This is a genomic window from Streptomyces sp. NPDC086777, assembly GCF_040702065.1.
Classification (GTDB): domain Bacteria; phylum Actinomycetota; class Actinomycetes; order Streptomycetales; family Streptomycetaceae; genus Streptomyces.
Map to the genome: position 1 here is coordinate 115,343 of NZ_JBFBJI010000004.1, position 112,281 is coordinate 227,623.

Sequence of the window (112,281 nt, forward strand, 5' to 3'; positions counted from 1 at the left end):
TGCGCGTCCAGCCAGTCGGCGAGCTGGTGGAAGGAGACACAGCGCACCTCGGGCTTGTTGCAGACGTCCGCGACGACCTCGTCGAGGGCGCGCATGTACGTGCCGCCGTTCCAGGATTCGAAGTGGTTGCCGATGACGAGCGGTGCGCGGTTGCCGTTGTAGGCCCGGTTGAAGCCCTGGAGCAGCCCGTCGCGCATCTGGTCGCCCCAGTAGTCGTACTTGTCGGGGTCACCCTGGGTCGACGTGCCGGACTGGTTGACCATGAAGTTGTAGTCCATGGTCAGCTGCTCGTAGGTGTGGCCGGGGAAGGGGACGAGCTGCATCGACAGGTCCCACAGCCCCTCCCTCTTCTTGGGCCAGACCTGGTCGTTGACGCCGCTGGTGTCGTAGCGGAAGCCGAGCTGGCTCGCCGCCTTGACGAAGTTCTTCTGGCCCTCCAGGCAGGGTGTGCGGGCGCCGATGAGCTCCTTGTCGTAGTCGAAGGGCAGCGGTGCGGCGTCCTTCATGCCGGTGTTGGTCTTCCAGGTCTTCACGAACTGCTTGGCCTGCGCGATCTCGCTCTTCCACTCGGCCACCGACCACTCGCCGACCCCGCCGTCAGGGCCGCAGAAGTGCCCGTTGAAGTGGGTGCCGATCTCGTTGCCCTCCAGCCAGGCCAGCCGTAGCTGTTTGGCCGTGTCGGCGATGCCCTGCTCGTCGTTGAAGCCGATCTCGGAGCTGCCGGGCGAGTGCTGCGGGGGCCGGTAGAGGTCACGCTTCTCCTCGGGCAGCATGTAGAGGCCGCTGAGGAAGAACGTCATGTTCGCGTTGTTCTCCTTGGCGACCTTGCGGAAGTGCGAGAAGAGCTTCTGGCTGTCCTCGCCCGAACCGTCCCAGGAGAACACCACGAACTGCGGTGGCTTCTCACCGGCCTTGAGCCGCTCGGGCCGGGGCAGATGCGGCTGCGCCCCGGTGTACGCGGTGGACCCGTCGCCGATCAGACGGACCACGCTCTGGGGCGCCGGCGCTCCCTTCTGCGGCCCGGGCGCCCCCTGCTCGGAGTGGGTACCGGTCGCGCAACCGGCGACCGACGCGGCACAGGCCGCGGCGGCCACGGCACCGACCGCAATCCTCTGGGTGGCGGCCAATTCCGCTCACCTTCTTCCTTCTCTCGGCTAACGCCGGTGACGGCGTTTCATGGCGATGTGCCGGATATCTGCCGACAGCGCGGCCAAGATCGCATAGGACCGAGAGAGGGATTAATACGACAAGCCGATGAACTGCTCACTTCACCCATGGAGGTGATCGGGTGCCCCATTTGCGTAGAAAATCCATGCCTGACCTTTACTCTGCATTACGATTCGTTTACTGAGTGTTGATTCATCCCGCCCAGATCCGCGACCGCGCTGCCCCGGAGGAGACGGGAAACATGTCATCAGCCTGCGTACCCACCCACCCCGAGAGCCTCGGCCTCGCCCGAGCCACAACTCCCCACGCCGTCACCGGCGCCGACCGGTCGCAGCACCCGACCACGCCCCCCGGCCGGCGCCGCCGCCTCGTGGGCGCCGACCTGTCCGCGTCCGTCGCGGTGTTCCTGATCGCCCTCCCACTGTCCCTGGGCATCGCCCTCGCCACGGGTGCCCCGCTCCAGGCGGGCCTGGTGGCCGCGGCCGTCGGCGGAGTGGTCGCCGGCCGGCTCGGCGGCTGCCCGCTCCAGGTCAGCGGCCCCGCGGCCGGACTCACCGTGGTCACCGCCGACCTGATCCACCGGTACGGCTGGCGGGCCACCTGCGGCATCACCGTCCTCGCCGGCCTGGCCCAACTGGGCCTGGGTTGCCTGCGCGTGGCCCGCACCGCGCTCGCCGTCAGCCCGGCGGTGGTGCACGGCATGCTGGCCGGCATCGGCGTCACCATCGCCGTCGCCCAGCTGCACATCGTCCTCGGCGGCACCCCGCAGAGCTCGGTTCTCGCCAACGTCCTCGCGCTGCCCGCCCAGTTGGCGAACCTGCACCCGGCCGCGGTGGCGATCAGCGCACTGACCCTGGCCCTGCTGCTGGGCTGGCCCCGGATCCCGGGCAGAGCGGGCCGGCTGCTGGGCACGGTCCCGGCCGCGCTGGTCGCCGTCGCCGGTGCCACCGCCGCCGCCTCGCTCACCGGGCTCGCCCTGTCCCGGGTCGACCTGCCGTCCTGGAGCAGCCATGCCCTGGCGGGACTGCCCGAGGGGCCGGTGCTCGGCATCGCCGCCGCGGTGCTCACCACCACACTGGTGTGCAGCGTCCAGTCACTGCTGGGCGCGGTCGCCGTGGACAAGCTGGTGGCGGGCGGCACCGGGCCCCAGTCCAGGGTCGGGCGTTCCGACCTGGACCGGGAACTGCTCGGTCAGGGTGCGGCCAACATCGTGTCGGGGGCGTTCGGAGGGCTGCCGGTGGCGGGGGTCGCGGTGCGCAGTTCGGCGAACGTGAAATCCGGTGCCGTCAGCCGGAACTCCACGATGCTGCACGGCGTTTTCGTAGTAGTCGCCGCGCTGCTGATGGTCCCGGTCCTCGACCTCATCCCGCTCGCCTCGCTCGCCGCCCTGGTGATGGCCGTCGGCATCCAGATGGTGTCCCTGCACCACATCCGCACGGTGACCCGCCACCGCGAAGTGCTGGTGTACGCCGTCACCACGCTCGGGGTGGTTCTCCTCGGCGTCCTGGAGGGCGTGGTCCTCGGGGTCGCCGTGGCCGTCGCCCTCGCCCTGCACCGCCTCGCCCGCACCCGTATCACCCACGAAGAGAAAGGAGGAGTCCATCACGTCCACGTAAGAGGACAGCTGACGTTCCTCGCGGTGCCCCGGCTCAGCAGAGTCCTGCATCTCGTACCCCAAGGCGCGCACGCCGTGGTGGAGTTGCACGGTTCGTTCATGGACCACGCGGCATACGAGTCGCTGCGGGACTGGCGCAGGGGGCACACCGCGCAGGGCGGCTCCGCCGAACTGACCGGCTGCCGCGCGGGAGTCCGCTCACCGGAGTACGGCCACGGGCCGGGTGACAGTGACCGCCCCGGACCGCGCACGGGCCACGGCCCCGGACCGCGTGCAGGTCTCGGTGCCTGGCGCCGGCCCGCGAGACCCACCGGCGGCCGTCATGAACTCGCCCACGGGATCAGCGCGTTCCAGCGCGACACCGCGCCCCTGGTCCGGGAGGAGCTGGCCCGGCTGGCGCGCGAGGGACAGCGGCCCTCGCAGCTCTTCCTCACCTGCGCCGACTCCCGGCTCGTCACCTCGATGATCACTTCCAGTGGTCCCGGTGACCTGTTCGTGGTCCGCAACGTGGGCAACCTGGTCCCCCTTCCGGGCGAGGAGAACGGGGACGACTCGGTGGCGGCCGCGATCGAGTACGCGGTGGACGTGCTCAAGGTGCGGTCCATCACGGTGTGCGGACACTCCGGGTGCGGGGCGATGCAGGCGCTGCTCGGCTCCGGGACCGGGGACACGGCGACCCCGCTCGGGCGATGGCTGCGGCACGGGCTGCCGAGCCTGGCGCGGCTGGCGGACGAGGGCGGGGCGGGCGTCCGGCTGACCGGACGGGCGGCGGCGGACGCGGCGGAGCGGCTGTGCCTGGCCAATGTGGTCCAGCAGCTGGAGCACCTGCGGGCGCACGACTCGGTCGCGCGGGCGCTGGCTGCGGGGGCGCTGGAGCTGCACGGGATGTATTTCCATGTGGGCGAGGCGCAGGCGTACCTGCTGCGCCGGGGCGGTACGGACGGCGAGGGAGGGGTGTTCGAGGGGGTGCCCGGCACGGAGGAGCTGCCCAGTCCGGCGTGAGCGAGGAGTCCGGCGTGAGCGACGGGGTGGCCGGGCCCGCCGACGCCACCCGAGCCGGCGTCGGCGGGGACGTTCGGGTCGGTGCGTCGGCAGGGCCGACGGCGTCGGGTACTTCGACGAGATCGGCGGCGTGGCCGGGGTCGGTGTGCGTCGGCGGGTCCGGTGTGCGCCGGCGCGCCGGACCCTGACAGGCTCGGCGTGCCCGGTCGCGGCACCCCCGCCGTACCCCGCCCCGCCGCACCCTGATAGGTCTAAACCAATTATTCGGCCGCCCTTGTCACCGGGGCCCCAGGTCTGATGAGCTGTGGCCTGGGACACAACGGACACCCTTCGAAAGGGAGATGTCGTGAGCAACGAAAGCCTGGCCAACCTCTTGAGGGAGGAGCGACGCTTCGCGCCGCCCGCTGACCTGGCCGAGAACGCCAATGTCACGGCCGAGGCGTACGAACAGGCCAAGGCTGACAGGCTCGGCTTCTGGGCCGCGCAGGCCCGTCGGCTGACCTGGGCCAAGGAGCCGACCGAGACGCTGGACTGGTCGAACCCGCCGTTCGCGAAATGGTTCAAGGACGGCGAGCTCAACGTCGCGTACAACTGCGTGGACCGGCACGTGGAGGCCGGGCTCGGCGACCGGGTCGCCATCCACTTCGAGGGCGAGCCCGGCGACAGCCGCGCGATCACCTACGCCGAGCTGAAGGACGAGGTCTCCAAGGCGGCCAACGCCCTGCTGGAGCTCGGAGTCCAGAAGGGCGACCGGGTCGCGGTCTACATGCCGATGATCCCGGAGACGGCGATCGCGATGCTCGCCTGCGCCCGGATCGGCGCCGCGCACTCCGTGGTCTTCGGCGGCTTCTCGGCGGACGCGCTGGCCACCCGTATCCAGGACGCGGACGCCAGGGTCGTCATCACCTCCGACGGCGGCTACCGGCGCGGCAAGCCGTCCGCGCTGAAGCCCGCCGTGGACGAGGCGGTCGGCAAGGCGGGCAACGTCGAGCACGTGCTGGTCGTGCGCCGCACCGGGCAGGAAGTGGCCTGGGACGACTCGCGGGACGTGTGGTGGGACGAGATCGTCGAGCGGCAGTCGGCCGAGCACACGCCGGAGGCCTTCGACGCCGAGCACCCGCTCTTCATCCTCTACACCTCCGGTACGACGGGTAAGCCGAAGGGCATCCTGCACACCTCGGGCGGCTACCTCACCCAGGCGTCGTACACGCACTGGGCGGTGTTCGACCTCAAGCCGGAGACGGACGTGTACTGGTGCACGGCCGACGTCGGCTGGGTGACCGGCCACTCGTACATCGTGTACGGGCCGCTGGCCAACGGCGCGACCCAGGTGATGTACGAGGGCACCCCGGACACCCCGCACCAGGGACGGTTCTGGGAGATCGTGCAGAAGTACGGGGTGACGATCCTGTACACGGCGCCCACCGCGATCCGCACGTTCATGAAGTGGGGCGACGACATCCCCGCGAAGTTCGACCTGAGCAGCCTGCGGGTGCTCGGGTCGGTCGGCGAGCCGATCAACCCCGAGGCGTGGATCTGGTACCGCAAGCACATCGGTGCCGACCGGACGCCGATCGTGGACACCTGGTGGCAGACCGAGACCGGCGCGATGATGATCTCGCCGCTGCCGGGCGTCACCGCGACCAAGCCCGGTTCCGCGCAGACCCCGCTGCCCGGCATCTCGGCCACGGTCGTCGACGACGAGGCCAACGAGGTGCCGAACGGCGGTGGCGGCTACCTGGTGCTCACCGAGCCGTGGCCGTCCATGCTGCGCACGATCTGGGGCGACGACCAGCGGTTCCTGGACACGTACTGGTCGCGGTTCGAGGGCAAGTACTTCGCCGGTGACGGTGCGAAGAAGGACGACGACGGCGACATCTGGCTGCTCGGCCGGGTGGACGACGTCATGCTCGTCTCCGGGCACAACATCTCGACGACCGAGGTGGAGTCGGCGCTGGTGTCCCACCCGTCGGTGGCCGAGGCGGCCGTGGTCGGTGCGGCGGACGAGACGACCGGTCAGGCGATCGTCGCCTTCGTGATCCTGCGCGGCACGGCGAACGCCGAGGACGAGAACCTCATCGCCGACCTGCGCAACCACGTCGGCGCCACGCTCGGCCCGATCGCCAAGCCCAAGCGCGTGCTGCCGGTGGCGGAGCTGCCCAAGACCCGCTCCGGCAAGATCATGCGCCGGCTGCTGCGCGACGTCGCCGAGAACCGGCAGCTCGGTGACGTGACGACGCTGACCGACTCGACGGTCATGGACCTCATCCAGGCGAAGCTCCCGGCGGCGCCCAGCGAGGACTGACCCCGACCGGCACGGCCGTGAAGGGCGAAAAGGGCGCCCGGCGCGAAACGCGCCGGGCGCCCTTTTTGCACCTACCGTGAGACTCACCTGACAACACCCGCCGCACCTTAGGTAAACTAAGCAAAGTAGCGTGACCCCAAGGTGTGCCGGGAAGTCTGGTCGGCAAGTAGCCCTGTCCTGCCCACCGACCGGAGGATCCCGTGCCCGCGCCCCGCACCGCACCCGTCCGAAAGATCCTCGGGCGGCTCTCGCTGCCCGAGCGGACCATCGTGGCGGACGCGCTGCGGACCGAGACCGTCGGCGGTGTGCTGCTGCTCGTCGCCGCGGTGGCCGCGCTGGTCTGGGCGAACATTCCCGGGCTCCGCCACGGCTACGAGAGCGCCGCCGACTTCCACTTCGGCCCCGGCGCCCTGGGCCTGAACCTCTCCGTCGCCCACTGGGCCGCCGACGGCCTGCTCGCCGTCTTCTTCTTCGTCGCCGGCATCGAGCTCAAGCGGGAGCTGGTGGCGGGCGACCTGCGGGACCCGAAAGCGGCCGTCCTCCCGGTGGTCGCCGCGCTGTGCGGAATGGCCGTACCGGCACTCGTCTACACCCTCACCAACCTCTCCGGCGGCGGCTCCACGCAGGGCTGGGCGGTGCCCACGGCCACCGACATCGCCTTCGCGCTGGCCGTCCTCGCGGTGATCGGCACCTCGCTGCCGGGCGCCCTGCGCGCCTTCCTGCTCACCCTCGCGGTCGTCGACGACCTGTTCGCGATCCTGATCATCGCGATCTTCTTCACCGAGCGGATCGACTTCGCCGCGCTCGGCGGCGCGGTCCTCGGCCTCGCCGTCTTCTGGCTGCTGCTCCGCAAGAGCGTGCGCGGCTGGTACGTGTACGTCCCGCTCGCGGTCGTGATCTGGGCGCTGATGTACAACAGCGGCGTGCACGCGACCATCGCCGGTGTCGCCATGGGCCTGATGCTGCGCTGCACCACCCGCGAGGGCGAGCAGCACTCCCCCGGGGAGCACGTCGAGCACCTGGTGCGGCCGCTGTCGGCGGGGCTGGCCGTACCCCTGTTCGCGCTCTTCAGCGCCGGTGTGAAGGTGTCCGGTGGGGCGCTCGGCGACGTCTTCACCAAGCCGGAGACGCTCGGGGTCGTCCTCGGCCTGGTGGTCGGCAAGGCGGCCGGGATTTTCGGCGGGACCTGGCTGACCGCCCGGTTCACCCGGGCCTCGCTCAGCGAGGACCTCGAATGGGCAGACGTCTTCGCGGTGGCCTCGCTGGCCGGCATCGGCTTCACGGTCTCGCTGCTCATCGGCGAACTCGCCTTCGCCGGCGACGCCGTGCTCACCGACGAGGTCAAGGCCGCCGTGCTCACCGGCTCGCTCGTCGCGGCCGTGTGCGCCACGGTGCTGCTGAAGATACGGAACACCCGCTACCGCAGGCTGGTCGAGGCCGAGGAACGGGACGACGACCTCGACGGCATCCCCGACGTCTACGAGCAGGACGACCCGGCGTACCACCTGCGGATGGCCGAGATCTACGAACGGAAGGCCGCCGAACACCGCAGGATCGCGGCCGACAAGGCCGCCTCCTAGGGCGCCGGCGAACGGGACGCGACTGCCGAAGTACCGGGCGGGGCAGGCGGGCAGGGCGGCCGTCCGGCATGATCTGACGAGACGGTACAAAAAGACCGGCGCGAAACGGCCGGTGCAGAAGACGACGAAGACGCAGAGGGAGACCGCGATGAGCGCACCCGACGGCAGCCCGGTCGGTGCCGAACGCAGCATCGGCCAGCTGTTCGCCTCGGCCACGTCCGAGATGTCGGCGCTGGTGCACGACGAGATCGCGCTGGCCAAGGCCCAGCTGAAGCAGGACGTCAAGCGGGGCGCGACGAGCGGCGGCGCTTTCTCGGCGGCCGGAGTGCTGCTGCTGTTCTCCCTGCCCATGCTCAACTTCGCGCTGGCGTACGGCATTCGGACCTGGAGCCACTGGAATCTCGCGATCTGCTTCCTGCTCTCCTTCGCGGCGAACGTCCTGGTGGCCGTCGTCCTCGCGCTGATCGGCCTGGTGTTCGCGAAGAAGGCCAAGAAGGGCCAGGGCCCGCAGAAGGTGGCCGCGTCCATGAAGGAGTCGGCGGGAGTGCTGCAGAACGCCAAGCCGCATCCGCGCCCGGAGCTTCCCCGGGACGACGTACGCGCCATCGAGGCCGCTGTGGGACGCTCGTCGTCATGACGGACCCCGCTCCCTCGGCCGTACGGCTGGAGGGCCCCTGGACGCACCGGGACGTCGCCGCCAACGGCGCCCGCTTCCACATCGCCGAGCTCGGCGACGGACCGCTGGTCATGCTGGTGCACGGCTTCCCGCAGTTCTGGTGGGCCTGGCGGCACCAGCTGGTCGCGCTCGCCGACGCGGGCTTCCGAGCCGTCGCCATGGACCTGCGGGGCGTCGGCGGCAGCGACCGCACCCCGCGCGGCTACGACCCGGCGAACCTGGCCCTCGACATCACCGGCGTGATCCGTTCCCTCGGCGAGCCGGACGCCGCGCTGGTCGGCCACGACCTGGGCGGCTACCTGGCGTGGACGGCGGCCGCGATGCGCCCCAAGCTGGTACGACGGCTCGCGGTGGTGTCGATGCCGCACCCGCGGCGCTGGCGCTCGGCGATGCTCCGCGACCGCCGGCAGACCGCCGCCGCCTCCTACATCTGGGGCTTCCAGCGGCCCTGGATCCCCGAGCGGCAGCTCACCGCCGACGACGGGGCGCTGGTCGCCCGGCTGATCCGGGACTGGTCCGGGCCGCGACTGCCCGACGACGAGGCCGTGGAGACGTACCGGCGCGCGATGTGCATCCCCTCCACCGCGCACTGTTCGATCGAGCCGTACCGCTGGCTGGTGCGCTCGCTGGCGCGGCCGGACGGCATCCAGTTCAACCGCAGGATGAAGCGCCCGGTGCGGGTCCCGACGCTGCACCTGCACGGCTCCCTGGACCCGGTCACCCGCACCCGCAGCGCGGCCGGCTCCGGCGAGTACGTCGAAGCGCCGTACCGCTGGCGGCTGTTCGACGGGCTGGGGCACTTCCCGCACGAGGAGGACCCGGTGGGCTTCTCCACCGAACTGGTCAACTGGCTGAAAGACCCCGAACCCGACCGGTGACCGCGCCGATGCGCCCGGTATCCGGATCCGGACACCTGTTCCACGAACGGCCACATGCCCGGCGCATAGGCCGATTGGGGGGCGTGCGGGAGGTTATCGACCTTGGGGCAGGGGCAGACGTCGGGGTATGGGCTGGACGCACGACTACAGTGACGCACCCCGCAGCCGCCGTACGACAGGCGGCCCGAACCCCTACCGAGGAGCCGCCCCGCAGCTGCCGGGCACGGACCTCAGGGTGGGGATTCCGCACATTCTGCGCCGCCGGGCCCGCTGGGTCTCGGTACGTCTGCGCCACACCCGCGGCTGACCCTCTCGGGGCCCGCACGGGCCTCTAGAGGGCGCAGCTGTCGGTGCCCACCTGCTGGCTCGCGGTACGGCCCCGGGCGATGTCCGCCTGGATCTCGTCGGCCGTGAGGGCGTACCCGGTGTCGGCGTCGTCCAGTGACTTCGCGAAGACGACCCCGTACACCCTGCCCTGGGGCGTGAGCAGCGGGCCGCCGGAGTTGCCCTGTCGGACGGTCGCGTACAGCGAGTAGACGTCACGGCGGACGGTGCCGCGGTGGTAGATGTCCGGGCCGTTGGCCGTGATCCGGCCGCGCACCCGGGCCGGCCGGACGTCGTACGACCCGTTCTCGGGGAACCCGGCGACGATCGCGCTGTCGGTCGTCGCCGCGTCCTTGGCGGAGAACTGCAGGGCCCTGGCCCGCAGGTCCGGCACGTCCAGTACGGCGATGTCACGCTGCCAGTCGTAGAGGACGACCCTGGCGTCGTACCTGCGGCCCTCGCCGCCGATCTGGACGGTGGGCTCGTCGACGCCGCCGACCACGTGCGCGTTGGTCATGACGCGGCGGTCGGCGAAGACGAAGCCGGTGCCCTCAAGGATCTTGCCGCAGCTCTGCGCGGTGCCCGTCACCTTGACGATGGACTGCTTGGCGTTGGTGGCCACCGCGCTGTTGGCGAGGGCCGGGTCGGGTGGCGAGACGTCGGTGATCGGCTCGTTGGCGAAGGGGCTGAAGACCTGCGGGAAGCCGTTCTGCGCGAGGACCGCGGAGAAGTCCGCGAACCAGGTGTCGGCCTGGTTGGGCAGCGCCCTGGACACCCCTAGGAGCACCTTGGAGTTGCGCACCTCCTTGCCGAGCGTCGGCAGGGTGGTGCCCGCGAGGGCGGAGCCGATCAGCCAGGCGACCAGCAGCATCGCCACCACGTTGACCAGCGCGCCGCCGGTGGCGTCCAGGGCGCGGGCCGGGGACCAGGTGATGTACCGGCGCAGCTTGTTGCCCAGGTGGGTGGTGAGGGCCTGGCCGACGGAGGCACAGACGATGACGACGACCACGGCGACGACCGCGGCGGTGGTGCTCACCTCGGCGTTGTCGGTCACCGCGTCCCAGATCACCGGCAGGGCGTAGACGGCGACGAGCCCGCCGCCCAGGAAGCCGATCACCGACAGGATGCCGACGACGAACCCCTGGCGGTAGCCGACGATCGCGAACCACACGGCGGCGACCAGCAACAGGATGTCCAGCACGTTCACCGAGTCAAGCCTCGCCTCGTCGCTTCGCGGTCTCTACAGGTCGGCCGGGGGTCCGGCCCGCCACGAGGCGGCAACGGGACACGGCGTCCCCCGGATGACACAGCACGGTGGACACCCTGTCATGACCGCCAGTCGAGCGGGACCAGCTTCTCGCGGTCCCAGGAGCGCTCCCATCCCGCATAGTGCAGCAGGCGGTCGATCACTCCGGCGGTGAACCCCCACACCAGGGTCGATTCGACCAGGAATGCCGGACCTCGGTGACCGCTGGGGTGCACGGTGGTGGCCCGGTTGGCCGGATTCGTGAGATCCGCCACGGGGACCGTGAAGACCCGCGCGGTCTCGTTCGGATCGACCACGCCCACCGGTGTCGGCTCGCGCCACCAGCCCAGCACCGGGGTGACCACGAACTCGCTCACCGGGATGTACAGCCTGGGCAGCACCCCGAACAACTGGACCCCGGCCGGATCCAGCCCGGTCTCCTCCTCGGCCTCGCGGAGAGAGGCCCGCAGCGGCCCGTCGGCCTTCGGGTCGCCGTCCTCGGGGTCGAGGGCGCCGCCGGGGAAGGAGGGCTGTCCGGCGTGCGAGCGCAGCGACCCGGCCCGCTCCATCAGCAGCAGCTCGGGCCCCTGCTCCCCCTCGCCGAACAGGATGAGCACGGCCGACTGCCGGCCCGCCCCGTTCTCCGGGGGGAGGAAGCGGCTCAGCTGGAGCGGCTTGACCGTCTCGGCGGCCCGCACCACCGGGCCGAGCCACTCCGGCAGCCCCTCCTTGCTGAGCGCCACGTCCCCGCGGGCACCGCCCGTCTGCGCCTTGCTGTGTGTCACGGCATCCCCCGTCCTGCCCCGGTCCCCCGCCCTGCTGCCCGTTCCAACGCCCGAAGTCTCCTTGATCGTTCCGTGCTCCGTCCCTGAGAAGACCCCTGGCTCATGTCCCTGATGCGGCACCACCCAGGGGCGGCGCCGGCCTGCCGCCCGCGTCCAGATACGCCTGCGGCGGCTTGAGCCGCTGGCCGGGGAAGCCGCCCTTCTCGTACTTGAGCAGCTTCTTCGCCTTCTCCGGGTCGGTCTCGCCCTCGCCGTAGGCCGGGCAGAGCGGAGCGATCGGGCAGACACCACAGGCGGGCTTGCGGGCGTGGCACATGCGGCGGCCGTGCCAGATGACGTGGTGCGACAGGTCGGTCCAGTCGCTCTTGGGGAACAGCGCGCCGACGGCCGCCTCGATCTTGTCGGGGTCGGTCTCCGCGGTCCACCGCCACCGCCGGACCAGGCGCTGGAAGTGCGTGTCCACGGTGATGCCGGGGCGCCCGAAGGCGTTGCCGAGCACGACGAACGCGGTCTTGCGGCCGACGCCGGGCAGCTTGACGAGGTCTTCGAGCCGTCCCGGCACCTCGCCGCCGAACTGCTCGACCAGGCCCTTGGACAGCCCTATCACCGACTTGGTCTTCGCCCGGAAGAACCCGCACGGCCGCAGGATCTCCTCGACCTCCTCCGGGTTGGCGACGGCCAGGTCCTCGGGGGTGGGGTACTTCGCGAACAGCGTCGGGGTGGTCTGGTTGACCCTGAGGTCGGTGGTCTGGGCGGACAGCACCGTGGCGACCAGGAGCTGGAAGGGGTTCTCGAAGTCCAGCTCGGGGTGGGCGTACGGGTACACCTCGGCGAGCTCGCGGTTGATCCGGCGGGCCCGGCGGACCAGCGCGGCCGGCGACTCGGGCTTCCCGGCCGGCTGGGGCTGCGGCTGCTCGACGGCGGCCTTCGCGACCGCCGCGGCCTTCTTGGCGGTCGCCGTCTTCGCCGCCGTCTTCTTGGCCGCGGTCTTCTTGGCAGTCGCCGTCTTCGCCGCCGGCGCCGTCTTCCTCGCGGCGGTCTTCTTCGCGGCGGTCTTCTCCACCGCCGCCTTCTTCACCGCCGTCTTCTTCGCGGCCTTCACCGCCTTTGCCGCCTTTTCCGCTTCACCGGAGGCGGCATCGGACCCTTGTTCGCCCACAGCGGAATCACCTCGTACAACCACCCGCCCAGCCCCCTTGGCCTGTGCTCTCACCGGCGATTTGGACACCCGGCCAGCCTAAAGCCCGGCACCGACATCCGCCCCGGACCCGGAAGATCAGCCCCCGATTGGACCCCTGCCGCTTACCTCGGCACACCTGTGCGGCATCCTTGTGACAGATCACACTGTTTGGACGGTCCGGCAAAATGGGGAACACGGTCCCCTGGTACCAAGGGGGAGCAAGATCCCCTGAGCAGGTCGACAAGGAGAGAACTCGTGGACGACGTTCTGCGGCGCAACCCGCTCTTCGCGGCGCTCGATGACGAGCAGTCCGCGGAGCTGCGTGCCTCCATGAGTGAGGTGACCCTCGCGCGTGGCGACTCCCTGTTCCACGAGGGCGACCCGGGCGACCGGCTCTACGTCGTCACCGAGGGCAAGGTCAAGCTCCACCGCACCTCTCCCGACGGCCGGGAGAACATGCTCGCCGTCGTCGGCCCCGGCGAGCTGATCGGCGAGCTGTCGCTGTTCGACCCGGGCCCGCGCACGGCGACCGCCACCGCGCTGACCGAGGTCAAGCTGCTGGGCCTCGGCCACGGTGACCTCCAGCCCTGGCTGAACGCGCGCCCCGAAGTGGCCACCGCCCTGCTGCGCGCCGTCGCCCGCCGCCTGCGCAAGACCAACGACGCCATGTCCGACCTGGTCTTCTCCGATGTGCCGGGCCGGGTCGCGCGTGCCCTGCTGGACCTCTCGCGCCGCTTCGGCGTGCAGTCCGAGGAAGGCATCCACGTCGTCCATGACCTCACCCAGGAAGAGCTGGCCCAGCTGGTCGGCGCGTCCCGCGAGACCGTGAACAAGGCGCTGGCGGACTTCGCCCAGCGCGGCTGGCTGCGCCTGGAGGCGCGGGCCGTGATCCTGCTGGACGTCGAGCGGCTGGCGAAGCGGTCCCGGTAGGCGCCGGATCTCCGGGGGCTGCCGCCCCCGGCCCCCGCATCATCGGCCTTCGGCCTCGTCCTCGATCGCCGGACGGGCTCGGAGTTGGGTGCCCCATGCCTGAAACGGTCCCGTCCAGAGGCCTCGACCCCTTGGGCTTCATCGAGCGCGAGGGCTCGCACGCGCGCGTGCCGCACGTCTTCCGCCCCGTGGTCGCCGCCGCCCGCGACCGGCTCCTGGACGTCTTCGGGACGCGCATGGACAGTGCCTACCTCTACGGGTCGGTTCCGCGCGGCACCGCGCGCGTGGGGCGCAGCGACCTGGATCTGGTGGTCGTGCTCGGCGAGGAGCCGGTCGACGCCGACCGGGACGCGGCCCGCGTGCTCGGCGAGGCCGTCGACAAGGAGTTCCCGGAGATCGACGGGGTCGGGACCCTGCTCTACTCCCGCGCGCGGGTGCTCAGCGAGCCGGAGCGGTACGACATCGGCTGGTTCGTGGCCTGCCTCTGCACCCCGCTGCTCGGCGAGGACCTCGCCGAGTTCCTGCCCCGCTACCGTCCCGACTCGCTGCTCGCCCGCGAGACCAACGGCGACCTGGCCCGCCACCTGCCTCGCTGGCGGGATCGGATCGCGGCCACGGACGACACCGAGGAGTCCCTGCGGCCCCTGGTGCGCTTCATGTCACGCAGCCTCGTCCGCACCGGCTTCACCCTCGTCATGCCCCGCTGGAACGGCTGGACCAGCGATCTGCGGGAGATGGCCGAGGCGTTCGCCGGCTACTACCCGGAGCGGGCCGAGCAGCTGCGCCGGGCGGCCGCGCTGGGGTCCGAGCCGGTCGGCGACCGTGCGGCACTGCGGTCGTACGTGGACGACCTCGGCCCCTGGCTGGCGGACGAGTACGCGCGCGTGCACGGCGTGAAGACGCCCAGGCCGGCGGGCTGGGAGTAGAGCGCGAACCGGAGCCGGCGCTAGTACTCGGCCTGGATGAGCCCGTGTTCGGTCAGGTAGTCCAGCTGGGCCCGTACCGACAGTTCCGCCGCCGGCCACAGGGAGCGGTCCACGTCGGCGTAGACGTGGGCGACGACGTCGGCGGGACTGCGGTGGCCGTTCTCCACGGCCGTCTCGACCTGGGCCAGCCGGTGGGCGCGGTGGGCCAGGTAGAACTCGACGGCGCCCTGGGCGTCCTCCAGGACCGGCCCGTGGCCCGGCAGGACGGTGTGGACGCCGTCGTCGACCGTCAGCGAGCGCAGCCGTCGCAGCGAGTCCAGGTAGTCGCCCAGCCGGCCGTCCGGGTGCGCCACGACCGTCGTACCGCGCCCCAGCACGGTGTCGCCGGTCAGGATCGCGCGGTCGGCCGGGAGGTGGAAGCTGAGGGAGTCCGCGGTGTGCCCCGGGGTCGACACGACCCGCAGTTCGAGGCCGCCGGTCGTGATCACGTCGCCGGCGGCCAGGCCCTCGTCGCCGAGCCGCAGCGCCGGATCGAGGGCACGCACGCGCGTGCCGGTCAGTTCCGCGAACCGTGCGGCCCCTTCCGCGTGGTCCGGGTGGCCGTGGGTGAGCAGGGTGAGCGCGACGCGCCTGCCGGCCTTCTCGGCCGTGTCGACGACGTTCTCGAGGTGGCCCTCGTCCAGCGGACCCGGGTCGATCACGACGGCCAGGTCGGAGTCGGGCTCGGCGACGATCCAGGTGTTGGTGCCGTCCAGGGTCATCACGGACGCGTTGGGCGCCAGCACGTTGACGGCCCGCACGGTGGCGGGCCCCGGGAGGACTCCGCCGCGCGGCTGGCCGGGCAGGGCTGCTGCGTCCGTCATGGTCAGGCTCCACCGGTCGTCAGGTCGGTCGGTATGCGCTTGGTGAACTCGTCGTGGCCCGGCCAGGTCAGGACGATCTCGCCGTCCACCAGCCGGGCGTCGGCCAGCACCGGGGTCATGTCCCGCCCGGGCGCCGCCGCGAGTGTCCCGGCGGCCGTGGCGTACGGCAGGAGCTGGCGCAGGGTGGCGATGGTGGGCGGCATCATCAGGAGCTCGCCCTCGTCGTAGCCGGCGGCGGCCTCCGCCGGGCGGATCCACACCGTGCGGTCGGCCTCGGTGGAGGCATTGCGGGTGCGCTGGCCCGCGGGCAGGGCGGCGACGAAGAACCAGGTGTCGTAGCGGCGGCTCTCGAACTCCGGGGTGATCCAGCGCGTCCAGGCACCCAGCAGGTCCGAGCGCAGGACCAGGCCCCGCCGGTCCAGAAACTCCGCGAAGGACAGCTCACGGGCGACCAGGGCCGCGCGGTCGGCCTCCCAGTCGTCCCCGGTGGTGTCCCCGACGACGGCGTCCGGGGCGGGACCGGCGAGCAGCACCCCGGCCTCCTCGTACGTCTCCCGGACGGCCGCGCAGACGATCGCCTGGGCGCCCGCCTCGTCGACGCCGAGCCGGTCGGCCCACCACGCGCGCGTGGGGCCCGCCCACCGCACCTGGTGGTCGTCGTCGCGCGGGTCGACACCGCCGCCCGGATACGCGTACGCGCCTCCGGCGAAGGCCATGGAGGCGCGTCTGCGCAGCATGTGGACGACGGGACCGTCCGGGGTGTCCTTCAGGAGCAGCACGGTGGCCGCGCGTTTCGGGGCCACCGGCACGAGGGTGCCTTCCGCGTGCGCGCGGATGCGGTCCGGCCACTCGGGGGGATACCACTGTCCATCGGCCATTACCGGAGGCTATCCCGTGGGGAGCGAATGTTCGAGAGGTGCCTCGACGGAGCACCCCTCCGGCTCCGGTCGGCTACGGCTCCAGCTCGACCTGCACCTCGACCTCGACCGGCGCGTCCAGCGGCAGCACCGCGACGCCCACCGCGCTGCGCGCGTGCACGCCCTTGTCGCCGAGAACCTCGCCGAGCAGTTCGCTGGCACCGTTGATCACGCCCGGCTGCCCGGTGAAGTCGGCCGCGGAGGCGACGAAGCCGACGACCTTCACGACGCGCGCGACCCGGTCCAGGTCACCGGCGACGGACTTCACGGCGGCCAGAGCGTTCAGCGCACAGACGCGGGCCAGCTCCTTGGCCTCCTCGGCGGTGACCTCGGCACCGACCTTGCCGGTGACCGGGAGCTTGCCGTCCACCATCGGCAGCTGGCCGGAGGTGTAGACGTACGCACCGGTCCGCACGGCCGGCTGGTAGGCGGCCAGCGGCGGGACGACCGCCGGCAGCGTGAGACCGAGTTCGGCCAGCTTGGCCTCCACGGCGCCCATTACGGCTTCTCCCGCTTCAGGTAGGCCACGAGCTGCTCGGGGTTGGGCCCGGGCACCACCTGGACGAGTTCCCAGCCGTCCTCGCCCCAGGTGTCCAGAATCTGCTTCGTGGCATGGACGAGCAGCGGCACGGTTGCGTATTCCCACTTGGTCATGGGGCCGACTTTATCGGCTGTGACGGACGGGACACGTGGCCCACCGCACGCACGGTTATCCACAGCCTCCCGCGTGAGTGTCCGGCCGACTGGTTAGTCTCGAAGATGTGAGCAGGCTCCAGGTCGTCAGCGGCAAGGGCGGGACCGGAAAGACGACGGTCGCCGCCGCACTCGCGCTGGCCCTCGCGACCGAGGGGAAGCGGACGCTTCTCGTGGAGGTCGAGGGCCGGCAGGGCATCGCCCAGCTCTTCGAGACGGAGGCGTTGCCCTATGAAGAGCGGAAGATCGCGGTGGCGCCGGGAGGCGGTGAGGTCTACGCGCTCGCCATCGATCCCGAACTGGCCCTTCTGGACTATCTCCAGATGTTCTACAAGCTCGGTGGGGCGGGCCGGGCGCTGAAGAAGCTCGGCGCGATCGACTTCGCCACCACCGTCGCGCCGGGTCTCAGGGACGTGCTCCTGACCGGCAAGGCGTGCGAGGCGGTGCGCAGGAAGGACAAGGCCGGGCGCTTCGTCTACGACTACGTCGTCATGGACGCCCCGCCGACCGGCCGCATCACCCGCTTCCTGAACGTCAACGACGAGGTGGCCGGGCTGGCCAAGATCGGCCCGATACACAATCAGGCCCAGGCCGTGATGCGGGTGCTGAAGTCCAAGGAGACGGCCGTGCACATGGTCACCCTGCTGGAGGAGATGCCGGTCCAGGAGACCGCGGACGGCATCGCCGAGCTGCGGGCCGCGCGGCTGCCGGTGGGCCGGGTCATCGTGAACATGGTCCGGCCGGAGGTGTTGGACGCCGCCGATCTGGAACTCGTACGGACCGTGCCGCGCACCGCCGTGGCGCAGACGCTGTCGGCGGCCGGGCTCGGCGGGGCGCGGCGCGGCGGGAAGGCCGAGCAGCTGGTGGACCCGCTGCTCGCGCAGGCCGCCGAGTACGCCGAGCGGTACGCGCTGGAGCACGAGCAGCGGGCGGTCCTCGCCGAGCTGGACCTGGAGCGGCACGAACTGCCGCTGCTCGCCGAGGGGATGGACCTGGCGGGCCTGTACGAACTCGCCCGCGAACTGCGGAAACAGGGGATGTCATGACTCCGGACCCGGCCGAGGCGCAGGACGACGCCCGTCGCCTGTCGCACGCGCCCACGCTCGACGTCGATCCGCTGCTCGACGACCCGGCGACCCGGATCGTGGTGTGCTGCGGCTCGGGTGGCGTCGGGAAGACCACCACCGCGGCGGCCCTGGGCCTGCGGGCGGCCGAGCGGGGCCGCAAGGTCGTCGTGCTGACCATCGACCCGGCCAGGCGGCTCGCGCAGTCCATGGGCATCGACTCGCTGGACAACGTGCCGCGGCGGGTGAAGGGCACCGAGGGCCCCGGCGAACTGCACGCCATGATGCTCGACATGAAGCGCACCTTCGACGAGGTCGTGGAGGCGCACGCGGACGCCGAGCGGGCGGCCGCCATCCTGGCCAACCCCTTCTACCAGTCGCTCTCGGCGGGCTTCGCGGGCACGCAGGAGTACATGGCGATGGAGAAGCTGGGCCAGCTGCGGGCCCGGGACGAGTGGGACCTGATCGTGGTCGACACCCCGCCCTCCCGCTCCGCGCTGGACTTCCTGGACGCGCCGAAGCGGCTCGGCTCCTTCCTGGACGGCCGGCTGATCCGCCTGCTGACGGCCCCCGCGAAGCTCGGCGGCCGTGCCGGCATGGCCTTCCTGAACGTCGGCATGTCGATGATGACCGGCACGCTCGGCAAGCTCCTCGGCGGGCAGCTGCTGAAGGACGTACAGACGTTCGTGGCGGCGATGGACACGACGTTCGGCGGGTTCCGCACCCGCGCGGACGCGACGTACAAGCTGCTGCAGGCGCCGGGGACGGCGTTTTTGGTGGTGGCTGCTCCGGAGCGGGACGCGCTGCGGGAGGCTGCGTACTTCGTGGAGCGGCTGGCCGCGGAGGACATGCCGCTGGTCGGTCTGGTCCTCAACCGGGTCCACGGCAGCGGCGCCGCCCGGCTGTCGGCCGAGCGTGCGCTCGCCGCCGCGGAAAATCTTGAGGAGCCCCGCATTGTCGATCAGGGTGGCGGGAAAGCTGGACTTCGTAACTCTCCCGACACGTACGGCAGTTCTGAATCACCCGCGCCTGCGCCGTCCGAGTCCCGGCCCGACGGACCCCCCTCGTCAGGGCCCACGGACACGACTGCGGACATGACTACGGCCCCGCCTGCGGACACGACCGGCGAATCCCCCTCGTCGGAAGGACCGCCGTCGGAAAGCCCGTCGTCACAAGCGCCGTCGTCGGAAAACGCGGACCGCACCGTCGACCAGCTCACCGCGGGCCTGTTGAGGCTGCACGCCGAGCGCATGCAGCTGCTCTCCCGCGAGCAGCGCACACGTGACCGCTTCACCGCACGCCACCCCGAGGTGGCCGTGGTGGAGGTGGCGGCGCTGCCCGGCGACGTGCACGACCTCACGGGGCTGCGGGACATCGGTGACCGGCTCGCGGCCGGCCGGCCGGAGCTGCCCTAGACCTGTCCGGTCTAGCTCACGGCCGCGTAGTTCTCGTACACCTCGTCGCTGTCGAGGGGGACGATTCCGGTCCCCCGCTCGTACTCCGAGCGCGCTGTCTCCAGGAGCCTGCGCCAGGAGGTCACGGTGGGCCGCCTGCGCAGCAGTGCGCGACGCTCCCGCTCCGTCATGCCTCCCCACACGCCGAACTCGACGCGATTGTCCAGCGCATCGGCCAGGCATTCCGTGCGTACCGGACATCCGGTGCACACCGCCTTGGCCCTGTTCTGCGCTGCTCCCTGAACGAACAGTTCATCCGGATCGGTAGTGCGGCAGGCAGCCTGCGCACTCCAGTCGGTTACCCAGCCCATACCGGCGCCGTCCTCTCCCGAATCGAGGCTCCCCCACGGCGGCAGCGGCATATTCACCGCCGCCAGTTGAGGACGTTACGGAAGGTGGGCACAGCGCAACACCCCCTTCGGGCCCAATCTTGAATGGCCCGAACGGACTATGGGTAAGCGGCAGATCACCCGCGGGAGTGAGCTGGCGACATGCGTGATGATCGCGGCAAAACCGGACAGCCTTGATGCGCCACAACGGACGCCGAGTGACACACGAGGCGGATTCGGACACGCCATCAACACCACACCCGAAAAAAAATGGGCAGGTTCCGAAACGATTCGGGGTCGCCGGACGTATTGATACGTGGCCGCACTGCTGTGACAGTTGAGAGCAGCTTAGGCCAAGGCCTGTCCGCGTGTCCGGCGAATGGCAAGGTAGACCGTCCATGTCGTCGTGCCGTCGGGCCGTGCATGCCGTGCGGTAGGACGGGGCGATCCGGGTCGCCCCCTATGTCACGATCCTGCACTCGAACATCCCGAGAGCCACCCGCTCCCCCGGAACCCCCAGGACTACGGATTAGGCTGCCCCCATGCCAAAGAAGCGCTCGGGCGGTGGTCTGTCGACCACGCAGCAGGCCGCCAAGTTCCTCGGTGTCAGTGTGCTCGCGGGAGCCGTGATGGCGGGCATCGCGCTGCCCGCGGCGGGGGCTCTGGGCCTCGCGGCCAAGGGTTCGGTCCAGGGTTTCGACGACATCCCGGCCAACCTCAAGAGCCCGCAGCTGAGCCAGCGCACCACCATCCTCGACAGCAAGGGCAACAAGATCGCCCAGGTCTACTCCCGTGACCGCACGGTGGTGGAGCTCAAGGACATCTCGCCGTACATGCAGAAGGCGATCGTCGCGATCGAGGACTCGCGCTACTACCAGCACGGCGCCATCGACCTGAAGGGCGTGCTGCGCGCGCTGAACAAGAACGCGCAGAGCGGCGGGGTCGCCCAGGGCGCGTCCACGCTCACCCAGCAGCTGGTGAAGAACTACTTCATCGAGGAGGCCGGCGACGACCCGACCAAGGTCGCCGAGGCCACCCAGCAGACCCTCGGCCGCAAGGTCAAGGAGCTGAAGTACGCGATCCAGCTGGAGGAGAAGCTCGGCAAGAAGAAGATCCTCGAGAACTACCTGAACATCACCTTCTTCGGCGAGCAGGCCTACGGCGTCGAGGCCGCCTCCCAGCGCTACTTCTCCAAGCACGCCAAGGACCTCAACCTCCAGCAGTCGGCCCTGCTGGCCGGCATCGTGCAGTCGCCGAGCCGCTACGACCCGGTCAACGACGAGGCCGAGGCCACCAAGCGGCGCAACGTCGTGCTCGAACGCATGGCCCAGCTCGGCGACATCTCCCAGGCGGACGCCGACAAGGCCAAGGAGGCCCCGCTCGGCCTGCAGGTCACCCAGCCGAAGAACGGCTGCATCACCGCGGTCAAGGGCGCCGGGTTCTTCTGCAAGTACGTCGAGAACGTCTTCCTGACCGACCCGACCTTCGGCAAGACGCGCGAGGCGCGCGCCAAGCTCTGGAACCAGGGTGGCCTGACCATCCGCACCACCCTGGACCCGCAGGCCCAGGACTCGGTGCAGGCCTCGATCAAGGACCACGTCTACAAGTCCGACTCGGTCGCGGCCGCAGCCACCCTCGTGGAGCCCGGCAGCGGCAAGATCCTGGCGATGGGCCAGTCGAAGCCGTACGGCTACAACAAGAACGAGACCGAGTACAACTTCTCGGTCGACCGGGACTACGGCGGCTCCAACTACGGCTTCCCGACCGGCTCGACGTTCAAGCCGTTCGTGGCCGCGGCCGCCATCGAGGGCGGCAAGCCGGCGACGCAGGAGTACTCGGCGCCGTACAAGATGAACTACCCGAGCCCCGTGCAGCAGTGCGACGGCAAGCAGTGGGTCAACACGGAGAACGAGCAGGTCGAGAACGAGAACGAGTCCGAGGTCGGGCCGTACCAGATGAAGAAGGCGATGGCGAAGTCCATCAACACCTACTTCGTCCAGCTGATCTCCGACATCGGCCTGTGCCCGGTGGTCAAGATGACCGACTCGCTCCACGTCCACCAGGGCGACGGCTCGAAGCTGCCGCAGACCCCCTCCATCGCCCTCGGCGCGATCGGCCTCTCCCCGCTGACCATGGCGAGCGCGTACGCAGCCTTCGCCGACCGGGGCATGTACTGCACGCCGGTCGCCATCGAGTCGATCACCCAGAAGGTCGGCAACGAGCAGAAGTCCATCCCGGTCCCCAAGTCGACCTGCTCGCGGGCGATGAGTGAGAAGACCGCCGACACGATCAACACCCTGCTGCGCGGTGTGATCGACTCCGGTACCGGTCAGCAGGCGGGCCTGGACGACCGGGAGAGCGCCGGCAAGACGGGTACGACGGACTCCCGCAAGAACGCCTGGTTCGTCGGCTACACGCCCAACCTCGCGGGCGCGGTCTGGGTCGGCAGCGCCAAGCAGAACGTCGAGATGACCAACATCACCATCGGCGGCGTCTACCACTCCGAGGTCTTCGGCGCCGACACCCCGGGCCCGATCTGGAAGGACGCCATGGCGGGCGCCCTGGAGGGCAAGGCCGACGAGTCCTTCAACCTCGTGGACATCCCGGACGAGAACGACCACGACAAGGGCCACGGGAACGACAACGGAAACGGCGGCAACGACAACGGCGGCGTGATCGGCGGTCTCATCGGCGGCCTGACCACGAACGGCGGCACCAGCGACGGCGGCACGACGAACGGCACGACGAACGGCGGCGCCAACCCGAACCCGACCTTCTCCTTCCCCGACGGCTTCATCCAGGGGAACACGAACGGGGGCCGCAACGGGAACGGCGGAGTCCGGGGCTGATCTTCAGCCCCGGCCCCCGGGCCGGTATCCGGACCCGGGACCGGTCCTCGGCCCGTGGACCAGGGCCGGCCCTCGGCTCCGACCCGGTACGACGGTGGGGCCGCACCTCTCGGAAGAGGTGCGGCCCCACCGTCGTACCGCCTGTCGCTGCTCTCTCAGCCCTGGAGCCGCTTCTTCACCGCGGCGGCGACGCGGCCACCCTCGGCCAGGCCGGCCACCTTCGGGTTCACGATCTTCATCACGGCGCCCATGGCCCGCGGCCCCTCGGCGCCCGCCGCCTTCGCCTCCTCCACGGCCTGGGCGACGATGCCCGCCAGCTCCTCGTCGCTGAGCTGCTTGGGCAGGTATCCGGCGAGGACCTCGCCCTCCGCCTTCTCACGCTCGGCGCTCTCGGCACGGCCGCCCTGGGTGAAGGCCTCGGCCGCCTCCCGGCGCTTCTTCGCCTCCCTGGCGATCACCTTGAGCACCTCGTCGTCGGAGAGCACACGCTTCTCCTTGCCCGCGACCTCTTCGTTGGTGATCGCGGCGAGCGTCATCCGGAGCGTGGCCGAGCGGAGCTCGTCACGTCCCTTGATCGCGGCGTTGAGGTCGTCCTGCAGCTTCGACTTGAGCGTGGTGGTCATGACACCGATTGTCGCAGGTGCCGCACGCCCGACGCCCGCCGATTTACCCACCTCACGTACCGCCCCGTCTCTGAGCGCCCGCTCGGTCTGACACGATGGTCATATGCGCGCTCGATACGGAGTACCCCTGGGAATCGCGGCGTTCGGCGCCGCGGGTGTGTTGTACGCGGCCGGTTACGAGGTCCGTTCCTTCCGCCTGCGCCGGGTGACGGTCCCGGTCCTCCCGCCCGGGATGCGCCCGCTGCGTGTGCTCCAGGTGTCCGACATCCACATGGTGAGCGGCCAGCGCAAGAAGCAGCGCTGGCTGCAGTCGCTGGCGGGCCTGCGCCCGGACTTCGTGATCAACACGGGCGACAACCTGTCGGACCCGGAGGCCATCCCGGAGGTACTGGACGCGCTGGGCCCCCTGATGGAGTTCCCGGGCGCGTACGTCTTCGGCTCCAACGACTACTACGGCCCCAAGCCCCGCAACCCCGCCCGCTACTTGCTGGAGAAGGTGAGCGGCAAGCACGGCCTGAACGGCAACCCGCCGGTCGTCGGCGCGATCCACATCGACTGGGAGCAACTGCGGGACGGCTTCGACGGGGCCGGCTGGCTGAACCTCACGAACACGAGGGCCACGCTGAAGATCGAGGGCGCCTCGGTCGAGCTGACGGGACTGGACGACCCGCACATCAAGCGCGACCGCTATCCGCAGGTGGCGGGCGGTCCGTCCGCCACGGCGGACTTCTCGATGGGCGTCGTGCACGCCCCGTACCTGCGTGTCCTTGACTCCTTCACGGCGGACAACTACCCCCTGGTCCTGGCCGGCCACACCCACGGCGGCCAGCTCTGCGTCCCCTTCTACGGCGCCCTGGTCACCAACTGCGACCTGGACGCGGACCGGGTGAAGGGCCTGTCCACGCACACGGCCGAGGGCCGTACGTCCTACCTGCACGTCTCCGCGGGCTGCGGCACCAACCGCTACACCCCGGTCCGCTTCGCCTGCCCGCCGGAGGCGACGCTGCTGACGCTGGTGGGCCGGGAGTAGACCCGCCCCCGTAGCCCACTCGGCGTAGACAAAATGCCGGACATGCCCCTTTATCCATAATTTGGGGGCATGACGACTCCTCCGATACCCAGGGACATTCCCGACCTCCCCGCGGTCCCGGGGACGCCCGTACTCATACCCGGGCACGTTCCGGCGACGGCCGTGGTCGCCCCCGTCCGCCGTCCCGTGACCGCGGTGTTCCGCCTCCTGACGGCCGTGCTGGCGTCGGCGGGCGTGGCGCTGGAGCTGCTGCTGGGCAGCTCGGACCGGATCCTGAGCTACTTCGGAGTACAGGCGGCGATACTCCTGGCCCTGGTCAGCCTCGCCTCGGCCCGCCGGGCCTGGCTGGCGGGGCGCCCCCTGCCCTCGGCCCTGACCGGCGCGGCCCTCCTCTACGCCGTGGTCTCGTCCCTGGTCTACCACCTGCTCCTGGGCCACACGACTCCCCCGTTCTCGATGACGGGCTCGACGCACCTTCCGGTGGCCTGGCACGGGCAGTGGCTGGCCCTGCAGCTCCTCTACACGGCGGCTCCCGCGGCAGCGCTCCTGGACTGGCTGATCCTCACGCCCCCGGGCCGCCTCCACCTCCGCCAGACGCCGGCGTGGATGCTGTACCCCCTGGCCTACCTGGCCTTCACCCTGGTCCGGGCGGAGCTGCTCCTTCCCGGCACGCCGGGCCGCTACCTCTACCCCTTCCTGGACGCCGACCAGCACAGCTACCGCGCCATCCTCGCCAACAGCCTCCTGATCGGCCTCGCCTGCTACGCCCTGGCAGTCCTCCTGGTAGCCCTGGACCACACCCGCCCGAACCCGGTCGGACGCCGCCCCTAAACCGGATTTCGTCTCCAGCCACCAGTGGGCTAAAGTAAACGACGTCGCCGCGACAAGCAGTACAGCAGCGACACCGGGGTGTAGCGCAGCTTGGCAGCGCGCTTCGTTCGGGACGAAGAGGTCGTGGGTTCAAATCCCGCCACCCCGACAGCCGAAACAGCAGATCAGCCACCTACTCACGTGAGTAGGTGGCTGACTTGTTTGGGGCTGCGTGTCTATCTGCGTGACTGTCGATTCCCGAGTGTCCACGACCGCTGCGGATCAGCGCCGAAGATCCCGTCCATGACCACAGCGCCGGTCCGGATCACGGACCGGATCTGCTTGCGGTGGACCTCCTCAGTCACGGCCGTACCGGAGTGCCCGACGAGCCGGGAGATCTCCTCCAGCGGTACACCCCGGTCCGACAGCAGCGGCACAAAGCTGTGCCGGAGCTCCCGAGGCGTCCACCGGTCGGGGTTGATCCCCTCGATGCCCCTCTTGAGCGCTTGGCGGAAGGCGCGTCGGACATGCGCGGCGTCGAGCGCCTTGCCCGACGGCCGAGGAGAGGACCAGCCCGTTCTCCTCCCAGGCGTCATCAGCAGCGAGCCGATCCCAGCCCTGATCTTCGAACTGCTGCCGGAGAGCTTCGACGCAACGCGCCGGCAGGGCGGGCATACGCCGGGACTTCCGGGTCTTGGTGTCCCCGCTCCGCCGGACCGAGCGGCATCCGGCGAGGTGCGGGGGTTGTGGCGGATCGAACTCGGGACGCCCCTTCAGGAAGACGTGGTCCCAGGTGAGGGCGCGCAGTTCCTCGGTACGGGCCCCAGTCAGCAGCGCGACGACCATGTGCGCGTACATCGAGGCTGGCGAGCCGGCAATGCATCAACTGCCGAGGAGGACCCCCGGCAACAACGATCGTAACTGGTGGTCACAGCGTGCCGCGAAGAATTCGACTCGTCGTGCGGGGGACCGACGCAGCGTCCGGCTCAGACTGCTGTGCCGGTGTCTTCCGTCGCTGCGAGGGTTCCGTCAGGGCGGTCACAGGATGGCCCCTCGTGGGCGAGGGCGGCGAAGCAGCGGTGTCCGCTCGTCCACTGGTCGGTGACGGCGAGGGTGAGGTCGGCGGCGATCCGGTGGAGCGCCGGTTGTCCGAGCCGCGCCCAGGGAAAGAACGGTCCGCCCTGGCGCCGGTGGTTCTCGAACCGGGCGGTGCAACGCTCCTCGAGGTCATGGGGGTCGACCTCGACGACGAGGCGCCCGGTGGGGGCGATGAGGTCGCCGCAGCGGCGCAGCAGGCCATGAGGGTCGCCTCCGATGCCGATGTTGCCGTCGATGAGCAGCACCGTCTGCCAGCCTCTCTCGGCAGGCAGCCGGTCGAAGACCGATCGGCGCAGTGCGAGCCCGCCCAGCGCGGTGGTCAGTGCGACCGCGCGAGGTGTGATGTCGACCCCGAGGGCGAAGACTCCCCGGCTCAGAAGCGCTCTGCACATGCGGCCCGGACCACAGCCGATGTCGAGGACGGGGCCGGAACAGCGTTCCAGCACGGTCCTGTCGGCCACCGTGGGCTGCTCGTGCCAACGGTGAACCGGCATCCGAATGCGGCGCCCGTCGTCCAGCCGTAGGTACACCGGTTCCCGGCCGGGCCGCAGAGCCAGGCCGTAGGGATCCTCCTCCGCGTGGCACAGGTCGTTCTCGTCTGTTGTCACAGTGCTGTGCCATGTCCGACAGGGGGTCGGCCCTCGTGGTCGCCGCGGCGACGCACGCGGCGCAGTCTCCACGCGAAGGCGACCGCGGAGGCCGCGAAGAGCACGCCGGTGATCGCCAGCCATCGGCCGAGGTAGACGTCGTAGGACAGGCCGGTGTCACCGGGGTAGGGCTCCGCCAGACGGAGGATGAGAGGGAACCAGACCAGCAGGAGGAGACCGGCCAGAAAGGCGGGAACCCGCAGGTGGTTGATCCACCGCACCGTCGGCCTGCCGGAGGCATCGGCGGCTCGGTGCCGCAGGACGGAGAGCGCCGACAGGTCGGCCAGCGAGTACAGGGGCAGCAGGATGAGGTCGTGGAGGACGGCCGCGCCGACGAACCAGATCGCCACCTCCCAGGGCCGGACGGCGAACAGGCGCACCATGGCGTAGCCGGTGAGGGCGAACGAGGCGATCAGGACGAGCAGGTGCAGGGGTCCGGAGCCGTACCAGCGGCCGAATCGTGCCATGGTCACGCCCTGAAGGTGAGCCGGTGGACCCACTTGGTGTTGTTCACGCCGGGGTTGGCCGGGACGATGACGCGGGCCGGGTAGCCGTGGTCGAGCGAGAGGTCCGCGCCGTTGACGCGGAGGGCGAGCAGCGCTCGGGGGTCGTGGATCTGGTTGCCGCGCAGCACGACCCTGGTGAAGGGGCCGGGCGGCTGGATCGACTGGACCAGGACGCTTCCCGCACCGGGGCGGCCGGCCAGAGCGGCGAGGTCGGCCAGCCGAAGGCCGCTCCAGTGCTGGTCCTCGGTGGACCATCCCTCCACGCAGGCGATCGGCAGTGCGGCCGTGTGCTGGGGCATCGCCAGAAGCTGGTCGCGGGTGAGGATCCGTGGCGCTCCGCTTCCGTGCACCTCCAGCCGCCAGGTGGGGCCGACGAGCGCGGGGGTGACGCCGACCTTCGCCGCCGTCTTGTTGATCTGAAAGCTGTTCGGACCGCTACCCGGATCGCGGTTGTGCGGAGCGAGCAGTGCTGTGCCGCGCAGCCGGCCGCCGATGCTCTGTCCGGCGGTCACGACGAGGAGAAGCAGCGATCCCGATCCCACCATGCCGAGCGCGCCGCGGCGGGTCATCGTCGGCGCGGCGGGGGCGGCCGCCACCAGGCCGTCGGGGTCGGGGGGCTCGGGCACGGTGTGGGCGAGGCCGGTGCGCAGTTCGGTCCGCAGGCTGCGCGAGCGCAGGGCCCGGTTCATCCGGCCGAGTCGGAGGCACACGTGGACGACGAAGGCGGCGATGAACACCCATGCGCCGTAGAAGTGCAGGCGGTAGAACGAGCCCGGGAAGACGTAGTAGAGCTGGATGTTGAGGATTCCGGTGACGAACTCGAAGATGACGCCGCCGACCAGCATCAGCAGGGACAAGCGCTCCAGGCCGTGGGCGACGGAGCGTACCGGCAGCCATTCGAAGAGCTTCGGGATCACCGACCACAACTTGGCCAGCAGCACCGGTACAAGGACCACGCCCAGTGTCACGTGCACACCCTGGAGCAGCCGGTAGAGCCAGTAGGGATGCGTGGGCCAGCTGAAAAGGTAGAAGCCCAGGACACCCTTGTCAGGGGTCTCGTCGTTGAGGGGGCTCAGGTCGGGGTTGTAGGCGGCGTAGGAGAGCAGCCCCGTGATGAAGAGCAGCGGAATGCCGATCAGCAGGACCAGGCCGAATGCCGAGGTCAGCCAGGGCCCGCGGATCGGACTGCGCCAGAATCCGGGGCGGAAAGGCCCCGGAGGCGGGGGCAGTTGCCCCACCCGCTGTCCCGTTGCACGAGTCCGGGCACGGCCCGCCGCCGTGGCGCGGGCCACAGTGCCGCGTACGCGCGTCAGCCGCTCCACCCGCTTCGGCCACGACCGCTTCGGTGCCGGCGTCCCGTCCGGCCCCGTGCGTCGTGACCCGCCGGTCGGGGCCGGACCCGACGGCCGTCCGCCACCTGCCATGGGCCGTTCCCTCCAGTCTTCGAACCGCTCTCACAGGAGGACGGCCCTCGATGCCACCAGCCATGCCGGACAGGCAGCACACCTACAAGCTGGCACAGCTCAGGTGGGCCGGCCGGGCCCGAGGTACAAGCGGGTGTCCGTCGCCAGCCGAATGGCGGAACCACAGCCCCGGTGATCTCCGGACTCCGGTGCCTCGTCGTCGCGTCACCCCCATCAGGAATGGATCCTGCCCTCCCGGACGTGCGGACGGATGCCCTCGGTGCCCGTCGGCAGAGGGAATCGCAGCCGATGAACAGGGCAGCCAATTCGTTGAAGCGGTAGGGCTCCACGGGAGTGGCGGCCGCCCCCTTCGATCGCCGACCGGCGTCACCACCGCGCGCACCCTGCCGGTGATGCTGCGGTTCGGTGTGGCCGGACTGGTCCGGTTCCAGGCACGGGTCGTCGTCTCACCCCGACGCCCCTGACCGATGACCCTGCAGGCGGCCCCAGTCCGCCGCGGACTCCACAGGGGTCCCGGCGAAGGCCGCCTCCAGCACCTGGGCGCGGTCCGTGTAGCCGGTGATCCGTGTGATCAGGCCGCCGGCGACGCCGAAGACGTGGTAGCCCACGCTCTGCGGGTCGGCCCGCGGCACCGGGCCGAGAATCCGCAGCCCGAGGACGGCGGCCATCGGACAGGCGAAGGTCTCCTCGGCGTTCGCCCGCAGTCCGAGCGCATGCAGGCGGGCACATCGGCTCAGCACGTGGGATCGGGTGTGGCAGCCGGTTGCGCCTCCTTCGGGAGGACTCCCGTGCACGTTCGGATGCAGAAGTTCGGCCAGCAGCGGGCGGTCGGCGGTTTCCAGGGCTTGGCGCAGGCGAGCGGTGACGAGGCTCGGGCCGGGCCCGGTGCTCGATGGCATCCGACTCTCCGCCCGCTGGGTCTGCTCGCCGGAGCTCCGCGCCATCCGCGTCGCCTCGGCCGGACGTGAGCGTGGTCCTGTCGACCTCGCCGTTCTCGACCAGGCCGGCACCGCGGCGAGTTGACGCAGATACGGCCGTTGCCTGCCGGCGAGTGCCGTGCCGGCGACGTCGCCCGTCACCGGGAGGTCGGCGAGCCGCAGGGCGAGTCGGCGCAGCCGCAGTTGCCGGGGGGTGGCGGGGACGAACCAGCGGGCGGTCCTGCGGGCGGAGCGCTGCCTGCGGTTGACGGCCGGGCGCCACAGGCGTTCGTATCCCGCGAGTGCCTCCTCCTCGTCGCACTGCGTGCCGCTCGCGCCCGCGAGCCCCGGGTGATCGTCACGCACGCCGACGAACGGGCCCGGTCGGTCCTGGACCAGATCGGTCTTGCCCGCGTGCTGGCGGCCCAGCCGGGCAGCGACTCCTGATCGGTGCGCTCAGACCGTCCCGGCCGGACGCTCCTCCGGGGTGTGACCGCTGCGGGGCCGCGGCAAGCTGCCCATCTGCAGAGTGAAGGACGCCGGGTCGCTGTCGGATCCCCGGACCATCTCGTGCATCTCCCACACGCCGGTGCCGTCCCTGACGAACTCGGCCACGGTGGTGGCGGTGGAGTCGGCGACCTGCGTGAAGTCGTCCGCCAGCAGTTCGGTGTAGCGCTGGACGACCAGCACCCCGGCGTTGTGGATGTCGCCGAAGGTCCGGCGTCCGCCGTCCTGGTGGATGACCACTCCCACCACGACCCGCCCGTAGGCGGCCGCGAGGCGGTCGAGCTCCAGCACCATCACCTCGACGTAGCCGAAGCCCTGGCCGGTCTGGCTGTGCCGGGTCATGTTGATCGTGCCGTCGGGTGACCGGCTGTCGTAGTGGACGATGTACTCCGGTCGGCCGTGGGGGTCGTCCGCGGAGTAGGTCGCGGCGACGATGTCGAGATGCCGGGGCGGTTCCCCGAAAGGGCTCGGGTCCCATTTCAGCCGTACCTCGACCTTGCCGAGCCCCTCGCCGACGCTGCTCACCGGATGTCGCCTCCCCGCACCGGACCGCTGAGGGCCCAGTCGGCCCCCACCCGTGAAGTATGGCCTGTGACCAGCGAATTGATGCTCCCTTGACGCGCTTCTCACCAGCCGGTCCGGAAGGACAGGACGTGGGTCACCCGTCGACGAGGGTCGTCTTGCCGTAGCCGGGCGGGGAGACAAGCAGCAGGAGGTCTCGGCCGACGACCGGTCGATCACGTTCACGACCAGCGACAGCAGCCGGAACGTCAGCGGAGGCGTGACGTTCGTGGTGAACGCGGACGGCAACTGGTCCATCACCGGAACCGCCCACAACTCGAACCTCCTCGTCCGCACGTTCCACTGGACGTGCGACCTGACGTGGGACGCCGCCGAGGTCACGCACGTGACCGCGAAGAAGGCCGTGCCGGGCAAGACGACCCGGACCATCGGCTCGGTGGCCTACGACCCCGACGTCCAGGGTGACTTCGCCGCCATCGCCGACCACGGCCGGGCCGACTGCGACATCGTCATCGGCTGAGTTCCTCCACCGGAAGTCCGGTGCGTCCTCCGCCAATCCGTCGTGGCTGGTCGCGCGGTTCCGCGCGCCGCTTCGAATCAGGAACGCGTCGAGGTCGAAACGTACGTGCACGTAGACGGTCGCACCACACCGCAGCGCGTTGTTGACCAGCGCGGTCAGCCCGAAGACGTGGAAGAAGGGCAGGATCGCGATGACGCGGTCGCCCTCCTCCGCGGTTCCGGTCCTGGCTCCGACGCCGGCCAGACCGCCGAGCCGCGGTGCGGCGGTGCGGCGGTGCGGCGGTGCCGCTGGTGGCCACGGTGCGCATCATCGACTGCAGATGGCCGGCCGTACGGGCGGAGATGGGCCGGGGCGCGAAAAAAGCCGAGGCCGTCCGCAGGACCTCGTTCGCCCGCTTGAGCGGTCCGGGACGACCCGATCGCCGCCGAGCTCAGCCCCGACGTGCAGTGGGAGTCCCGGCCTATCAGCCGAGAGGAAGCAGGCTCCAATCAAAGGCCCGTCTGCTTTTGATTCCCCCGCTCAGTCCCTTACGTTCGAAGTAGTCGACCGGTCTACAAATACCCGGCCTTACCCAGCTCCACATCCCTGATTACCCCATTGACTAGGACTTGAGGTCATGACATCCACCCAGCGCATCCGCACCCCCTTCGGGGAAGAGTCGACGGCCGCCGAGGTCATCGAGGGTGTTGACCTTTCCGGCAAGCAAGCAGTCGTCACCGGGGCAGCTTCGGGTCTCGGCACCGAGACCGCGCGCGCCCTCGCCAGTGCCGGCGCGTCGGTCACTCTCGCGGTCCGCGACACGGACGCCGGCGAGCGGGCCGCGGCCGACATACGCGAGGCCACCGGCAACGACGCCGTCCATGTCGGCCGGGTCGACCTGGCCGACAAGGCGTCGATAGCCGCCTTCACGAGCGCATGGACGGGGCCCCTGCACATCCTCGTCAACAACGCCGGCGTGATGCAGCTGCCCACACTCGATCGGACACCGGATGGCTGGGAGCTGCAGTTCGCGTCCAACCACCTCGGCCACTTCGCGCTCGCGTTCGGCCTGCACGACGCGCTCGCGGCGGCCGGCAGCGCGCGCATCGTGTCGCTGAGCTCCCGCGGCCACCATGCCTCACCTGTTGAGTTCGACGACATCAACTTCACCTCCCGCCCCTACGACCCGCGCCTCGGTTACGGGCAGTCCAAGACCGCCAACGTCCTCTTCGCGGTCGGGGCGACCAACCGCTGGGCAGCCGAGGGGATCACCGCGAACGCCGTCCACCCCGGCGTGATCCTGGGGACGAACCTGACTCGCTACATGGAGCCGGAACAACTCTCACAGCTGCGCGAAGCCGCGGCGGCCGGGGAATTCGGCACGTTCCAGGGCGCGCCGTTCCGGTTCAAGACGGTTGCTCAGGGCGCCGCGACGAGCGTCCTCGTCGCGGCCTCACCCCAGCTGGAAGGAATCGGCGGTCGCTACTTTGAGGACAACAACGAGGGGGAGAAGCTGTCGGCCGAGGCCGTAGGAAAGTCCCCCGGCGGCGTAGCCCCGTACGCGGTCGACCCGGACTCCGCCGAGCGTCTGTGGGAACTGTCGCTCGCTGCAATGGGCGTGTGAGCAGAATCCACGCAGGAGTCGCACTGAACTCGTGTCGATTCCAGTGCCGTTCAAGCCGGTGCGTCCCATCCAGTCGTCGTGGCGGATGGGATCCAGCCTCACTTCACAGCCAGGTGGGGGCCGATGCACGGGTACGGTTCCGGGTCCGTCTGAGGGCCCACCCACTGTCGCCTCTCGGTTCCTCTGTTCCACCCGGCCGCCGGATCGGCGTGGCCGTGACCCACGGGGTCAGCTCGGTCGGGGTGAGGTGTTTCTGTCCGAGGAGCCTGAGCTGGGCATGGCGGGGGCGGTCATGTCGAGCAGAAGCAGGGCGTCGTGGTCGGGAGTTCCGGGTTCGGCGGTGTAGACGCCGATGCGCTGGCCTGGGGTGCCCTCGACGTGCAGGGACTGGGCTGTGAGGGTGAGCATGCCGACCTGGGGGTGCTGGAACGTCTTGTGGGCGGGCTTGCGTCCGGTGACTTCGTAGCGTTCCCAGAGCCCTGCGAAGTCAGGGCTTTTGAGGAGGAGTTCACCGACGAGGTTGGTGAGGTCGGGTGCGTCGGGGGCGGTTCCGGCGATGGCGCGCAGGCGGGCGACGCAGGCGGTGATCTGCAGGTCCCAGTCGGTGAAGAGGTCGCGGGCCGCGGGGTGCAGGAAGAGGTAGCGGGCGAGGTTGCGGTGCTTGGCGGGCCAGTCGTCCAGACCCGCGTAGAGCGCGAGGCCGCCGGGGTTCCAGGCGAGCATGTCCATGCTGCGGCTGATGACGTACGCCGAGTTCGGGCGCAGCGATTCGAGCAGCAGCTTGAGGTGCGGGCGCACGGTGCGGCCGGGAGCGGGCGGCGGTTCAGGGGCGTAGCGGGCGGCGCGGGCGGCAAGGTCGCGCAGGTGCTGGTGTTTCTGGTCGTCCATATGCAGGGCGCGGGCGAGCGCGTCGAGGACGGAGGGGCTGGGGCGGGTCTCCTTGCCGCGTTCCAGGCGCACGTAGTAGTCCATGCTGATGCCGGCAAGGGTGGCCAGTTCCTCGCGGCGCAGGCCGGGGGTGCGTCGGATGCCGGCGCCGACGGTGAGGCCGACGTGTTCGGGGCTGGTCTGGGTCCGGCGGGCGCGCAGGTAGCGGCCCAGCTCGGCTCCCTCGCTGTTCGCGCTCTCGGATGCCATGACTCCAGTCTCGCCCGTCGGCCGGCCGCTCCGCGGGTCTGTGGGGGGCCCTGTCATTACCCCCGAAGAGCCCGCCCTGCCATCCACACGCGATCCGGGCCAAGGTGAATGATGAAGACGCCGGCACCCCCGCCGCTCGAACCACAGCGGGCACGACCTGCTGGGTCGAGCCCGGGTGGGGGGCCGCGGCCGGCGCCGTCACGCTGACCGACGAGCAGCTCGACAAGCTCAGCAGCCTGCCGTCCGCCGCCGGCGACACCCACACCGAAGCCCAGGCACAGATGCTCGAACGCTGACCGCACGCCTGCGCGACAGCCCAACCCCCGGTTTGGAGTAACCCCCTCTTATGCGTGCGGCAGTGATGTACGGAGCCGGAGACGTCCGCGTCGAGGACCGGCCCGACCCGGAGATCGTCAAGCCGACCGACGCCGTGGTGCGCACGGTGGCCGCATGCGTGTGCGGCAGCGACCTGTGGCCCTACCAGTCGATGCCCGCCACCGACACCGGCCGCCCCATGGGACATGAGTTCCTCGGCGTCGTCGAGGAGACCGGCGCGGACGTGACCAGCCTGAAGGCGGGCGATCTGGTCGTCGCCCCGTTCACGTACAGCGACAACACCTGCGACTACTGCGCCAAGGGCCTGCACATCTCGTGCCGCAACGGTGGCCGGTACGGCTTCGACGGCGTCGACGGCGGGCAGGGCGAAGCCGTCCGCGTCCCCCACGCCGACGGCACCCTGGTGAAGCTGCCGATCTCCGCCGACTCCGCGCTGCTGCCGTCCCTGCTGGCGCTGTCGGACGTGATGACCACCGGCCACCACGGCGCGGTCACCGCCGGCGTCGGCCGCGGGGATGCGGTGCTGGTCGTGGGGGACGGCGCGGTCGGCCTGTGCGCGGTGATCGCCGCCAAGCGGCTGGGCGCCGAGCGGATCGTGCTCGCGGGCCGGCACGAGGCGCGCACCGGCCTGGGCCGGGAGTTCGGCGCCACCGACGTCGTCGCCGAGCGAGGCCAGGAGGGCATCGCCCGCATCCGTGAGCTGACCGGCGGCGTGGACAAGGTGATCGAGGCCGTCGGCACCCGCCAGGCCCTGGTCACCGCCTTGGGCGCGGTCCTGGACGGCGGCACCATCAGCCGCCTGGGCGTCCCGCAGTACGAGCAGGGGCCGATCGGCCCGGCCGAGTTCATGCGGAACATCACCCTGACCGGCGGGGCCAGCCCGGCCCGCGCCTACATCGAGCAGTTGCTGCCCGACGTCCTCGACGGCGCGATCGCCCCCGGTCGCGTCTTCGACCGGACCTTCGCCCTCGACCGGACCCCGGACGCCTACCGGGCCATGGCCGACCGCCAGGTCCTCAAGGCACTCATCCGCCCCTGACTCCCCCCTCCCACCCGCACAGCAAAGGACTTCCGCTCATGCAGTACGTGACCTTGAACAACGGCATCGAGATGCCGCTTCTCGGCTTCGGCGTCTACCAGATCCCCGCCGAGGACACCGAGCGCGCCGTCTCCGACGCGCTGGCCGCCGGGTACCGCCTGCTGGACACCGCCGCCGCGTACGGCAACGAAGAGGCCGTCGGTCGCGCCATCCAGTCCAGCGGCATCGCCCGCGAGGACCTGTTCGTCACCACCAAGCTGTGGGTGCAGGACGCCCCCGCCGAGGAGAGCACCAAGCGGGCCTTCGAGACGTCGCTGCACAAGCTGCGCCTGGATTACCTCGACCTGTACCTGATGCACCAGCCCTTCGGCGACATATACGGCCAGTGGCGCGCCATGGAAGCCCTCAACCGCGAGGGCCGCACCAGGGCGATAGGGGTCGCCAACTTCTACCCCGACCGGCTGATCGACCTGATCGTCAACAACGAGATCACCCCGCAGGTCAACCAGATCGAGACCCACCCCTTCTTCCAGCGCACCGACTACCAGGCCCTGATGCGCGAGCACGGGGTGCAGATCCAGTCCTGGGGCGGCTTCGCCGAGGGCAAGAACGACCTGTTCACCAACCCGCTGCTGGCCGAGATCGGCAAGGAGTACGGCAAGTCGGTCGCCCAGGTCGTGCTGCGCTGGCTCACCCTGCGCGGCGTCATCGCCATCCCCAAGTCCGTGCGCGCCGAGCGCATGGCCGAGAACATCGACGCCTTCGACTTCGAGCTCACCGACGACCAGATGGCGCAGATCGCCACCTTGGACACCGGCAGCTCGCTGTTCTTCGACCACCACGACCCCGAGATCGTCACCTGGCTCGCCAAGCGCCGCCTCGACGCCTGAAGCGGACAGACCCCGAACAGCGCCGGCCCGCACAGGGCAGCAGAACTGGGAGCCATCTGGGAGCCAACCCGCTCCCCAAGCCCCTTCGAGACCATCCGAGACCATCCGAGACCATCGCACCCCAATGCCCTGACCAGGCAGAACAGCAAACCGCCCGGTGGCGATCATGACCGGACCGCATTCGGGACGAAGAGGTCGTGGGTTCAAATCCCGCCACCCCGACAGCCGAAACAGCAGGTCAGGCGCCTACTCATGCGAGTAGGCGCCTGGTTTGTCTCGGGGCTGCGTGGCGAGGGCCGGGGTGCAGCGAGACATGTGCGCGCCTGGTCGGTCGGGGCGCCCGCCACGTCGTCGGACGCAGGGTGAACCGGTGTGGTCGGCGACGGATGCCTACGGGCCAATTTCGCCGCACCAGGTCTCGAAACCGCAGGTCAGCAGGGTGGACGGGATGTCCCCGGCCACATGTGTGCCGACGGCCACAGCGACCAGGGCGCGTATGGGCGCATACTGAGCCATGACAAAGCCTGCTGCGCCGAAGCGTCATCTGCCCACCAGCCCCTTCAAGGCCGCGGTCACACCGGCTCCCAAGCACTTCGCCGTGGGGGACCAGGTCACCCACGACATGTACGGCCTCGGCCGAGTCGTCGGCATCGAGGGCGGGGTCGCGGCGCTCGTGGATTTCGGCTCGGCGCAGATGCGGATCCTGAGCCCGTACGCCAAGATGACCAAACTGTAGGACCGTTGTGCCCGGTCACGGCACCCCCAGGCCCCCTCAGGGGGCTTGTACCGAAAGAGAGTCCTCTCATCGATCTGACGTCGCTGTTCTCCGCCCCGGAAGGGCAACCCCGCTGCTCCACCGCGGCATCGCCGCCTCCGTCGGCCAACCCCTTCCAGGCCCCTGACTTCGGGGAAGACAAGACCTCGCCGCTCACAGACGCGCAGGAGCCCGCCTCGGGCACACGTACGGAGCGGCCCGACGCGGCCTAGCTCCGCGAACGACGGTGGCTGCGGCGGCGCCCATAGTGTGCGCAGTGCGCCGTGGCACGGCAGTTGGTGCCTTGAGTCGCCGTGTTCGAGGGCGGTCGTCGCGACGGTGCGTGGGACCAGACGGCCGGGACGACGCCGACCGTCCGCACCCCCGGGACCAGTGGGTGAGGTTGTCGGCGCCCGGTGCCGCTCGATCGCGGCCTCTATGGCCTGGTGGGTCCGGCCGCCGGGGCGCGTCGTCGGCGCAGGAGATGCCCTGCGGGCCGCCACAGGGCGAAGGCCAGGCCCAGGCCGAGCGGGATCTGCAGGATCTGCTGGATCACCGGAGGCCCGGGCTTGTCCCCCCGCCTGAGCGGGGCACGGCCCCGCGGATCGACGGTCACCGCGTAGGTGCCGCCCACCACCCACCTCCAGCCCATGAGGCCGGTCTCCTCGATCGGAGCCAGCGGTGGGCCGTCGATGACGGTGACGGTGTAGAGGTGGGCGCTGTCGCCCATGCCGTCGCCGGCGGACCACCGGATCTGTCGGACCCTGACGTGTTCGGTACGCCCGTGCTCGTGCAGTACCTGTTGATCCAGCTCCAGGTTCTGCAGGAACAGCATCCCGAGAAGGCACACCGCGCACAGCAGCCACCTGATGTCCAAGGACCAGCAGGTGCACAGGAGCACGGAGCCGAAAAGGACCGCCGAGGCGCACAATGCGTCGATCCATGAGGCGTGCGCCCCGAAAGCCGTGCGCGTGAGCAGACGCACGACCGCCCACAGCGCCAACGCGGCGCCGGTGCTTGCGGCGCCTGCCGGCACCCGCCGGCCCACGCCTGTCTCCCCTTCGCCTGCTTCGTCCGTGCTCACCCTCACCCCTATGCGCGCCGAAAACGCCGACCTGGTGGTGCACACGCTTCAATGTATGGATTGTTCAACGATCCTTCAATAGGATGGTTCTACATCCAGCTGTCTGCTCGCGCATGCGGAACGGTAACCAACCGAAGGGCTGCGGAAGATGAGCTCGTATCAGTTCGAACAGATCGACGACAACGGGCGGATCCTGTTCAGCGACGACCCCGCGCTGTGGCCCGAAAGCGTGCTGACGGGCCTGGAGACCGCGGAGGCCGCGGTCACCCTCGATCCCGCGTCGACGCGTCACATGCCCACGGCTCTCTTCGAGTTCAGGCATGCCCTGGGCGTGGGCCACTTCGGGTACATCGAGCCGAAGGGAGCCTCGCGTGACGGGATACCCGAGGAACCGCAGATCGAAGGCGCCGTCCTGTTCGGCATGAGGCGCCTGCCGCCCGAGCCCGAGCTCTCCGACCTGCGCGCGATCCCCGGCTGGGAGCTGCACGAGACACCCGATGAACAGCCGAAGCTGGCGCAGCGCTTCGGATACACCTACTCCCGGCTGGAACTGCGGACACCCGACGGCGAGATCTACTCCCGGACCTGGGTCGCGCACGACCCCGAGTGGGTGGCCGCCGCCCTGCGTCACGGCTACGTCGTGTGCCTGTGCGGCGTGGAACTGGGGATCCGCGCACCGTACGCGATGACCGCCGCGCAGTTCACCCCGGGCATGCGCCGCGCATACTTCCGCAGCGGATGCGCACTGGGTCTGACCATCGGCGGGCTCGTCGCCTACGTCAACCACCGCTGACCCGCACCACCGAGCCGGCGATCCGGCGATCCGGCGATCCGGCGATCCGGGCCATGCCGCCGAGCGGTTCCTGGCACCTGTCAGGTCTCGGCGTTGGCGGTCTTCGGCGCCGTTTCCCTGCGCTCGGGCGGGCCGGCGGAGGGGGTGGGGGATCAGTGCGGGAATGCTCGTGGCGGGCGCTGGCGGGGCAGGGTGGTGCGGAACCGGTCGATCGCCGAACTCACCTGACGCATCAGCGAAGTCCCTTCCAGCAGGGCGAGGTAGAGGTTGCGGCGGGCCAGTCCCGGAAGGTCGACGCAGAAGTACAGGGCCATCAGCGGGTTGACGAACAACTCGCCGCCCTTGGTCCTCTCCGTGAACCGGACGTCGCCGAAGTCACCGCGCACCGCGGCGGCCACGGAGCCGTTCACGATGCTCGGGTGGCTCGGGGTGTGGCGCTGGGCGTGGGCCACCGCGTCGAGGTAGAGCGCACCCTCCCGCGCCGCCCCGAGCAGCGAGAACGCCCCGAGATAGGCGCGGTCCCGGTCCAGGGCGGCGAGGTTCTCCAGGACGAGCGAGTGGTTCACACCGTGGTACGCGTCCACCCCGAAGCCGAGGCAGGCCACCAGCCGGTGCGGGACCTCGTCGAGCCCGCTCACGGCGGCCAGGCTCGCCATGTCCTCCTCCGGGGTGCCGAGCCCGTGTTCGTCGCCCCGCATCAGGATGTCGGTCCCGCCGTCCACCAGCACGACCGCGTCGACACCGCCGAGATGTGTGATCAGCGTCCGGTACGCCGCCCGCAGCGGAGCGACCCCGATGCGCGGGAACGCGTACACGGTCGACGGCAGATCCCGCGTCGCGAGCCACTGGGCCAGCGTCCGTTCGGGAAAGTAGTCGCCGCGCAGGGAGGTGTCGGGGCCGACGGCCGCGACGTCCTGGTCCACCCACACGTCGAGGTCCAGGCCGTACAGGTCGGCGAAGGACAGGTTGGCGAGGTGCACCTCCTTGCCCGCCGACCGCAGGGCGAGTGCGAGCGGCAGCCCGGCGTACACGTCGAAGCCGCCGCCGGCGCCGGCGATGAGCACCCGCCGCGCGTCGCGCAGCCGGGTGAAGAAGGCGGGTTCCCCCAGAGAGATCACCGCAGGACGCTAGCAGCAGGGCGGGCCGGTACGACGGCGGAGCCCCGGGGCACGACCGCCCCGGGGCTCCGCCGTTCGGCGCGTCGTTCAGTGGCGCGTCAGGGCCTGGCGCAGCACGTCGTACACGTAGGTGTTGGCGTGCTTGCCGGTGAAGCGGTCGGACAGCGGGCCGGCCGCGGTGACGGGCACGTCCACACCGGTGTGGCCGGACGTGGTCCAGTCGATGTAGAAGCTCTTGTCGCTGCCGCGGATGCTGAACGGGCCGTCCTCGGCGGAGATGCCGGTGCCGGACTCGTCGGTGGCGTCCGTGTCCTCGACGGCCAGGCCGCCGGTCTCGTGGTCGCCGGTGACGACCAGCAGGGTGTCGGGGTGGGTGGCGACGTAGGCACGGGCCACGGCCACCGCCTTCTCCAGTTCCTGCATGGACTGCAGGACGCGGGTGCCGTTGTTCGAGTGGGCGAACTCGTCCACCCCCTCTTCCTCGACCATGAGGAAGAAGCCCTTCTTGTTCTTGTCCAGCGTGCTCAGCGCCTTGCTCGTCATGGTGGAGAGTCCGACGACCGGGCTGTACACGTCGCCCTGGCCCTCGGCGCGCTGCTGGAACATCTCCTCGTTGGCGAACAGGCCGAGGAGCTTGCCGCCCTTGGCGCGGCTGAGCTGGTCCGCGCTGGAGACGTAGGAGTAACCGGCCTTCTTGGCCTTGTTGATGAGGTTGCCCTTGGTGCCCTTGCTCGCCTCGGACGGGTCCTCGGCGGGCTGGTCCTTGAAGGCGCCGGCGCTGCCCGCGGGCAGCCACCAGTCCTCGCCACCGCCCAGGATGACGTCGGGCTTGCTGACCTCGATGTACTGGCGGGCGATCTCGTCCTGCGCCGAGCGGTTGGCGGTGTTGGCGAAGAACGCCGCCGGCGACGCGTCGGTGACCTGTGCGGTGGTGACCAGGCCGGTGGCCTTGCCGGCCGCCTTGGCCTGCTGGCCGAGGGTGGCCAGCGGGTTGCCGTCCACGTCGACGCTGATCGCGCCGTTGTAGGTCTTCTCGCCGGTGGCCCACGCGGTCGCCGCGGCGGCCGAGTCGGTGACGACGGCCTTCGGGTCGTCCGGGTCGGTGGTCAGCTGGCCCGAGGTGGGGAGCTTGTCCATCGCGAGCTGGCCGCCCATGCCGGCCAGGTGCAGGCGGGCGGCCTGACGGGCGGCCGCGCCCATGCCGTCGCCGTTGATGAAGATGACGTTCTTGGCGGTCGGGGTCTTGGCCGACGCCTGCGGGACCGAGGCCGACGCGCCCGGCGTCGGGTTGACCACCATCGTCACGACCACCGCGGCGACCGCGGCGGCTGCGGGAGCGGCGAACCGCCGAGCCCTACGAACATCCAGGGACACAACGTCCTCCGTTACTGTTCTTGCCCATTGCTTGACCGCGAACATAAGTTCCCTTTGGGAGATGTTGACCAAGAACAGATGACCAGCACATGGCGAGATCGCCACCGGCAGGTGAAGGCGCAGGCCCCGCACTTGTCCGGACAGGTCGCCCGGTCGGACAGGGAGGCAGGCAGGCAGGGCCGGTGCCCCATCCGGCCGGGGACCCGCACCCGACGGCGGTGTCACCCGAATGGCGGAACATGACGTGCCACCCATTTGGGTGAAGATCAAGCTGGCTGATGCCCCGGCCGAGGCAATCCGTGCAAGGGGAACCGCATGCGCATTCGGCGAATCCTCGCCGCCGTCATCGCCACGGCAGCCCTCGCCGGACTGGGCCTCACAGGCGCCGCCTCCGCCACCGCCGCCACCCAGGGCGCGCGGTCGTACGTCACCCCCTCCCCGTGCAGGCAGGGCGGCGGAACGCCCGCGATCAACGAGGCGGGCAACTACTGCAAGGGCGGCACGCACAACGGGGAGCAGGTGGACTGACCCCGGCCCCGGGAGGCGCTCCACAGCCACGCGCCCCGCAGCCGCGGGCCCACAGCCATGCGCTCCGCAGGCCCGCGCCGCGGGGCGCTCCCGCGGGCGGCGCCTCTCGGCGACTAACGCGGTTCGTGGGCCGCCGCCCTGCAGGCTGCGGTCGCGGCGCCGCCCGCCGCTCCGGCACCGGTCAGCCCGGTCACACAGCTCTGCAGGTCTCCGGACACGCCACGGCCACAGGCCGCTGTGACGGAGTCGGAGGCGGTGGCACCGGCCAGTTCGGCCATCTTCGTGCACGCGGGGATGTCCGCGCGGGCCGCGGGAGCGGCGAGGACCACGCCACCGAGGGCGAGGGTCAGGCCGGTGAGGGCACCGGCGATACGGGTCGACGTGTGCATGGGACGCACCTGCCTTCCGGGTCGGGCGCGCGGTCCCGGTCCCGAGCGGGCCGGACCCACGCGGTGAGGCCGCCGGACGACGGCCGGGGGGAGGCGCCCTCCGGTCGGCGGGCCGGGAGGGCCCCGGGGGACGGCCCACCCTCGGGCCTCCGCCCACGGGCCCCCACTCCAGCGTCGCATCCCCTCCCCCGCCCGTCCTGTCCCCGAGAGCGGGTGGAGACTCGGCACACGGGAGAGGACGTACCGTGGCCGCTGCCGATGCCCTGGTGGAGGTTCTGGCCGCGGGCGCCCGGGAGTTCACGACGAACTGGGCGCCGGACGGCGAGGGCGGCCGGACCGCGCCGGACGGCGGGGCCGGCCGGACTACTTGCTGACGGCGAAACGCATCAGGGCGTGTTCGTCCCCCTGCTTGATCTTTCCCGTCACGTTGATCACCTCGAGCTTCCAACCGGAGCCGACCCGCTGCGCCTTGGCCACGGCGCACCCGTTGTCCTGGGTGAGCAGGCTCGGCCAGATGTCGGCGACCTGCTGGGAACTGCCACCGGTCGCGTCGTAGACCTTGAAGCTGACGTTGCGCGCCTTCTGGAAGGAGCTGCCCTTCTTGTACGCGGCGGCCACGAAGACTATCGACGTGATGTTGGGCGGGATCCGGGCGAACTCGACGGTCACCGTCTCGTCGTCGCCGTCTCCGCGGCCGGTCTGGTTGTCGCCGCTGTGGACCAGCGAGCCGTTGCCCATGGGGTCGAGCGAGTCGAGACCCGCCAGGCGCACCGGGTCAGCGCCCTGCATGGCGATGGCGATCAGATCGAGGTCGGTGCCGCTCTGGCGGCGCAGCCTGCCCAGCACGCCGCCGCTGCTGCCGGCGGTGGGATCCCACGAGACCCCGATGGACAGGTGGGTCACCCCGTCCAGGTCCGCCGGGCCGTCTTCCTTGGTGAGTGTGATCATGTGTGGCTCATCCTCGTGGCAAAGGGACTTCAACACGCAGAGTCTGCCTGGCGTCCTCGCGGTTCCGCAGGACGGGGCCACGGGCATGCTTTGCACACAGTCGCACCCGTTTCGCCGCCGGCGTGGTGCGGCCGGACGACGGAACCCGCAAGGGAGCCGCCGGCCCGCCGGTAGAGTGAGGAAGCTGCGGCATCCCAACCAACACCCGTTGCCCTACAGGGACATGGCCGACAGCGGTCGAGTCGTCTCGCTGTGTGAGGGTGAAGCAACAGGTGCTGATAGCGGGCCGGTACCGGCTGGAGACCGCCATCGGGCGAGGCGCGATGGGAGAGGTCTGGCGGGCGTACGACGAGATGCTCGGCAGACCGGTGGCGGTCAAGCTCCTGCTCGCCCAGAACACCGATCCCACCGCCGCCGCCCGCTTCCGCCTGGAGGCCCAGACCGCGGGCCGCCTCCAGCACCCGCACGTGGTCGGCGTCGTCGACTTCGGCGAGCAGGACGGCCGGCTGTTCCTGGTGATGGAGCTGGTCGAGGGCGACAGTCTCCAGCGCGTGCTCGCCCAGGCGGGACCCCTGCCGGCCGAGGACGTCGCCCGTGTCGCCGCCGAGGCGGCCGCCGGGCTCGCCGTCGCACACGAACAGGGCATCGTGCACCGGGACATCAAACCCGGCAACCTCCTGCTCGACGCCGTCGGATCCGTGAAGATCGGCGACTTCGGCATAGCCCGCTTCATGGACGACCCGGCAGGCGGGCTCACCGCGACCGGTCAGATCGTCGGGACCAGCCTGTACATCGCCCCCGAGCGCGCCCTGGGCCAACCCGCCGGGCCGCCGTCCGACGTCTACTCGCTGGGCTGCGTGCTGTACCAACTGCTCACCGGGCGCGTGCCGTTCCACGCCGAGAGTGCCATCGCCGTCCTGCACCACCACCTCGACACGCCCCCCGTGCCGCCGCGCGAACTGGGCATCGCGCTGCCGCCGGCCTTCGAGAACTACCTGCTCGGTCTCCTCGCCAAGCGGCCCGAGGACCGCCCCACGGCGCGCCGGACGGCCGAGTGGTTCGCCACGGGCTCCTGGCGAGGACGCCCCGAACCCCTCCCGGCGGTCGCACCGCACCGTGCACCGGAGCCGCCTGCGAGCACCCTGGCGGCACTCCCGGGGACCCGGTCCGGTGCAGCCATGCCGCCCGCCTCCGTCACCACCTATGCCTTCCCGTCCGCCGCGGGCGCCGCGCCGGCCCACCGGGCCGGGCGTCGTCAGCGGACAGGCGGCGGCGCCCTCTCGACGCGCCGGGCGAGGGCGCTGAGCGCTCTCGCCGCCGTGGTGATCTTCCTCGGGGCGCTGCTGCTCGGCATCGCGTGGTTCTCCCCCGACCAGAGCTCGGCCGACACCCCACCGGCGGACCGGACGCAGAGCACGAGCCCGGCCCCGCAGACCCGCACCGGCAGGAGCGACGGCCCGGCCGGGAAACCGGAGGCCCCCAAGGGGAAGGACGCCCCGAAGGAGAAGGACGCCCCGAAGGGGAAGGACGAGCGCGGCGACGGCAAGGACTGAGCCCGCGCCGCGTCCGGACGCCGGGCCGTCTCAGGCCGCCGCGACGACAGCCGGCTCGGGCCGGCGCGCGCGGACCCGGCCGCGTCGCAGCAGGGGCCGTTCGACGAGGGCGTACGAGGCGAGCGCCGCGAGGAGGGTCACCGCGAGGCCCGCGAAGAGCAGCCGGCCGCCGCGCACTCCGAGGTCGGAGAGCAGCCGGATGAGGGGGTAGTGCCACAGGTACATCCCGTAGCTGAGGTTGCGCCCGATCCAGGCCGGTACCGCCAGCGCCAGCAGGCGGGAGAGCCATGCCCGCGGGCACAGTTCCAGGGCGGCCACCACGCAGGCGGACAGCACGGCGGCGGCCAGGAAGCCGGCGGTGTACCAGAGGGGGTTCCATCCGCTCGGCCCGGTGATCGGGATCTGCCAGACGATCAGTGCCAGCAGGGCGAGCGCGGGCCAGCACAGCCGTCCCGCCCACCGGCGCAGCACCGCCAGGCGGGGGTCGTCGGCATGCAGCCGGGCCAGCACGAGGGCCAGCAGGGCGCCGACGAGCAGCTGGTCGGCGCGGGTGTCGGGCCCGTTGTAGATGCGGTGCGCCGCCGTGGGATCCCAGAGCACCGTCCGCCAGATCACCGGCAGGACGCAGAGCACCGCCACCCAGCAGAGCACCACCCGTACGCGTCCGCGCCGCAGCAGAACCAGCAGCAGGAGCGGCCAGGCCAGGTAGAACTGCTCCTCCACCCCCAGGGACCAGGTATGGCCGAACGGCGCGGTGAGACCCGAGTACGCCCCGGGCTCCCCGGCCCGTACGAGATTGACCGCCGAACCCGCGGCGATCGCGACCGCCGTCCACACCCCGCGGAACAGCGGCAGTGCGAACGCCACGGCCAGCACGGCGGTGACCGCGCACATCACCAGCAGGGCCGGCATCAGCCGCAGCCACCGCCGCCGGTAGAACGACCACAGCCCGATACGACCGGTACGGGCGTACTCCGCGACCAGCAGCCGGGTGATGACGAAACCGCTGATCGTGAAGAACACGTCCACGCCCACCGAGCCGCCGGGCAGCGGGTCGGGCAGCACGTGGTAGACGATCACCAGCACCACCGCGACGGTGCGCAGTCCGTCCAGCCCCGCCACCCGCCCGCCACCACGCAGCGCCGACGAGAAGCCGCGCCCGTCGCCTCTCCCCCGTTCCGCCACCGCGGGGGCCGGAGGGGTGGCGGCCCGCGTGTCCGGGCCCGGCTCCGTGGCCTCGGTGGTCGTGCTCCGATAGAGGGTGCTCATGACGGCTGCGTCTGCCCGCGCGCCGCCGGATCACACGGATCCGGTCTCGCCCCTGCCAGGTCGCGGGCGGCGGAGCCCACGGTCGAGTATCCCGTGTGCCGGTGCTGAGCACGCGTACTCATGAAGCGCCGGTCGCCCTCCGCCAGCCTTGTCCGCACACCGACCGAGCACATCGCTGAAGGAGCTTCCACCATGGGTATGCGCACGCGAGCCGCTGTTCTCGCCGTCGGCCTGGCCTGTGCCGCCGGGCTGCTGTCCGCCTGCTCGTTCTCGACGGCGGACGCCATCTGCAACACCGGGGAGGACCCGGTCATAGCGGTGGGCAGCACCGCCGGTGCCTGCGTGAAGACCGGCGAGGCCGCGCCGAAGGGGTACCTGCGCTACCCCGCGGGGAAGGTGCCGCAGCACGTCGGGGACAAGTGGGACACGTACTGGGAGTCCCACACCCTCGACAGGAACGGGAACATCGTCCCGGCCCCGTAGCCGGTCCGTGCCCCGGCGTCCGCGGGCCCCCGGCGAGTGAGGTGGCGTGCACCACAGGCGGACATGCCCGCGAGGAACGCGGGAAGACGTGCGGTACGCGGGGGTGTGTCGGACCAGGAGTTGCGTAGATGACCGAGAATTCCGCTGCGCCCGGGCTCCGTCCGGGAGAACGCGGGCCCGAGGACGCCGAGCAGCAGGCGATCGACGCGCGGAACAGGAGGCTGGCGCGTGCCGGTGTCGCCCGGGCCGAACGGCTCCTCGTCTCCTCGTACCGGCTCTCCTCGGAGCAGGAGGCGTTCGACCTGCTGCGCGACGCCTCCCAGCGCTTCAACGTCCGACTGCACACCCTCGCCGAGACGGCCGTACACCTGCCCGCCCCGCGGCCGGGTACCTCCAGCTGGGTGCCGGACCGGCCGCGCCCGGCCGCCCCGCCGCTGCCCGTCCTGCGCGCCGGCGAGCGGCGGCTGGCCGACGACAGTGGCGTCCTCAAGACCGCCCTGCAGCGCACCCTGCACATCACCGGGGCCGAGATGGGCAACGTGCAGCTGGTGCAGAACGGGATGCTGCGCATGGAACACCACACCGGGCTGAACCTGCGCTTCACCGACTACTTCACCTTCGTCGGCCCCTCCACCACCTCGTGCGCGCAGGCCGCGGAGCAGAGCCGGCAGGTCACGGTCGGGGAGGTCGCCACCTCCGACGCCTTCGACGAGGTCTCCCGGCGGACGATCCTGCAGACCGGCAGCCGCGCCTGCCACAGCGCCCCGCTGCTCAGCCCGAGAGGCACCGTCATCGGGATGATCTCCTCCCATCACGACCGGCCCCTGCGCCACCTCGGCGCCGCCCAGTCGGCGGCACTCGACCAGCTCGGCAGGCAGGTCGGCCGCTGGCTGGTCTGGCACCGCAACACCACGGTGATCTCCGCCCTGAACCACCTCCACGCCACCGCCACCCGCTGACGCCCCCGGCACCGCCCGCCGCTGATCTGCGCGACAGGGGCCGTCGGGAATAGCCTGAGGAGGAGAGCGGTACCGGGACACAACGGGCCCTCCAGTGGCGTTCCTCTCGCGGAAGGGGAGGTGGAGTCATGCCCTGGAACCTGAACGGCACCTACCTGGAGAGTTGCAACTGCGACGTGGTCTGCCCCTGCACCACCTCCGGTCTGACCGCGCCGGCCGACCGGGAGCGCTGCCAGGTGACCTTCGCGTTCCACGTGGACAGCGGGAGCGTGGACGGGGTGGACGTCTCCGGCCGCAACGTCGCCGTCTTCGTCGACGCCCCCCGGGTGATGGCCGACGGCGGCTGGCAGATGGCCGTGTATCTCGACGCCTCGGCCGACGACAGCCAGGCGGAGGCCCTGGGCAGGGTGTTCTGCGGTGAGGCCGGCGGGCCGATGGCGGTTCTCGCGCCGCTCGTCGGCAAGGTCCTCGGCGTGGAGCGGGTGCCCATCGAGTACCGCGACGACGGCCGCCACCACATGGCGCGGGTGGGCGACGTCATCGACGTCGAGATCGAGGACCAGGTCGCCCCGCAGTTCGGCGAGGACGGCCCGGTCATGCACCTGACCGGCATGTTCCACCCGGCGAACAGCACACTGGCCATCGCCCGGTCCGCCCGGGCGAGGGGCGGTGGCGTCTACGGCCGGTCCTGGGACTTCTCGGGTGGCAACGGGCACTCGGCGCCCTTCGCGTGGTCCGCGTGACCGGTCGGCCGGTCACCGTCGGCAGCGGGGCGGCCCCCGCCGGACTGCTGCTGGTCGCGGCGGGCGCCGCCTGGGTCTGGGTGGTGACGCGCGGCAGCGGCATGCCGGCGGTGCCGGGCACGATGGGCCTGGGCCTTCCCGGCTTCCTGGCCGTGTGGACCCTGATGGTGGTCGCGATGATGCTGCCCGGCACGGCGCCCGTCGCGGCGCTGTACGCGCGTACCATCACCGCGCACCGGACGCCGCGCATGATCGTTTTCACGGCCGCCTACCTGTTCGTCTGGGCCGCGGCCGGGCTGCCGGCGTACGCGCTGGCCGCGGGCCTGGGCCGGGCGGGGGGCCTGCCCGTCGCGGCGGGTACCGCGGTCGCCGCGGCCGTCTTCCTCGTCGGCGGCATCTACCAGCTCACCCCCCTCAAGGACCGCTGCCTGGCGAAGTGCCGCTCGCCGGTCGGGCAACTGTTGCGCTACGCCTCGTACCCGGGGCGCTCGCGTGATCTGCGGGCCGGAGCCCACCACGGAGGCTTCTGCCTGGGCTGCTGCTGGTCGCTGATGGTGCTGCTGGCGGCGTTCGGGGTGATGAACCTGTGGGCCATGGTGGTCCTGACCGCCGTGATCACCGCGGAGAAGCTGGCTCCGGCCGGCCACCTGATCGCCCGTCTCGTGGGGGTCGCCTCGATCGCCCTGGCCGTCGCCGTCTTCTGGTTCCCGGGGCTGGCTCCCGGGCTCGTCGGCGGCGGCATGGCCGGCATGTGAGGACCGGTACGGAAAGGTCCGTACCGGATGCGTCAAGGGTTGTAGGAGCGGTCCGGGTCCGGGCCGTTCGCGTGGTCGGGAACCGAATGCGACGGCCGGCCGGTGCGCGGCACCGGGGCCGGGATCAGCGATGTGTGCGCCACGGGGCCGCAACGCGATTGATTTCGGCTTCAGTTGTTGACGGCGGCCGGGGACGGGTCTACAACCCGAGGGAGCGCTCTCACATCTGCCGTTGCTCCATCCCCACGCACGCCGAACCGGCCTGAGGAGACTTCGCATGCAGAGTTCCGCCCTCGCACCCACCCGCAGACCACCGGCCGCCGCCCTACGCCCACGCCTGGCCCTCGGCCTGGCCGTCGCGCTGATAGCCGCCTTCTTCGCGGTCCTCGCCCCGTCGCCCGCGCACGCGGCCGACCAGTTGCTGTCCCAGGGCAGGCCCGCCACCGCCTCCTCGACCGAGAACGCGTCCTTCCCCGCGAGCGCGGCCGTCGACGGCAACACCGGCACCCGCTGGTCCTCGGCCTTCGCCGACCCGCAGTGGCTCCAGGTCGACCTCGGCTCCGTCCAGCAGCTCAGCAGCGTCACCCTGACCTGGGAGGCCGCCTACGCGAAGGCCTTCCAGATCCAGACCTCCACCGACGCCACCAACTGGACCACCGTCTACTCGACCACCACCGCCACGGGCGGCACCCAGAACCTGACCGTCAGCGGCAGCGGCCGCTACGTCCGCCTCTACGGCACCGTGCGGGGCACCCCGTACGGCTACTCCCTGTGGGAGTTCCAGGTCTACGGCCCCGGATCCACCACCCCGCCGGACGACTTCTGGGGCAGCACCGGCGACATCCCCGCGGCGCACAACGCCGTCGAGGTGAAGATCCTCAACCGCACCAACGGCAAGTACCCCGACAGCCAGGTGTACTGGAGCTTCAACGGCCAGACGCACTCCATCGCCGAGCAGCCCTACCTCGACATGCCGGCCAACTCGGCAGGCCGCATGTACTTCTACCTGGGCTCACCGACCAGTTCCTACTACGACTTCATCGAGTTCACGGTCGGCGACAACGTCTTCAACGGCAACACCACCCGGGTCGACGCCTTCGGCCTGAAGCTGGCCATGCGGCTGCACGCCAAGGACGGTTACGACACCGAGGTCGGCGAGAACCGGCAGACCTTCGCCGAGGACCGCGCCACCACGTTCCAGCGGTTCATCGACTCGGTGCCGTCCCAGTTCGACGTACTGGCGCAGACCCAGGCCCCGTACCGGATCATCGCGCCCGGCAGCGACCCGAGCTTCCGCGCGGGCGGCGCCAACGCCAACTACTTCACCTCGTACGCCCAGTCGGTGGGCGTGAACGCGGCCACCTCCGATATCTTCGGCTGCGCGGCGTCCCTGGCGGCCGACCCGAACACGTGCGCCGCCCTCAACCGGCACGTCGCCACCCTGCCGGCCTCCCAGCAGTCCGACCCCACCCGGTTCTACACGGCGGCACCGGCCAACTACTACGCCAGGTTCTGGCACGACAACGCCATCAACCACCTCGCCTACGGCTTCCCCTACGACGACGTGGCGGGCCAGTCGTCCTTCATCTCGCACGCCGACCCGCAGTGGCTCCTGGTGGCGGTCGGCTGGTAGCCGGTCCCGCCGAGCGGAGCCGTGGCCCGGGGCAGCCGTCCCGGGCCACAGTTCTGGCCATGGCCCGAACTCGGCTGCTTTGGCCAGAACCAGTACCGTTTCCGCCTGCGTCGTACGGCATGTGTGCCGATGGCCTGACCTGTGGGGGGACCACATGAGCGCCGAGATCTACTTCAGCAACAACTACCGGGACCTGTGCGAGCGGAACGGGACCGGTGCCGGATTCCAGTTCGAGTTCTCCTGCTCGCGCTGCTACGACACCTGGCGCTCGCCGTTCGAGCCCTACACCGGGGAGCGGGCCGCCACCTGGCTGCGCAAGGGGGTCGACGTGGCCTGGGGGATGCTCGGCCGTACCGGCACCGGGCTGACGTCGGCGGCCGACGGGCTGGCGGGGGCCGGTTACGGGCGCTCGCGCGACGAGGCGTTCCAGCGGGCGATCGACAACGCGCAGGGGCACTTCAACCGCTGCGCCCGCTGCACCGACTACGTGTGCGGCCGATGCTGGAACGCGGCCCAGGGCCTGTGCCTGCGGTGCGCGCCGGACACGGCCGCCGAGGCGATGGCGGCCCAGCAGCGCGGCCTCAACGACATGGCCTCGCAACGGGCGTACGCGGCCGGGCAGCAGGCCGGGCAGGGCTACGACCCCAGCACGCCCCGCCAGCTGGTCTGCCCCCGGTGCCGGACCGAGACGCACGGCGCCGCCTTCTGCTCGGGCTGCGGCCACCGGCTGGCCCAGTCCGAGCAGTGTGCCTCCTGTTCCGCGGTGGTGCCGGACGGGGCGGCCTTCTGCCCGGGGTGCGGCTCACGCAGGTAGCGGAGCGGCCCCGGGGCAGCGGGTGGGCGGGGCCGTCGTGGTGCGCTCCAGCCAGCGGGCGTCGATCTCGCGGCCGTCGGGGAGGGTGTGGCGTGGCGGTCCGTCGGCCGCCACGAAGCCGGCCCTCGCCAGGGCCCGGCGGCTCGCGGTGTTCGCCGGTTCGTGTCCCGCCCGCACCGTCCGCAGTCCCAGGTGGCCGTGGCCGAGGACCGCGGCGGCCCGGAAGAGTTCCGCGCCGAGCCCCTGGCCGCGCGCCGCGGGCGCCAGCCAGCCGCCGATCTCCCCCGTGCCGGCGTGCACCCCGGTGAAACCGGCGTACCTGCCGTCGTCCAGACGCACGCCGACCAGGAACTCCTCCTCGCCGGCGACCGGTTCACAGGCCCGGTCCAGCAGGTTCCTGAGGAACCCGGATCTCCGCAGGGCCTCGGTGTCGCCGGGAACCAGCCGGAGTACGGCGTCGCGATCGTCCGCGTCGGCGACGACGCGGTCGCCCCAGCCGAGCCACCGCTGGGCCTCGGGGTCCGAGGCGGCGGCCGCCGCGGCGACGAGGTCCAGAGCGTTCTCCGGGGTGTACAGCAGCAGCCGCTCGGTGCGCAGGGTGTGCCGGCCGTGCCGGCACGGGCCGGGCAGCGGGAGCCTCGGGGCGGCCGTCCGCCCGCGGCGCAACCGTGACCAGACCATGCGACTCCCCCCAGGACCCTCGTGACCGACGCGGAGTCTACTGCCCCCGACGCCATCACCCCGATGCCGTGACACCACTGGCCCATATACCCTCCGGGGGTATATAAACAGAGGGTCACGGTCGGCTGCGAAGGGCGGACACCATGCATGCGGTCGGGCACGCGCTCTCCATCGCCGGGTCGATGACCTGGGAGATCACCTGGGCGCTGATCCTCGGCTTCACGCTCTCCGCGGTCGTCCAGGCGGTGGTGCGCCGGGAGACGGTGGTACGGCTGCTCGGGGACGACCGGCCCCGTACGCTCGCGCTCTCCGCGGGGTTCGGCGCCGCCTCCTCGTCCTGCTCCTACGCCGCCGTCGCACTCGCCCGCTCACTGTTCCGCAAGGGCGCCGACTTCACCGCGGCCATGGCCTTCGAGATCGCCTCCACCAACCTCGTGATCGAACTGGGCGTGATCCTGGCCCTGCTGATGGGGTGGCAGTTCACCGCGGCGGAGTTCGTCGGCGGCCCGGTCATGATCGTCGTCCTCGCCGTGCTCTTCCGCGTGCTGCTGCGCGAGCGGCTGCTGCGTCAGGCGCGGGAGCAGGCCGAGCGCGGGCTGGCGGGCTCGATGGAGGGGCACGCGGCGATGGACATGTCCGTGGGCGGCGAGGGCGGTTTCGTCCGGCGGCTGTTCTCCCGGGACGGGTTCACGTCCGTCTCGCACATCTTCGTCATGGAGTGGGCGGCGATCCTGCGCGACCTGGTGGCGGGACTGCTGATCGCCGGGGCGATCGCCGCCTGGGTACCCGACGACTTCTGGCAGAGCTTCTTCCTGGCCGGCCATCCGCTCGCGGCGAAGCTGACCGGGCCGCTGATCGGTCCGGTGGTGGCCGTCGTGTCGTTCGTCTGCTCCATCGGCAACGTGCCGCTGGCCGTGGTGCTCTGGAAGGGCGGCATCAGTTTCGGCGGCGTCATCGCGTTCATCTACGCCGACCTGCTGATCCTGCCCATCCTCAACATCTACCGGAAGTACTACGGCGCTCGGACGGCCGCCTTCCTGCTGGGCACGTTCTACGCCTCGATCGTGGTGGCCGGCTACGTGGTGGAGTTCGCCTTCGGCGGCCTGGGGCTGATCCCGGACCAGGCCGACGCGAAGATCCCCGACGAGGGGATCAGCTGGAACTACACCACGTACCTCAACATCGCCTTCCTGCTGCTGGCCGCCGCGCTGGTCGTACGGTTCCTGCGCACCGGCGGCCGGGCGATGCTGCGGATGATGGGGGGTGCGCCGGACGACGGCGAGCAGGGGGAGGCGCACGCGCACGGACACCTGCACGGCGCCGACTGAGGGGGCGCCGACCGGGTGGCTCTGCGGTGCGTGCCGCGTGGCTGTCCGGCCACGGCCGGGCCGACTTGATGATCATCGGTCCGTGACGACCTACGACGGCGCTCGCACCGCCGGCCACCCACGCCGCACGGCGCCCGCCGTCGCAGCCGCCTCCCCGCGCCGGGGCCCCGCCCGCGCCCTCGCCGCGGCCCTGGTCCTGTCCTGCTGCTCCCTGCTGACCTGCCTGCCGGCCGCACCCCCCGCGGCCGCGCTCCCCCGCGCCGCAGCCGTCCCGCGTCCGCCGACCGATGCCGAGGCCCGCACGGACGCGTACCTGGCATCGCTGCGGGCGGCGGGCCCGGACCGTTCCCGGGACCTGCGCAGGTTCTTCCTGAAGCTGCCCAAGGGCGGCGACCTGCACAACCACCTCTTCGGCGCGGTCAGGACCGAGTACCTGATCGGGCTCGCCGCCGGGGACGGCCTGTGCATCGACACGGCGACGCTGACGGCCGTCGTACCGCCCTGCGGCCCCGGCACCCGGCCGGCCGCCGACGCCCGCGACGACCGAGACTTCCGCGAGGCGGTCCTGCGGGCCTGGTCCATGGACGGCTTCCCGCCGGACCGGAGCGGCCACGACCATTTCTTCGCCACGTTCGACAAGTTCGGGCTGGTGCCCGCGCTGCACCCGGGCAAGGTGCTCGCCGAGGTCGCCGACTCGGTGGCGGCGCAGCACCAGTTCTATCTGGAGACCATGGTCAACCCGGCCTCCGACCGCGCCGAGCAGCTGGCCGACGAGGTCGGCTGGGACCCCGACCCGGCCGAGATGTACGCACGGCTGATGGCGGGCGGCCGGCTCGACCGGGTCGCCGCCAAGGCGCGCCGGGCCACGGACGACGCCGAGGCCGGGTTCCGGACCGAGGCCCGCTGCGGCACCGGCCGGCCCCGCCCCGGCTGCCGGCTCACCGTGCGCTACGTCTACCAGGCCTTCCGCGGCGAGTCGCGCGCACGCGTCTTCACCGAGCTGGCCCTCGGCATGCGGCTCGCCGAGACCGACCCCCGCTTCCTCGCCGTCGACCTCGTCCAGCCCGAGGACGGGCCCGTCGCGCTGGCCGACTACACCGTGCAGATGCGCATGGTGCGGTTCCTGCACACGGTCTACCCGCGGGCCCACGTCACCCTGCACGCGGGCGAGTTGAGGCCCGGCCCGGTCGACCCCGAGGACCTGCGGTTCCACATCCGGGAGGCCGTGGACATCGCCGGCACCGAGCGCGTCGGCCACGGCGTCGACCTCCGCCACGAGGACGACTGGCAGCGGACGGCCCGCACGATGGCCGCCCGGCAGACCGCCGTCGAGGTGCCCTTCACCAGCAACGCCCAGATCCTCGGCGTGCGCGGCGCCGCGCACCCCTTCGACACCTACCGGGCGTACGGGGTACCGGTCGTCCTGGCCACCGACGACCCCGGTGTCTCCCGCACCGACATCAGCCACGAGTACCTGTACGCCGCCGAGACGTACGGCCTGACGTACCCGGAGCTCAAGGACCTGGCCCGGGCCTCCCTGCAGTACGCCTTCCTTCCCGGGGACAGCCTGTGGCGGGGCAACCCCACCCGGGACGGCTACCGTCCGGTCGCGGCCTGCGCCGGGCAGCTTCCCGGCAGCGGGCGGGCGCCGGACGCGGGGTGCCGGGCGCTGCTCGGCGCGAGCGCGAAGGCGGCGGTGCAGTGGCGTGCGGAGGCCGCGTCGGTGGCGTTCGAGCGGACCTTCGGCCGGGCCGCGTCACGCCCCTGAGAGCAGGGGCGCGACGGGCCGGCCGCCGGCTCTGTCCGCCTAGCGGCCGACCGACGGCACGGCGGACGGCACCGGGTGCGGGGCAGGTGAGTCAGGGGCGACGGTGGGGCTGGAGTGCTGTGCGGGTGGTGCCGGACGGGAGCGGTCCAGGGTGCCGGAGGACAGCACGAGGATGACGGCGGCCGCGGCCACCGCCGCGGCCGCGACGGCGACGGACAGCACCCGCCGGATCCGCCGGGTGCCCCAGGCCCGTCCGGCGGGCGGGCGGGCCGGTGACAGGTCATGGGCGCTGAGGAGCTGCGCGCGTGCTTCGAGCGCCGCGCGCAGCCGCTCCTCGACCGGCGTCCGATCGCTCATCGGTCCACCTCCAAAAGCTTCTCCAGAGTGGCGAGCGCGCGGCTCGCGGTCGACTTGACGGTGCCACGGGACACCCCGAGGGTCTCGGCGATCTGTGCCTCGGTCAGGTCGGACCAGTAACGCAGGACCAGCACCTCGCGCTGGCGCGCGGTGAGCCGGCCCAGCGCGTCGAAGACCTGCCGGTGCTCCTCGGCGAGCAGCAGCAGCTCGTCGACCGGCGCCCCCGGGCCCTGGTGAGGCGGGGTGTACGCGCGCGCGGTGCGCCTGCGGCGCAGCACCGAGCGGGCGGCGTTGACCACCGCGGTGTGGAGGTAGGCGTGCGCGTCCTGGAGGTCGTCCAGCCGTTCGCCGTGCCGACGGCATACGGCGGCGAAGGCGTCCTGGACGACGTCCTCGGCGGAGTGCAGGTCGTCCACGAGGAAGGTCGCCAGCCGCACCATGTCGAGCCGCCGGGTCCGGTACAGGTCGGCGAGTGTGGGGCCATCGTTCTCGCCGTCCCGGTCCGCCACCGAACGCAGGTGCCGGAATCGCCGGCCGGGCTGCGGCACGTCCGACGCCGGGGAGGGGGTGGTCCGGGCCCGGCGCATGAGCCGGACCCACCAGGGCAGGGCAAGGGTGAGCTGCATCGTCCTCGTTCACCTCGGGGGTACGGCGGGGCCGGCTCCGCTCCGGCCCCGCCACACCGATGGTCGGCGGCTCAGCGGCCGGTGCTGCCGCGGTAGGGCTTGCCGTTCGCGTCACCCGGCACCGGGACCGGGTCGGTGTTGCCGGAGGAGTGCTTCCCCGAGGTGGAGGGCACGGGCCTCGGGTAGGGCTTGCCGTTCTCGTCACCCGGCACCGGGGTCGGGTCGGTGTTGCCCGAGGAGTGCTTCCCCGAGGTGGAGGGCACGGCGCTCGGGTAGGGCTTGCCGTTCTCGTCACCCGGCACCGGGGTCGGGTCGGTGTCGCCCGAGGAGTGCTTCCCCGAGGTGGAGGGGACGGGCTTCGGGTCGGCGGGCACCGAGGTGCCCGACCCGGTCGCGTGGGCGTGGCCGGCGGTGGCCGCCTGGGCGGCGATGCCGCCGCCCACCACCAGGGCGAGACCGGCTGCCGACCCCAGCACCCAGGTGCGCAGGGAACGGTTGGACTTCTTGGCGCGGGTGTGCCGCATGGGAACGACTCCAAAGAGTTCAGGGACAACGCTGACAGGTCGGGCAGCACCGGGACCCGAAATCCCGTCCCGGAAACCGCCTTTCACCCCACCAGACGTGCGGCCCCACCCGAGGTTGTCGTGGTCCGCGAAAAAGATTCGCTCCCAGCTCCACCGCGGCCCCGAAGCACGCGATTCCTCTCTCCCGGCGAACGCGCACGGTCACTTAGTCTGCACGGGTGACCGAGACCCCCGAGCTCACCCTGCTGTCCCGAGTCGCCTGTCGTGGGCGGGAGATCACCGCGCCGCGGCTGCGTGGGCTGCTGGCGTTGCTGGCGGCGGATCTGCGGACCGGCTGCAGCACCGGGCGGCTGGTGGAGGGGCTGTGGCCGGACGAGCTGCCGGAGCGGCCGGGCAAGGCGGTGCAGATCCTGGTGTCCCGGCTCCGCTCGCAGCTCGGTGCCGAGCTGGTCGTCAGCACCCCGACGGGGTACCGGCTGGGGCTGGACGAGACGCAGGTCGACAGTTCCGCGCTGCTCGTGCACGAGCGGGCGAGCGCCGAGCGGGCGCGGGCGGGGGACCAGGAGGGCGCCCTGGCGGAGGCCGGGGCGGGACTCGCGCTGTGGGACGGGACCGTGGGCGCCGCGGCCGGCGAGGAGCTGCACGACCCGGTGGCGGCGCTGCGGGCGGATCGGCTGCGGGCGTACCGGGCGCTGGTGCGCGCGCACGCCCTCGCGCTCGCCCGGCTGGGCCGGCGCGCCGAGGCCACCGCGCCGCTGACCGCGCTGAACCGGGAGCTGCCGCGGGACGAGGAGGTGCTGGCGGAGCTGCTGCGCTGCGAGGCCGCCGGAGCGGGGCGGGCGGCGGCACTGGCCCGGTACGACGGCTACCGGCGCCGGCTCCGGGACGAGCTGGGCAGCGATCCGGGGGCCCGGCTGCGGGCCGTCCACCAGGAGTTGCTGAGCACGGACGCGGCGCCGGTCCGGCACGGGGTGCCGCACGAGCCGAACCCGCTGCTGGGCCGGGACGCCGACGTCGCCGCCGTGGCCGGGCTGCTGCGCGCCGCCCGGGTGGTCACCGTCGTCGGCCCCGGCGGGCTCGGCAAGACCCGGCTCTCGCACGCGGTGAGCCGGGCGGCCGCACAGCCCGTCGTCCACTTCGTCACACTGGCCGGTGTCACCGGCGACGACGTGGCGGACGAGGTCGCCTCGGCCGTCGGCGGCGGGGAGGCCCGCCAGCTCCCTGGCGGTGCCAAGGACACGGTGAGCGGCATCGTCGCCGCGCTGGGTCCGGGCCCCGCACTGCTGGTCCTGGACAACTGCGAGCACGTGGTCGCCGCCGCCTCCGCCCTCGTACAGGCGCTGGTCTCACGGTCGAGGGAGCTGCGGGTCCTGGCCACCAGCCGGGCTCCGCTCGGGCTGACCTCGGAGTCCGTGTACGCCCTGCCGGAGCTGTCCCTGGCGACCTCCGTCGAGCTCTTCGCGCAGCGGGCGCGGGCCGCCCGGCCCGGGGTGGAGCTGCCCGCGGACCGGGTCGCCGAGATCTGCCGGCACCTGGACGGGCTGCCGCTGGCCGTGGAGCTGGCGGCGGCCCGGGTGCGGGTGCTCTCCGTGGCCGACATCGCGCACCGGCTGCGGGACCGCTTCGCGCTGCTGCGCGGCGGCGCCCGGGACGCCCCCGAACGGCACCGCACGCTGCGCGCCGTGGTCGAGTGGAGCTGGAACCTGCTGGAGCCGGAGGGGCGGGCGGCGCTGCGCGCGCTGTCGGTGTTCCCCGGGGGCTTCGCCGCCGGCGCGGCCGAGTACGTGCTCGGCGCGGCCGGCGCCGAGGGCGAGGGCCGGGACGTGACGGAGCTGCTGGAGCAGCTGGCCGGCCAGTCCCTGGTCAAGGTGGGCGAGAGTGCCGCCGGGGTGCGGTTCCACATGCTGGAGACGCTGCGGGAGTTCGGTGCCGCCCGGCGGGCCGAGGCGGGCGAGGACGACGCCGTGACGGGTCGGTTCCTGGCCTGGGCCAGGGACTTCGGCCGGGCCCACCACGCCGGGATGTACGGCACCGACGCGCCGGCCGCCTTCGACCGCGTCCGGGCCGAGCAGGACAACCTGGTCCTCGCCCTGCGGCACGCCCTGGCCCGCGCCGACGGACCGGCCACCGCCGCCGTCACCGCCGTCCTGGCCTCCCTGTGGTCGGTCGGCAACAGCTACACCCGGTTCGTCACCCTCGCCGCCGAGACCGGCGGGCCGCTGTCCCACTTCCGCCCGGGACCGGAGCACCCCGAGGACGTGGAGACGGCCCGGAGCGCGGCCGCGGTGTGCGCGGCCGGCCTCTTCATGGGCTACGGCCCGCACGCCGTACGCCAGCTCGTCACGCTGCGCCGCCTACCGCCCGCTCCGGCGGACACCGTGCCGCGGGCGCTGGCCGCCGTGCTGTGCGCGGTCCCGGACATGCACCCGCCGCGGTACCCGCGGCTGGAGGAGCTGTGCGACGCGGACGAGCCGCTGCTGGCCGGCCTCGCGGCGGGCGTCGCCAGCTACCTGTGGGAATCGGCGTACGAGACGGAGCGGGCGCTGCGGTACGCGCGCCGGATGCTCGCGTCGGTGGGGCCGCTCGGCAACCCGGTCATGACGCTGCTCAGCCACGGCCGGATCGGCGAGCTGTGCCTCAAGACGGAGCGCAGCGCGGAGGCGTACGACCATCTCCGGGCCGCCGACGCGCTCGCCGAGGCCGGTACCTGGTCGGACGCGATCGGCGTCCGGTACGGGCTGGTGTCGGCCTGTCTGCAGCGCGGGGAGGTCGAGGAGGCGGAGTTCTGGCTGGGCCGCGCCGCCCCGGACCGGCAGCCGGAGGCCGCCCAGCCCTTCAGCCCCGAACTGCTGCAGGCGCGGGCGGAGATCGCGCTGGCCCGGGGGCTGACGGAGGTGGGGCTCGGTCTGTGGCGGCAGGCGGCGGCCGGGATCCGGGAGGCCGGTGCGCTCGCCGCCGACGACCCCTTCCTGGACTCGTGGGCGCTGCAGGTGCAGGCCGCCGCGCTCGCCGCGCACGCGCAGCACGGCCGCCTGGAGCCGGTGGCCGAGCTCGCCGCGCACCTGCGGGAACGGCTGCTCGGCATGTTGTCCGACGGCACTACGGGCGCCGGGGACCTGCTGGAACTGCCGGTCTACGGCTCGGTGCTGCTCGCGCTCGGCCACGCCGGGCTGGCCGGCGGCGACCGGGCGGCGGTGCGGCTGCTGGCGTTGGCGGAGGTGCTGCCGGTGATGCGGGACCTGCCCACGCTCTCCTCGGCCCGGTCCCGTCAGGCGGCCGAGAAGGCGGACGAGGCCGCGTACGCCGACGCGAGGTCGGAGTACGCGGCCCTGGGGCGGGATCAGCTGCGGGTGGCGGCCCGGCAGGCGCTGCACGAGGTCACTGCCGGGGCTCGCGGCTGAACCGCGCCTTGGACCACAGGTAGCCGAGCACGGTCAGCCCGAGGCCCCAGGCCAGGGCCAGCACCGCGTTCTCGGTGCCGATCCCGCTGCCCAGCAGCAGACCGCGGAGGGTCTCGATGAAGGGCGAGAACGGCTGGTACTCGGCGAACCACCGGAACCAGCCCGGCATGGCGTCAACCGGCACGAACGCGCTGGACAGGAACGGCAGCATCACGAGCGGGGTGCCGATGTTGCTGGCGCCCTCGGCGTTGGGGCTGATCAGGCCGATGCCGACCGCCAGCCAGGTGAGCGCGAGGCTGACCAGAGCCATCAGTCCGGCCGCGGCGAGCCATTCGACCGGCGACGCGTCGGGCCGGAAGCCGATGGCGAGTCCGATGCCCAGGACGAGGACCAGGGCCGCCATCGTCTGGATCACGCTGCCGACCACGTGGCCGATCAGCACCGAGGCGCGGGAGATCGCCATGGTGCGGAACCGGGCCATGATGCCCTCGGTCATGTCGGTGGCCACCGACACGGCGGTGCCGAGCGAGGTCATGGCGGCGGTCAGGAAGAGGATGCCGGGGACGAGGTAGGCGACGTACTCGGACCGGTCGGCGTGGCCGCCGGTGATGCCGGCGCTCATCACGTTGCCGAAGACGTAGACGAACAGGAGCAGCAGGATGACCGGGGTGAGCAGGAGGTTCAGGGTGAGGGAGGGGTAGCGGCGGGCGTGCAGGAGGTTGCGCCGCAGCATGGTGAGGTTGTCGCGGAGCGCGTAGGAGGCGGTGCTCATCGGACGGTCTCCTTGTCGGTCGAAGTGCCGGTCGGATTGCCGGTCGGATTGCCGGTCGCGGCGGCGGGGTTGCCGGTCAGGGCGAAGAACACGTCGTCCAGGTCGGGGGTGTGCACGGAGAGTTCGTCGGCCTCGATGCCCGCCGCGTCGAGCCAGTCGAGGATGGCGCGCAGCTCGCGCTGGGTGCCGCCGCTGGGGATCTGCAGGGCGAGGGCCTCGTCGTCGCGGGTGGTCTCGCGCAGCTCGGTCGCCGCCCGCTCGTAGGCCGCCGGGTCGGAGAACCGCAGCCGTACGTGGCCGCCGGGCACCAGCCGCTTCAGCTCCTCGGCGCTGCCCTCGGCGACGAGCCGGCCGCCGTTGAGCACCGCGATGCGGTCGGCGAGCTGGTCGGCCTCGTCCAGGTACTGGGTGGTGAGGAAGACGGTGGTACCGCCCGAGACCAGCTCGCGGATGATCTGCCACATGGTGTGGCGGGAGCGCGGGTCGAGTCCGGTGGTCGGCTCGTCGAGGAAGATGATCCGCGGGCGGCCGACCAGGGTCATGGCGATGTCGAGGCGGCGCTTCATGCCGCCGGAGTAGGTGGACGCGGGCTTCCGCGCGGCCTCGGTGAGGTCGAACCGCTCCAGCAGGCCGGCGGTGACCTGCCGTCCCTCCCGCTTGGGGAGGTGGTGCAGGTCGGCCATGAGCAGCATGTTCTCCTCGCCGGTGATCAGTCCGTCCACGGCGGAGAACTGGCCGGTGACCCCGATGGCGGCCCGTACCTTCTGGGCCTCGGCGGTGAGGTCGTGCCCGGCGATCCGGGCGGTGCCGCCGTCGGCGGAGATCAGGGTGGACAGGATGTTGACCGCCGTGGTCTTGCCGGCACCGTTCGGCCCGAGGAGGGAGAAGACCGTCCCGGCCGGCACCCGGATGTCGATCCCGTCGAGGACGGTCTTGTCCCCGTAGGCCTTGCGCAGCCCGCCGGCCGCGATCGCGAACTCTCGTCCGTCCTGGCTCTCGTGTTCGTTCGTCGTCATGCCGCAGAGCGTGCGGCCGCGGCGGTTCAGCCCGGCTTCAGCCGGGTTTCAACGGCGTGCGACGCGGTTCCAGACGCGGTTCCGGACGCGGTTCCGGACGCGGTTCCGGACGCGGTTCCATACGTTTCCCATAGGAATGGTGGTTAAGGTCCGCGCCATGGATTCCACCCTTCCGGTCGTCGTCGCGGGAGCCCTGGTCGGCTTCGCCGTGGGGCTCACCGGCATGGGTGGCGGGGCGCTCATGACGCCGATCATGGTGTTGGTGTTCGGGGTGAATCCCACCGCGGCCATCGGCAGCGACCTGGCCGCGTCCGTGTTCATGAAGCCGTTCGGCGCGCTGGTCCACCACCGGGCCGGGACCGTGCGCTGGGACATCGTGCGCCGGCTGCTGCCGACCGCCGTCCCGGCCGCCTTCGGCGGGGTGTTCCTGCTCCGGGCGCTCGGCGACGGCGACGACCTGGAGCAGCGCGTCACGTACGTCGTCGGTACGGCACTGATGCTCGCCGTCGTCGGCATGCTCGCCCGCATGTGGCTCGACCGCCGCCGCACCGACGCGGACGGGGAGGACGCCGAGGAGCCCGTACGGCCCGTGGCGACTCTGCTCATCGGGCTGGTGGGCGGGGCGGTCGTCGGGATGACCTCGGTCGGCTCGGGCTCCCTGATCATCGTGATGCTGATGCTGGCGCACCCGCGGCTCAGGGCCAACCACCTCGTCGGCACGGACCTGGTGCAGGCCATCCCCATGGTGGCCGCGGCCGCCGTCGGCCACCTGCTCGTCGGCGACGCCGACCTGGGGCTCGCGGCGACGCTGCTGGTCGGTGCCGTCCCCGGGGTCGTCCTCGGCTCCCTGGTCTCCAGCCGGGTCCCGGGCGCCGCGGTGCGCTGGGCGCTGGTGGTGCTGCTCACCGGCTCCGGACTGTCGATGCTGAGGGCGTCGTCCAGCGTCGTCCTGCTCGGCTGCCTGGCCATGGCCCTGCTCGGCACGCTGACCGCCGTACGCGACCGGCGCTCGGCACGCTCGGCGGCGGCGGGGACGGCGGACGCGGTGGAGATGGCGGGCGTCCCGGGCCCCCGGTGACCGGCGGCTCCCGACTCGCGGGCGTCACCGCTCCCGCGCGACCATGGGCAGGAGTCGAGTCGCCCCCTTAAGGAGCGGGCATGAGACGCAACCGACTGCTCACCTCGGCCGCGGCACTGGGCGCGGCCGTCGCCCTGGGCCCGGCACTGTCGCACACCGCGGCGGCCTCCCCCGGCCAAAACTGCTCGTACGTGGCAGCGGGCTTCCAGCCCACGCTCGGGTACGGCGCCAGCGGAGCCGCGGTCAGGCAGGCGCAGTGCCTCAGCAACGCGTGGAGCGGGCGGCCACCCCGGCTCACCACCGACGGGATCTACGGCACGGCCACGCAGCAGAAGATCGAGTGGATCCAGACCTGCCACGGCCTGCCGGCCAGCGGGGTCGTCGAGGGCCGCACCTGGCACGTGCTCTACCACCCGGCCCTGGACTGCTACGTCCCCTACCCGTCCTGAGCCGCCCCGGCCCGTCTCACCGGCTCCCCCGTTAGGGTGTTGTTAAAGAAAGCGCAAAAAACCGCGCGGGGCGAGACGACGAGACACGGGAGACAGCCTTGGGGGCTCCACGCCTGAGCAGGACGCCGTTGCCGGGAATCGGGGTGCGGTACGACCTCGCCACCCGCGAACAGGGCCGGGTGTCCGTGGTCGCGCACCGGGACGGTTCACGGATCCTCAGCGCCTACCACCGGGACGACCCCGACGCCTGCGCCCTGTCGGTCAGGCTGTCCTCGGGGGAGACGGCGGCGCTCATCGACGCGCTGATGCCGACGCACCACAGCCCGAACCTGCTCTCCACCACCGACCTGGGGCTGGTGGCCGAGCGGATCGAACTCTCCGCCACCTCCTACTGGAACGGCCGGCTCCTCGGCGAGACCCGGATGCGGACCGACACCGGCGTCTCCATCGTCGCCGTGCTGCGCCGCGCCGAGGCGGTCCCCTCCCCCACGCCTGGCTTCCGCCTCGCGGGCGGTGACACGCTCATCGTCATCGGCACCCGTGAGGGCGTCGACGCGGCCGCCTCCATACTCGGGCGGGAGTGAGTCCGGCGTGCACGACTCCTCCGTGTTCCTGATCGAGTTCGGTGCGATCATCCTCGGCCTCGGCCTGCTGGGCCGGCTCGCCGGGCGCCTCCGCTTCTCGCCCATCCCCCTCTACCTGCTGGCCGGGCTCGCCTTCGGCGAGGGCGGGCTCTACCCGCTCGGCACCAGCGAGGAGTTCGTCGCGATCGGCGCCGAGATCGGCGTCGTCCTCCTGCTCCTCATGCTGGGCCTGGAGTACACCGCGAGCGACCTCGTCTCCAACCTCAGGACCCAGTACCCGGCGGGTCTGGTGGACGCCGCGCTGAACGCGCTGCCCGGCGCCGCGATGGCCCTGCTCCTCGGCTGGGGCCCGGTGGCGGCCGTGGTGCTGGCCGGTGTCACCTGGATCTCCTCGTCCGGGGTGATCGCGAAGGTGCTCGGGGACCTGGGACGGCTCGGCAACCGGGAGACACCGGTGATCCTGAGCATCCTGGTCCTGGAGGACCTCTCCATGGCCGTCTACCTGCCGATCATCACCGCGCTGCTGGCCGGCGTCGGCCTCGCGGCGGGCAGCCTCACCCTGGCGATCGCGCTCGGGGTCGCCGGGCTGGTCCTGCTGATCGCCGTCCGCTACGGCAGGCACATCTCCCGCTTCGTCTCCAGCGACGACTCGGAGAAGCTGCTCCTGGTGGTCCTGGGCCTGACCCTGCTGGTCGCCGGCATCGCCCAGAAGCTCCAGGTCTCCGCCGCCGTGGGCGCCTTCCTCGTCGGCATAGCGCTCTCCGGCGAGGTCGCCGAGGGCGCACACCACCTGCTGGCCCCCCTGCGCGACCTGTTCGCCGCCGTCTTCTTCGTCTTCTTCGGCCTGCACACCGACCCGTCGAGCATCCCGCCGGTGCTGCTGCCCGCGCTCGCCCTGGCGTTCGTCACCACGCTGACGAAGATCGCCACCGGCTACTGGGCGGCGAAACGCGCCGGGATCTCCGCCCGGGGCCGCTGGCGGGCGGGCGGCACCCTGGTCGCCCGCGGCGAGTTCTCCATCGTCATCGCGGGCCTCGCCGTCACCGCCGGCATCGAACCCTCCCTGGGCCCCCTGGCCACGGCCTACGTCCTGATCCTCGTCATCGTCGGCCCGCTGACCGCCCGCTACACCGAACCCCTGGCCCGCCGCCTCACCCGCCGCCCCCACCCCGAACAGCCCCTCACCGTCCCGGCCCAGGCCACCCCGGTCGACGACCAGGACACCGTCGGCCGGACCTGACCGGGGGCACGCGGCACCCCGCCCCCGGCCCGGTCAGGTGGCCGCCCCGGTCACTATCCCCAGCAGGGTGAGCGTGCAGAAAGTCGTGCCCCAGGCCAGCGCGAGGCGTATGCAGCGGTACTTGGTCCAGGTGATCCGGGACAGGGCGGCCAGCTGGGTCAGGTCCCGGGAGAGCGGGTCGGTGCGGCGGACGGCGTGCTCCAGCTGTGCCGCCGACCTCGCCGGCCGCACGTCGCCGACGTCGTGCGGGCGGGTGTGGCGGGGGCTGCCCAGCCGTGGCGCCACGGCCAGGCCCAGCAGCACGAGCGCCGGTACGCAGGCGGCGGAGCCCACCCAGATGAGCAGCTGCGGGACGACCGGGTAGAGCCGCGGAGCGATGATGCCGCTGCCGATCGCGCCCAGCAGGGCGGTCAGGGCGGCGCCCAGGGACGCGAGCAGCAGGCCTGCCCTGTTGTCGGCGCGGACGAGTTCCTCGCGCGCCTCGCACAGCAGGACCCTGGCGAGTGCCGCGCCGCGGTCGGTGGTCGCGGTGCCGGTGCCCGGGTCAGGGCCGGCGCCGCCTCCGGATGTGGTCATGGTCCCCCTCGTCCCCCTTCTGTTCCGTCGGTGCCGGACGGCCGCCCCGGACTCCGGGCCGGCTGCAATGCCGGGTGCCGGACGCGGATGTCCATCGCCGCCGTGTGTTCCCTGAAGGCCGCCTCCGGCTCGGCGCGGTGGCGCCGGACCTCCTGCTCGACGGCGTCCTGTGCGGGCTCCAGGTCCACAAGTGCCCGGCGCTCGGCGAGCCGCACCTGCTCACCGCGAATTTTGACCGGACTGTTGCTCTTTCCTCGCTTCGCAGCCGGAATTCACCGAATGGGTACGACTCAAAGGCGAGCTGTGGTGGACCACTGCAACAGAAAGCGCAGGGCTTCCTGGGACGAGGAGTCCGGGGCCGGGGTGTAGGCGACGAGCTGCTGGTCGGGGTGGGTGTCCACGGAGAACTGGTGGACGTCGAGGGTGAGGGGGCCCGCGAGGGGGTGCAGGTAGGTCTTGGTCAGCCGGCGGGGGCCGCGGACCTGGTGGGTGGCCCACCAGGTGCGGAAGTCCTCGTCGTGGGCGGTCAGTTCGGCGATGAGGGCGGCCAGGGCGGGGTCGCGGGGGGACCGGCCCGCCTCCATGCGCAGCACCGCCACGCATTCGCGGGCCGCGCGCGGCCAGTCCGCGTAGCGGGCGCGGACGTCCGGGTCCAGGAAGGTCAGGCGGATGAGGTTGCGGGCGGCGGGCGGCAGCGCCGCGAAGTCGGTGAGGAGGGCGGCCGCCCCGGCGTTCCAGGCGAGCACGTCCATACGGCGGTTCAGGACCATCGCCGGGACGTCGGGCATCGTCGCCAGCAGTTGCCGCAGGCCGGGCGCCACGTCCGGACGGCCCGGCCGGCGCTGCGGGGCGGCGGGGGCCACGTCGGCCAGCGTGAGCAGGTAGTCCCGCTCGTCCGGGGCCAGCTGGAGGGCGTCGGCCAGGGCGTCCAGGACCGGACGGGAGACCCTGCGGGTGCGGCCCTGCTCCAGGCGGACCACGTAGTCGATGCTCACGTGCGCCAGCTGGGCCAGTTCCTCGCGGCGCAGGCCCGGGACCCGGCGCAGCCGGCCGTCGTCCGGCAGACCCGCCTGCCGCGGGGACAGGGCGGCGCGGCGGGCGCGCAGGAACCCGCCCAGTGCGTTGCCGGGGGCGGGGGTGCCGGAGGCCGGGGCGTCGGAGGTCATGGGACCAGTGTCCGACCCCCCGGCGCCCGGTGCCTGGTACTGGTGTGCACAGGCAAGGCCCTCCCTGGCACCCGGATGCGGGCGGCGCGACGGTGGGGGCCATGAAGACCCACGTCACCTTCCCCAGCGCCGGCCTGAAGATCGCCGGTCACCTGTACACCCCCGACGGCGAGACCTCCGGGCCGCGCCCCGCCGTCGTCGTCGGGCACCCCGGCTCCGGGGTGAAGGAGCAGGCCGCCGGCGAGTACGCACGGCGCCTCGCCCGGCACGGGTTCGTCACCCTGGCCTTCGACGCCGCCCACCAGGGCGAGAGCGAGGGCGAGCCGCGCGGTCTCGAGGACCCGGCCCAGCGGGTCGAGGACCTCAGGGCCGCCGTCTCCTTCCTCACCGCCCGGCCGGAGGCGGACCCCGGCCGCATCTCGGCGCTCGGGATCTGCGCCTCCGGCGGCTACGCCCTCGCCGCGGCCGCGACCGACCCGCGGATCAGTGCCGTCGCCACCGTCAGCGCCGTCGACATCGCCCGCCAGTTCCGGTACGGCGCCGACGGCGACCAGGACCCCGCCGTCCTGCGGGGCATGCTCGCCGCGGCCGCGGAAGCGCGCACCGCCGAGGCCCGCGGGGAGGGACCGCGGACCTTCCCGCTGTTCCCCGCGACCGAGGCCGGGGCACGCGCCGCCGGCCCGCACGCCCACGAGGGCTGGGAGTACTACCGCACCGACCGCGCCCGGCACCCCCGCGCGGCCGAGGAGTTCAGCTGGGACAGCGTCGGCCGTATCGCCGGCTTCGACGCCTTCCACGCCCTCGAACTGCTCGCCCCGCGCCCGCTGTTGATGATCGTCGGACGGGAGGCGGTCACCTCCTGGATGAGCGTGGCGGCGTTCCAGCGGGTCACCGGTCCCAGGGAGCTGTTCTGGATCGACGGCGCGACCCACGTCGGCCTCTACGACCGGGACGAGTACGTCACCCCGGCCGTCGCGAAACTGGCCGCCTTCTTCGGGGAACGGTAGGCACGGGGGCGGTCCCGCGACGTCAGTTGTTCCAGGTCTCGTCGTACGGGTCCGCCGGGGTCGGGATCGGCTTGGCCTCGGTGACCCGGAGGTAGGGGATCGGGCCGTTGTTCACCGGGTCGTGGGTCTCGCGAGCGGTGTACGTGCCCGTGACCTGGAGCCAGCCGTCCGGCTGGAGCACCGGGGGGACCTTCCCGGTCAGCGCCACCTTCACCGGCTGGGCGTCCGCCGCACAGCAGTTCAGCGCCATCCGGACGAGATACGGGGTGCCGGCCGAGTCGACGGCCACGAACCCGGCGATCCGGACCTGGTGGCCGGCCAGCGAGCGCCCGTGGTCGTAGACCGCGCGGCCCGCGTAGTCGACCAGGTTCAGCGGTATCGGATCGGACTTGGGCAACTTGTTGTAGCCGTAGGGGTGTTGCAGGGCCGTACCGGTGCGCAACGCGCTGTACGAGCCGAGCGCGGGCGGCGCGATGAGGATCAGGGCGAGGAGCGGCAGGACCAGCAGCCAGGAGATACGGGGTTCGCGGTGGACGTGCCCCTCGGGCGCGTTCTCCGGTACGGCTTCCGGCGCGGACTCCTGCACCGCCTCCTCGCGGCCGCTGCGGGCGCGCCTCCACTCGTACCACGCCGTCGCCAGCGCCGAGACGATCAGGACCGCGCCCGCCGCCAGCAGCAACGGCCGCAACCCCGCCTTGACGTACCGGAGATAGAGGTCGGTCATGCCCGCGTGCAGCAGGGCCGCGCCGACCAGGAACATCACCGCCGCCTGCGCCTGCCGGTTCACAGCAGCACCGCCCCGGTCAGGACCGCGCCCGCGATCGCCGCCGCGAAGGTGGCCGGGGCGAAGCGCAGGGCGAAGCCGCGGCCGAAGGTGCCGGCCTGCATCGCGAAGAGCTTGAGGTCGATCATCGGGCCCACGATCAGGAAGGCCAGCTTCGCGGTGAGCGAGAACTGGGTGAGGGAGGCCGCCACGAACGCGTCCGCCTCCGAGCAGATGGACAGGAGTACCGCGAGGACCGACAGGGCGAGGATCGCGACCACCGGGTTGGCCGCCGCCGTGCGCAGCCACTCCGCCGGGGCCACCGCCTTCAGCGTCGCCGCCGCCATCGCGCCGAGCACCAGGAAGCCGCCCGCCTGCATGGTGTCGTGCCGGACCGAGGACCAGAACGCCTCCCCCTTGGTCTCGCCCTCGTGGTGCGCGTGCGCCGGCAGCCGCAGCCAGTCGGTGCGGCCGAGCCGCTGCCACAGCCAGCCCATCGCGCACGCCACCAGCAGGCTGCCGGCGAACCGGCCCACCACCATCTCGGGGTTGCGCGGGAACGCGACCGCCGTCGCCGTCAGCACGATCGGGTTGATCGCGGGCGCGGAGAGCAGGAAGGCGATGGCGGCGGCCGGGGTGACGCCCCGGCGGACCAGGGCGCCGGCCACCGGCACCGACGCGCATTCGCAGCCCGGGAGCACGACACCGGCAAGCCCGGCGACCGGCACCGCGAGGGCCGGGTGGCCGGGCAGGGCGCGGGCGAAGAAGGAGGGCGGGACGAAGACCGCGATCGCCGCGGAGAGCAGCACGCCGAGGACGAGGAACGGCAGCGCCTGGACGACCACCGCCACGAACACCGTCATCCAGCTCTGCATCACGGGCTTGGACAGCGCGCCGCGCACCGGGCCCTGGAACACCACGACCAGGAGGAGGAGCAGGGTCAGGGCCAGCGGGGAGCTGAGGTGCCAGCCCTCCCGCCCGTGCGGGGTGCCGGTGCCGTCGGCACCGGGCGTCCCGCCCTCGGGCGCCGCGCCGGGCGGGGCGGCTTTCTCGGTGATGGCCACGGGTCGGATACCTCCGGCACTTCGGTCAGATCCGGGATGATGCTCCCTCCCCCTCCCTACGGGCGGTCGGGGGCGGCTGTTCACTTCGTTGCTGGAACCATGCGTTGCGTTGAGGCAGTCTTTTCCCTCGTGGCGAGCGTTCCGTATCAGGGTGGTGGGGTCCAGGCGGCCATGGTGGTGTGCGGGGACGACGGGCTCGCGCACCGGCTGGCCGCCGAGTTGCGCACGGTCTACGGCGAACAGGTCACCCTCGTCGTACCGCCGAACGTGCGCATCGCCCGGCCGCCGGTCGTCGGACGCGCCCGGGCCGCCTCGGCCGCGCTGTTCGACCGGGTGGTCAGTGCGACCGTGGGACGGACGGGCGGCAGCGGCGGTGGCGGTGCCGCCGGTAGTGGCGCCGGCCCGGTCTCCGGTGTCGGTGAAGGGCCGCGCGGGGAACGGGTGCTGGAGGCCGTCGAGGCCACCGAGGCGGTGCTCGCGGAAGCCGGAGTGGAACGGGCCGCCGCGCTCGCCCTCGTGTACGACGACGACGAGACCAACATCCGGGCCGCCCTCACCGCCCGCCGGCTGAATCCGCGGCTGCGGCTCGTGCTGCGGCTGTACAACCGGCGGTTGGGGCAGCACATCGAGGAACTCCTCGACCAGGCGGCCGCGTTGGCGATCGGGGACCCGGACGGCAGTGGGGGCGGCGCGGTGGGCGACGCCTCCACGATCGTGCTGTCCGACGCCGACACCGCCGCGCCGGCGCTCGCCGCCACCGCGCTGGCCGGGCGCGGCAAGGTCATCCACACGGACGGTCTGGTGCTGCGGGCGGTGGACCTGCCGCCGGGCGCCGGCGGGGGCCAGGACGCCGTCGAGCAGGGGCTGTTCCCGTTGGCGCTGCTCTCGCCGAACGGCACCGGGCCGGAACCGGCCGATGGACGCCGGGAGCGGGGGCCGCGGCTGCTGCCGGACGACGAGCAGGTACGCGCCGCGGGCGAGCGTGCCGTGATGGTGCTGGAGCACGTGTCGTCGTCGGCGGGGGCGGCGGAGCCGGCCGGCCGCGGGGTCGGGGTCGTACCGCCGCTGGCCTCGCTGTTCTCGCGGCGGCTCAGGTGGTCGCTGGCCGGGATCGTGGGGTGCGTGGTCGCGCTCGCGGTCGCGTTGTCGGTGGTGACGCACATCCATCCGGTACGGGCCTTCTACTACACGCTCCTCGACCTGTTCGCCATCGACGATCCCGCGATCGGGGCACCGCTCGGCCGGCAGCTCCTGCAACTCCTGTCGGGGCTGGTCGGGTTGCTGCTGCTGCCGGTGCTGCTGGCGGCGGTGCTGGAGGCGCTCGGGACCTTCCGCACCGCGTCCGCGCTGCGCAAGCCGCCTCGGGGGCTGGGCGGTCATGTGGTGCTCCTCGGGCTCGGGAAGATCGGTACCCGCGTGCTGACGCGGCTGCGGGAGCTGCACGTGCCGGTGGTGTGCGTCGAGGCGGATCCCGAGGCGCGCGGGCTGGCGGTGGCGCGGCGGCTGCGGGTGCCGGTGGTGCTCGGGGACGTCACCCAGGAGGGGGTCCTGGAGGCCGCCAAGATCCATCGGGCGCAGGCGCTGCTCGCGGTGACCAGCGCGGACACGACGAATCTGGAGGCCGTGCTGTACGCGCGGTCCGTGCGGCCCGATCTGACGGCGGTGCTGCGGCTGTACGACGACGACTTCGCGACCGCCGTGTACCGGACGCTGCGGGCGGCGCATCCGCAGGCGGTCACCCGGAGCCGGAGTGTGTCGTACCTGGCGGCGCCGTCCTTCGCGGGGGCGATGCTGGGGCGGCAGATCCTCGGGGCGATTCCGGTGGAGCGGAAGGTGCTGCTGGTGGCGGCGGTCGAGGTGGGCGGGCATCCGCAGTTGGAGGGGCGGACGGTGGCGGGGGCATTCCGGGCGGGGGCGTGGCGGGTGCTGGCGCTGGAGGGGCGGCAGGGGGTTGCGGACGGGGAGTACCGGTTGCGGGGCGGGGACCGGGTGGTGGTGGTCGCCACCCGACGAGGACTGGCGGAGCTGTCCGGCCACCGGGCCTCGCCCACTCATCCACCCGACTCGCCCGGTTGAGGGGGGTGGGGGTGAGCGGGCCGCGGTGGCGGAATCACGCGCGGCTGCGCGGGGGCTGAGCACGCAGTTCCCCGCGCCCCTGACAGGGAACCACCGCCCCGTGGTCCAGTGCCGCGCCGCCGTGGGTGCTCGCGCAGTTCCCCGCGCCCCTTGCGGGGCGCTCGAGTACCGCGTCCTCGACAGCGCCCCGCGCCCCGTCGTGCCCAGTGCGAGTGTGGGCCTCGCCGGCCAGGAAGCCGAGTCGGGTGGGTGGGTGGGAAAGGTCAGTCGGTCGGCGTCACCGCCGTGGGCATGAGGTGGCGTTCGGCGAATTCCATCTCCAGGCGGAGTTGCTTGATGCGTTCGTCGACCACGAGCGAGCCGTGGCCGGCGTCGTAGCGGTAGACCTCGTGGGGGGCCGAGCGGGCGGCGAGGCGGCTGACGTAGTTGTCGATCTGGCGGATGGGGCAGCGGGGGTCGTTGAGGCCGGCCGAGATGTAGACGGGGGCCTTGACGTCGTCGACGTAGGTGAGCGGGGAGGAGGCCGCGAAGCGGTCGGGGACCTCTTCCGGCGTACCGCCCAGCAGCGTGCGGTCCATCGCCTTCAGGGACTCCATCTCGTCGTGGTACGCGGTGACGTAGTCGGCGACCGGGACGACCGCGATGCCCACCGCCCAGGACGCCGGCTGGGTACCCAGGCCGAGCAGCGTGAGGTAGCCGCCCCAGGAGCCGCCGGTCAGGACCAGGCGCTCGGGGTCGGCGAGGCCGGAGGCGACCGCCCAGTCCCGGACCGCCGCCACGTCCTCCAGCTCGATCAGGCCCACCCGGTGCTTCAGCGCGTCCGTCCAGGCCCGGCCGTACCCCGTGGAGCCGCGGTAGTTGATGCGGACCACCGCGTACCCGTGGTCGACCCAGGCCGCCGGGCCCGCCGCGAAGCTGTCGCTGTCGTGCCAGGTCGGGCCGCCGTGCAGGTCGAAGACGGTGGGCAGCGGGCCGACCGCGCCGGCCGGCTTCTGGATCAGGGCGTGGATGAGGCCGCCGGGGCCCTCCACCCACGCGTCCGAGACAGGGACGGAAGGGGGGCACTTCATGCCCGGCGGGTCCAGCACCACCTCACCGGTCGTGGAACGGACCACCGGCGGCTCGGCGGCCGACGACCAGAGGTACTCGACGGTGCCGTCGGGGCGGGCCGTGGCCCCGGAGACGGAGCCCGGCGGGGTCGGGATGCGGGTCAGCTCGTGGCCGGCCAGGTCGTAGCGGAACAGGTCGCTGCGGGCCTTGTGACTGTGCGCGATGAGCAGCGCGCCGCCGTCCGGGTACCACTCCGCGCTCACGTCGCCCGGCAGGTCGAGGGTCAGGTCCGTCTGCGTGCCGGAGACGACGTCCCAGACCAGCGGCTCCCAGCGGCCGCGCCGCTGGTGGCCGATGAGCAGCCGCGGGTCGCCGTCCACGGGGGCGAAGCCCAGCACCTCCAGGCCCAGTTCCTCGGTGCCGCCGTGGGTGTCGTCCAGCTCGGCGACCGTCGAGCCGTCCGGGCGGACCACCCGCAGCGCCGAGTGCATGGCGTCGCCGTGCTCGGTGTGCTCGATCGCGATCAGCGAGCCGTCGTGGGAGAGGTCGCCGACGCCCGCGGACTCGGCGTGACGGTAGATCTCCAGCGGCTCCTCACCCGTTCTGACCAGGTAGATCGTCGTGCCCTCGGCGTCCGTGGAGCGGCCCACGACCGCCGTGCGGCCGTCCCGGCCCAGTGCCAGGCCCGAGGGGTACGACGGCTCCAGGCCCGGCGTCGCCTCCTCGTCCGCACCGCCGCCGAACGGCTGGCGGCGCCAGACGCCGAACTCGTCGCCGTCCTTGTCGTCGAACCACCAGATCCACGCGCCGTCCGGGGAGAGCAGCCCGTCCGTCGTGCCGTTCGGCCGGTTCGTCGCCTGGCGCTGCTCTCCGCTCGCGCGGTCCCAGGCGTACAGCTCGTACGTCCCCGTCGCGTTCGACACGAACAGGGAACGGTCGGGGGCGTCCTCCGCCCAGTCCGGCAGGGAGACCCGAGGGGCGCGGAAGCGCTTCTCCCAGTCCGGCATGTCGCTCTCACTCATGGCCGCAGTCATGGCCCCATAGTGCCCGTCCCCGGCCACATTGCGTCGCGGAGAGCCCACGGCCTGTGGATAACTTTGCGAACCTCCAGGTGGGAGTCAGGGCCCGCACACCCCTCGGCACGCGCCCACCCCGCCCGTAAACCGTCATGAACCGCCCCGTACCGTGGACGGCGTGTACCGCTTTCTGCTGACACCCCGCTGGTGGGGCATCAACGTCTTCGTGCTGCTCGCCATCCCGTTCTGCATCTTCATGGGGTCGTGGCAGCTGAGCCGCTTCGAGGCGCGGGTCGAGGCGCACCGCAGCGCCGACAAGCAGGTCGAGACGGCGAAGACGGAGGCCGCCCGGCCGCTGGCCGACCTGCTGCCCGTCGACCAGTCGACCTCCGGCAAGCGGGCCACCGTCACCGGCCGGTACGCCAAGCAGTTGCTGGTGCCCGACCGCCAGATCGACGGGAAGAACGGCTTCTACGTCCTGACCCTGCTGCGCACCGACTCCGGCAGGGCCCTGCCCGTCGTACGCGGCTGGCTGCCCGGCAAGGCCGACGCCGCAGAGGCGCCCGCCCCGCCCGCCGGCGAGGTCACCGTGACCGGCGCGCTGCAGGCGTCCGAGACGCCGGGGGACAACGGCGTCAGCAACCAGGGCGGACTGCCGTCCGGGCAGACGGCGGCGATCAGCGCGGCCTCGCTGGTGAACCTGGTGCCGTACCCGGTGTACGACGCGTGGATCACCCTGGAGAAGGCCGACGCGGGGATGACGGCCGTTCCGGCGACCGCGCCGGACAACTCGGGTCTCGACCTGAAGGCGTTCCAGAACCTCGGCTACACCGGCGAGTGGTTCGTGTTCGCGGGGTTCGTGGTGTTCATGTGGTTCCGGCTGGTGCGCCGCGAGGCGGAGTTCGCCCGGGACGCGGCGCTCGGCCTGGTCCCGGACCCGGAGGCGGAAGCCCAGCAGCCGACCGCTGTGTGACGACGCCCCCGTCGGTCCACCCGGCCGCCACCGGTCACTCGGCCGCCAGCACCCCGGTCCAGTAGACCGTCCCCGCGCACGCGTTCGGCACCGTCGCCGAGCCGGTCGGGGAACCGGCCTGCGGGGTGTACGAGACCGCGACGCTCCCGTCGGCCGTGCCGCCGTCCTCGGTGAACAGCTGGGTGGTGGTGCCGTCCGACCCGGAGGTGGTCGTACCCGCGCTGCTGCTGGCGCCCTCGGAGGGGCTCGGAGAGGCCGTGGATCCGCCGGTGGAACCGGTGGCGCCGCCGGTGCCGGAGCCGCCGGTGCCGGAGCCGCCGGTGCCGGAGCCGCCGGTCGGGCAGGTCTCGGAGGGGACGAAGCCGAACTTCTCCTGGTAGGCGGCGCCGGGCGCCAGGACCAGGCCGGTGAGCTCGGTGGTCGGGTCGGGCAGCCCGGCCGCCGCGTCGCCGGCCACGTGCCGGGCGGCGGCGATCTTGGTGGCGTCGGCCGCTCCCTGCGCGAGGACGCCCACGCTGCCGGGGCCGCCGACGGTACAGCTCGTCGCCGAGACGTTGACGACGCGGAAGGTGCCGTAGACGACGCCCGTCGAGTCGGGGGCGCCGACGGTGGCGGTCGGCGTGCCGAGCTGTGCCGAGGTGCAGACGGGTGCGCTGCTGGCCGCGCCGGCGGGCGGGACGACCTTGGTGCCGGAGACGGCTCCGCTGCTCTCGCTCTTGCCGCTGTCCTTGGTGCCGCCGGGGCTCTGGTCGGCGGCCTGGCCGCCGCTGCCGCCCGCGGTGCCGGAGCCGCCGTCGGGGTTCTTGCCGCCGGTGACGCCGCCCTGTGCCTGGGAGGCCTGGCCGGCCATGGAGGTGTTGGGATCGGTGCCGCCGGAGTTGGAGACGTGCACGAGGGCGGGGATCGCGGTGCCGATGAACAGGGCCGCGGCCGCCATGCCGACGGCGGCCTGCCGCTTGCGGGCCCGGCGGGCGGGCACCGCGCGGCGCAGGTGGTCGAGGCTGCCGTCGCGCGGGGCGAGGTCGTCGACCGCGGAGTGCAGGAGCCGGCGCAGGGCCAGCTCGTCCGTGTCGAGCCCGTCCAGCGTCTCGGGGCCGTCGGCACCGGCCCCGGAGCCGAGCCCGCTCCGGAGCCCTTCAGGGCCCTGCTTCAGGCCCTCGGGACCCTTGTCGTCGGGGCCGTCGTTCACAGTTCCGTTCCCAGCGTGCGATTGCGTGTGCTCTTGCTCCTGGTGCCGTCCTGGTGTCGGCTCGTGCCAGGCGTAGGGCTCGTGGCGATCATGCGAGTCGCCTCCCTCGGGGCTGTCCGTCATGCCGCCGACTCCATCGCCACCCGTAGCGCCGCGATGCCGCGCGAGCCGTACGCCTTCACCGAGCCCAGCGAGATGCCGAGCGTCTCGGCGACCTGGGCCTCGGTCATGTCGGCGAAGTAGCGCAGGACGAGGACCTCGCGCTGGCGGCGCTGCAGGCCCTTCATCGCCTTGATCAGGTCGCGCCGCTCCAGCTGGTCGTAGGCGCCCTCCTCGGCGCTGGCCGCGTCCGGCATCGGCTTGGAGAGGAGCTTGAGGCCGAGGATGCGGCGGCGCAGCGCCGAGCGGGAGAGGTTGACGACCGTCTGGCGCAGGTAGGCCAGGGTCTTCTCCGGGTCGCGGACGCGTTTGCGGGCCGAGTGGACGCGGATGAACGCTTCCTGGACGACGTCCTCGCAGGAGGCGGTGTCGTCGAGGAGGAGCGCGGCGAGGCCGAGGAGTGAACGGTAGTGCGCCCGGTAGGTCTCGGTGAGGTGGTCGACGGTGGTACCGGCCGCCGCCGTCGCCTCCTCGGCGCCGTCGCGCTGGCTGGGTATGCGGGTGGGCCGCGCTGCGGGCATGGGCGCGATCACCGGCATGCCGCCGGGCGCGCCGGACATGCGGGGGCGCAGACCGGGGCGGGGCGGCCGCAGGGCCGTCGCGCCGCGGGGCGCACTGAGTTCGAGTACCTCTGCCACGCAAGTTGGACACGTCTACCCCCGGCGGGGTTGTACGTGCCGGGCATCACTTTTGCGTCGGGCGTGCCGGGCGGGCGCATGCCGGGATCGCCGGGTGGGCCGGCCTGCGCGTTCGGTACCGTTCCGCGCGCGTCCGGCAGCGCACTCGACGGTGCGTCAATTGCCGCCATGCGTCCCGCTCTTCCCTTATATCCCATTATGAACGGGCGTCCCCACGCCCCGATCACAGCGTCCCCACGCCAGGATCATGCGTCCCCGCGCCCCAAGGCCCGGTTGCGTAAGCGCCCGGTAAGTGGGCGACCGCAAAGACGCTCCCCGCCGCCCGCATGGTTGCGGAGGACGGGGAGGAAAATCTTCGAACGCGAACGGGTCCCGGTTCAAGAGGTTTGGACCATGCTCCGGGACACATTTCTTACGCGGATCCTACCCGTGGGCCCGCTCCCACCCCGGGCCGCCTCCGGGACGTTTGGCGTGGTCACCGCCCGTTCACGCGGAATCCGCCGTTCCTGAACGGCCGGTCAGTTCCGCCGCCACCAGCTCGGCGATCTGCGCGGTGTTCAGCGCGGCCCCTTTGCGAAGGTTGTCCCCGCACACGAAGAGCTCCAGCGCGGTCGGGTCGTCGAGCGCCCGCCGTACCCGGCCGACCCAGGTCGGGTCGGTGCCCACCACGTCGGCGGGGGTCGGGAACTCCCCGGCGGCCGGGTTGTCGAAGAGGACGACGCCGGGGGCCGTGTCCAGGATCTCCCGGGCCCCGTCGACGGTGACCGCGCCCTGGAACCTGGCGTGCACCGTCAGGGAGTGCGTGGTGACCACCGGCACCCGCACACACGTCACCGCGACCGGCAGGTCCGGCAGCCCGAGGATCTTGCGGGACTCGTCCCGCACCTTCATCTCCTCCGACGACCAGCCGTCCTCCCGCAGCGACCCGGCCCACGGCACGACGTTGAGCGCGACCGGCTCCGGGAACGGCCCGGTCAGGTCCCCGACCGCGCGCCGAACGTCACCGGGCTTGGTGCCCAGCTCGGTACCGGCGACCATCGACAGCTGGGCCCGCAGCGTCTCCACGCCGGCCCGCCCGGCCCCGCTCACCGCCTGGTACGACGACACCACCAGCTCGCGCAGTCCGAACTCGGCGTGCAGCGCGCCCAGGGCGACGATCATCGACAGGGTGGTGCAGTTGGGGTTGGCGACGATCCCGCGCGGCCGGTTGCGGGCGCAGTGCGGATTGACCTCGGGGACGACCAGCGGCACCTCCGGGTCCATCCGGAAGGCGCCGGAGTTGTCCACCACGACGACACCCTTGGCCGCGGCGACCGGCGCCCAGCGGGCGGACACCTCGTCGGGCACGTCGAACATCGCGACGTCGATCCCGTCGAAGGCCTCCTCCGACAGCGCGACGACCTCGACCTCGACCCCGCGCACGGTCAGCTTGCGGCCGGCCGAGCGCGGGGTGGCGATCAGGCGGATCTCGCCCCAGACGTCCGCCCGCTGGGACAGGATCTGCAGCATCACCGTGCCGACGGCCCCGGTCGCACCCACGACCGCGAGCGCCGGCTTGCCGTTCATCGGCCGGTGCCTCCGTAGACGACGGCCTCGTCGGTGTCGGAGTCGAGCCCGAAGGCGGTGTGCACGGCGCGCACGGCCTCCGGCACGTCGTCGGCCCGGGTGACGACCGAGATACGGATCTCCGAGGTCGAGATCAGCTCGATGTTGACCCCGGCGTCGCTGAGCGCCTCGAAGAACGAGGCCGTGACCCCCGGGTTGGTCTTCATACCCGCGCCGACCAGCGAGATCTTGCCGATCTGGTCGTCGTAGCGCAGCGAGTCGAAGCCGATACCCGACCGGTTGCGCTCCAGCGCGTCGATGGCCTTGCGGCCCTCGGTCTTCGGGAGCGTGAAGGAGATGTCCGTCAGGCCGGTGGCGGCCGCGGACACGTTCTGCACGACCATGTCGATGTTGATCTCGGCATCGGCGATGGTCCGGAAGATGGCGGCGGCCTCGCCCGGCTTGTCGGGCACCCCGACGACCGTGACCTTGGCCTCGGAGGTGTCGTGCGCGACACCGGAGATGATGGCCTGTTCCACCTTCTTGTCCCCAATCGGCTTGCTGCTGACCCACGTGCCCTGCAGTCCGCTGAAGCTGGACCGGACGTGGATCGGGATGTTGTAACGGCGCGCGTACTCCACACAGCGGTGGAGCAGCACCTTGGAACCGGAGGCGGCGAGCTCCAGCATGTCCTCGAAGGAGATCCAGTCGATCTTCCGCGCCTTCTTCACCACGCGCGGGTCGGCGGTGAACACACCGTCGACGTCGGTGTAGATCTCGCAGACCTCGGCGTCCAGCGCGGCGGCGAGCGCCACGGCGGTCGTGTCGGACCCGCCGCGCCCCAGCGTGGTGATGTCCTTCTTGTCAGCGCTGACGCCCTGGAACCCGGCCACGATGGCGATGTTGCCCTCGTCCAGCGCCGTCCTGATCCGCCCCGGCGTGACGTCGATGATCCGGGCTTTGTTGTGGACCGAGTCGGTGATGACGCCTGCCTGGCTGCCGGTGAACGACTGGGCCTCGTGGCCCAGGTTTTTGATCGCCATGGCCAGCAGTGCCATGGAGATACGCTCCCCGGCGGTCAGCAGCATGTCGAACTCACGCCCGGCAGGCATCGGGGATACCTGCTCGGCGAGATCGATCAGCTCGTCCGTCGTGTCGCCCATCGCGGAAACGACGACAACCACCTGGTTGCCGTTCTTCTTCGCTTCCACGATTCGCTTGGCGACGCGCTTGATGCCCTCGGCATCGGCAACGGAGGAGCCTCCGTACTTCTGCACGACAAGGCCCACGTGCGCTCCTCGCTCGGTTTGTTGTGTCGGCTCAGTTTAACGAGCGTCCGAATTCCACCAGCCTGCTCCCGCATGGTGAGACCGGCGGGACCTCGTCGCTCGCGACCGGAACCTGCCCAGCGCACAGCGGACCACGCGAAAAGTGCCCTGCCTCACACCGGCGCATCGAACCGCGTCCCCGGAGCCGGGCACCGGCTGTCCGCGCGTTCCGCCATCAGGCGAAACGGCCCCGTCCCCTTGGTGCAGGCAGGTACACCATGACGGCACTCGCGGGCGTCGCGCTCGCCAACTGCGGGGCCGGCGCGATCAGGGTCCTCTCGTCGGTGTCGGGACGACGCCGACGACCGTAGGGACCGCTCGGGACAGCGGCTGTCCTAGTTCGAGGAGGACCGCACTCCCAGCGAGCCGCCGATCTCCTGCTGCATGACCTGGCCCGCCTCGAACTCCAGGGTCTCGTCGCCCATGGTGGCCTGGTCGGTGTCGAGGCCGTCCAGTTCCTCCAGGGGCTGGTTGAGGCGGACGTGGATGAGGACGGACTGCAGCGCGCGCAGGACGGCGGAGGCGGTGGGGCCCCAGTTGGAGAAGTAGGAGAACTGCCACCACCACAGGGCCTCCGTGGTGCGGCCGGCGCGGTAGTGGGCCATGCCGTGGCGGAGGTCGGCGATGATGTCGGCCAGGTCGTCCGAGATCCGGGCCGGGACGGGCGCCTTGCGGGGCTCGTAGGGGTCGAAGACCTCGGAGTAGACGTCGATGGGGTCGAGGAGGCGTCCGAAGTTCTCGCGGAGCTGGTCGACGTCCGGCTCCGGGCCCAGGTCCGGCTCGTAGCGCTCGTCGGGAACGATGTCCTCGTGCGCGCCGAGACGGCCGCCGGCCAGCAGCAGCTGGGAGACCTCCAGGAGGAGGAAGGGGACCGCCGAGTCCGGCTCGTCGCCCTTCGACACCTCCGTCACGGCCACCAGGAAGCTCTCCACCTGGTCGGCGATCTGGACCGCGAAGTCGTCGGGGTTCTGCGCGGTCGCGTGCAGCGTGGCGTCAGACATCTAGGAGTCGTCTCCCCTCGAAGGCGCGGCCGAGCGTGACCTCGTCCGCGTATTCCAGGTCGCCACCCACCGGGAGGCCGCTGGCCAGGCGGGTGACCTTCAGGCCCATGGGTTTGATCATGCGGGCGAGGTAGGTGGCGGTCGCCTCGCCCTCCAGGTTCGGGTCCGTGGCGAGGATCAGCTCGGTGACCGCGCCGTCGGCCAGGCGGGCCAGCAGCTCCCTTATCCGCAGGTCGTCGGGGCCGACCCCCTCGATCGGGCTGATCGCGCCGCCGAGCACGTGGTACCGGCCGCGGAACTCGCGCGTGCGCTCGATCGCGACGACGTCCTTCGGCTCCTCGACCACGCAGATCACCGTCGGGTCGCGGCGGGTGTCGCGGCAGATGTTGCACAGTTCCTCCTGTGCCACGTTGCCGCAGGTCGCGCAGAAGCGGACCTTCGCCTTCACCTCCAGGAGGGCCTGCGCGAGACGCCGTACGTCCGTCGGCTCCGCCTGCAGGATGTGGAAGGCGATCCGCTGCGCGCTCTTCGGACCGACGCCGGGCAACCGCCCCAGCTCGTCGATGAGGTCCTGGACCACGCCTTCGTACAACGGACTGCCCTTCCTGGAGTCTTTCGGTACGTACCGTAGTTGGCTGCCGCCTGTCCTAGGAAGGCGGTGCGGGTGTCGCGCCGGCGACGAACATCAGAACGGCAGGCCGGGGATGCCGCTGCCGCCGCCCAGGCCCTGCGCCAGCGGGCCGAGCTTCTGCTGCTGGAGCGTCTGGGCGTTCTCGTTGGCCGCCTGGACCGCCGCGACGATCAGGTCGGCGAGGGTCTCGGTGTCCTCCGGGTCCACCGCCTTCGGGTCGATCTTGAGCGCGCGCAGCTCGCCGGAACCGGTCACGGTGGCCCGCACCAGGCCGCCGCCGGCCTGTCCGTCGACCTCCGTGCCCGCCAGCTCCTCCTGGGCCCGTGCCAGGTCCTGCTGCATCTTCTGGGCCTGCTGGAGCAGCTGCTGCATGTTGGGCTGGCCACCACCGGGGATCACGATCAGCTCCTGGGTCGGGTCCGGATTTTCTCTGTTGTGCATGAGCCTACGTGGTTGACGCAGCCATCGCCCCGCCACTCTTTCGAGTGAGATTCCTGGTGGCCCTATACCTGATCAAGACCCACTTCCGGGCGGAAAAGAGGCGAAAGAAGAGCCTTCGCCACCCATTGGGCGGTAGGAAGGGTTCCCGTCGTCAGCATCCATTGTCAGGTCCAGTGCCAGGTCGAATGCCGGGCCCGGTGGCAGTTCCGGTGTCACGGAACGTGACCGGTCGGGGTCGGTTCGGGATCAGTTAGGGAGTGCCGGGTGGGACAGCCGGAGATGCAGCCCGAGGGACCGCCTCAGGACGGGCGGGGCGGCGAGGGTGCGGCCGGACTGCGGCCGGGCGATCTGACCGGGCGGGCGTTTCCGCTCGGGGACTGGGGTGAGCCGGCCGAGCGGCTCGACGAGCTGTACCGGTGGGTGGAGCGCGGGGCGCTCGAGACGGCCCGGTGGTACCTGGCGGACCGGGTCTGGAAGCGGCGCGGGGCGCGGGTGCTGCGGTGCGGGGCGGCGGTGGGGGCGACGCTCGGGGCGGCGCTGCCGCTCCTCGACCTCACCGGGGTGGTGGGCGGGGTCGCGCCGTGGGGGTATCTCGCGCTGCTGCTGGCGGTGTCCTGTGTCGGCATCGACCGGTTCTTCGGGGTGACGTCCGGGTGGATAAGGGACATGGCGACCGCGCAGGCCGTGCAGCGGCGGCTGCAGGTGCTGCAGTTCGACTGGGCGTCGGAGAGCGTGCGGGAGGTGCTGGGGCCGGCGGAGGGGACCGCCAGCGAGGCGGCGGAGCGGTGCCTGGGGGTGCTGCGGAGGTTCTCGGAGGACGTGACCGAGCTGGTCCGTACGGAGACGGCCGACTGGATGGTGGAGTTCCGGACGGGGCCGACGCCGCTGGGCATGCAGGCGACGGTGGCGGCGGGGCCGCGGGCCGACGCGGGGCACCTCAACGGGCGGTTCCCGCTGCCGGGCCCCAACGGGGCAAGGCCGAACATGCCGAGACAGCGACCGCCGGAGCCGCGGTGAGAAAGGGTGCGTGCCGTCGGTTCGGTGCCGCGCCGTCGTGGTTGCCCGCGCAGTTCCCCGCGCCCCTTCGGGGCGCCTCCGTGGCGGCGCCCGCGGCAGCGCCCCGCCAGGGGCGCTGAGGGTACCCCCGGCCGGAGGCCGGGGGAGGTACTGCGCGGCCGGCCCCCCACGGCGGCGCACCCGACCTTGTCCGGACGCCCGAATGTCTTGACATCTCTGGAAGCGCCGCCGCATCGTGAGCACGCAGGCTCTGGACGGTCCAAGGAGGGGCAGCCCCATGGTGCGTACGCTCGGTGTCGCCGTCGTCGGGTTCGGCTGGATGGGGCGGGTGCACTCGCAGGCGTACCAGCGGGTGGCGCACCACTTCCCGCAGCTGGGCATGCGGCCCGAGCTGGTGGTCGTGGCCGAGGAGGTGCCGGGGCGGGCCGAGGAGGCCGCGGCGCAGTTCGGGTTCGCGTCGACGACCCGGGACTGGCGTGAGGTCGCCGCCGATCCGCGGGTGGCGGCCGTGAGCATCACCGCGCCGAACTTCCTGCACCGTGAGATCGGCGTCGCCATGGCGGAGGCCGGCAAGCACCTGTGGATCGAGAAGCCGGTCGGGCTGACCGCCGAGGACGCCCGCGCGGTGGCCGACGCGGTGGCGAAGGCCGGGGTGCGGGGAACGGTCGGCTTCAACTACCGCAACGCCCCCGCCGTCGCGTACGCCCGCGAGCTGATCACCTCCGGTGAGCTGGGGACCGTCACGCACGTCCGAGTCCGGCTGTTCAGCGACTACGCCGCGCACCCCGACGGCGCCCTGACCTGGCGGTACGAGCGGGCGCGCGGCGGCGGGGGCGTGCTCGGGGACCTCGCCTCGCACGGCGTGGACCTGGCCCGCTTCCTGCTCGGCGACATCGAGTCGCTGGTCGCCGACACCGCCGTCTTCATCCCGGAGCGCGCCCGGCCCACCGGCGCCACCGCCGGCCACACCCTCGCCACCGGCGGCGAGCTGGGCCCGGTCGAGAACGAGGACTACGTCAACTGCCTGCTGCGCTTCGCCTCGGGCGCCCGCGGTGTCCTGGAGGCCAGCCGGGTCTCGGTCGGCGAGCAGAACAACTACGGCTTCGAGGTGCACGGCAGCAAGGGCGCCGTCTTCTGGGACTACCGGCGGATGGGCGAGCTGGGCGTCGGCGTCGGCTCCTCCTACCAGGACCAGCCGGTCTCCACGGTCTTCGTCGGCCCCGGCCACGGCGAGTACGGCGCCTTCCAGCCCGGCGCCGCCAACGCCATGGGCTACGACGACCTGAAGGTCATCGAGGCCCGCAACTTCCTGCGGTCCGTCGCCGAGGGCACCTCCCACGGCCCGACCCTGGAGGACGCCGTGCACAGCGCCACGGCCCTCGACGCGATGAGCCGCTCGGCCGCGCGGGGAACCTGGGTGAGCCTCGGCTGACCCGGGCGGACGGCGGGGAGTCGTCGCGGGCCGCGACGACGGTGGCGAGGGTGAGGACGCTGAGCGTCAGCATGATGGTGGTCAGCCGGGAGGCACGGCTGACCAGCGGCGTGACGTCGTCCGGGGTGGCGCCGCGGTTGGGGTGCACCTCGCCGTCGTGGAGCCCGCCGACCATCCTGATCTCCCGGCCGACGTCACCGCCCGACAGCAGCACGAGCAGCTTGAAGTGCTCGCCGTGGTTGAGCGGGACCCGTGGGACGCGCAGGCTGTTGCCCGAGTGGCCGAAACCGCGGTCCGGGGTGAAGTGCGGCATGAGGTGGTCGCTGTCGGTCGGCTGGGCGAGCGAGCCGCCGCGGATGATGCGGTCGGTGAACACCGCGGTGAGACCGTGCAGTTCGGGACTGGTGTAGTCGTCTCGGCCGACGCCCCGCGAGCCGTCGTTCTCGATGCGCAGCAGGACGAGGGTGGCGTCCGCCCTGTCCGGCGCCTCGTCGAGGAGGCCCAGGCGTCTGCCGATGCGGCCCGAACGGACGTCGTCGCCGATCGGGTTGTCCATCTGCACGCGGCAGCCGACCCTCCCCCACTGCCCTGAAGGCGTGGGGGGTGCCCCCAGCGGTTCAACTACTGGAGCTGGAGCGGCAGTTCACTCCTTGCTGTAGGTCAGGCTCTCGTCGCCGCTCTTCGTCTCGCGCTTCAGCCGGCCGCCCGGCAGCAGCGTCACCTCGGTGGCCTCCCCGGCCGTGCACGACGACCGGGGCTTGCCCGCCGTGACCGTGGAGGGGCCGATCTCCAGCGGGCCGTCCGAGCCGGGCTCCCCGGCGAGCTTCGCCGTGAACTCGCAGTGGTAGCCGGGTCCGTTCGCGACCAGGGTGAGGACCGTGCTGCCCACGGCACCCTGCCGGATGGTCAGTTCGCGGGTGTTGTGGCCGGTGTCGTTGTCTATCGAGGTGGCCCAGGAGCCGATGAAGCCGCTCGGGACGGTGCCCTCTGGGGCGGCCGAGGAGGAGGACGACCCGGTGGGCGTCGGCTCCGCCGCGGTGGTCGGGGCGGTGGCCGAGGGCGCGGCGGTGGTCCCGCCGCCCGCCTTGGCGTCCGTGCCGTCGTCGCCGCTGTTCATGAGCGCGTAGACGGAGCCGCCCGCGGCCAGCAGCACGATCAGGGCGACGGTGACGAGGAGCGCGGTGGAGCGGGTGGTGCGGGGCTCGTCGGCGGGGAGGGGGTCGTACAGCGGGGGCGGGGGGACGGGCGGGTGGATCAGGGTGGGTTCGGGGGCGGCCCCGGTGTACGGGCTGTCCTGGTTGTAGGGGTTGTACACCGTCGACTGCGGGTGCTGGTGGGGTTGGTTCGGGTAGCCGTAGGCCGGGTGGGCGGGGGCGTGTTCCGGGGACGGCGGGTCGGGGGCCGGCTGCGGGCGGGTGGGGGCCGGCCGCGCCCCCGCGGCAGCCGCGGATCCGGCGCCGCCCCCCGCCCCGTGGCCGGCTGCCCCTTGCGTCCATCGGTTCGTCGCCCCGGATGCCGGGGCCCTGTTCAGCACCCCGTGCACCGTCGGGTCCTCCACCTCCAGCAACTCCACCGCGTGGCGGCCGAGCTGGGCCACCAGGGCACCCGGCAGCCACGGGTCCCTGGAGCGGCCCTCCCAGACCGTGTCACCCGCGCCCGTCCGGGCCAGGATCGCGTCCAGGGACGGACGGGCCGCCGGGTCCTTGCGCAGGCAGTCGCGGACCACGTCGGCGATGTCCTCGGGAAGGCCGGAGAGGTCGGGGTCCTCCTGGGCGATCCGGAACATCAGGGCGTGCGCGCCGCCCTCCGTGGCCCCGAAGGGAAGCCGGCCGGTCGCCGCGTACGCGAGCACCGAGCCGAGGCAGAAGATGTCGCAGGCCGGGGTGATCCGGTCGCCACGCACCTGCTCGGGCGCCATGAACCCGGGCGAGCCGAGGAGCGAGCCGGTCTGGGTGAGCCGTTCGCCGGGCAGCGTCTCCAGCGCCCGCGCGATGCCGAAGTCGATGACCCGCGGTCCCTCTATGGTCAGCATCACGTTGGACGGCTTGAGGTCGCGGTGCACGATCCCGGCCGCGTGGATGTTGCCCAGCGCGTGCGCGAGCCCGGCGGCGAGAATACGCACCGACCGCTCGGGCAGCGGCCCGTGGTCGTGCTCGACGACCTGCTGGAGGCTCGGCCCGGCCACATAGCCGGTGGCCACCCACGGCACGGCGGCCTCGGTGTCGGCGTCGAGCACCGGCGCGGTCCAGAACCCGCCGACCCGCTGAGCGTTGCGGACCTCCTGCCTGAAGCGCGCCCGGAACTCCTCGTGCTCGGCGAGCTCCGACCGCACCAGCTTCACGGCGACGGTACGGCCGCGCTCCGACCGGGCGAGGTAGACGTGCCCCATACCGCCCGCGCCCAGCCGCGCCAGCAGCCGGTAGCTCCCGATGTGCTGCGGATCCCCCGGCCCCAGCTTCTCCATGGCAGATCCGCCCCTCGCTCACACTTGTGATCGAGCCGAGAATAATGCGGCTCTTGCGGGGATCGCGCGGTGCCATGTCTACGGTTACGTAACAGGGACCGGCCGCGGGCCATGTCCCCAGGCTGTGGACAGTCTGTCGCGGAATCGCCCTGACCACGGAACAGGTCGCCGATACCGCTCCCGTACCGGCCGCTCCTACGCTCCCCCGCATGACCCCTCAGCCCAGTCCCCAGGCCGGCGCCGCCGTGAAGGCGGCCGATCGTGCGCATGTCTTCCACTCCTGGTCCGCGCAGGACCTCATCGACCCGCTTGCCGTGGCCGGCGCCGAGGGGTCGTACTTCTGGGACTACGACGGCCGGCGCTACCTGGACTTCACCAGCGGGCTCGTCTTCACCAACGTCGGGTACCAGCACCCGAAGATCGTCGCCGCGATCCAGGAGCAGGCCGCGAAGATGACGACCTTTGCGCCCGCGTTCGCCGTCGAGGCGCGGTCGGAAGCGGCCCGGCTGATCGCCGAACGCACGCCGGGCGACCTGGACAAGATCTTCTTCACCAACGGTGGCGCGGACGCCGTCGAGCACGCGGTGCGCATGGCCCGGCTGCACACGGGCCGCCCGAAGGTGCTGTCCGCCTACCGCTCGTACCACGGCGGCACCCAGCAGGCGATCAACCTCACCGGCGACCCGCGCCGCTGGGCCTCCGACGGTGCCGCCGCCGGGGTCGTGCACTTCTGGGCGCCCTTCCTCTACCGCTCCCGCTTCTACGCGGAGACCGAGGAGCAGGAGACCGCGCGGGCGCTGGAGCACCTGGAGACGACCATCGCCTTCGAGGGGCCGGGGACCGTCGCGGCCATCGTGCTGGAGACCATCCCCGGGACCGCCGGGATCATGGTGCCGCCGGCCGGGTACCTGGCCGGGGTCCGGGAGCTCTGCGACAAGTACGGGATCGTCTTCGTCCTGGACGAGGTGATGGCCGGGTTCGGGCGGACCGGCGAGTGGTTCGCCGCCGACCTGTTCGGGGTCGTCCCCGACCTGATGACCTTCGCCAAGGGCGTGAACAGCGGGTATGTGCCGCTCGGCGGGGTGGCCATCGGCGCGAAGATCGCCGAGACCTTCGGGAAGCGGCCCTACCCGGGTGGGCTGACGTACTCCGGGCACCCGCTGGCCTGTGCCGCCGCCGTCGCCACCATCGACGTGATGGCGGAGGAAGGGGTCGTCGAGAACGCGAAGCGGCTGGGGGCCGAGGTCGTCGGACCCGCGCTGGCCGCGCTCGCCGAGCGGCACCCGAGCGTCGGCGAGGTCCGCGGGGTCGGCATGTTCTGGGCGCTCGACCTGGTGCGGAACCGCGAGACCCGGGAGCCGCTGGTGCCGTACAACGCGGCCGGGGAGGCGAACGCGGCGATGGCCGCGTTCGGGGCGGCGGCGAAGAAGCAGGGGCTGTGGCCGTTCGTGAACATGAACCGGACGCATGTCGTGCCGCCGTGCAATGTGAGTGAGGCGGAGCTGAAGGAAGGGTTCGCCGCGCTGGACGCCGCGCTGAGCGTGGCCGACGAGTTCACGGTGGCGTGAGGCCGAGTTCCGGGTGCGGGCCGGTGGGGGCCGGGCGCGCGGTTCCTCCCCCAGCCTTCGGCCGGGGGGGCACCCCCAGCGCCTCTGAAGGGGCGCTCCGGCACAGCCGGCTCACAGCAGCCGTAGAACCCGACCCACGGGTAGCTTCGCGGACACGGAAGGAGTACGCGCGGAACCCGAACGCGTAAGGTGGCGTGCTCGTAGATGTACGTGTAAGCGAGCACGTCACCCGAACGCGTGAGGAGAGGCACCCCACGATGCCCGGCAACGGCGCTGTGACCCGCAGTACCCTGCGCCAGCAGATCGCGGACGCGCTCCGTGACGAGGTGCTCGCCGGGCGGCTCCAGCCGGGCCGGGAATTCACGGTCAAGGAGATCGCCGAGCAGTACGGGGTCTCCGCCACGCCGGTCCGCGAGGCCCTGGTCGACCTGTCCGCGCAGGGCATCCTCGACGCCGACCAGCACCGCGGCTTCCGGGTGCCGGAGTACACGCTCGCCGACTACCGGGGCATGATCGCGGCCCGCAGCCTGGTCACCGACGGCATGTTCCAGGCCCTCACCGACGGCCTGCACCCCGCCTTCAAGGATCCCGAGGAGCCCCGGGTCGCCGTCGCCCTGGCCGCGGTCCGGCGGCGCGGCGAGGAGGCACAGCGCGCCGCGACCGCCGGTGACCTGACCGTCCTCATCGGCTACGACCTCCGCTTCTGGCGGGAGCTGTCGGCCCTCTTCGGCAACCCCTACCTCGCCGACTTCCTGCACCGCCTGCGCGTGCAGTCCTGGGTGTGCGCCGTGCGGCATCTGCGCAGGCTGCCCGATCTACGCGGGTATCTGTGGTCCCGGCACACCGAGCTGGTCGACGCGCTGTCCCGCCGCGACGCGGAGGCGGCCCGGGGAATCGTCGCCGCGTACAACACGCACTCCCTCGCCCTGATCGAGCGACTGGCGGAGAAGAACGGATGACCGCGCCCACGGAGAGCAGGGAGGACGAGGACCGGGAGACCGTCGGCCTTTCCGTCGTCATCCCGGCGTACAACGAGGAGGAGCGGCTCGGCCCGACCCTCGACGCCGTCGTCCGTTATCTCGCCGACAACGAGAGCCGCTTCGGTTCCTGGGAAGTGATCGTCTCCGACGACGGCTCGACGGACGGGACGCGCGAGGTCGCGGCCTTACGGCATCCGCGGGTCCTGCTGGTGGCCGCCGACCGCAACCGGGGCAAGGGCAGCGCCCTGCGCCTCGGCGTGGCCGCGACCGCCGGCAGCCGCGTACTGGTCACCGACGCCGACCTCGCGGCCCCCATCGAGGAGCTGGAGCGGCTGGACAAGGCGCTCAGCGAGGGCGCCGCGGCGGCGATCGGTTCGCGGGCGGTGCCGGGCGCGGAGATAGCCGCCCACCAGCACCGGCTGCGCGAGCTGCTCGGCCGCGCCGGGAACCTGCTGATACGCGCCACCGCCGTGCCGGGCCTCAGGGACACCCAGTGCGGGTTCAAGCTCTTCGACGGCGACCTGGCCCGCGAGGCCTTCGCCGGTTCCCGGCTCGACGGCTGGGGCATCGACGTGGAGGTCCTCCAGCACCTGCACCGCGCCGGCCACCCGGTCACCGAGGTCCCGGTCCGCTGGAGCCATCAGCCCGGCTCGAAGGTGGGCCCGCTGGACTACCCGAGGGTCCTCGCCGACCTGGCGCGGCTGCGGCTGCGCCGGCTGCGCCCGGCGGACCTGCTGGTCCCGGTCCTCTTCCTCGTGCTCTCCGTCGCCCTGTACTCGGGCCGCTTCTTCGACCCGGACCACCGCTACCTCACCGACTCCATCCAGGACCAGAACCAGTGGGAGTGGTTCTTCGCGGTGACCGCGGACAACCTCGCGCACCTCCGCAACCCGCTCTTCTCCGACTTCCAGAACTTCCCCGACGGCGTCAACCTCATGGCCAACACGGTCATGCTGGGCCTGTCGGTCCCGTTCGCCCCGCTGACCCTGGTGGCCGGACCGGCCGTCTCGCTCTCCGTCTGCATGGCGCTGGGCCTCGCCGCGACCGCCGTCGCCTGGTACTGGCTGATCGTGAAGCGGGCGGTACGGCACCGGGGCGCCGCCTTCGTCGGCGCGGCCCTCGCGGCCTTCGCGCCGCCGATGGTCAGCCATGCCAACGCGCACCCCAACTTCGTGATCCTGTTCATGATCCCGCTGATCATCGACCGCGCCCTGCGCCTCGCCGGCGGCGAGCGGGTGCGGCGGGACGGGATCGTGCTCGGCCTGATGGCGGCGTACCAGGTCTTCCTGGGCGAGGAGCCGTTCCTGCTGGCGGCCCTGGGCATGACGCTGTTCGCCCTCGCCTACGCGGTCGTACGCCCGCAGGCGGCGAGGGAGGCCTGGCGCCCGCTGGGCAAGGGCCTGTTGATCGCCGGGACGGTCTGCCTCCCCCTGGTCGCCTTCCCGCTGTACTGGCAGTTCACCGGCCCGCAGAGCTACCACAGCGTCCTGCACGGCGACAACGCCGGAAACAGTCCCCTGTCGCTGCTCGCCTTCGCCGAACGCTCGATGCTCTACGGCGACGCGGGCCGCGCCAACGAGCTGTCCCTCAACCCCACCGAGCAGAACGCCTTCTACGGCTGGCCGCTGGTCCTGGTCGCCTTCGGGATCGTCGTACGCCTGTGGGAGCGGCCACTGGTCAAGGCGCTGGCGTTCACCTCCGTCGCCGCGGCCGTGCTGTCCATGGGCCCGGAGATCCGCATCCCGCTGACGGAGACGGTGTATCCGGGTCCCTGGGCGCTGGTGCGGAAGTTCCCGCTCTTCGAGTCCGTCATCGAGGGCCGGGTGGCGATGATCTGCGCCCCGGCGCTGGGCGTCCTGCTCGCGCTCGCCCTGGAGAAAATCCTCGCGACCCACCGCGTCGGCGCCCAGTACTTCGGCCTGCTCGCCGTCGCGGTGGCCCTGCTCCCGATCGTCCCCGCCCCGCTCAAGTCCCAGCCGCGGGAGGCGGTCCCGCAGTTCATCAGCAGCGGCATGTGGAAGTCGTACCTGGGCAAGGGCGAGTCCCTCGTCCCGATCCCGCTCCCGGATCCCGGCTATGCCGAGGCCCTGCACTGGCAGACCAGCGCCCACCTCGGCTTCAAGCTCCCCGGCGGCTACTTCAACGGCCCCTACGGCGCCGACCGGACCGGCATCTACGGCGCCGCCCCGCGCTACACCTCCAGCATGCTGCGGGACGTCCGCTACTCCGGGAAGGTGCCGGTGATCGGCAAGAACTGGCGGGCGCAGGCCAGGAAGGACTTCGCGTACTGGAAGGCGGGGGTCCTGGTGGTCGCCCCGCAACCCAATGACGAGAAACTACGACAGGCGGTGGAGGCCCTGACCGGAAAACCCGGTAAGTGGACCGGCGGGGTCTGGGTATGGGACCTGCACGGGGGGAGCTGACCGGCGCCGCACGGACTACTCTTCCCTGACCACCTAGCTGAGCACTTGCTGTGAACGCCCTGATATGAGGAGCCCTCTTTGGCCTGTGACCTCTGGCTGGTACCGCTCGTCGACGTGTTGTGCCACACTCCCGACAATCCGTTCGCCGAGGAACTCGCGCAATACAACAAGGTGCTCGCCGAGGCCGGGCTGCCGCCGGTGCCGGTGTACCAGTACATGCCGGGCCTGTCCGGCGAGGTCGCACCCGTGGCCGGCTTCGACTACGACGCCCTCCATTTCCTCCGCCGCGCCTACCTCCTCCAGGTCTGCGGCCTGCCCGTCTCCCCGGTGGACGACCTCGGCGGCGACTACGAGCAGCTCCTGGAGATGTTCGAGTCGACGGCGCAGCAGTCGCACCTGGTCTGGCACTACGACCACGCGGGCGCCTACGTCCCGGTCGACTTCCCGAACCCGCTCTCCAGCGACGAACTCCTCGCCAGTGGCGGCCCGCTGGGCTCCTCCCACGCCCTGCTGCGCGAGCTGGAGTACGTCGCCCCGTCGATCGGCATCGACCCGGCGAACCCCCCGGCCCCGCCGCAACCCCCGGCCACCCCGACCGACTTGGAGGAACCGGCGGTCCCGGCCCCCTACGACCCGAGCCCGTTCGCGCGGGAACGGCACGTGTGGCTGGGCCTGCACGCGGCGGCGACCCGCAGTCTGGCCCAGGGTTCGATGATCGTCTTCAGCTGACGGCCGGTCACGCTGACGGCGGGTCACGCTGACGGGCGGTCACCCGGATGCCGGTATAACCCCGTATGGCTCCTCCGAAGAGCGCGGCGAGCGATGTCGATCTAGCCTCCTCATTGAGCGCTTATCAGTTCATATGTCCGCGCGCTCTCATCGGCTCGAGGAGGAACATGCGCAAGCTCCACAAGGCGGCTGTCGCGATCGCCATCGTCGGTGGCGTCAGCTTCATGGGCGCCGTCCCCGCCACCGCCCTGCCGGCGCAGCAGCACGCGTACGGCGGCCACGGCGGCTGCCGGTCCCACGACCTGAACCTCGACATCCTCGGCGAGGTCGGCATCCTCAACGGCCTCGGCGGCAACCTCATCAACGGTGAGGGCAGCCCGGGCGCCCAGTTCACCGACATGGGTTCCGACTGCGGTCGCGGCGGCTGGTAGGCACCACTGAAGCGGCCGTGAGCCGCGTGTTCATCTCTGTGTGAGTGAAAAAGGCTCCGGACCGTCTCCCGGTCCGGAGCCTTGGGGTGTGTCATCGGGACCGCGGTCAGCCCTGCTCGACGATCCGGATGGTGCGGATGCCCGTGCCCCGGTACCGCATCGGGGTCCTGGTCAGGACGGGACGGCCACGCGGCCACTCGACGGTCGGCAGGGCGAGGTGCAGCACATGGGCACCGCTCCAGTCCGGCTCGTCCTTCCCCTCCTCCGGCTCGCCGTTCGCGGCACGCAGCCGCTTGCCCACAGCGGTGGCCGCCGCGAAGTCGAGCCCCTCGATGTTGACGGACGGCAGCGCACCGACGTGCTCCGCGACCCCGGCCCGCTCCCGCTCCGCGGCGGCCAGGCTCACCGCGGGGATGTAGACCCGCAGCGCGGCGTCCTTCTCCGCCTCGACGACCAGCCGGGAGGTCATCCCATTACCGGCACCGAGCGCCAGGGCCGCCGTGTCGTCGAAGATGACGGCACGCGGCAGCGGGTACCGCTCCTCCTCGGTCACTGGACCTCCCCGATTCGCCCGGACTCGATGTCGGCCCACAACTTCTCGCCGGCCTTCTCGTCCTCTTCCGTGTAGGGCCGTCCGAGGAAGTGCTCCTCGACGTAAGCCCTGGTCTCCTCGTACCGCTTGCGCAGCTCATCCTTGGTGGGCGTGGCCCCGGCCAGCTCCGCCACGAGGTCCCGCATGCTCATCCCGCGCTCCCGGGCGAGCTCCTGGAGGCGGTCACGGACAGCGGGGTCGACCTTGATCGTGGTGTCAGCCATGAGGACAGTATACCGTCGGTATACCACCTCAGGGCGTACGAGTGCGACAGTCAACGACGTCCCCTTCTCTGCTTTCTAGGCCGCCACAAGGCGAACTTTTTGCATTTCACCCGTCGGTGTCGCGGATTCGTACGGCCTCTCGAACACCTCGCAGACCGTCGAGTACTGCCGGGTCACCGGGTCCCGCCACACCACCCGCCGCAGATAACGCCGTTCCTCCAGCTCACACAGGGAGGCGACGACCGACATGCACCCCTCCCGGCGCCGCTCGGCGAGGATGCGCTCGGTGATCCAGGACCCGTCCGGCAGCCCCAGGAGGTACGTCAGTACGCCCGCCGCTCCCCAGGACAGGCGTCGGTCCCCGAAACGGGAGCGGGCAAGAGCTGCGAAGGCGCGCACGGGCGCCATACGATGAACGCGCATCAGGAGTGGCTTCTCCAGGTGTCGAGCCCCCGGGTGTTGGCGCACCGCGGGGGCAATCTGTTGATCGTGACTCTAGGGCCCCACAAAGCAGCGAACGCAAGCCACAATCCCTTTTTCCTGTCGCTGCGTTGACGAATTTCACTCCGGCGAGTGAAGCGCGGAACGCAGCAGTCGCGTGTGCACGAAACGGCCGCGCGCGGTCGGCCGGTAGCGCCACGACAGCGGCCAGGTCATGTCGTCCAGCGCGGGAACCGGGATGTACGACACCCGCGCCGGAACCGCGGTCAGCCTGGTCACCTCCGCAGGCCAGGGCAGGTGATCCGTACTCCCGGCCGGCACCAGGAAGTACACACACCGCCGCCCACTGGCGACCTCGATGACAGGCCCGGGGTCACCCCCGGTCAGCTGCGCAAGCCGGTCGGCGAGCCGCCGCCCCCACTCCCCGTCGTCCACCCGCACGGCGTCGAACTGGACCCCCGCTTTGCGGAGTTGAACGCCGGTGGCCGGGAGCCAGCCGAGGTTTGGCTGGTCACTTTGCGTGTTCATGGGACCAGTGTCGGCAGGTGGAGCTACCGTCGCCATAACCCAGAGTCAAGAGCTGCAAACTCTGGGAATTCGGGGTCCTGTGGTGGTGACCGTTTGAGTTCGGTTGAGTTCGGGGGTGACCGCAATGGCTCGGGCTGAGAACAAGGCGGAAGCGGGCAGCACGGCACAGCTCCTGGCCGCCCTCGCAAAGGCCTTCCGCGAGCAACAGGAATTGACACAGGAGGAGTTGGGTAAACGCATCGGCTACACCGGCTCCGCGATCAGCGCCATGGAGACGGGAGCGCAGCCCGCCAGCGACAAGATGCTCGCCAAGCTGGAGGACACGATCGGCGGCGGGCTGGGCATCTTCGAGAAGGCGCGCAAGTTCGTACTGCTGGACAGGTATCCGGCCCAGTTCAAGAACTTCGCGCTGGTGGAGCAGGAGGCGGTGACGTTGTCGTCGTACCAGACGTTCGTGGTCGACGGCCTGTTCCAGACGCCGGAGTACGCACGGGCGCTGATCGGCGGGGGCTTCCCGAAGCTGCCGGAGGAGAAGGTGGAGGAGCTGGTCGAGGCGCGGGTGGCGCGGCGTGCACTGTTCGACCGGGCGGAGCCGACGGCGATGATCGAGCTGATCCTGGAGGAGTCGGTACTGCGGCGGCCGTTCGGGAACTGGGAGGTACTGCGCGACCAATTGCGGTCGCTCGCGGAGGACGCGGAGAGGGACAATGTGAGCGTCCAAGTCATGCCGATGGGGCGGGGGTTGCGGATCGGCCATGCGGGCGCACGCGGTGACATGCAGCTGGTGGAGACCAAGGACCACCCCCGCCTGGTCTACATGGAGATCGAGGACGAAAGTGTGCTGGTCAGCGATCCAGCAAAGGTCGCTCGCCTCACCCACCGTTATGCGAAGATCCGAACTCAGGCGCTGAGCTCGGACGACTCGCTGAGCCTCATCCGAAAGTTGGCAGGAGAAGAGCGGACATGACGAGCACCCTGCATTGGTTCAAGTCGAGCTACAGCAACGACAGCGGCGGGCAATGCCTCGAAACCGCCTACACCTGGCGCAAGTCCTCCTACAGCGACGACGGCGGCGGGAACTGCCTCGAAATATCCCCCTGCCCCCAAGCCATCCACATCCGCGACTCCAAGACGGCCCCCACCGGCCCCCACCTCACCCTCTCCCCCGCCGCCTGGGCCGCCTTCCTCGGGTCGGCCGTGTGAGCGTCAGCGATTCCGCGGAGGCCGATATCCTGGCGGTGGTCGACGCCGTCGGGCGCTGCACCTCGGCCCGGGGCGAGAGCATCCGGGCCCTCGAATCGGTCCGTGACCTCGTGGCCAACGACGAGGCGGAGATCGCCATCGACTACCTCGTCAACACGGCCAACGCGTTCCGGCTCCCCCTGCGGCAGGACGAGCACGAGCGGCTCCTGCTCCCCGCCGGGGACGAATAGCGCCCCGTAGGGGCGCGGGGAACTGCGCGACCAGCCACGACGGCGCCGCAGACGAATGACGGCGAAGCGTCTAGCCGAAGACGGTGAAGAGGGCGAGCGCGGGCCCAGCCGCATACACCAGCACGCCCACCGCCAGCGCGGTCCACGGCCGCCTGGCCTGGACCGCCCCGAGCACGACCGTGACGACCGCGGCGCCCAGCGCGACCCAGGGCCCGAGCATCGCGACGAGTATCCAGACGCCGGAGTCGTCGCAGAACCGCGCTGTCCCGGCCGAGGTGCCGCAGCTGTCACCGGCGAAGGCCATGCCGAAGAACAACAGCCCGTTGACGGCGACCGCGACCGCGAGCAGCAGCCCGGCCGCCACGGCGAAGACGGCCCCGAACGGACTGCGCGGCACGGGACGCGGCGCCGGGAACGGCGGGTAAGGAGACGGCGGAAAGCTCATGTCCCCCATCTCACCGCCGTCGGTGCGTCCCCGCCTGAGTAGAGCTACTCAACCGGGGTGAGTCACCAGGGCACCTCCCCGTCGTCGTCGAAGAAGCGGCCGGTCGGGCCGTCGTCCGGCAGGGTGGCGAGGCGGATCGCGGTCGCCGCGCCCTGTTGCGGGGTGCGGTGGCCCTGGAAGCCGTTGAGGTCGGTTGCGCAGTAGCCGGGGCAGGCGAGGTTGATCAGGATGTTCGTGCCTTTGAGTTCCCTGGCGTACTGGACGGTGACGCCGTTGAGGAACGTCTTGGACGGTGAGTAGGCGACGGCGACCGGGCCCATTTCGGCGCCGGGCGCGGTCTGCCGGGTGAGGGAGCCGACGCTGCTGGACACGTTGACGATCCGCGGGGACGGCGAGCGGCGCAGCAGCGGCAGCATCGCGTTGGTGACGCGGATGACGCCGATGACGTTGGTCTCGACGGCCTCCCGTACCGTCGCGAGGTCGGCGGTGGTCGGTGTCTGTGCCATGCCGCCGGTGACACCGGCGTTGTTGACGAGGGCGTCGAGGTGTCCGGCGAGGTCCTCGACCAGCGCGGCGGCCGCCGTCACGCTCGCGTCGTCGGTGACGTCCAGCGGCACGCCGAACGCGTCGACGCCGGCCGCCCGCAGCTTGGCCACGGCACTCTCGCGGCGTTCCTCGTCGCGCGCGCCGACGCCGACGCGCCAGCCGAGGGCGCCGAGGCCTGCCGCGATCTCGTGTCCGATGCCCTTGTTCGCGCCGGTGACCAGCGCGGTCTTCTGCTGTTCGGTCATGCTTCGATCCTGTCCGGGGCCGGGATGGTGGGCCAGGACCGATCGGGTGGGCAGCGATACCGCAGGGGTATCGATCCCGGCCGGATCGGTAGCATGAGGACGTGGAGACGCGGGAGTTGCGGTACTTCGTGGCAGTCGCCGAGGAGCTGCACTTCGGGCGGGCGGCCCAGCGGCTCGGGATGGCGCAGCCCCCGCTGTCGCGGGCGATCAGCCGGCTGGAACGGCGCCTCGGGGCGACGCTGCTGGAACGCACCAGCCGCGCGGTCGCCCTGACCGAGGCCGGGTCGGTGCTGCTGCGGGAGGCCCGGGCGGCGCTGGACGCGGTGGCGGCCGCCGAGCAGCGCACCCGGCGCGCGGCGCTCGCCGCGTCCGGCCGACCGGGCGTGGTGCTGGCCACGAAGGCGGGCGCGTCCGGCGAACTGCTGGCGAAGGTGCTCGACGCCTACGCCGCCGAACCGGACGCGGTCGCCGTCGATCTGCTGCTGTGCGGGGTCGGCGAGCAGGAGCGGATGCTGCGTGACGGAAGGGCCGACGTGGCGCTGCTGCACCTGCCGTTCGACTCCACGGCGGGCTTCGACAGCGAGGAACTGCTGACGGAGGGCCAGGTGCTGGTGGTGCCGGCCGGGCATCCCCTCGCCGGCCGCGAGCAGGTGCGGACGGCCGAGGCCGCCGAGCTTGCCGGGCTGCCCCTGGCGCGCTGGCGGGGCCGCGACGGCAGGTACCCGGAGGGGCCGGGGCCGGAGGTCCGGGACCAGGCCCAGCTGTACCAGCTGATCGCGCTGGGCCGCGCCTGCTGCGTCGTGCCGGAGTCCGTCCGGGCCCTGCTGCGCGAGGACCTCGCCGCCGTACCGGTGGTGGACGCGCCGCCGGTCACCACCGTGATCGCGTGGCCGCCGCACAGCCGCTCCCGGGCCGTCGCCGGACTGGTCCGCGCCGCCACGCAGCTCTGAGTTCGGGGAGCCGCCGGGCCGACGGCCGGGAACGGCCTCCGCAGGCTCATGAGCGGCAACGATGTTCAAGGGGAGGAAAAGTGGTGACCCCACCCGAGGGGGGGCCACCACCCGTGCGGCTGTGCGGGACTAGAAGACCGGCGTGCCGCCCTGCGTCAGCTTCCAGTTGGTGGCGGCGAAGGCCGCCGGGTCGATGGTGCCCTTGGCCGTGGCGTAGGCGACCATCAGGTCGCGGACCTGGTTGGTGGAGCTGTAGGCGATCTCGGCGGCGGCGATGTGCGGGTAGCCGGAGCCGCCGTTGGCGCGGTAGTTGTTGACGGCGACGACGAAGACCTGGTCGTCGGCGACCGCGGTGCCGTTGTAGGTGAGGTTCTTGATGCGGGAGCCCTCGGCGGCGGCGATGTCGATCTCGTAGTCGACGCCGGCCGCCATGTCGTACATGTAGTCCCAGAAGCTGTTGGCGTTGGTGAGGGTGGCGGTGTCCACCGCCGTGCCGGCCGGGACCTGGTGGTAGTACTTCGCCGCGTACTCCAGGTAGTCCTTGAGCTGGGCGCCGGTGAGCTTCTTGCCGTACAGGGTGTTCTCGTAGACGTACAGGCCCGCGACGTCGCGGATGGTGACGTCACCGGCCGGGATGGTGGCCGTGCGGCTGAAGCACGCGGCCACCGAGATCAGCGGGAGCGCGGCGTCCGCCGCCGACAGGCCCGCCTTCACCGCGTCCATCTGGACCTGCTGGATGAAGTCGATGGCGGGGACGTCCTTCCAGCAGGCCTCCGCCGTCGACATCGCCGCGGTGCAGGTGCCGATCGCGGTGTTGACGTACTTGACCACCAGGTTGTGGTCGGCGGTGAGGAGTTCGGTGATCCGCGGGTCCTCGGCGACCGTGTTGCTGTTCAGGGTGGTGGCCGTCTTCTTGGTGACCTTCCAGGAGCCGCGCACGTGCTCCAGCTCGAAGTCGAAGCGGGAGAGGCGGTAGCCGTAGCAGTACGGCTCGGAGAGGAGGACGTCCTCGCCGGTCTCCGCGTTCTTCACCGTGTACGACGGGACGTCGACGTGGGTGTGGCCGACGAGGATCGCGTCGATGCCGGGGACCTGTTCGGCGACCAGGTTCGACGCGTTCTCCACGTAGGGGAGTTCGTCGCCCCACGAGGTCGAGCCGTCCAGGCCCGAGTGGTCGGTGAGGAAGACGACGTCGCAGCCGAGGGCGCGCAGCCGGGGCACGTACTTCTTCGCCTGCTCGACCAGGCCCGTGAAGGCCATCTTCCCGGAGACGTTGTCCTTGTCCCACAGGGCGATGCCCGGGTTGGTGAGGCCGAGGATGCCGACCTTGATGTCCGGGCCGTGCGGGACCTTGATGTGCTTGACGGTGTAGGGCCGGAAGGCGGGCCTGAGCGTCTTGGCGTCCAGGGCGTTGGCGCCGAGCAGCGGGAAGTCGCACTGCTTCTCGAAGGTGCGGACCGTCTCGATGCCGTAGTTGAACTCGTGGTTGCCGAGGGCCGCCGCGTCGTAGCGCATCTCGTTCATGGCGATCGCCATGGGGTGCTTGGGGCCGCGCTTGCCGTTCTTGCCGGTGATCGGGTCGACGCTCGCGTAGTAGGAGGCGAGCGAGGTGCCCTGGATGATGTCGCCGGCGTCGACGAGCAGGACCCGGTCCGCGCCCTTCTCCTCGCGGATGTTCTTCACCAGGGTCGCGATGCGGGCGATGCCGTAGGTGTTGCCCTTGGAGTCCACGGGCGCCGCGTTGGTGTAGTAGTCCCAGTTGAAGACGTGGCTGTGCAGGTCGGTGGTGCCCAGGATGGAGAAGCTCCACGTCTTGGGCGCCTTCGGCGGCTTGGCGTGACCGTGGCCGGCCTCGGCGGCCTGGGCGGTGCCGGTGCCGACCGTTCCCGCGACGGCCACGGCGGCGCCGGTGACGGCCGACTTCTGCACGAACTCACGGCGGTTCATGGGATTGACGGGCATTCAGGACTCCTGGAGAGGACGGGTGTGGCGGGCGGGAGGCGGCGGGCTACCCGCGTAGATGCTGACCGTCGCCCGTTACCGGCGTAACCACGGAATGCCCAAGGGCCGGTCAAGGATTCCCAAGACCGGCCCAAGTGGACGCGCGTACACATAACTTACAGGAACGAGTTGATCTCGATCGTCTCGTCCCGGCCAGGGCCCACGCCGATCGCGGAGATCGGGGCGCCGGACATCTCCTCCAGCGCCTTCACGTACGCCTGCGCGTTCTTCGGCAGGTCGGAGAAGGACTTGGCCTTCGTGATGTCCTCGGACCAGCCGGGCAGCGTCTCGTAGACCGGCTTCGCATGGTGGAAGTCGGTCTGGGAGTACGGGAGTTCCTCGACGCGCTTGCCGTCGATCTCGTACGCGACGCAGACCGGGATCTGCTCCCAGCCGGTGAGCACGTCGAGCTTGGTGAGGAAGAAGTCGGTCAGGCCGTTCACGCGGGTCGCGTAGCGGGCGATGACCGCGTCGAACCAGCCGCAGCGGCGGTCCCGGCCGGTGGTGACGCCCCGCTCGCCGCCGATCCTGCGCAGCGCCTCACCGTCCGCGTCGAAGAGCTCGGTCGGGAACGGGCCGGCGCCGACGCGGGTCGTGTAGGCCTTGAGGATGCCGATGACCCGGCTGATCTTCGTCGGGCCCACGCCGGAGCCGGTGCAGGCGCCACCGGCCGTCGGGTTGGACGAGGTGACGAAGGGGTACGTGCCGTGGTCGATGTCCAGGAGCGTGCCCTGGCCGCCCTCGAACAGGACGACCTTGTCCTCCTCCAGGGCCCGGTTGAGGACCAGGACCGTGTCGGCGACGTACGGGGCGAGCTTGTCCGCGTAGGTCAGCAGCTCCTCGACGACCTGGTCGACGGCGATGGCGCGCCGGTTGTAGAGCTTGGTCAGCATCTGGTTCTTGACGTCGAGGGCCGCCTCGACCTTCTGGGTCAGGATCGACTCGTCGTAGAGGTCCTGGACCCGGATGCCGACCCGGTTGATCTTGTCGGCGTAGGTCGGGCCGATGCCGCGCCCCGTCGTACCGATCTTCCGCTTGCCGAGGAAGCGTTCCGTCACCTTGTCGACGGTCACGTTGTACGGCGTGATGATGTGCGCGTTACCGCTGATGAGGAGCTTGGACGTGTCGACGCCACGCTCGTTCAGACCGCTCAGCTCGGAGAGCAGGACCGACGGGTCGACGACGACACCGTTGCCGATGACCGGGACACACGTGGGCGAGAGGATTCCGGAAGGGAGGAGGTGGAGCGCATACTTCTGGTCGCCGACGACGACCGTGTGGCCGGCGTTGTTGCCACCCTGGTATCGCACCACGTAGTCGACGGATCCGCCCAGCAGATCCGTCGCCTTTCCCTTGCCTTCGTCACCCCACTGAGCACCGAGCAGCACAAGTGCGGGCACGCGCGTACACCCCTTCCGGGCGGGGCATGTCCAAGGTCAGGGGCGTACGCGTAAGGTTCGTCGCCGCGTACCACCGCGACCGTCGTTGGCCGCACAACCGTCGGACCGGATGCCCCGGAATAGACGAAGCCCCTGGCGCAATAGCGCAAGGGGCTCTTGCACAGTGATGCTACCCGAGGAAGCGAGGCAGGACCGAGGTGGCGACTTTCGCGAGGTCCGATCAGCTGCTGGTGATCATCGATCCGGCGGCGAGGGAAACGGACGGTGAATCCGTCCGGATCGCGAAAGACGTGCTCAGCGCGGGTGCGGCCGCGAAGGTGTGCATGCCGGAGGGGCCCGAGGAATTCGCCCGGGTGCTGTCCCGCAGGGGCTCGCGGCGGCCGGTGGTGGTGGGGGACGACGGCGCCCTGGTCCGTGCGGTGACCTTTCTGCACCGCAGGCGGGAGCTGGCCGACTGCGTGCTGTCCGTGGTCCCGGTCGGGGGCGCGCTGGGCGTCGCGCACGCGCTGGGGGTGCCGACCGGTGCGGTAGCGGCGGCGCGGGCGGTCCTGGACGGGGTGGAGCGCCGGATGGACCTCCTCGTCGACGACAGCGACGGGGTGGTGCTGGGCGCGCTGCGGATCCCGCCGCCGGCGGCCGCGGCGGCCAGGGCCCCGGAGCCGGTGCCGGCCCGGGGGTGGCTGCGGCCGTACCAGAACCTCGTGCGCTCCTGGTCCGTGCGGCCGGCCCCGGCCCCCGCGGTGCCCGGGCCGCCCGCGCGGCTGCGGGTGGAGGTCGACGGCGAGACGGTCGTGGACCTGGACCAGCCGGTCGAGGGCATCTCGGTCGCCCCGGGCGGCTCCGGTGGCCTCGCCGAGGTGGAGGTGCGCCCGCTGTCGGTGGGCGCGGAGGCGACCCCGGTGCGGGCCGCGGGTCGCACGGTGACGGTGACGGGGGCGGACTTCCGCTACCGGGCGGACGGCGGCCTGGCGGGTCCGGTGCGGCGGCGGACCTGGCGGGTGGTGGAGAGAGGGTGGGGGCTCACGGTGCCGGGATCATCGTGAGCCGTCAGGTCTCGTCCGACTCGGGCGACTCGTCCGACCCGGGCGCCAGGAGGCCGGCGGTGTCCAAGGCGCAGTCGAAACGCCCGTGATCGCTTTCACCCTTTGCCCCCGCCCGGGACAGGCCAGGCCCCCGGCCGGTTCTCCAAAGGTCTGATTGACAAACATTTAACGCCCCGACAGCCTCGGCGGACTCATTCGCCCGGCAGAGTTCCGGTCCGGTACAGCCGACGGACCGCAGGAGAGGGGCCAGCCCGATGGCAGTGGACGAAGGAGTCGCCCCGGCGACGGAATCAGCCGGGAACACCCCCGGCGAAGGCACGGTTCACCGGCTCAAGCCCAACGCGATCGGCCTGCTCGGGGTGGTCTTCATGGCCGTCGCGACCGCCGCGCCGATCACCGCGATGACCGGCAACGTGCCCTTCATGGTGTCGTCGGGCAACGGCATCGGCGCCCCCGCGAGCTATCTCGTCGCAATGGTCGTCCTGGCAATCTTTTCCGTCGGCTTCACGTCGATGGCGAGGCACATCACCTCGACGGGCGCCTTCTACGGCTTCATCTCCTACGGCCTCGGCCGCACCGCGGGCCTGGCCTCGGGGCTGCTCGCCACCTTCGCGTACGTCGTCTTCGAACCGGCGCTGATCGGCATCTTCTCGGTCTTCGCCAACACGACGCTCAAGGACCAGACCGGGCTCGACGTCCCGTGGTGGGCGTTCGCGATCCTGATGCTGGCCGTCAACGCGACCGGCACCTGGTTCGGCGTCAGCGTCGCCGAGAAGCTGCTCGTCGTGCTCCTGGGCACCGAGGTCACCGTCCTCGCGGCCATGGCCGTTTCCGTCGCCCTGCACGGCGGCGGCCCGCACGGCTTCACCTTCGCCCCGGTCAACCCGGTCAACGCCTTCAAGGGGACCAGCGCCGGCCTCGGCCTCTTCTTCGCCTTCTGGTCCTGGGTCGGCTTCGAGTCCACGGCGATGTACGGCGAGGAGTCCCGCGACCCGAAGAGGATCATCCCCAGGGCGACGATGATCTCGGTCCTCGGCGTCGGCGTCTTCTACGTCTTCGTGTCCTGGATGGCCATCACCGGCAACGGCGAGGCGGCGGCCGTGAAGGCGGCTTCGTCGGCCAACCCGCTCGCGCTCTTCTTCGACCCGACCGAGCACTACGTCGGCCACTGGGCGGTCGTCCTCATGCAGTGGCTGATGATCACCGGCTCGCTGGCCTGCGGCATGGCCTTCCACAACTGCGCCGCCCGCTACATGTACGCGCTGGGCCGCGAGGGCGTCCTGCCGAAGCTGCGCAACACCGTCGGCCGCACCCACGCCCGGCACGGCTCCCCGCACATCGCGGGCCTGGTCCAGACGGTGATCTCCGCGGTCCTGATCGCCGCGTTCTGGATCGCGGGCAAGGACCCGTACAACGCCCTCTACGTCCTGCTCGCCATCCTCGGCACCATGGCGATCCTGGTCGTGCAGGCGGTCTGCTCCTTCGCGGTGCTGGTCTACTTCCGCCGGAACCACCCCGAGAGCCGGCACTGGTTCAGGACCTTCACCGCCCCGCTCGTCGGCGGCATCGCGATGCTCGGCGTGGTCGCCCTGCTGGTGTCCAACATGGGCGCCGCGGCGGGCGCCGAGTCCGGCTCACTGCTGCTGAAGGCGACGCCGTGGCTGGTGGCGCTGGTCGCGGGCACGGGCGTCGGCTACGCCCAGTACCTCAAGCGGCGGTCGCCCGAGCGGTACGCGCTGCTGGGGCGGACGGTGCTGGAGGAGACGAGGGAACGGTAGGGGTGCGGCGCCGCCGTGCCCGTTCGAACCGGCACGGCGGCCGCTTCGAACCGGCCGGACGGTGAACTCGCGGACAACCATCGGCGTGCACCGGGTGTCTGAGTGGTGTGCAGGGGCGAGGTCCGCCCCGCCGGGAGGAGTCACCATGACCAACCGTCGGCACCGATTCGGGGCCGCGCTGGCAGTCTTCGCGGCCGCGGTCGCCGCATGGCTGCCCGTGACGTCCGCCCAGGCCGCCGACGGCCCGGTCGTGCACATCTGGCTCCAGGACGACCACCTGGGCCTGCCGATGCCGCCGACGCCGGGCGACCCGACGATGGTGAGCTGGGGCCTGCGCAACGACGGCCCCGGCACCGCCAAGGACGTCATCGTCAGCGCGGATCTGAGCAACGTCATCGACTGGGTCACCACGGACGCGCCCGTGCCCGCCGACCACGTCTACACCTGGCCCGTCCGTGACGTCCCCGAGGGCGAGGCGGCCGGCTCGGTCATCGGCCTGAGCGCCAAGCCCGGCACCCCGCTCGGCACCACCGGCACGGTGACCCTCAGCGGCACATCGTCGAACGGCACCGTGGTCTCCACCACCGCGAAGGTGACCGTGGGCACCACCGCCCTGAGGGTCAACCGGCTGGCGGACCGCAAGGGCGACAAGCCCGGATCGACGGTCGACGCCCCGGTCACGATCAGCAACGTCGGCACCCTGGCCGCCGACGGGGTACAGCTGCGGATGCGCACCACCGTCGGGCTCAGCTACGCGCAGCACTACTCCAACTGCGTGTACTCCAAGGAGAGTGCGGAAGGCTACGACCTCACCGAGCAGGCGCTGTGCACGTTCGACACGGTGATCGAGCCCGGCAAGAGCTACCGGGTGGACCAGCCGGTCGGGCTGGACGTGACGGACCAGGCCCTGTTCGAGTACTTCAGCCACGAGGCGCTGCCCCTGTCCGGTAGCGCGCCGAAGCCGGGGGACGGTCCCGTGCTCTCCCTCGTCGCCGCCGGGGGCGCCGCCACCGACGGCACGGCGATCGACCGGCAGCACATCGACGCCGACAACACCGCCGACATGGTCGCGGGCGGCGCCACCGCCGAGGGCGCACCGGGCGACCTGGTGCACGTGACCGTCTCCCTGGGCAACAAGGGTCCGGGCTGGGTGGGTTACAACGCCAGCGACGACCAGCCGGCGCTTCTGGTGACCGTCCCCACCGGCACCAGGGCGGAGAAGATCCCCGCCCACTGCAGCCCGTGGAACGACGAGGCGAAGTCCGGTACCGGCGAGCAGACGCCGGGCGCGGCGCAGTACATCTGCCAGTCGAGTCCGAACACGTTCACCGTCGGGGACACCCGCTCCTTCGACTTCGGGCTGCGGATCCGCGCGAACGCCGCGACCAGCACCGGTGCGGCCCACGCGACCACGGCCTTCGGCAACACCATGGCGTTCGACCACACCCACGGCAACGACACGGCGGCCGTCACGGTCGAGGTCGAGGGCGGCGCCACCGCGACGCCGGGTGCCTCCGCGTCACCGTCCACGACGACAGCCGCCGGCACCGGCGGCAACTCCCCCCGGACGCAGACGGTCTCCGGGTCCGGCGGCTCCGGCGCCCTCGCCTCCACCGGCAGCAGCGGCACCGTGCCCGTGGCCGCCGCCTGCGGTGCGGCCGCGCTGCTGCTCGGCGGCGGTCTCCTGCTCCTGGTCAGGCGCCGGAACCGGGCGTGAGACAGGCGGGTCCGGCTCTTCGGCGGGGCGTCATCCCTCGCCGAAGAGCCGATCGCGATGGACCCGCCAGCGCTCCATCATCCTGCCGATCTCGTCGTCGACGAACTCGAAGAAGGCCAGCGTCTCGGCCATCCGCCGCCCCGCCGGGGTGTCGGGGCCGAGGCTGCCGACGCCCTCCCGCAACGCCCCCTCCCAGCGCCTGATCACGGCCTCGCGATTGGTGAGGGCCTCGTACCACTGGTTGCTGTGCACCCGGTACCGCTCCCGCCGGGAGCCCGGCTCCCGCTCGCGCGCGACCATGTGCTGCTGGGCGAGATAGCGCACCCCGCCGGACACCGCCGCCGGGCTGACCTGCAGCTGCTCTCCCAGTTCCGCCGAGGTCAGGGCACCCGAGTCGGACGACAACAGGGCCGCGAAGATCCGGGCCGGCATGCGCTGCATCCCGGCCTCGACGAGCTGTGCCGCGAAGCTCTCGACGAACTTCGAGACGGCCTCCTGATCGCGCCCCATCGCATCCGTAGTCATGGTCACCACCCTAGCCGGGGTTTCCACACTTCCTTAACTTCACAATTTTCTGAAGACAGCGTACGTTCTGAACCATGACGAAGGCAATCACGGTCGCCGGGCTCCACAAGTCCTTCGGCCGCACCCCGGCCCTGGCCGGCCTCGACCTGGCGGTCGAGGCCGGCGAGGTGCACGGCTTCCTCGGCCCCAACGGCTCCGGGAAGTCGACCACGATCCGGGTCCTGCTCGGCCTGCTGCGCGCCGACTCCGGCGCCGCCCGGATCCTCGGCCGCGACCCCTGGAAGGACGCCGTGGAGGTGCACCGCCGGATCGCCTACGTCCCCGGCGACGTCACCCTCTGGCGCAACCTCTCCGGCGGCGAGGTCATCGACCTCTACGGCCGGTTGCGCGGGGGCCTGGACACGTCCCGCCGCGCCGACCTGATCGACCGCTTCGAACTCGACCCGACGAAGAAGGGCCGCACGTACAGCAAGGGCAACCGCCAGAAGGTCGCCCTGGTCGCCGCCTTCGCCTCCGACGTCGACCTGCTGATCCTCGACGAACCGACCTCCGGCCTCGACCCCCTGATGGAGGAGGTCTTCCAGCACTGCGTGGCGGAGGAGCGCGACCGGGGCCGTACGGTCCTGCTCTCCTCGCACATCCTCAGCGAGGTCGAGGAGCTCTGCGACCGCGTCAGCATCATCCGGGCCGGCCGGACCGTCGAGTCCGGCTCCCTCGCCGACCTGCGCCACCTCACCCGCACCAGCGTGACCGCCGAACTCGCGGGTCCGGCCGACGGGCTGGCGCACCTGCCCGGCGTCCACGACCTCGACGTGCAGGGCCACCGGATCCGCCTCCAGGTCGACACCGAGCAGCTCACCGCCGTACTCCGCGCGCTCTCCGGGACCGGTGTCCGTTCTCTCACCGCCACGCCCCCGACCCTGGAGGAACTGTTCCTCCGCCACTACCAGGACGAGAGCGAGGCCGGGAGCGAGGCCGGGACCGGGGCCGGGGCCGGGGCCGGGGCGGTCGCCCGATGAGCGGCCTCGCCGGCACCGGCACCCTGCTGCGCTTCGCGCTCCGCCGCGACCGCGTGACCACCCCGGTGTGGATCGCGGTGAACGCGCTGATGGTCCTCTCCATGCCGAACACCCTGAAGAGCCTGTACGGCACGGACGCCGAACGCGCCGACCTGGTCCGCCAGCTGCGGGCCAACGCCTCCTACCGCGCGCTGATCGGGCCGCTCCACGACACCTCCCTCGGCGCCCTGACGGCATGGCGGGTGGGCGTGTACGCCGGGCTCCTCGCGGCCGTGACCGGCCTGCTCGTCGTCGTACGGCACACCCGCGACGAGGAGGAGACCGGCCGCGCGGAACTCGTCGCCTCGGGCGCGGTGGGCCGCCGGGCGTCGCTGACCGCGGCCCTGCTGGCGGCGGGCGTCGCGAACACCGTGCTCGCGCTGCTCGTCGCCGCGGGCCTGGCGGCCCAGGGCACCGCGGGTGCGCTCGCCCTCGGCCTCGGCCTGGGCGCCACCGGCATGGTCTTCGCCACGACGGCGGCGATCGTCGCCCAGTTCACCGAGAGCGCCCGGCTGGCGAGGGGCCTGACGTCGGCGGTCCTGGGCGCGGCCTTCGTGCTCCGCGCCGCGGGCGACTCGGCGTCGAGCGACGGTTCGTCGGCGTGGACGTGGCTCTCCCCGCTCGGCTGGCTGGAGAACCTGCGCCCGTTCGCCGCCGAACGCTGGTGGGTCCTGCTGCTCTTCGCGGCGGCGACCCTGCTGCAGGCCGCGGCCGCCTATGCCCTGGCCGGCCGCCGGGACCTCGGCATGAGCTTCTTCCCCACCCGTCCCGGCCCGGCCGCCGGCCGCCTCGGCTCCGCCGCCGCGCTCGCCTGGCGGCTCCAGCGGGGCGGCGTGCTCGGCTGGTCGCTCGGCTTCTTCCTGGCCGGCGTGGTCTACGGCGGCCTGACGGACGGCGCGGCCGACCTGGTCGGCGGCAGCGACGGCGCCCGGCAGATCGTCGAGCGGATGGGCGGCCAGAGCGGGCTGACGGACGCGTTCCTCGCCGCGATGGTCGGGATGCTGGGGCTGGTCGCCGCGCTGTACGTCGTCGCGTCGGTCCTCCGCCTGAGCGCCGAGGAGACCTCGGGCCGCGCCGAACCCCTGCTCGCCGCCCCGGTCGGCCGCCTGCGCTGGGCGGCCGGCCACCTGACCGTCGCCTTCGCCGGCGCCGCCCTGATCATGCTCCTCGCCGGTGCGGGCTTCGCCGTCGGCTACGGCAGGCAGACCGGCCCGGTCCTCGGCGCGTGCCTGGTGCAGCTCCCGGCGGTGTGGGTGATCGGCGGGGTCGCGGTGCTGCTGTACGGGGTCGCACCCCGCCTGACCCCGGCCGCCTGGGGCGTGGCCGTCGCCGTCCTCCTGATCGGCTGGGTGGGCCCGGCCCTCGACGCCCCCCGTCTCGTCCTCGACCTCTCCCCCTTCGGCCACCTGCCCAAGCTGCCGGGCGGCGAGATGGAGTGGGGACCGGTACTGACCCTGACCGGGCTGGCGGCGGTGCTGACCGGGGCGGGGCTGGTGGGGCTGAGGCGCCGGGACATCACCGGCTGACCTCGGTCGGCATGCGGGTGATCACCCCACCGCCACGCTCAGTCCCTCCAGTCCCCGGATCACGAAGTTCGGCTTCCGCCTCGGCTCCGCCGCCAGGGTCAGGGTGGGGGCCTTCTCCAGCAGGGCCGTCATGGAGGCGGCCAGTTCGATGCGGGCCAGTGGGGCGCCGATGCAGTAGTGGATGCCCGCGCTGAAGGAGATGTGCGGGTTGTCGCGGCGGGTCAGGTCGAGGCGGCCGGGGTCGCGGAAGACGGCCGGGTCGTGGTTGGCGGAGCCGAAGAGCATGGCGATCTCGGCGCCGCGGGGGATGACCGTCCCGTCCACCTCGATCTCGTCCAGCACCCAGCGTTCGAAGAGCTGGAGCGGGGTGTCGTAGCGCATCAGCTCCTCGATCGCGGTGGGGACCAGGGAGTGGTCGGCGCGCAGGGCGGCGAGCTGGGCGGGGTTGCGGAAGAGCGCGTACCAGCCGTTGACCGTGGCGTTGACGGTCGCCTCGTGGCCCGCGTTGAGGAGGAGTACGGCGGTGGAGATCATCTCCTGCTCGGTGAGCCGGTCGCCCTCGTCGTGCGCCTCGATGAGCCCGGAGATCAGGTCGTCGCCGGGCTCCTTGCGGCGCTCGGCGATCAGCTCCCGCAGGTAGTCGGAGAACTCCACGGAGGCCCGGACCGCCTTCGCCGCCGTGTCCTCGGACGGGTTCAGCTCGTACATTCCGCAGATCTCCGCCGACCAGGGGCGCAGCGGGGCGCGGTCCGCCTCCGGGATGCCCAGCATCTCGGCGATGACGGCGACGGGGAGCGGTTCGGCGACGTCGGCGAGCAGGTCGCCGCCGCCGCTCCGCACCAGCGCGTCGACGAGCTCTCCGGCGAGCCGGGCCACGTACGGCTTGAGCCGCTCGACGGTGCGCGGGGTGAACGCCTTCGACACCAGGCGGCGGATGCGGGTGTGGTCCGGCGGTTCGAGGTCGAGCATGCCGTGGTCGTTGAGCGTGTGGAACGGCTCGTGCTCCGGAGCGGGCGCGCTGCGCCCGAAGTCCTCGTGCGTGAACCGGTGCTGGTACGTCCGCCCCAGCCGCCGGTCCCGCAGCAGCGCCGAGACGTCGGCGTGGTGCGGAACCAGCCACTGGTTCGTGGGCTCGAAGTACTGCACCCGGCCCCGGGCGCGGAGCTCGGCGTACGCGGGGTACGGGTCGGCCAGGAAGTCCGGGTCCCAGGGGTCGAAGGCTGCCATGGACGGACGTTAGACCGCCGGTCCCGGCCCTGACCAGGGGTGTCGGGAGTGAGGGCGGTCGGCGGCACGTACGTATGGTGCGAACCGGCAGTAAAAACCCGCAGCGCATATAAAATGACGGCAGCACGGCGGGTTTCCGCCACGGGGGCCGGGGGGTCGCTTGCCCGTATCAGACGGTGAACAGAGCAAGGGCACGGGAGAGCTCACTTTCAGGGAGCGCATCGACGCGCTGTGCGTGTCGGTCGGGGACGGCACCCAGCGGGTGGATCTCGGCTCCCTCCGGGAACTCGTCGCGTCCGATCCGGAGCAGACCGCCGCGACCTGCACGTGGTGTGTCCGCAGGGCCGTCGAGCGGGGCCGCACCTGGCACGGCTACGCGCAGGTCGCACTGACCCTGGCCCAGCTCTACGAGATCCTCTTCGAGGACGACACCCTGACCGTCTGGGTCGCGGACGAGTTCGAACGGGCCGGCGTCACGGTGCGGCAGCCCCGCATGGCCGTCCTCGACCGCGAGACCGGCGACCTGTCCAGCCCCGACGACCGTCCCGACGACCGTCCCGTCCTGTTCGACATCGAGCGGCGGCTGATCGACTCCGGGGACATCTACCCGCTCGTCGCGCTCTTCTCCCACCACCCCGACGGTCAGGACCGGGAACAGCTGCGCCGGCTCCGCGAGCACCGGTGCCGGGTGATGGTCACGTTCGACATACCGACGACGGACCCCAGGGAGGTGTGGGAGGTCCCGGAGGTGCGGGCCTACGTCGCCCTGCTCGCCGAGCGGATGCCGTACCTCCCCTACTACTTCCTGCCGCGCGAGTTCGGCACGCTCTTCACCTGGCTGGCCTGTCTGGCCCCGCCGGAGGCCAGATCCGGCGGCGGCATCCAGCTCCTGCATCCCGACGTGCTGCTGCACGCGGCCCTGGCCTACCACTACACCTGGCACTTCGCGCGATGGCTCGGCGACGACGCCGACGCGGTGGTGGGCGAGGTGTTCTCACCGCTGCCCGCGGAGTTCATACCGCACGTCCGGGAGATGCGCCGCCGCCTGGAGGAGCAGCTCGGCGATGCCCTCTGACGGCACCTACCCGGACGCCGACGCCACCGAGGTCGTGTCCGCGGTCCTGGACGGCCGGCTGGCCAGGACCGACGCGACGGAGCTGCTGCGCCGCCCGCTGCCCTCGACGGCCCGTCAGTTCCTGCGCCATGCCGAGGTCGAGGAGCTCGCGGAGCTGATCGAAGGGGCCCAGAGCATCGAGCGGGCGCGCGCGCTCACCGAACTCACCGCCGCGGCCGCCGAACCCCTGGGCAAGGACGAGGTGCGCGGCAGCGTCCTGGGCGTGGGAGCGGTCCGGCTGCTGGATCTGGGGGCGCCCGAACAGGCCCTGGTCCTGTTCGACGAGGCGCGGGAACTGCTGCCCGCCGACATCACCGGGCTGGACGCCTGGAAGTTCCGGCTGCGGACCCTGTGCCGGCTCGACCGCCGCGCGGAGTTCGAACGCGACCTGCCGGCGTTCCTCGCCGC

At 71.8% G+C, this 112,281-nt stretch carries 107 protein-coding genes, 1 tRNA gene and 3 pseudogenes (2 of these 111 only partly in view); 58 read left to right on the forward strand and 53 right to left on the reverse strand.

The annotated features are described in order from the left end of the window. Window positions 1–1,127, reverse strand: partial view of a hypothetical protein gene (locus AB0472_RS07350; RefSeq protein WP_366354205.1) — the 5' portion only. It extends 136 nt beyond the left edge of the window; only the first 1,127 of its 1,263 coding nucleotides appear in the window; it begins with the start codon at window positions 1,125–1,127; its stop codon lies off the left edge, out of view. 281 nt (window positions 1,128–1,408) lie between these two features. On the opposite strand from AB0472_RS07350, the gene AB0472_RS07355 reads away from it, so the two are divergent. The 6 genes from AB0472_RS07355 to AB0472_RS07380 all read left to right on the forward strand — a co-directional run bounded on the left by AB0472_RS07355 (window position 1,409) and on the right by AB0472_RS07380 (window position 9,530). Then, window positions 1,409–3,784, forward strand: a complete 2,376-nt coding sequence (locus AB0472_RS07355) for a SulP family inorganic anion transporter (protein WP_366354207.1) — start codon at window positions 1,409–1,411, stop codon at window positions 3,782–3,784. Between the two features lie 346 nt (window positions 3,785–4,130). Further along, a complete protein-coding gene (acs, locus tag AB0472_RS07360) occupies window positions 4,131–6,089 on the forward strand; it encodes an acetate--CoA ligase (protein ID WP_366354209.1) in 1,959 nt (652 codons plus the stop codon). A 200-nt stretch (window positions 6,090–6,289) separates the two neighbouring features. Then, on the forward strand, window positions 6,290–7,669 hold the full coding sequence (gene nhaA, locus AB0472_RS07365) for a Na+/H+ antiporter NhaA (RefSeq protein WP_366354210.1): 1,380 nt from the start codon (window positions 6,290–6,292) through the stop codon (window positions 7,667–7,669). A gap of 148 nt (window positions 7,670–7,817) precedes the next feature. Beyond that, window positions 7,818–8,306, forward strand: coding sequence for a phage holin family protein (locus AB0472_RS07370; RefSeq protein WP_366354212.1), 489 nt, complete (start codon window positions 7,818–7,820; stop codon window positions 8,304–8,306). Continuing rightward, window positions 8,303–9,223: an alpha/beta hydrolase gene (locus AB0472_RS07375; RefSeq protein WP_366354213.1), complete on the forward strand. Its 921-nt coding sequence runs from the start codon at window positions 8,303–8,305 to the stop codon at window positions 9,221–9,223. The genes AB0472_RS07370 and AB0472_RS07375 overlap by 4 nt, the downstream gene beginning before the upstream one ends. A gap of 127 nt (window positions 9,224–9,350) precedes the next feature. Next, window positions 9,351–9,530, forward strand: coding sequence for a hypothetical protein (locus AB0472_RS07380; RefSeq protein WP_351960864.1), 180 nt, complete (start codon window positions 9,351–9,353; stop codon window positions 9,528–9,530). Between the two features lie 24 nt (window positions 9,531–9,554). On the opposite strand, the gene AB0472_RS07385 is transcribed toward AB0472_RS07380, so the two are convergent. The 3 genes from AB0472_RS07385 to nth form a co-directional block, all read right to left on the reverse strand. Then, window positions 9,555–10,754, reverse strand: a complete 1,200-nt coding sequence (locus AB0472_RS07385) for a MarP family serine protease (protein ID WP_366354215.1) — start codon at window positions 10,752–10,754, stop codon at window positions 9,555–9,557. Window positions 10,755–10,873: 119 nt separating this feature from the next. After that, entirely contained in the window at window positions 10,874–11,578 is a 705-nt protein-coding gene (locus tag AB0472_RS07390; protein ID WP_366354217.1) for a CoA pyrophosphatase, read from the reverse strand. A 100-nt stretch (window positions 11,579–11,678) separates the two neighbouring features. Then, entirely contained in the window at window positions 11,679–12,680 is a 1,002-nt protein-coding gene (gene nth / locus AB0472_RS07395; RefSeq protein WP_366354653.1) for an endonuclease III, read from the reverse strand. Between the two features lie 333 nt (window positions 12,681–13,013). Here nth and AB0472_RS07400 point away from each other — a divergent pair, with 333 nt between their 5' ends. Then, window positions 13,014–13,688, forward strand: a complete 675-nt coding sequence (locus AB0472_RS07400) for a Crp/Fnr family transcriptional regulator (protein WP_018547939.1) — start codon at window positions 13,014–13,016, stop codon at window positions 13,686–13,688. Between the two features lie 95 nt (window positions 13,689–13,783). Next, entirely contained in the window at window positions 13,784–14,614 is an 831-nt protein-coding gene (locus AB0472_RS07405; protein ID WP_366354218.1) for a nucleotidyltransferase domain-containing protein, read from the forward strand. A gap of 20 nt (window positions 14,615–14,634) precedes the next feature. Here the strand turns inward: AB0472_RS07405 and AB0472_RS07410 are convergent, their stop codons facing one another. The 4 genes from AB0472_RS07410 to AB0472_RS07425 form a co-directional block, all read right to left on the reverse strand. Beyond that, window positions 14,635–15,477: an MBL fold metallo-hydrolase gene (locus AB0472_RS07410; protein WP_366354220.1), complete on the reverse strand. Its 843-nt coding sequence runs from the start codon at window positions 15,475–15,477 to the stop codon at window positions 14,635–14,637. Between the two features lie 2 nt (window positions 15,478–15,479). After that, window positions 15,480–16,355, reverse strand: a complete 876-nt coding sequence (locus AB0472_RS07415; protein WP_366354221.1) for an NUDIX hydrolase — start codon at window positions 16,353–16,355, stop codon at window positions 15,480–15,482. A gap of 73 nt (window positions 16,356–16,428) precedes the next feature. Then, window positions 16,429–16,893 (reverse strand): RidA family protein, encoded by a 465-nt coding sequence (locus AB0472_RS07420; protein WP_366354222.1) that lies wholly within the window; start codon window positions 16,891–16,893, stop codon window positions 16,429–16,431. Beyond that, window positions 16,893–17,048, reverse strand: a complete 156-nt coding sequence (locus AB0472_RS07425; protein ID WP_181806301.1) for a DUF4177 domain-containing protein — start codon at window positions 17,046–17,048, stop codon at window positions 16,893–16,895. Before AB0472_RS07425 ends, AB0472_RS07420 begins: the two co-directional genes overlap by 1 nt. 107 nt (window positions 17,049–17,155) lie before the next feature. On the opposite strand from AB0472_RS07425, the gene AB0472_RS07430 reads away from it, so the two are divergent. Beyond that, window positions 17,156–18,133 carry an ArsA-related P-loop ATPase gene (locus AB0472_RS07430; RefSeq protein WP_366354224.1) on the forward strand — a complete coding sequence of 326 codons (978 nt, stop codon included), beginning with the start codon at window positions 17,156–17,158 and terminating at the stop codon, window positions 18,131–18,133. Then, window positions 18,130–19,566 carry an ArsA family ATPase gene (locus AB0472_RS07435; RefSeq protein ID WP_366354225.1) on the forward strand — a complete coding sequence of 479 codons (1,437 nt, stop codon included), beginning with the start codon at window positions 18,130–18,132 and terminating at the stop codon, window positions 19,564–19,566. Before AB0472_RS07430 ends, AB0472_RS07435 begins: the two co-directional genes overlap by 4 nt. Before the next feature lie 11 nt (window positions 19,567–19,577). Here the strand turns inward: AB0472_RS07435 and wblA are convergent, their stop codons facing one another. Then, window positions 19,578–19,916, reverse strand: coding sequence for a transcriptional regulator WblA (wblA, locus tag AB0472_RS07440; protein ID WP_132856581.1), 339 nt, complete (start codon window positions 19,914–19,916; stop codon window positions 19,578–19,580). 560 nt (window positions 19,917–20,476) lie between these two features. On the opposite strand from wblA, the gene AB0472_RS07445 reads away from it, so the two are divergent. Next, the gene (locus AB0472_RS07445) at window positions 20,477–22,783 is read left to right on the forward strand and encodes a transglycosylase domain-containing protein (protein WP_366354227.1); all 2,307 of its coding nucleotides are present in this window, start codon (window positions 20,477–20,479) and stop codon (window positions 22,781–22,783) included. Window positions 22,784–22,938: 155 nt separating this feature from the next. Here AB0472_RS07445 and AB0472_RS07450 read toward each other — a convergent pair whose 3' ends face one another. Further along, entirely contained in the window at window positions 22,939–23,406 is a 468-nt protein-coding gene (locus AB0472_RS07450; protein ID WP_366354229.1) for a GatB/YqeY domain-containing protein, read from the reverse strand. 103 nt (window positions 23,407–23,509) lie between these two features. On the opposite strand from AB0472_RS07450, the gene AB0472_RS07455 reads away from it, so the two are divergent. From AB0472_RS07455 to AB0472_RS07465, 3 genes are all read left to right on the forward strand, one after another. After that, entirely contained in the window at window positions 23,510–24,436 is a 927-nt protein-coding gene (locus AB0472_RS07455; RefSeq protein ID WP_366354231.1) for a metallophosphoesterase, read from the forward strand. A gap of 69 nt (window positions 24,437–24,505) precedes the next feature. Further along, window positions 24,506–25,267, forward strand: coding sequence for a Pr6Pr family membrane protein (locus tag AB0472_RS07460; protein ID WP_366354233.1), 762 nt, complete (start codon window positions 24,506–24,508; stop codon window positions 25,265–25,267). 74 nt (window positions 25,268–25,341) lie between these two features. Then, window positions 25,342–25,415: transfer RNA gene (locus AB0472_RS07465), tRNA-Pro, on the forward strand. A gap of 67 nt (window positions 25,416–25,482) precedes the next feature. Here the strand turns inward: AB0472_RS07465 and AB0472_RS07470 are convergent. From AB0472_RS07470 to AB0472_RS07495, 6 genes and pseudogenes are all read right to left on the reverse strand, one after another. Continuing rightward, window positions 25,483–26,107 (reverse strand): annotated as a pseudogene (locus tag AB0472_RS07470) (tyrosine-type recombinase/integrase); the annotation flags it as partial. Window positions 26,108–26,232: 125 nt separating this feature from the next. Next, entirely contained in the window at window positions 26,233–26,952 is a 720-nt protein-coding gene (locus AB0472_RS07475) for a class I SAM-dependent methyltransferase (protein WP_366354235.1), read from the reverse strand. Then, window positions 26,949–27,458, reverse strand: a complete 510-nt coding sequence (locus AB0472_RS07480; RefSeq protein ID WP_366354655.1) for a hypothetical protein — start codon at window positions 27,456–27,458, stop codon at window positions 26,949–26,951. The genes AB0472_RS07475 and AB0472_RS07480 overlap by 4 nt, the downstream gene beginning before the upstream one ends. Before the next feature lie 2 nt (window positions 27,459–27,460). After that, complete coding sequence (locus AB0472_RS07485) at window positions 27,461–28,735, reverse strand: molybdopterin-dependent oxidoreductase (RefSeq protein ID WP_366354237.1); 1,275 nt, start codon at window positions 28,733–28,735, stop codon at window positions 27,461–27,463. A gap of 632 nt (window positions 28,736–29,367) precedes the next feature. Next, entirely contained in the window at window positions 29,368–30,204 is an 837-nt protein-coding gene (locus AB0472_RS07490) for a hypothetical protein (protein ID WP_366354239.1), read from the reverse strand. 90 nt (window positions 30,205–30,294) lie between these two features. After that, window positions 30,295–30,909, reverse strand: coding sequence for a TerD family protein (locus AB0472_RS07495; protein WP_366354657.1), 615 nt, complete (start codon window positions 30,907–30,909; stop codon window positions 30,295–30,297). A gap of 217 nt (window positions 30,910–31,126) precedes the next feature. Here AB0472_RS07495 and AB0472_RS07500 point away from each other — a divergent pair, with 217 nt between their 5' ends. Together AB0472_RS07500 and AB0472_RS07505 are read left to right on the forward strand one after the other, a co-directional pair. Next, complete coding sequence (locus tag AB0472_RS07500) at window positions 31,127–31,387, forward strand: hypothetical protein (protein ID WP_366354241.1); 261 nt, start codon at window positions 31,127–31,129, stop codon at window positions 31,385–31,387. 616 nt (window positions 31,388–32,003) lie between these two features. After that, window positions 32,004–32,990, forward strand: coding sequence for an SDR family NAD(P)-dependent oxidoreductase (locus tag AB0472_RS07505; RefSeq protein WP_366354242.1), 987 nt, complete (start codon window positions 32,004–32,006; stop codon window positions 32,988–32,990). Window positions 32,991–33,218: 228 nt separating this feature from the next. Here the strand turns inward: AB0472_RS07505 and AB0472_RS07510 are convergent, their stop codons facing one another. Next, a complete protein-coding gene (locus AB0472_RS07510) occupies window positions 33,219–34,127 on the reverse strand; it encodes a helix-turn-helix transcriptional regulator (RefSeq protein ID WP_366354244.1) in 909 nt (302 codons plus the stop codon). 185 nt (window positions 34,128–34,312) lie between these two features. Here AB0472_RS07510 and AB0472_RS07515 point away from each other — a divergent pair. The 4 genes and pseudogenes from AB0472_RS07515 to AB0472_RS07530 all read left to right on the forward strand — a co-directional run. After that, window positions 34,313–34,423 (forward strand): annotated as a pseudogene (locus AB0472_RS07515) (aldo/keto reductase); the annotation flags it as partial. Window positions 34,424–34,473: 50 nt separating this feature from the next. Next, on the forward strand, window positions 34,474–35,502 hold the full coding sequence (locus AB0472_RS07520; RefSeq protein WP_366354245.1) for an alcohol dehydrogenase catalytic domain-containing protein: 1,029 nt from the start codon (window positions 34,474–34,476) through the stop codon (window positions 35,500–35,502). Between the two features lie 38 nt (window positions 35,503–35,540). Beyond that, window positions 35,541–36,392, forward strand: a complete 852-nt coding sequence (locus tag AB0472_RS07525) for an aldo/keto reductase (protein ID WP_366354247.1) — start codon at window positions 35,541–35,543, stop codon at window positions 36,390–36,392. A 514-nt stretch (window positions 36,393–36,906) separates the two neighbouring features. Further along, window positions 36,907–37,128, forward strand: coding sequence for a hypothetical protein (locus AB0472_RS07530; RefSeq protein ID WP_366354249.1), 222 nt, complete (start codon window positions 36,907–36,909; stop codon window positions 37,126–37,128). A gap of 454 nt (window positions 37,129–37,582) precedes the next feature. Here AB0472_RS07530 and AB0472_RS07535 read toward each other — a convergent pair whose 3' ends face one another. After that, the gene (locus AB0472_RS07535; protein ID WP_366354251.1) at window positions 37,583–38,230 is read right to left on the reverse strand and encodes a hypothetical protein; all 648 of its coding nucleotides are present in this window, start codon (window positions 38,228–38,230) and stop codon (window positions 37,583–37,585) included. Between the two features lie 148 nt (window positions 38,231–38,378). On the opposite strand from AB0472_RS07535, the gene AB0472_RS07540 reads away from it, so the two are divergent. Then, window positions 38,379–39,023 carry a hypothetical protein gene (locus AB0472_RS07540; protein WP_366354253.1) on the forward strand — a complete coding sequence of 215 codons (645 nt, stop codon included), beginning with the start codon at window positions 38,379–38,381 and terminating at the stop codon, window positions 39,021–39,023. Between the two features lie 152 nt (window positions 39,024–39,175). On the opposite strand, the gene AB0472_RS07545 is transcribed toward AB0472_RS07540, so the two are convergent. Both AB0472_RS07545 and AB0472_RS07550 read right to left on the reverse strand, forming a co-directional pair. Beyond that, a complete protein-coding gene (locus tag AB0472_RS07545) occupies window positions 39,176–40,141 on the reverse strand; it encodes a DUF1152 domain-containing protein (RefSeq protein ID WP_366354254.1) in 966 nt (321 codons plus the stop codon). A gap of 87 nt (window positions 40,142–40,228) precedes the next feature. After that, a complete protein-coding gene (locus AB0472_RS07550) occupies window positions 40,229–41,515 on the reverse strand; it encodes an alkaline phosphatase (RefSeq protein WP_366354256.1) in 1,287 nt (428 codons plus the stop codon). Window positions 41,516–41,830: 315 nt separating this feature from the next. On the opposite strand from AB0472_RS07550, the gene AB0472_RS07555 reads away from it, so the two are divergent. Beyond that, window positions 41,831–42,043: a hypothetical protein gene (locus AB0472_RS07555; RefSeq protein ID WP_366354257.1), complete on the forward strand. Its 213-nt coding sequence runs from the start codon at window positions 41,831–41,833 to the stop codon at window positions 42,041–42,043. 113 nt (window positions 42,044–42,156) lie between these two features. On the opposite strand, the gene AB0472_RS07560 is transcribed toward AB0472_RS07555, so the two are convergent. Further along, the gene (locus tag AB0472_RS07560) at window positions 42,157–42,432 is read right to left on the reverse strand and encodes a hypothetical protein (RefSeq protein WP_366354259.1); all 276 of its coding nucleotides are present in this window, start codon (window positions 42,430–42,432) and stop codon (window positions 42,157–42,159) included. Window positions 42,433–42,677: 245 nt separating this feature from the next. Between AB0472_RS07560 and AB0472_RS07565 the strand changes: the two genes are divergently transcribed. Further along, window positions 42,678–42,806, forward strand: coding sequence for a hypothetical protein (locus AB0472_RS07565; RefSeq protein ID WP_366354261.1), 129 nt, complete (start codon window positions 42,678–42,680; stop codon window positions 42,804–42,806). Here the strand turns inward: AB0472_RS07565 and AB0472_RS07570 are convergent. Further along, window positions 42,796–43,380, reverse strand: coding sequence for a TerD family protein (locus tag AB0472_RS07570; protein WP_366354263.1), 585 nt, complete (start codon window positions 43,378–43,380; stop codon window positions 42,796–42,798). The genes AB0472_RS07565 and AB0472_RS07570 overlap by 11 nt on opposite strands. A gap of 272 nt (window positions 43,381–43,652) precedes the next feature. Here AB0472_RS07570 and AB0472_RS07575 point away from each other — a divergent pair, with 272 nt between their 5' ends. Then, window positions 43,653–44,933 (forward strand): serine/threonine-protein kinase, encoded by a 1,281-nt coding sequence (locus AB0472_RS07575; protein ID WP_366354659.1) that lies wholly within the window; start codon window positions 43,653–43,655, stop codon window positions 44,931–44,933. A gap of 30 nt (window positions 44,934–44,963) precedes the next feature. On the opposite strand, the gene AB0472_RS07580 is transcribed toward AB0472_RS07575, so the two are convergent. Further along, a complete protein-coding gene (locus tag AB0472_RS07580; RefSeq protein ID WP_366354265.1) occupies window positions 44,964–46,202 on the reverse strand; it encodes an acyltransferase in 1,239 nt (412 codons plus the stop codon). 192 nt (window positions 46,203–46,394) lie between these two features. Here AB0472_RS07580 and AB0472_RS07585 point away from each other — a divergent pair, with 192 nt between their 5' ends. The 6 genes from AB0472_RS07585 to AB0472_RS07610 all read left to right on the forward strand — a co-directional run bounded on the left by AB0472_RS07585 (window position 46,395) and on the right by AB0472_RS07610 (window position 51,589). Beyond that, a complete protein-coding gene (locus AB0472_RS07585; RefSeq protein ID WP_366354267.1) occupies window positions 46,395–46,685 on the forward strand; it encodes a hypothetical protein in 291 nt (96 codons plus the stop codon). A 128-nt stretch (window positions 46,686–46,813) separates the two neighbouring features. After that, window positions 46,814–47,644, forward strand: a complete 831-nt coding sequence (locus AB0472_RS07590) for an ANTAR domain-containing protein (RefSeq protein ID WP_366354269.1) — start codon at window positions 46,814–46,816, stop codon at window positions 47,642–47,644. 128 nt (window positions 47,645–47,772) lie between these two features. Further along, complete coding sequence (locus AB0472_RS07595) at window positions 47,773–48,387, forward strand: DUF1326 domain-containing protein (RefSeq protein ID WP_366354271.1); 615 nt, start codon at window positions 47,773–47,775, stop codon at window positions 48,385–48,387. Further along, on the forward strand, window positions 48,384–49,142 hold the full coding sequence (locus AB0472_RS07600; RefSeq protein WP_366354273.1) for a DUF2182 domain-containing protein: 759 nt from the start codon (window positions 48,384–48,386) through the stop codon (window positions 49,140–49,142). The genes AB0472_RS07595 and AB0472_RS07600 overlap by 4 nt, the downstream gene beginning before the upstream one ends. A 277-nt stretch (window positions 49,143–49,419) precedes the next feature. Further along, complete coding sequence (locus tag AB0472_RS07605) at window positions 49,420–50,775, forward strand: beta-1,3-glucanase family protein (RefSeq protein ID WP_366354274.1); 1,356 nt, start codon at window positions 49,420–49,422, stop codon at window positions 50,773–50,775. A gap of 154 nt (window positions 50,776–50,929) precedes the next feature. After that, window positions 50,930–51,589 carry a zinc ribbon domain-containing protein gene (locus AB0472_RS07610; protein ID WP_366354276.1) on the forward strand — a complete coding sequence of 220 codons (660 nt, stop codon included), beginning with the start codon at window positions 50,930–50,932 and terminating at the stop codon, window positions 51,587–51,589. Here AB0472_RS07610 and AB0472_RS07615 read toward each other — a convergent pair. After that, window positions 51,578–52,270 (reverse strand): GNAT family protein, encoded by a 693-nt coding sequence (locus tag AB0472_RS07615; RefSeq protein WP_366354278.1) that lies wholly within the window; start codon window positions 52,268–52,270, stop codon window positions 51,578–51,580. The two genes, AB0472_RS07610 and AB0472_RS07615, sit on opposite strands and share 12 nt — an antisense overlap. A 143-nt stretch (window positions 52,271–52,413) precedes the next feature. Between AB0472_RS07615 and AB0472_RS07620 the strand changes: the two genes are divergently transcribed. Further along, on the forward strand, window positions 52,414–53,598 hold the full coding sequence (locus AB0472_RS07620; protein ID WP_366354280.1) for a permease: 1,185 nt from the start codon (window positions 52,414–52,416) through the stop codon (window positions 53,596–53,598). Between the two features lie 223 nt (window positions 53,599–53,821). Continuing rightward, a complete protein-coding gene (locus AB0472_RS07625) occupies window positions 53,822–55,366 on the forward strand; it encodes an adenosine deaminase (RefSeq protein ID WP_366354660.1) in 1,545 nt (514 codons plus the stop codon). 39 nt (window positions 55,367–55,405) lie between these two features. Here the strand turns inward: AB0472_RS07625 and AB0472_RS07630 are convergent, their stop codons facing one another. From AB0472_RS07630 to AB0472_RS07640, 3 genes are all read right to left on the reverse strand, one after another. After that, window positions 55,406–55,723 carry a hypothetical protein gene (locus AB0472_RS07630; protein WP_366354281.1) on the reverse strand — a complete coding sequence of 106 codons (318 nt, stop codon included), beginning with the start codon at window positions 55,721–55,723 and terminating at the stop codon, window positions 55,406–55,408. Next, complete coding sequence (locus AB0472_RS07635; RefSeq protein WP_366354283.1) at window positions 55,720–56,349, reverse strand: SigE family RNA polymerase sigma factor; 630 nt, start codon at window positions 56,347–56,349, stop codon at window positions 55,720–55,722. The genes AB0472_RS07630 and AB0472_RS07635 overlap by 4 nt, the downstream gene beginning before the upstream one ends. 71 nt (window positions 56,350–56,420) lie before the next feature. After that, complete coding sequence (locus tag AB0472_RS07640; RefSeq protein ID WP_366354285.1) at window positions 56,421–56,873, reverse strand: hypothetical protein; 453 nt, start codon at window positions 56,871–56,873, stop codon at window positions 56,421–56,423. Between the two features lie 218 nt (window positions 56,874–57,091). Here AB0472_RS07640 and AB0472_RS07645 point away from each other — a divergent pair, with 218 nt between their 5' ends. Then, complete coding sequence (locus AB0472_RS07645) at window positions 57,092–60,274, forward strand: BTAD domain-containing putative transcriptional regulator (RefSeq protein ID WP_366354287.1); 3,183 nt, start codon at window positions 57,092–57,094, stop codon at window positions 60,272–60,274. On the opposite strand, the gene AB0472_RS07650 is transcribed toward AB0472_RS07645, so the two are convergent. Continuing rightward, the gene (locus AB0472_RS07650) at window positions 60,252–61,046 is read right to left on the reverse strand and encodes an ABC transporter permease (protein WP_366354289.1); all 795 of its coding nucleotides are present in this window, start codon (window positions 61,044–61,046) and stop codon (window positions 60,252–60,254) included. The two genes, AB0472_RS07645 and AB0472_RS07650, sit on opposite strands and share 23 nt — an antisense overlap. Further along, the gene (locus AB0472_RS07655) at window positions 61,043–62,062 is read right to left on the reverse strand and encodes an ATP-binding cassette domain-containing protein (RefSeq protein ID WP_366354291.1); all 1,020 of its coding nucleotides are present in this window, start codon (window positions 62,060–62,062) and stop codon (window positions 61,043–61,045) included. The genes AB0472_RS07650 and AB0472_RS07655 overlap by 4 nt, the downstream gene beginning before the upstream one ends. Before the next feature lie 157 nt (window positions 62,063–62,219). Between AB0472_RS07655 and AB0472_RS07660 the strand changes: the two genes are divergently transcribed. From AB0472_RS07660 to AB0472_RS07675, 4 genes are all read left to right on the forward strand, one after another. Next, complete coding sequence (locus tag AB0472_RS07660; RefSeq protein WP_366354293.1) at window positions 62,220–63,140, forward strand: sulfite exporter TauE/SafE family protein; 921 nt, start codon at window positions 62,220–62,222, stop codon at window positions 63,138–63,140. Between the two features lie 80 nt (window positions 63,141–63,220). Further along, on the forward strand, window positions 63,221–63,589 hold the full coding sequence (locus tag AB0472_RS07665) for a peptidoglycan-binding domain-containing protein (protein WP_366354295.1): 369 nt from the start codon (window positions 63,221–63,223) through the stop codon (window positions 63,587–63,589). A gap of 98 nt (window positions 63,590–63,687) precedes the next feature. Further along, window positions 63,688–64,173: a TrkA C-terminal domain-containing protein gene (locus tag AB0472_RS07670; protein WP_366354297.1), complete on the forward strand. Its 486-nt coding sequence runs from the start codon at window positions 63,688–63,690 to the stop codon at window positions 64,171–64,173. A gap of 7 nt (window positions 64,174–64,180) precedes the next feature. Beyond that, a complete protein-coding gene (locus AB0472_RS07675) occupies window positions 64,181–65,413 on the forward strand; it encodes a cation:proton antiporter (RefSeq protein WP_366354299.1) in 1,233 nt (410 codons plus the stop codon). A 33-nt stretch (window positions 65,414–65,446) separates the two neighbouring features. Here AB0472_RS07675 and AB0472_RS07680 read toward each other — a convergent pair whose 3' ends face one another. Both AB0472_RS07680 and AB0472_RS07685 read right to left on the reverse strand, forming a co-directional pair. After that, complete coding sequence (locus AB0472_RS07680; RefSeq protein ID WP_366354301.1) at window positions 65,447–65,989, reverse strand: Pycsar system effector family protein; 543 nt, start codon at window positions 65,987–65,989, stop codon at window positions 65,447–65,449. A 290-nt stretch (window positions 65,990–66,279) separates the two neighbouring features. Beyond that, window positions 66,280–67,155 (reverse strand): helix-turn-helix transcriptional regulator, encoded by an 876-nt coding sequence (locus AB0472_RS07685; protein WP_366354303.1) that lies wholly within the window; start codon window positions 67,153–67,155, stop codon window positions 66,280–66,282. Between the two features lie 101 nt (window positions 67,156–67,256). Here AB0472_RS07685 and AB0472_RS07690 point away from each other — a divergent pair, with 101 nt between their 5' ends. Then, complete coding sequence (locus AB0472_RS07690) at window positions 67,257–68,162, forward strand: alpha/beta hydrolase (RefSeq protein WP_366354305.1); 906 nt, start codon at window positions 67,257–67,259, stop codon at window positions 68,160–68,162. Window positions 68,163–68,184: 22 nt separating this feature from the next. Here the strand turns inward: AB0472_RS07690 and AB0472_RS07695 are convergent, their stop codons facing one another. Beyond that, entirely contained in the window at window positions 68,185–68,949 is a 765-nt protein-coding gene (locus AB0472_RS07695) for a TIGR03943 family protein (RefSeq protein WP_366354307.1), read from the reverse strand. Further along, the gene (locus AB0472_RS07700) at window positions 68,946–69,989 is read right to left on the reverse strand and encodes a permease (protein ID WP_366354309.1); all 1,044 of its coding nucleotides are present in this window, start codon (window positions 69,987–69,989) and stop codon (window positions 68,946–68,948) included. The genes AB0472_RS07695 and AB0472_RS07700 overlap by 4 nt, the downstream gene beginning before the upstream one ends. 171 nt (window positions 69,990–70,160) lie before the next feature. Between AB0472_RS07700 and AB0472_RS07705 the strand changes: the two genes are divergently transcribed. Next, a complete protein-coding gene (locus AB0472_RS07705; RefSeq protein ID WP_366354662.1) occupies window positions 70,161–72,065 on the forward strand; it encodes an NAD-binding protein in 1,905 nt (634 codons plus the stop codon). 263 nt (window positions 72,066–72,328) lie between these two features. On the opposite strand, the gene AB0472_RS07710 is transcribed toward AB0472_RS07705, so the two are convergent. Further along, window positions 72,329–74,137, reverse strand: coding sequence for a prolyl oligopeptidase family serine peptidase (locus AB0472_RS07710; protein WP_366354311.1), 1,809 nt, complete (start codon window positions 74,135–74,137; stop codon window positions 72,329–72,331). A gap of 172 nt (window positions 74,138–74,309) precedes the next feature. Between AB0472_RS07710 and AB0472_RS07715 the strand changes: the two genes are divergently transcribed. Continuing rightward, a complete protein-coding gene (locus AB0472_RS07715; protein WP_366354313.1) occupies window positions 74,310–75,104 on the forward strand; it encodes an SURF1 family protein in 795 nt (264 codons plus the stop codon). A gap of 34 nt (window positions 75,105–75,138) precedes the next feature. Here AB0472_RS07715 and AB0472_RS07720 read toward each other — a convergent pair whose 3' ends face one another. From AB0472_RS07720 to AB0472_RS07750, 7 genes are all read right to left on the reverse strand, one after another. Further along, window positions 75,139–76,293 carry a hypothetical protein gene (locus AB0472_RS07720; RefSeq protein WP_366354315.1) on the reverse strand — a complete coding sequence of 385 codons (1,155 nt, stop codon included), beginning with the start codon at window positions 76,291–76,293 and terminating at the stop codon, window positions 75,139–75,141. A gap of 119 nt (window positions 76,294–76,412) precedes the next feature. Beyond that, a complete protein-coding gene (locus AB0472_RS07725; RefSeq protein ID WP_366354664.1) occupies window positions 76,413–77,012 on the reverse strand; it encodes a SigE family RNA polymerase sigma factor in 600 nt (199 codons plus the stop codon). 564 nt (window positions 77,013–77,576) lie between these two features. Further along, entirely contained in the window at window positions 77,577–78,656 is a 1,080-nt protein-coding gene (locus AB0472_RS07730) for an aspartate-semialdehyde dehydrogenase (RefSeq protein ID WP_366354317.1), read from the reverse strand. Beyond that, on the reverse strand, window positions 78,653–79,924 hold the full coding sequence (locus AB0472_RS07735) for an aspartate kinase (RefSeq protein WP_217552260.1): 1,272 nt from the start codon (window positions 79,922–79,924) through the stop codon (window positions 78,653–78,655). The genes AB0472_RS07730 and AB0472_RS07735 overlap by 4 nt, the downstream gene beginning before the upstream one ends. Window positions 79,925–80,298: 374 nt before the next feature. After that, the gene (locus AB0472_RS07740; protein ID WP_366354319.1) at window positions 80,299–80,964 is read right to left on the reverse strand and encodes a DUF5063 domain-containing protein; all 666 of its coding nucleotides are present in this window, start codon (window positions 80,962–80,964) and stop codon (window positions 80,299–80,301) included. Further along, window positions 80,957–81,556 (reverse strand): recombination mediator RecR, encoded by a 600-nt coding sequence (recR, locus tag AB0472_RS07745; RefSeq protein ID WP_366354321.1) that lies wholly within the window; start codon window positions 81,554–81,556, stop codon window positions 80,957–80,959. Before recR ends, AB0472_RS07740 begins: the two co-directional genes overlap by 8 nt. A 93-nt stretch (window positions 81,557–81,649) precedes the next feature. Further along, complete coding sequence (locus AB0472_RS07750) at window positions 81,650–81,994, reverse strand: YbaB/EbfC family nucleoid-associated protein (RefSeq protein WP_366354666.1); 345 nt, start codon at window positions 81,992–81,994, stop codon at window positions 81,650–81,652. Between the two features lie 306 nt (window positions 81,995–82,300). On the opposite strand from AB0472_RS07750, the gene AB0472_RS07755 reads away from it, so the two are divergent. Next, on the forward strand, window positions 82,301–83,053 hold the full coding sequence (locus tag AB0472_RS07755) for an SLATT domain-containing protein (RefSeq protein WP_366354323.1): 753 nt from the start codon (window positions 82,301–82,303) through the stop codon (window positions 83,051–83,053). 277 nt (window positions 83,054–83,330) lie between these two features. Then, entirely contained in the window at window positions 83,331–84,485 is a 1,155-nt protein-coding gene (locus AB0472_RS07760) for a Gfo/Idh/MocA family oxidoreductase (RefSeq protein WP_366354325.1), read from the forward strand. Between the two features lie 10 nt (window positions 84,486–84,495). Here the strand turns inward: AB0472_RS07760 and AB0472_RS07765 are convergent. After that, window positions 84,496–85,062 (reverse strand): annotated as a pseudogene (locus AB0472_RS07765) (phosphate ABC transporter substrate-binding protein); the annotation flags it as partial. 66 nt (window positions 85,063–85,128) lie between these two features. After that, window positions 85,129–86,949: a protein kinase gene (locus tag AB0472_RS07770; RefSeq protein WP_366354327.1), complete on the reverse strand. Its 1,821-nt coding sequence runs from the start codon at window positions 86,947–86,949 to the stop codon at window positions 85,129–85,131. A gap of 209 nt (window positions 86,950–87,158) precedes the next feature. Between AB0472_RS07770 and AB0472_RS07775 the strand changes: the two genes are divergently transcribed. The 5 genes from AB0472_RS07775 to AB0472_RS07795 all read left to right on the forward strand — a co-directional run bounded on the left by AB0472_RS07775 (window position 87,159) and on the right by AB0472_RS07795 (window position 93,080). Continuing rightward, window positions 87,159–88,517, forward strand: a complete 1,359-nt coding sequence (locus AB0472_RS07775; protein ID WP_366354329.1) for an aspartate aminotransferase family protein — start codon at window positions 87,159–87,161, stop codon at window positions 88,515–88,517. A gap of 257 nt (window positions 88,518–88,774) precedes the next feature. Next, the gene (locus tag AB0472_RS07780) at window positions 88,775–89,476 is read left to right on the forward strand and encodes a GntR family transcriptional regulator (protein ID WP_366354331.1); all 702 of its coding nucleotides are present in this window, start codon (window positions 88,775–88,777) and stop codon (window positions 89,474–89,476) included. After that, the gene (locus AB0472_RS07785) at window positions 89,473–91,920 is read left to right on the forward strand and encodes a dolichyl-phosphate beta-glucosyltransferase (RefSeq protein WP_366354333.1); all 2,448 of its coding nucleotides are present in this window, start codon (window positions 89,473–89,475) and stop codon (window positions 91,918–91,920) included. The genes AB0472_RS07780 and AB0472_RS07785 overlap by 4 nt, the downstream gene beginning before the upstream one ends. 78 nt (window positions 91,921–91,998) lie before the next feature. Further along, the gene (locus tag AB0472_RS07790; protein ID WP_366354335.1) at window positions 91,999–92,649 is read left to right on the forward strand and encodes a hypothetical protein; all 651 of its coding nucleotides are present in this window, start codon (window positions 91,999–92,001) and stop codon (window positions 92,647–92,649) included. A 167-nt stretch (window positions 92,650–92,816) separates the two neighbouring features. Further along, window positions 92,817–93,080, forward strand: a complete 264-nt coding sequence (locus tag AB0472_RS07795) for a hypothetical protein (protein WP_366354337.1) — start codon at window positions 92,817–92,819, stop codon at window positions 93,078–93,080. A gap of 106 nt (window positions 93,081–93,186) precedes the next feature. On the opposite strand, the gene AB0472_RS07800 is transcribed toward AB0472_RS07795, so the two are convergent. From AB0472_RS07800 to AB0472_RS07815, 4 genes are all read right to left on the reverse strand, one after another. Then, window positions 93,187–93,633, reverse strand: a complete 447-nt coding sequence (locus AB0472_RS07800) for a hypothetical protein (RefSeq protein ID WP_366354339.1) — start codon at window positions 93,631–93,633, stop codon at window positions 93,187–93,189. Beyond that, window positions 93,630–93,896 carry a hypothetical protein gene (locus tag AB0472_RS07805; RefSeq protein ID WP_366354341.1) on the reverse strand — a complete coding sequence of 89 codons (267 nt, stop codon included), beginning with the start codon at window positions 93,894–93,896 and terminating at the stop codon, window positions 93,630–93,632. Before AB0472_RS07805 ends, AB0472_RS07800 begins: the two co-directional genes overlap by 4 nt. Window positions 93,897–93,971: 75 nt before the next feature. Then, window positions 93,972–94,319, reverse strand: coding sequence for a hypothetical protein (locus AB0472_RS07810; RefSeq protein ID WP_366354342.1), 348 nt, complete (start codon window positions 94,317–94,319; stop codon window positions 93,972–93,974). Between the two features lie 138 nt (window positions 94,320–94,457). Then, window positions 94,458–94,865, reverse strand: a complete 408-nt coding sequence (locus AB0472_RS07815; protein WP_366354343.1) for a hypothetical protein — start codon at window positions 94,863–94,865, stop codon at window positions 94,458–94,460. 124 nt (window positions 94,866–94,989) lie between these two features. On the opposite strand from AB0472_RS07815, the gene AB0472_RS07820 reads away from it, so the two are divergent. The 3 genes from AB0472_RS07820 to AB0472_RS07830 are packed head-to-tail and all read left to right on the forward strand — an operon-like array spanning window position 94,990 to window position 96,298. Further along, complete coding sequence (locus tag AB0472_RS07820) at window positions 94,990–95,832, forward strand: helix-turn-helix transcriptional regulator (protein WP_366354345.1); 843 nt, start codon at window positions 94,990–94,992, stop codon at window positions 95,830–95,832. Then, window positions 95,829–96,068 (forward strand): DUF397 domain-containing protein, encoded by a 240-nt coding sequence (locus tag AB0472_RS07825; RefSeq protein WP_366354346.1) that lies wholly within the window; start codon window positions 95,829–95,831, stop codon window positions 96,066–96,068. Before AB0472_RS07820 ends, AB0472_RS07825 begins: the two co-directional genes overlap by 4 nt. Beyond that, window positions 96,065–96,298 (forward strand): hypothetical protein, encoded by a 234-nt coding sequence (locus AB0472_RS07830; RefSeq protein ID WP_366354348.1) that lies wholly within the window; start codon window positions 96,065–96,067, stop codon window positions 96,296–96,298. Before AB0472_RS07825 ends, AB0472_RS07830 begins: the two co-directional genes overlap by 4 nt. Window positions 96,299–96,368: 70 nt before the next feature. Here AB0472_RS07830 and AB0472_RS07835 read toward each other — a convergent pair whose 3' ends face one another. After that, window positions 96,369–96,743 carry a hypothetical protein gene (locus AB0472_RS07835; protein WP_366354349.1) on the reverse strand — a complete coding sequence of 125 codons (375 nt, stop codon included), beginning with the start codon at window positions 96,741–96,743 and terminating at the stop codon, window positions 96,369–96,371. Window positions 96,744–96,805: 62 nt separating this feature from the next. Further along, window positions 96,806–97,534: an SDR family oxidoreductase gene (locus tag AB0472_RS07840; protein ID WP_366354350.1), complete on the reverse strand. Its 729-nt coding sequence runs from the start codon at window positions 97,532–97,534 to the stop codon at window positions 96,806–96,808. Between the two features lie 101 nt (window positions 97,535–97,635). Here AB0472_RS07840 and AB0472_RS07845 point away from each other — a divergent pair, with 101 nt between their 5' ends. Continuing rightward, window positions 97,636–98,484, forward strand: coding sequence for a LysR family transcriptional regulator (locus AB0472_RS07845; protein ID WP_366354351.1), 849 nt, complete (start codon window positions 97,636–97,638; stop codon window positions 98,482–98,484). Between the two features lie 129 nt (window positions 98,485–98,613). Here AB0472_RS07845 and AB0472_RS07850 read toward each other — a convergent pair whose 3' ends face one another. Both AB0472_RS07850 and AB0472_RS07855 read right to left on the reverse strand, forming a co-directional pair. Next, a complete protein-coding gene (locus tag AB0472_RS07850; protein ID WP_366354353.1) occupies window positions 98,614–100,446 on the reverse strand; it encodes a 5'-nucleotidase C-terminal domain-containing protein in 1,833 nt (610 codons plus the stop codon). A 155-nt stretch (window positions 100,447–100,601) separates the two neighbouring features. Next, window positions 100,602–101,885, reverse strand: a complete 1,284-nt coding sequence (locus AB0472_RS07855; protein ID WP_366354354.1) for an adenylosuccinate synthase — start codon at window positions 101,883–101,885, stop codon at window positions 100,602–100,604. Window positions 101,886–102,082: 197 nt separating this feature from the next. Here AB0472_RS07855 and AB0472_RS07860 point away from each other — a divergent pair, with 197 nt between their 5' ends. The 3 genes from AB0472_RS07860 to AB0472_RS07870 all read left to right on the forward strand — a co-directional run bounded on the left by AB0472_RS07860 (window position 102,083) and on the right by AB0472_RS07870 (window position 106,423). Then, window positions 102,083–102,928, forward strand: coding sequence for a diacylglycerol kinase family protein (locus AB0472_RS07860; RefSeq protein ID WP_366354356.1), 846 nt, complete (start codon window positions 102,083–102,085; stop codon window positions 102,926–102,928). Window positions 102,929–103,182: 254 nt separating this feature from the next. Further along, entirely contained in the window at window positions 103,183–104,706 is a 1,524-nt protein-coding gene (locus AB0472_RS07865) for an APC family permease (RefSeq protein ID WP_366354358.1), read from the forward strand. A gap of 145 nt (window positions 104,707–104,851) precedes the next feature. Beyond that, the gene (locus tag AB0472_RS07870; protein WP_366354360.1) at window positions 104,852–106,423 is read left to right on the forward strand and encodes an LPXTG cell wall anchor domain-containing protein; all 1,572 of its coding nucleotides are present in this window, start codon (window positions 104,852–104,854) and stop codon (window positions 106,421–106,423) included. A gap of 30 nt (window positions 106,424–106,453) precedes the next feature. Here the strand turns inward: AB0472_RS07870 and AB0472_RS07875 are convergent, their stop codons facing one another. Next, on the reverse strand, window positions 106,454–106,948 hold the full coding sequence (locus AB0472_RS07875) for a MarR family transcriptional regulator (RefSeq protein WP_366354362.1): 495 nt from the start codon (window positions 106,946–106,948) through the stop codon (window positions 106,454–106,456). A gap of 74 nt (window positions 106,949–107,022) precedes the next feature. On the opposite strand from AB0472_RS07875, the gene AB0472_RS07880 reads away from it, so the two are divergent. Together AB0472_RS07880 and AB0472_RS07885 are read left to right on the forward strand one after the other, a co-directional pair. Beyond that, window positions 107,023–107,967, forward strand: coding sequence for an ABC transporter ATP-binding protein (locus AB0472_RS07880; protein WP_366354363.1), 945 nt, complete (start codon window positions 107,023–107,025; stop codon window positions 107,965–107,967). Continuing rightward, window positions 107,964–109,532: an ABC transporter permease gene (locus tag AB0472_RS07885; RefSeq protein WP_366354364.1), complete on the forward strand. Its 1,569-nt coding sequence runs from the start codon at window positions 107,964–107,966 to the stop codon at window positions 109,530–109,532. The genes AB0472_RS07880 and AB0472_RS07885 overlap by 4 nt, the downstream gene beginning before the upstream one ends. A gap of 21 nt (window positions 109,533–109,553) precedes the next feature. On the opposite strand, the gene AB0472_RS07890 is transcribed toward AB0472_RS07885, so the two are convergent. Then, window positions 109,554–110,759: a cytochrome P450 gene (locus AB0472_RS07890; protein WP_366354365.1), complete on the reverse strand. Its 1,206-nt coding sequence runs from the start codon at window positions 110,757–110,759 to the stop codon at window positions 109,554–109,556. Between the two features lie 160 nt (window positions 110,760–110,919). Between AB0472_RS07890 and AB0472_RS07895 the strand changes: the two genes are divergently transcribed. Continuing rightward, window positions 110,920–111,834, forward strand: coding sequence for a chlororespiratory reduction 6 domain-containing protein (locus tag AB0472_RS07895; RefSeq protein ID WP_366354366.1), 915 nt, complete (start codon window positions 110,920–110,922; stop codon window positions 111,832–111,834). After that, window positions 111,824–112,281: the 5' end (the start) of a CHAT domain-containing protein gene (locus AB0472_RS07900; RefSeq protein WP_366354368.1), read on the forward strand. It continues 2,365 nt past the right edge of the window; 458 of the gene's 2,823 nt are visible here — the first part of the coding sequence; its start codon is at window positions 111,824–111,826; its stop codon lies beyond the right edge, outside the window. Before AB0472_RS07895 ends, AB0472_RS07900 begins: the two co-directional genes overlap by 11 nt.

What these genes read in the sequence shown, in the direction of transcription:
- AB0472_RS07355 (WP_366354207.1), top strand. Translation starts at nt 1,409, where the DNA reads ATGTCATCAGCCTGCGTACCCACCCACCCCGAGAGCCTCGGCCTCGCC.
- AB0472_RS07370 (WP_366354212.1), top strand. Translation starts at nt 7,818, where the DNA reads ATGAGCGCACCCGACGGCAGCCCGGTCGGTGCCGAACGCAGCATCGGC.
- AB0472_RS07375 (WP_366354213.1), top strand. Translation starts at nt 8,303, where the DNA reads ATGACGGACCCCGCTCCCTCGGCCGTACGGCTGGAGGGCCCCTGGACG.
- AB0472_RS07380 (WP_351960864.1), top strand. Translation starts at nt 9,351, where the DNA reads ATGGGCTGGACGCACGACTACAGTGACGCACCCCGCAGCCGCCGTACG.
- AB0472_RS07405 (WP_366354218.1), top strand. Translation starts at nt 13,784, where the DNA reads ATGCCTGAAACGGTCCCGTCCAGAGGCCTCGACCCCTTGGGCTTCATC.
- AB0472_RS07410 (WP_366354220.1), bottom strand. Translation starts at nt 15,477, where the DNA reads ATGACGGACGCAGCAGCCCTGCCCGGCCAGCCGCGCGGCGGAGTCCTC.
- AB0472_RS07415 (WP_366354221.1), bottom strand. Translation starts at nt 16,355, where the DNA reads ATGGCCGATGGACAGTGGTATCCCCCCGAGTGGCCGGACCGCATCCGC.
- AB0472_RS07420 (WP_366354222.1), bottom strand. Translation starts at nt 16,893, where the DNA reads ATGGGCGCCGTGGAGGCCAAGCTGGCCGAACTCGGTCTCACGCTGCCG.
- AB0472_RS07425 (WP_181806301.1), bottom strand. Translation starts at nt 17,048, where the DNA reads ATGACCAAGTGGGAATACGCAACCGTGCCGCTGCTCGTCCATGCCACG.
- AB0472_RS07435 (WP_366354225.1), top strand. Translation starts at nt 18,130, where the DNA reads ATGACTCCGGACCCGGCCGAGGCGCAGGACGACGCCCGTCGCCTGTCG.
- wblA (WP_132856581.1), bottom strand. Translation starts at nt 19,916, where the DNA reads ATGGGCTGGGTAACCGACTGGAGTGCGCAGGCTGCCTGCCGCACTACC.
- AB0472_RS07445 (WP_366354227.1), top strand. Translation starts at nt 20,477, where the DNA reads ATGCCAAAGAAGCGCTCGGGCGGTGGTCTGTCGACCACGCAGCAGGCC.
- AB0472_RS07450 (WP_366354229.1), bottom strand. Translation starts at nt 23,406, where the DNA reads ATGACCACCACGCTCAAGTCGAAGCTGCAGGACGACCTCAACGCCGCG.
- AB0472_RS07455 (WP_366354231.1), top strand. Translation starts at nt 23,510, where the DNA reads ATGCGCGCTCGATACGGAGTACCCCTGGGAATCGCGGCGTTCGGCGCC.
- AB0472_RS07460 (WP_366354233.1), top strand. Translation starts at nt 24,506, where the DNA reads ATGACGACTCCTCCGATACCCAGGGACATTCCCGACCTCCCCGCGGTC.
- AB0472_RS07480 (WP_366354655.1), bottom strand. Translation starts at nt 27,458, where the DNA reads ATGGCACGATTCGGCCGCTGGTACGGCTCCGGACCCCTGCACCTGCTC.
- AB0472_RS07505 (WP_366354242.1), top strand. Translation starts at nt 32,004, where the DNA reads ATGACATCCACCCAGCGCATCCGCACCCCCTTCGGGGAAGAGTCGACG.
- AB0472_RS07510 (WP_366354244.1), bottom strand. Translation starts at nt 34,127, where the DNA reads ATGGCATCCGAGAGCGCGAACAGCGAGGGAGCCGAGCTGGGCCGCTAC.
- AB0472_RS07520 (WP_366354245.1), top strand. Translation starts at nt 34,474, where the DNA reads ATGCGTGCGGCAGTGATGTACGGAGCCGGAGACGTCCGCGTCGAGGAC.
- AB0472_RS07525 (WP_366354247.1), top strand. Translation starts at nt 35,541, where the DNA reads ATGCAGTACGTGACCTTGAACAACGGCATCGAGATGCCGCTTCTCGGC.
- AB0472_RS07530 (WP_366354249.1), top strand. Translation starts at nt 36,907, where the DNA reads ATGACAAAGCCTGCTGCGCCGAAGCGTCATCTGCCCACCAGCCCCTTC.
- AB0472_RS07540 (WP_366354253.1), top strand. Translation starts at nt 38,379, where the DNA reads ATGAGCTCGTATCAGTTCGAACAGATCGACGACAACGGGCGGATCCTG.
- AB0472_RS07555 (WP_366354257.1), top strand. Translation starts at nt 41,831, where the DNA reads ATGCGCATTCGGCGAATCCTCGCCGCCGTCATCGCCACGGCAGCCCTC.
- AB0472_RS07560 (WP_366354259.1), bottom strand. Translation starts at nt 42,432, where the DNA reads ATGCACACGTCGACCCGTATCGCCGGTGCCCTCACCGGCCTGACCCTC.
- AB0472_RS07570 (WP_366354263.1), bottom strand. Translation starts at nt 43,380, where the DNA reads ATGATCACACTCACCAAGGAAGACGGCCCGGCGGACCTGGACGGGGTG.
- AB0472_RS07580 (WP_366354265.1), bottom strand. Translation starts at nt 46,202, where the DNA reads ATGAGCACCCTCTATCGGAGCACGACCACCGAGGCCACGGAGCCGGGC.
- AB0472_RS07585 (WP_366354267.1), top strand. Translation starts at nt 46,395, where the DNA reads ATGGGTATGCGCACGCGAGCCGCTGTTCTCGCCGTCGGCCTGGCCTGT.
- AB0472_RS07590 (WP_366354269.1), top strand. Translation starts at nt 46,814, where the DNA reads ATGACCGAGAATTCCGCTGCGCCCGGGCTCCGTCCGGGAGAACGCGGG.
- AB0472_RS07595 (WP_366354271.1), top strand. Translation starts at nt 47,773, where the DNA reads ATGCCCTGGAACCTGAACGGCACCTACCTGGAGAGTTGCAACTGCGAC.
- AB0472_RS07605 (WP_366354274.1), top strand. Translation starts at nt 49,420, where the DNA reads ATGCAGAGTTCCGCCCTCGCACCCACCCGCAGACCACCGGCCGCCGCC.
- AB0472_RS07610 (WP_366354276.1), top strand. Translation starts at nt 50,930, where the DNA reads ATGAGCGCCGAGATCTACTTCAGCAACAACTACCGGGACCTGTGCGAG.
- AB0472_RS07615 (WP_366354278.1), bottom strand. Translation starts at nt 52,270, where the DNA reads ATGGTCTGGTCACGGTTGCGCCGCGGGCGGACGGCCGCCCCGAGGCTC.
- AB0472_RS07620 (WP_366354280.1), top strand. Translation starts at nt 52,414, where the DNA reads ATGCATGCGGTCGGGCACGCGCTCTCCATCGCCGGGTCGATGACCTGG.
- AB0472_RS07630 (WP_366354281.1), bottom strand. Translation starts at nt 55,723, where the DNA reads ATGAGCGATCGGACGCCGGTCGAGGAGCGGCTGCGCGCGGCGCTCGAA.
- AB0472_RS07635 (WP_366354283.1), bottom strand. Translation starts at nt 56,349, where the DNA reads ATGCAGCTCACCCTTGCCCTGCCCTGGTGGGTCCGGCTCATGCGCCGG.
- AB0472_RS07640 (WP_366354285.1), bottom strand. Translation starts at nt 56,873, where the DNA reads ATGCGGCACACCCGCGCCAAGAAGTCCAACCGTTCCCTGCGCACCTGG.
- AB0472_RS07650 (WP_366354289.1), bottom strand. Translation starts at nt 61,046, where the DNA reads ATGAGCACCGCCTCCTACGCGCTCCGCGACAACCTCACCATGCTGCGG.
- AB0472_RS07655 (WP_366354291.1), bottom strand. Translation starts at nt 62,062, where the DNA reads ATGACGACGAACGAACACGAGAGCCAGGACGGACGAGAGTTCGCGATC.
- AB0472_RS07660 (WP_366354293.1), top strand. Translation starts at nt 62,220, where the DNA reads ATGGATTCCACCCTTCCGGTCGTCGTCGCGGGAGCCCTGGTCGGCTTC.
- AB0472_RS07665 (WP_366354295.1), top strand. Translation starts at nt 63,221, where the DNA reads ATGAGACGCAACCGACTGCTCACCTCGGCCGCGGCACTGGGCGCGGCC.
- AB0472_RS07680 (WP_366354301.1), bottom strand. Translation starts at nt 65,989, where the DNA reads ATGACCACATCCGGAGGCGGCGCCGGCCCTGACCCGGGCACCGGCACC.
- AB0472_RS07685 (WP_366354303.1), bottom strand. Translation starts at nt 67,155, where the DNA reads ATGACCTCCGACGCCCCGGCCTCCGGCACCCCCGCCCCCGGCAACGCA.
- AB0472_RS07690 (WP_366354305.1), top strand. Translation starts at nt 67,257, where the DNA reads ATGAAGACCCACGTCACCTTCCCCAGCGCCGGCCTGAAGATCGCCGGT.
- AB0472_RS07705 (WP_366354662.1), top strand. Translation starts at nt 70,161, where the DNA reads ATGGTGGTGTGCGGGGACGACGGGCTCGCGCACCGGCTGGCCGCCGAG.
- AB0472_RS07710 (WP_366354311.1), bottom strand. Translation starts at nt 74,137, where the DNA reads ATGAGTGAGAGCGACATGCCGGACTGGGAGAAGCGCTTCCGCGCCCCT.
- AB0472_RS07725 (WP_366354664.1), bottom strand. Translation starts at nt 77,012, where the DNA reads ATGTCCGGCGCGCCCGGCGGCATGCCGGTGATCGCGCCCATGCCCGCA.
- AB0472_RS07730 (WP_366354317.1), bottom strand. Translation starts at nt 78,656, where the DNA reads ATGAACGGCAAGCCGGCGCTCGCGGTCGTGGGTGCGACCGGGGCCGTC.
- AB0472_RS07740 (WP_366354319.1), bottom strand. Translation starts at nt 80,964, where the DNA reads ATGTCTGACGCCACGCTGCACGCGACCGCGCAGAACCCCGACGACTTC.
- AB0472_RS07760 (WP_366354325.1), top strand. Translation starts at nt 83,331, where the DNA reads ATGGTGCGTACGCTCGGTGTCGCCGTCGTCGGGTTCGGCTGGATGGGG.
- AB0472_RS07770 (WP_366354327.1), bottom strand. Translation starts at nt 86,949, where the DNA reads ATGGAGAAGCTGGGGCCGGGGGATCCGCAGCACATCGGGAGCTACCGG.
- AB0472_RS07775 (WP_366354329.1), top strand. Translation starts at nt 87,159, where the DNA reads ATGACCCCTCAGCCCAGTCCCCAGGCCGGCGCCGCCGTGAAGGCGGCC.
- AB0472_RS07780 (WP_366354331.1), top strand. Translation starts at nt 88,775, where the DNA reads ATGCCCGGCAACGGCGCTGTGACCCGCAGTACCCTGCGCCAGCAGATC.
- AB0472_RS07785 (WP_366354333.1), top strand. Translation starts at nt 89,473, where the DNA reads ATGACCGCGCCCACGGAGAGCAGGGAGGACGAGGACCGGGAGACCGTC.
- AB0472_RS07795 (WP_366354337.1), top strand. Translation starts at nt 92,817, where the DNA reads ATGCGCAAGCTCCACAAGGCGGCTGTCGCGATCGCCATCGTCGGTGGC.
- AB0472_RS07805 (WP_366354341.1), bottom strand. Translation starts at nt 93,896, where the DNA reads ATGGCTGACACCACGATCAAGGTCGACCCCGCTGTCCGTGACCGCCTC.
- AB0472_RS07810 (WP_366354342.1), bottom strand. Translation starts at nt 94,319, where the DNA reads ATGCGCGTTCATCGTATGGCGCCCGTGCGCGCCTTCGCAGCTCTTGCC.
- AB0472_RS07815 (WP_366354343.1), bottom strand. Translation starts at nt 94,865, where the DNA reads ATGAACACGCAAAGTGACCAGCCAAACCTCGGCTGGCTCCCGGCCACC.
- AB0472_RS07820 (WP_366354345.1), top strand. Translation starts at nt 94,990, where the DNA reads ATGGCTCGGGCTGAGAACAAGGCGGAAGCGGGCAGCACGGCACAGCTC.
- AB0472_RS07825 (WP_366354346.1), top strand. Translation starts at nt 95,829, where the DNA reads ATGACGAGCACCCTGCATTGGTTCAAGTCGAGCTACAGCAACGACAGC.
- AB0472_RS07835 (WP_366354349.1), bottom strand. Translation starts at nt 96,743, where the DNA reads ATGAGCTTTCCGCCGTCTCCTTACCCGCCGTTCCCGGCGCCGCGTCCC.
- AB0472_RS07840 (WP_366354350.1), bottom strand. Translation starts at nt 97,534, where the DNA reads ATGACCGAACAGCAGAAGACCGCGCTGGTCACCGGCGCGAACAAGGGC.
- AB0472_RS07850 (WP_366354353.1), bottom strand. Translation starts at nt 100,446, where the DNA reads ATGCCCGTCAATCCCATGAACCGCCGTGAGTTCGTGCAGAAGTCGGCC.
- AB0472_RS07865 (WP_366354358.1), top strand. Translation starts at nt 103,183, where the DNA reads ATGGCAGTGGACGAAGGAGTCGCCCCGGCGACGGAATCAGCCGGGAAC.
- AB0472_RS07870 (WP_366354360.1), top strand. Translation starts at nt 104,852, where the DNA reads ATGACCAACCGTCGGCACCGATTCGGGGCCGCGCTGGCAGTCTTCGCG.
- AB0472_RS07875 (WP_366354362.1), bottom strand. Translation starts at nt 106,948, where the DNA reads ATGACTACGGATGCGATGGGGCGCGATCAGGAGGCCGTCTCGAAGTTC.
- AB0472_RS07880 (WP_366354363.1), top strand. Translation starts at nt 107,023, where the DNA reads ATGACGAAGGCAATCACGGTCGCCGGGCTCCACAAGTCCTTCGGCCGC.
- AB0472_RS07885 (WP_366354364.1), top strand. Translation starts at nt 107,964, where the DNA reads ATGAGCGGCCTCGCCGGCACCGGCACCCTGCTGCGCTTCGCGCTCCGC.
- AB0472_RS07890 (WP_366354365.1), bottom strand. Translation starts at nt 110,759, where the DNA reads ATGGCAGCCTTCGACCCCTGGGACCCGGACTTCCTGGCCGACCCGTAC.